At 42.6% G+C, this 115343-nt stretch carries 95 protein-coding genes, 2 tRNA genes, 3 rRNA genes and 4 pseudogenes (1 of these 104 running past the window's edge); 61 read left to right on the forward strand and 43 right to left on the reverse strand.

Annotation, left to right across the window (positions count from 1 at the left end):
* The 5 genes from dnaA to FSC11_RS00025 all read left to right on the forward strand — a co-directional run bounded on the left by dnaA (position 1) and on the right by FSC11_RS00025 (position 6813).
* Positions 1–1383, forward strand: coding sequence for a chromosomal replication initiator protein DnaA (dnaA, locus tag FSC11_RS00005; protein WP_004897458.1), 1383 nt, complete (start codon positions 1–3; stop codon positions 1381–1383).
* A 109-nt stretch (positions 1384–1492) separates the two neighbouring features.
* Positions 1493–2641 carry a DNA polymerase III subunit beta gene (gene dnaN, locus FSC11_RS00010; protein ID WP_108675707.1) on the forward strand — a complete coding sequence of 383 codons (1149 nt, stop codon included), beginning with the start codon at positions 1493–1495 and terminating at the stop codon, positions 2639–2641.
* A gap of 27 nt (positions 2642–2668) precedes the next feature.
* Positions 2669–3751, forward strand: a complete 1083-nt coding sequence (recF, locus tag FSC11_RS00015; protein ID WP_163164401.1) for a DNA replication/repair protein RecF — start codon at positions 2669–2671, stop codon at positions 3749–3751.
* Positions 3752–3806: 55 nt separating this feature from the next.
* Positions 3807–6275 (forward strand): DNA topoisomerase (ATP-hydrolyzing) subunit B, encoded by a 2469-nt coding sequence (gene gyrB / locus FSC11_RS00020; RefSeq protein ID WP_163164403.1) that lies wholly within the window; start codon positions 3807–3809, stop codon positions 6273–6275.
* Between the two features lie 190 nt (positions 6276–6465).
* Positions 6466–6813, forward strand: coding sequence for a hypothetical protein (locus FSC11_RS00025; protein ID WP_005220462.1), 348 nt, complete (start codon positions 6466–6468; stop codon positions 6811–6813).
* Positions 6814–7550: 737 nt separating this feature from the next.
* Here the strand turns inward: FSC11_RS00025 and FSC11_RS00030 are convergent.
* Both FSC11_RS00030 and FSC11_RS00035 read right to left on the reverse strand, forming a co-directional pair.
* Positions 7551–8714, reverse strand: a complete 1164-nt coding sequence (locus FSC11_RS00030; protein ID WP_004814020.1) for a zinc-dependent alcohol dehydrogenase — start codon at positions 8712–8714, stop codon at positions 7551–7553.
* A gap of 329 nt (positions 8715–9043) precedes the next feature.
* Complete coding sequence (locus tag FSC11_RS00035) at positions 9044–10987, reverse strand: ATP-binding cassette domain-containing protein (RefSeq protein ID WP_163164405.1); 1944 nt, start codon at positions 10985–10987, stop codon at positions 9044–9046.
* A 230-nt stretch (positions 10988–11217) separates the two neighbouring features.
* On the opposite strand from FSC11_RS00035, the gene FSC11_RS00040 reads away from it, so the two are divergent.
* The 4 genes from FSC11_RS00040 to erpA all read left to right on the forward strand — a co-directional run bounded on the left by FSC11_RS00040 (position 11218) and on the right by erpA (position 15140).
* Positions 11218–12222 carry a putative solute-binding protein gene (locus FSC11_RS00040; protein WP_004814023.1) on the forward strand — a complete coding sequence of 335 codons (1005 nt, stop codon included), beginning with the start codon at positions 11218–11220 and terminating at the stop codon, positions 12220–12222.
* 254 nt (positions 12223–12476) lie between these two features.
* Positions 12477–13487 carry a putative solute-binding protein gene (locus FSC11_RS00045; RefSeq protein WP_163164407.1) on the forward strand — a complete coding sequence of 337 codons (1011 nt, stop codon included), beginning with the start codon at positions 12477–12479 and terminating at the stop codon, positions 13485–13487.
* A gap of 226 nt (positions 13488–13713) precedes the next feature.
* Entirely contained in the window at positions 13714–14688 is a 975-nt protein-coding gene (locus FSC11_RS00050; protein ID WP_163167691.1) for a putative solute-binding protein, read from the forward strand.
* Positions 14689–14804: 116 nt separating this feature from the next.
* Positions 14805–15140, forward strand: coding sequence for an iron-sulfur cluster insertion protein ErpA (gene erpA / locus FSC11_RS00055; protein WP_004814030.1), 336 nt, complete (start codon positions 14805–14807; stop codon positions 15138–15140).
* Between the two features lie 75 nt (positions 15141–15215).
* On the opposite strand, the gene FSC11_RS00060 is transcribed toward erpA, so the two are convergent.
* From FSC11_RS00060 to FSC11_RS00085, 6 genes are all read right to left on the reverse strand, one after another.
* Positions 15216–15593: a hypothetical protein gene (locus FSC11_RS00060; protein WP_171058635.1), complete on the reverse strand. Its 378-nt coding sequence runs from the start codon at positions 15591–15593 to the stop codon at positions 15216–15218.
* A gap of 104 nt (positions 15594–15697) precedes the next feature.
* Entirely contained in the window at positions 15698–16612 is a 915-nt protein-coding gene (locus FSC11_RS00065) for a matrixin family metalloprotease (protein WP_163164409.1), read from the reverse strand.
* A 69-nt stretch (positions 16613–16681) separates the two neighbouring features.
* Positions 16682–17512, reverse strand: coding sequence for an OXA-134 family carbapenem-hydrolyzing class D beta-lactamase (gene blaOXA / locus FSC11_RS00070; RefSeq protein ID WP_163164411.1), 831 nt, complete (start codon positions 17510–17512; stop codon positions 16682–16684).
* A 149-nt stretch (positions 17513–17661) separates the two neighbouring features.
* Entirely contained in the window at positions 17662–19602 is a 1941-nt protein-coding gene (gene dnaK / locus FSC11_RS00075) for a molecular chaperone DnaK (protein ID WP_004814038.1), read from the reverse strand.
* A gap of 118 nt (positions 19603–19720) precedes the next feature.
* The gene (grpE, locus tag FSC11_RS00080) at positions 19721–20263 is read right to left on the reverse strand and encodes a nucleotide exchange factor GrpE (protein WP_004814040.1); all 543 of its coding nucleotides are present in this window, start codon (positions 20261–20263) and stop codon (positions 19721–19723) included.
* A gap of 1109 nt (positions 20264–21372) precedes the next feature.
* Positions 21373–21867 carry a hypothetical protein gene (locus tag FSC11_RS00085; protein WP_163164413.1) on the reverse strand — a complete coding sequence of 165 codons (495 nt, stop codon included), beginning with the start codon at positions 21865–21867 and terminating at the stop codon, positions 21373–21375.
* Positions 21868–22073: 206 nt separating this feature from the next.
* Between FSC11_RS00085 and FSC11_RS00090 the strand changes: the two genes are divergently transcribed.
* A complete protein-coding gene (locus tag FSC11_RS00090; RefSeq protein WP_163164415.1) occupies positions 22074–23144 on the forward strand; it encodes an alpha/beta hydrolase in 1071 nt (356 codons plus the stop codon).
* Positions 23145–23215: 71 nt separating this feature from the next.
* On the opposite strand, the gene FSC11_RS00095 is transcribed toward FSC11_RS00090, so the two are convergent.
* A complete protein-coding gene (locus FSC11_RS00095; protein ID WP_163164417.1) occupies positions 23216–23887 on the reverse strand; it encodes an acetoacetate decarboxylase family protein in 672 nt (223 codons plus the stop codon).
* 104 nt (positions 23888–23991) lie between these two features.
* Here FSC11_RS00095 and FSC11_RS00100 point away from each other — a divergent pair, with 104 nt between their 5' ends.
* The 12 genes and pseudogenes from FSC11_RS00100 (at position 23992) to FSC11_RS00155 (ending at position 34666) form a co-directional block, all read left to right on the forward strand.
* Positions 23992–24564 (forward strand): peptidylprolyl isomerase, encoded by a 573-nt coding sequence (locus FSC11_RS00100; RefSeq protein ID WP_163164419.1) that lies wholly within the window; start codon positions 23992–23994, stop codon positions 24562–24564.
* A gap of 428 nt (positions 24565–24992) precedes the next feature.
* Positions 24993–26530 (forward strand): 16S ribosomal RNA (locus FSC11_RS00105).
* A gap of 61 nt (positions 26531–26591) precedes the next feature.
* A tRNA-Ile gene (locus FSC11_RS00110) sits at positions 26592–26668 on the forward strand.
* Positions 26669–26712: 44 nt separating this feature from the next.
* Positions 26713–26788, forward strand: a tRNA-Ala gene (locus FSC11_RS00115).
* A gap of 372 nt (positions 26789–27160) precedes the next feature.
* Positions 27161–30054 (forward strand): 23S ribosomal RNA (locus tag FSC11_RS00120).
* 197 nt (positions 30055–30251) lie between these two features.
* Positions 30252–30366: ribosomal RNA gene (rrf, locus tag FSC11_RS00125) — 5S ribosomal RNA — on the forward strand.
* The 16S, 23S and 5S rRNA genes sit together here with 2 tRNA genes alongside, the layout of an rRNA operon.
* A gap of 187 nt (positions 30367–30553) precedes the next feature.
* Positions 30554–30826, forward strand: a pseudogene (locus FSC11_RS00130) (aromatic acid/H+ symport family MFS transporter); the annotation flags it as partial.
* Between the two features lie 353 nt (positions 30827–31179).
* Positions 31180–32529: an aromatic acid/H+ symport family MFS transporter gene (locus FSC11_RS00135; protein WP_004814054.1), complete on the forward strand. Its 1350-nt coding sequence runs from the start codon at positions 31180–31182 to the stop codon at positions 32527–32529.
* A gap of 83 nt (positions 32530–32612) precedes the next feature.
* The gene (locus tag FSC11_RS00140) at positions 32613–32834 is read left to right on the forward strand and encodes a hypothetical protein (RefSeq protein ID WP_163164421.1); all 222 of its coding nucleotides are present in this window, start codon (positions 32613–32615) and stop codon (positions 32832–32834) included.
* Positions 32835–32911: 77 nt separating this feature from the next.
* Positions 32912–33677: pseudogene (locus FSC11_RS00145) on the forward strand (IS5-like element ISAba31 family transposase).
* Between the two features lie 104 nt (positions 33678–33781).
* Positions 33782–34315 (forward strand): hypothetical protein, encoded by a 534-nt coding sequence (locus tag FSC11_RS00150; RefSeq protein WP_163164425.1) that lies wholly within the window; start codon positions 33782–33784, stop codon positions 34313–34315.
* 21 nt (positions 34316–34336) lie between these two features.
* On the forward strand, positions 34337–34666 hold the full coding sequence (locus tag FSC11_RS00155; protein ID WP_004814057.1) for an ankyrin repeat domain-containing protein: 330 nt from the start codon (positions 34337–34339) through the stop codon (positions 34664–34666).
* Positions 34667–34723: 57 nt separating this feature from the next.
* Here FSC11_RS00155 and FSC11_RS00160 read toward each other — a convergent pair whose 3' ends face one another.
* Both FSC11_RS00160 and FSC11_RS00165 read right to left on the reverse strand, forming a co-directional pair.
* Positions 34724–35284 carry a type 1 glutamine amidotransferase domain-containing protein gene (locus FSC11_RS00160; protein ID WP_004895920.1) on the reverse strand — a complete coding sequence of 187 codons (561 nt, stop codon included), beginning with the start codon at positions 35282–35284 and terminating at the stop codon, positions 34724–34726.
* Positions 35285–35658: 374 nt separating this feature from the next.
* Complete coding sequence (locus FSC11_RS00165) at positions 35659–36351, reverse strand: TIGR04219 family outer membrane beta-barrel protein (protein WP_163164427.1); 693 nt, start codon at positions 36349–36351, stop codon at positions 35659–35661.
* Positions 36352–36653: 302 nt separating this feature from the next.
* Between FSC11_RS00165 and FSC11_RS00170 the strand changes: the two genes are divergently transcribed.
* The 5 genes and pseudogenes from FSC11_RS00170 (at position 36654) to zupT (ending at position 42279) form a co-directional block, all read left to right on the forward strand.
* A complete protein-coding gene (locus tag FSC11_RS00170; protein WP_004814061.1) occupies positions 36654–38096 on the forward strand; it encodes an aldehyde dehydrogenase family protein in 1443 nt (480 codons plus the stop codon).
* Between the two features lie 240 nt (positions 38097–38336).
* Positions 38337–39395, forward strand: a pseudogene (locus FSC11_RS00175) (RNA-guided endonuclease InsQ/TnpB family protein).
* Positions 39396–39783: 388 nt separating this feature from the next.
* Entirely contained in the window at positions 39784–41259 is a 1476-nt protein-coding gene (locus FSC11_RS00180) for a sodium-dependent transporter (RefSeq protein WP_163164429.1), read from the forward strand.
* A gap of 10 nt (positions 41260–41269) precedes the next feature.
* Entirely contained in the window at positions 41270–41380 is a 111-nt protein-coding gene (locus tag FSC11_RS00185) for a methionine/alanine import family NSS transporter small subunit (protein WP_163164431.1), read from the forward strand.
* 83 nt (positions 41381–41463) lie between these two features.
* Positions 41464–42279, forward strand: coding sequence for a zinc transporter ZupT (gene zupT / locus FSC11_RS00190; RefSeq protein ID WP_005220439.1), 816 nt, complete (start codon positions 41464–41466; stop codon positions 42277–42279).
* Between the two features lie 51 nt (positions 42280–42330).
* Here zupT and rsmB read toward each other — a convergent pair whose 3' ends face one another.
* A complete protein-coding gene (gene rsmB / locus FSC11_RS00195; protein WP_005220438.1) occupies positions 42331–43635 on the reverse strand; it encodes a 16S rRNA (cytosine(967)-C(5))-methyltransferase RsmB in 1305 nt (434 codons plus the stop codon).
* The gene (gene fmt / locus FSC11_RS00200; protein ID WP_004814071.1) at positions 43632–44594 is read right to left on the reverse strand and encodes a methionyl-tRNA formyltransferase; all 963 of its coding nucleotides are present in this window, start codon (positions 44592–44594) and stop codon (positions 43632–43634) included. Before fmt ends, rsmB begins: the two co-directional genes overlap by 4 nt.
* Positions 44595–44997: 403 nt before the next feature.
* Between fmt and ilvD (FSC11_RS00205) the strand changes: the two genes are divergently transcribed.
* From ilvD (FSC11_RS00205) to FSC11_RS00230, 6 genes are all read left to right on the forward strand, one after another.
* Complete coding sequence (gene ilvD, locus FSC11_RS00205; protein ID WP_008306966.1) at positions 44998–46827, forward strand: dihydroxy-acid dehydratase; 1830 nt, start codon at positions 44998–45000, stop codon at positions 46825–46827.
* Positions 46828–47025: 198 nt separating this feature from the next.
* Entirely contained in the window at positions 47026–47229 is a 204-nt protein-coding gene (locus tag FSC11_RS00210) for a hypothetical protein (protein WP_004814075.1), read from the forward strand.
* A 492-nt stretch (positions 47230–47721) separates the two neighbouring features.
* The gene (ilvD, locus tag FSC11_RS00215) at positions 47722–49407 is read left to right on the forward strand and encodes a dihydroxy-acid dehydratase (protein WP_163164433.1); all 1686 of its coding nucleotides are present in this window, start codon (positions 47722–47724) and stop codon (positions 49405–49407) included.
* Between the two features lie 155 nt (positions 49408–49562).
* The gene (locus tag FSC11_RS00220) at positions 49563–50885 is read left to right on the forward strand and encodes a hypothetical protein (protein WP_163164435.1); all 1323 of its coding nucleotides are present in this window, start codon (positions 49563–49565) and stop codon (positions 50883–50885) included.
* Positions 50866–51153: a chorismate mutase gene (locus FSC11_RS00225; protein ID WP_004814081.1), complete on the forward strand. Its 288-nt coding sequence runs from the start codon at positions 50866–50868 to the stop codon at positions 51151–51153. Before FSC11_RS00220 ends, FSC11_RS00225 begins: the two co-directional genes overlap by 20 nt.
* 157 nt (positions 51154–51310) lie before the next feature.
* Entirely contained in the window at positions 51311–52048 is a 738-nt protein-coding gene (locus FSC11_RS00230) for a sulfite exporter TauE/SafE family protein (protein ID WP_163164437.1), read from the forward strand.
* Here the strand turns inward: FSC11_RS00230 and FSC11_RS00235 are convergent.
* The 4 genes from FSC11_RS00235 to FSC11_RS00250 form a co-directional block, all read right to left on the reverse strand.
* Entirely contained in the window at positions 52045–52950 is a 906-nt protein-coding gene (locus tag FSC11_RS00235) for a LysR family transcriptional regulator (protein WP_163164439.1), read from the reverse strand. The two genes, FSC11_RS00230 and FSC11_RS00235, sit on opposite strands and share 4 nt — an antisense overlap.
* A gap of 100 nt (positions 52951–53050) precedes the next feature.
* Positions 53051–54346 carry a solute carrier family 23 protein gene (locus tag FSC11_RS00240; RefSeq protein ID WP_005220425.1) on the reverse strand — a complete coding sequence of 432 codons (1296 nt, stop codon included), beginning with the start codon at positions 54344–54346 and terminating at the stop codon, positions 53051–53053.
* A 298-nt stretch (positions 54347–54644) separates the two neighbouring features.
* Positions 54645–57329, reverse strand: coding sequence for a phosphoenolpyruvate carboxylase (gene ppc, locus FSC11_RS00245; protein WP_048882615.1), 2685 nt, complete (start codon positions 57327–57329; stop codon positions 54645–54647).
* Positions 57330–57474: 145 nt separating this feature from the next.
* Complete coding sequence (locus FSC11_RS00250) at positions 57475–58095, reverse strand: TetR/AcrR family transcriptional regulator (RefSeq protein WP_205681846.1); 621 nt, start codon at positions 58093–58095, stop codon at positions 57475–57477.
* Between the two features lie 148 nt (positions 58096–58243).
* Here FSC11_RS00250 and FSC11_RS00255 point away from each other — a divergent pair, with 148 nt between their 5' ends.
* From FSC11_RS00255 to FSC11_RS16185, 8 genes and pseudogenes are all read left to right on the forward strand, one after another.
* Complete coding sequence (locus tag FSC11_RS00255; protein ID WP_163164443.1) at positions 58244–59347, forward strand: efflux RND transporter periplasmic adaptor subunit; 1104 nt, start codon at positions 58244–58246, stop codon at positions 59345–59347.
* 2 nt (positions 59348–59349) lie between these two features.
* Positions 59350–62487, forward strand: coding sequence for an efflux RND transporter permease subunit (locus tag FSC11_RS00260; RefSeq protein ID WP_163164445.1), 3138 nt, complete (start codon positions 59350–59352; stop codon positions 62485–62487).
* A gap of 132 nt (positions 62488–62619) precedes the next feature.
* Positions 62620–62997 carry a hypothetical protein gene (locus FSC11_RS00265; protein WP_004814094.1) on the forward strand — a complete coding sequence of 126 codons (378 nt, stop codon included), beginning with the start codon at positions 62620–62622 and terminating at the stop codon, positions 62995–62997.
* Between the two features lie 105 nt (positions 62998–63102).
* Complete coding sequence (gene dnaJ / locus FSC11_RS00270; RefSeq protein WP_004895889.1) at positions 63103–64215, forward strand: molecular chaperone DnaJ; 1113 nt, start codon at positions 63103–63105, stop codon at positions 64213–64215.
* 297 nt (positions 64216–64512) lie between these two features.
* Positions 64513–64986 carry a Dps family protein gene (locus FSC11_RS00275; protein WP_004814100.1) on the forward strand — a complete coding sequence of 158 codons (474 nt, stop codon included), beginning with the start codon at positions 64513–64515 and terminating at the stop codon, positions 64984–64986.
* Between the two features lie 313 nt (positions 64987–65299).
* Complete coding sequence (dapB, locus tag FSC11_RS00280) at positions 65300–66121, forward strand: 4-hydroxy-tetrahydrodipicolinate reductase (protein WP_163164447.1); 822 nt, start codon at positions 65300–65302, stop codon at positions 66119–66121.
* 62 nt (positions 66122–66183) lie between these two features.
* Positions 66184–66828, forward strand: a complete 645-nt coding sequence (locus FSC11_RS00285; RefSeq protein WP_163164449.1) for an SRPBCC family protein — start codon at positions 66184–66186, stop codon at positions 66826–66828.
* A 32-nt stretch (positions 66829–66860) separates the two neighbouring features.
* Positions 66861–67106: pseudogene (locus FSC11_RS16185) on the forward strand (LysR substrate-binding domain-containing protein); the annotation flags it as partial.
* 66 nt (positions 67107–67172) lie between these two features.
* On the opposite strand, the gene ahr reads toward FSC11_RS16185, so the two are convergent.
* The 12 genes from ahr to FSC11_RS00350 all read right to left on the reverse strand — a co-directional run bounded on the left by ahr (position 67173) and on the right by FSC11_RS00350 (position 77534).
* The gene (ahr, locus tag FSC11_RS00295) at positions 67173–68195 is read right to left on the reverse strand and encodes an NADPH-dependent aldehyde reductase Ahr (RefSeq protein ID WP_163164451.1); all 1023 of its coding nucleotides are present in this window, start codon (positions 68193–68195) and stop codon (positions 67173–67175) included.
* Positions 68196–68206: 11 nt separating this feature from the next.
* Positions 68207–68782 (reverse strand): DNA-3-methyladenine glycosylase I, encoded by a 576-nt coding sequence (locus FSC11_RS00300; protein ID WP_163164453.1) that lies wholly within the window; start codon positions 68780–68782, stop codon positions 68207–68209.
* A 16-nt stretch (positions 68783–68798) separates the two neighbouring features.
* Positions 68799–69044, reverse strand: a complete 246-nt coding sequence (locus FSC11_RS00305) for a hypothetical protein (RefSeq protein ID WP_163164455.1) — start codon at positions 69042–69044, stop codon at positions 68799–68801.
* Between the two features lie 15 nt (positions 69045–69059).
* Positions 69060–69563, reverse strand: a complete 504-nt coding sequence (locus FSC11_RS00310; protein WP_392390192.1) for a M23 family metallopeptidase — start codon at positions 69561–69563, stop codon at positions 69060–69062.
* 109 nt (positions 69564–69672) lie between these two features.
* A complete protein-coding gene (gene mutY / locus FSC11_RS00315; RefSeq protein ID WP_163164459.1) occupies positions 69673–70701 on the reverse strand; it encodes an A/G-specific adenine glycosylase in 1029 nt (342 codons plus the stop codon).
* Between the two features lie 158 nt (positions 70702–70859).
* The gene (locus FSC11_RS00320; RefSeq protein ID WP_163164461.1) at positions 70860–71219 is read right to left on the reverse strand and encodes an HIT family protein; all 360 of its coding nucleotides are present in this window, start codon (positions 71217–71219) and stop codon (positions 70860–70862) included.
* 81 nt (positions 71220–71300) lie between these two features.
* The gene (locus FSC11_RS00325) at positions 71301–72035 is read right to left on the reverse strand and encodes a dienelactone hydrolase family protein (RefSeq protein WP_163164463.1); all 735 of its coding nucleotides are present in this window, start codon (positions 72033–72035) and stop codon (positions 71301–71303) included.
* A gap of 139 nt (positions 72036–72174) precedes the next feature.
* Positions 72175–72864, reverse strand: coding sequence for a BamJ family beta-barrel-assembly machinery protein (locus FSC11_RS00330; RefSeq protein ID WP_163164465.1), 690 nt, complete (start codon positions 72862–72864; stop codon positions 72175–72177).
* 49 nt (positions 72865–72913) lie between these two features.
* The gene (locus FSC11_RS00335; RefSeq protein WP_163164467.1) at positions 72914–73618 is read right to left on the reverse strand and encodes a BamJ family beta-barrel-assembly machinery protein; all 705 of its coding nucleotides are present in this window, start codon (positions 73616–73618) and stop codon (positions 72914–72916) included.
* Positions 73619–73788: 170 nt separating this feature from the next.
* On the reverse strand, positions 73789–75981 hold the full coding sequence (locus FSC11_RS00340) for a polysaccharide biosynthesis tyrosine autokinase (protein WP_163164469.1): 2193 nt from the start codon (positions 75979–75981) through the stop codon (positions 73789–73791).
* A gap of 21 nt (positions 75982–76002) precedes the next feature.
* A complete protein-coding gene (locus tag FSC11_RS00345) occupies positions 76003–76431 on the reverse strand; it encodes a low molecular weight protein-tyrosine-phosphatase (RefSeq protein ID WP_163164471.1) in 429 nt (142 codons plus the stop codon).
* The gene (locus tag FSC11_RS00350) at positions 76431–77534 is read right to left on the reverse strand and encodes a polysaccharide biosynthesis/export family protein (RefSeq protein WP_163164473.1); all 1104 of its coding nucleotides are present in this window, start codon (positions 77532–77534) and stop codon (positions 76431–76433) included. Before FSC11_RS00350 ends, FSC11_RS00345 begins: the two co-directional genes overlap by 1 nt.
* A 296-nt stretch (positions 77535–77830) precedes the next feature.
* On the opposite strand from FSC11_RS00350, the gene tviB reads away from it, so the two are divergent.
* The 18 genes from tviB (at position 77831) to galE (ending at position 97229) form a co-directional block, all read left to right on the forward strand.
* Positions 77831–79108 (forward strand): Vi polysaccharide biosynthesis UDP-N-acetylglucosamine C-6 dehydrogenase TviB, encoded by a 1278-nt coding sequence (tviB, locus tag FSC11_RS00355; protein ID WP_163164475.1) that lies wholly within the window; start codon positions 77831–77833, stop codon positions 79106–79108.
* 17 nt (positions 79109–79125) lie between these two features.
* A complete protein-coding gene (locus FSC11_RS00360) occupies positions 79126–80142 on the forward strand; it encodes an NAD-dependent epimerase/dehydratase family protein (RefSeq protein WP_163164477.1) in 1017 nt (338 codons plus the stop codon).
* A gap of 9 nt (positions 80143–80151) precedes the next feature.
* Complete coding sequence (locus tag FSC11_RS00365; RefSeq protein ID WP_163164479.1) at positions 80152–80652, forward strand: polysaccharide biosynthesis protein; 501 nt, start codon at positions 80152–80154, stop codon at positions 80650–80652.
* A gap of 1348 nt (positions 80653–82000) precedes the next feature.
* On the forward strand, positions 82001–82177 hold the full coding sequence (locus FSC11_RS16190; RefSeq protein ID WP_227590989.1) for a hypothetical protein: 177 nt from the start codon (positions 82001–82003) through the stop codon (positions 82175–82177).
* 157 nt (positions 82178–82334) lie between these two features.
* A complete protein-coding gene (locus FSC11_RS16195; protein WP_264821067.1) occupies positions 82335–82478 on the forward strand; it encodes a polysaccharide pyruvyl transferase family protein in 144 nt (47 codons plus the stop codon).
* Positions 82479–82638: 160 nt separating this feature from the next.
* The gene (locus FSC11_RS00375) at positions 82639–83682 is read left to right on the forward strand and encodes a glycosyltransferase (RefSeq protein WP_163164481.1); all 1044 of its coding nucleotides are present in this window, start codon (positions 82639–82641) and stop codon (positions 83680–83682) included.
* Positions 83683–83704: 22 nt separating this feature from the next.
* On the forward strand, positions 83705–84769 hold the full coding sequence (locus tag FSC11_RS00380) for a glycosyltransferase (protein WP_163164483.1): 1065 nt from the start codon (positions 83705–83707) through the stop codon (positions 84767–84769).
* A 60-nt stretch (positions 84770–84829) separates the two neighbouring features.
* Entirely contained in the window at positions 84830–85837 is a 1008-nt protein-coding gene (locus FSC11_RS00385) for an EpsG family protein (RefSeq protein WP_227590990.1), read from the forward strand.
* Positions 85837–86727, forward strand: coding sequence for a glycosyltransferase family 2 protein (locus tag FSC11_RS00390; protein ID WP_163164487.1), 891 nt, complete (start codon positions 85837–85839; stop codon positions 86725–86727). The genes FSC11_RS00385 and FSC11_RS00390 overlap by 1 nt, the downstream gene beginning before the upstream one ends.
* On the forward strand, positions 86720–87841 hold the full coding sequence (locus FSC11_RS00395; RefSeq protein WP_163164489.1) for a glycosyltransferase family 4 protein: 1122 nt from the start codon (positions 86720–86722) through the stop codon (positions 87839–87841). Before FSC11_RS00390 ends, FSC11_RS00395 begins: the two co-directional genes overlap by 8 nt.
* Before the next feature lie 62 nt (positions 87842–87903).
* Complete coding sequence (locus FSC11_RS00400) at positions 87904–88515, forward strand: sugar transferase (RefSeq protein WP_163164491.1); 612 nt, start codon at positions 87904–87906, stop codon at positions 88513–88515.
* Positions 88508–89164, forward strand: coding sequence for an LbetaH domain-containing protein (locus tag FSC11_RS00405; protein ID WP_163164493.1), 657 nt, complete (start codon positions 88508–88510; stop codon positions 89162–89164). Before FSC11_RS00400 ends, FSC11_RS00405 begins: the two co-directional genes overlap by 8 nt.
* Before the next feature lie 38 nt (positions 89165–89202).
* Positions 89203–90378, forward strand: a complete 1176-nt coding sequence (locus tag FSC11_RS00410) for a DegT/DnrJ/EryC1/StrS family aminotransferase (protein ID WP_163164495.1) — start codon at positions 89203–89205, stop codon at positions 90376–90378.
* Positions 90379–90494: 116 nt separating this feature from the next.
* The gene (locus FSC11_RS00415; protein ID WP_163164497.1) at positions 90495–92369 is read left to right on the forward strand and encodes a polysaccharide biosynthesis protein; all 1875 of its coding nucleotides are present in this window, start codon (positions 90495–90497) and stop codon (positions 92367–92369) included.
* A 13-nt stretch (positions 92370–92382) separates the two neighbouring features.
* Positions 92383–93258: a UTP--glucose-1-phosphate uridylyltransferase GalU gene (gene galU, locus FSC11_RS00420; RefSeq protein ID WP_163164499.1), complete on the forward strand. Its 876-nt coding sequence runs from the start codon at positions 92383–92385 to the stop codon at positions 93256–93258.
* 29 nt (positions 93259–93287) lie between these two features.
* Positions 93288–94544 carry a nucleotide sugar dehydrogenase gene (locus tag FSC11_RS00425; protein WP_163164501.1) on the forward strand — a complete coding sequence of 419 codons (1257 nt, stop codon included), beginning with the start codon at positions 93288–93290 and terminating at the stop codon, positions 94542–94544.
* On the forward strand, positions 94544–96217 hold the full coding sequence (pgi, locus tag FSC11_RS00430) for a glucose-6-phosphate isomerase (RefSeq protein ID WP_163164503.1): 1674 nt from the start codon (positions 94544–94546) through the stop codon (positions 96215–96217). Before FSC11_RS00425 ends, pgi begins: the two co-directional genes overlap by 1 nt.
* On the forward strand, positions 96210–97229 hold the full coding sequence (gene galE / locus FSC11_RS00435; RefSeq protein WP_163164505.1) for a UDP-glucose 4-epimerase GalE: 1020 nt from the start codon (positions 96210–96212) through the stop codon (positions 97227–97229). Before pgi ends, galE begins: the two co-directional genes overlap by 8 nt.
* A 66-nt stretch (positions 97230–97295) precedes the next feature.
* On the opposite strand, the gene FSC11_RS00440 is transcribed toward galE, so the two are convergent.
* From FSC11_RS00440 to FSC11_RS00465, 6 genes are all read right to left on the reverse strand, one after another.
* On the reverse strand, positions 97296–98669 hold the full coding sequence (locus tag FSC11_RS00440; RefSeq protein WP_163164507.1) for a phosphohexomutase domain-containing protein: 1374 nt from the start codon (positions 98667–98669) through the stop codon (positions 97296–97298).
* A gap of 184 nt (positions 98670–98853) precedes the next feature.
* Positions 98854–100467: a Tn7-like element transposition protein TnsE gene (locus tag FSC11_RS00445; protein WP_163164509.1), complete on the reverse strand. Its 1614-nt coding sequence runs from the start codon at positions 100465–100467 to the stop codon at positions 98854–98856.
* On the reverse strand, positions 100467–101999 hold the full coding sequence (locus FSC11_RS00450; protein WP_163164511.1) for a TnsD family Tn7-like transposition protein: 1533 nt from the start codon (positions 101997–101999) through the stop codon (positions 100467–100469). The genes FSC11_RS00445 and FSC11_RS00450 overlap by 1 nt, the downstream gene beginning before the upstream one ends.
* Positions 102000–102024: 25 nt before the next feature.
* Entirely contained in the window at positions 102025–103707 is a 1683-nt protein-coding gene (locus tag FSC11_RS00455) for an AAA family ATPase (protein WP_163164513.1), read from the reverse strand.
* Positions 103704–105824, reverse strand: coding sequence for a Mu transposase C-terminal domain-containing protein (locus FSC11_RS00460; protein ID WP_163164515.1), 2121 nt, complete (start codon positions 105822–105824; stop codon positions 103704–103706). Before FSC11_RS00460 ends, FSC11_RS00455 begins: the two co-directional genes overlap by 4 nt.
* On the reverse strand, positions 105811–106614 hold the full coding sequence (locus FSC11_RS00465; protein ID WP_163164517.1) for a TnsA endonuclease C-terminal domain-containing protein: 804 nt from the start codon (positions 106612–106614) through the stop codon (positions 105811–105813). Before FSC11_RS00465 ends, FSC11_RS00460 begins: the two co-directional genes overlap by 14 nt.
* 428 nt (positions 106615–107042) lie before the next feature.
* Here FSC11_RS00465 and FSC11_RS00470 point away from each other — a divergent pair, with 428 nt between their 5' ends.
* Positions 107043–107309, forward strand: a complete 267-nt coding sequence (locus FSC11_RS00470) for a type II toxin-antitoxin system TacA family antitoxin (protein WP_039890759.1) — start codon at positions 107043–107045, stop codon at positions 107307–107309.
* Positions 107299–107787 (forward strand): GNAT family N-acetyltransferase, encoded by a 489-nt coding sequence (locus FSC11_RS00475; RefSeq protein WP_163164519.1) that lies wholly within the window; start codon positions 107299–107301, stop codon positions 107785–107787. The genes FSC11_RS00470 and FSC11_RS00475 overlap by 11 nt, the downstream gene beginning before the upstream one ends.
* Before the next feature lie 9 nt (positions 107788–107796).
* On the opposite strand, the gene FSC11_RS00480 is transcribed toward FSC11_RS00475, so the two are convergent.
* From FSC11_RS00480 to ribBA, 8 genes are all read right to left on the reverse strand, one after another.
* On the reverse strand, positions 107797–108747 hold the full coding sequence (locus FSC11_RS00480; RefSeq protein WP_163164521.1) for an IS481 family transposase: 951 nt from the start codon (positions 108745–108747) through the stop codon (positions 107797–107799).
* A 648-nt stretch (positions 108748–109395) separates the two neighbouring features.
* Entirely contained in the window at positions 109396–111234 is a 1839-nt protein-coding gene (glmS, locus tag FSC11_RS00485; protein WP_163164523.1) for a glutamine--fructose-6-phosphate transaminase (isomerizing), read from the reverse strand.
* An 11-nt stretch (positions 111235–111245) separates the two neighbouring features.
* Complete coding sequence (gene glmU, locus FSC11_RS00490) at positions 111246–112610, reverse strand: bifunctional UDP-N-acetylglucosamine diphosphorylase/glucosamine-1-phosphate N-acetyltransferase GlmU (protein WP_163164525.1); 1365 nt, start codon at positions 112608–112610, stop codon at positions 111246–111248.
* Positions 112611–112630: 20 nt separating this feature from the next.
* On the reverse strand, positions 112631–113152 hold the full coding sequence (locus tag FSC11_RS00495) for a phosphatidylglycerophosphatase A family protein (RefSeq protein WP_005220337.1): 522 nt from the start codon (positions 113150–113152) through the stop codon (positions 112631–112633).
* The gene (gene thiL / locus FSC11_RS00500) at positions 113130–114047 is read right to left on the reverse strand and encodes a thiamine-phosphate kinase (RefSeq protein WP_163164527.1); all 918 of its coding nucleotides are present in this window, start codon (positions 114045–114047) and stop codon (positions 113130–113132) included. The genes FSC11_RS00495 and thiL overlap by 23 nt, the downstream gene beginning before the upstream one ends.
* Positions 114048–114067: 20 nt before the next feature.
* Positions 114068–114517 carry a transcription antitermination factor NusB gene (gene nusB / locus FSC11_RS00505; protein ID WP_004814175.1) on the reverse strand — a complete coding sequence of 150 codons (450 nt, stop codon included), beginning with the start codon at positions 114515–114517 and terminating at the stop codon, positions 114068–114070.
* Positions 114518–114521: 4 nt separating this feature from the next.
* Positions 114522–114992 (reverse strand): 6,7-dimethyl-8-ribityllumazine synthase, encoded by a 471-nt coding sequence (ribH, locus tag FSC11_RS00510; RefSeq protein ID WP_004895821.1) that lies wholly within the window; start codon positions 114990–114992, stop codon positions 114522–114524.
* Between the two features lie 19 nt (positions 114993–115011).
* A protein-coding gene (ribBA, locus tag FSC11_RS00515; protein ID WP_163164529.1) for a bifunctional 3,4-dihydroxy-2-butanone-4-phosphate synthase/GTP cyclohydrolase II crosses the window boundary here: on the reverse strand, positions 115012–115343 show its 3' portion. The gene runs 784 nt beyond the window's last position; only the last 332 of its 1116 coding nucleotides appear in the window; the start codon falls outside the window, past its right edge; it ends in the stop codon at positions 115012–115014.

The following is a 115343-nucleotide window of genomic DNA, read 5'->3' on the forward strand; positions in this document are numbered from 1 at the left end:
ATGCTTTGGACAGACTGCTTAAATCGCTTGCGACAAGAGCTCTCTGGAAATGTCTTTACAATGTGGATACGCCCACTGGTTGCAGAGGAACTGGACGATACTCTTCGTCTTTATGCACCGAACCCTTACTGGACGCGCTACATTCAAGAACATCATCTGGAGCTGATCTCGATTCTGGCGGAACAGTTATCTGAAGGCCGTATCCGTAAAGTCGAAATTCTGGTGGATTCCCGTCCTGGTGCGATTTTATCTGCCAGTGAACAGCCAGCGACCACCACGGCTGCTTTAGAAACACAGCCAGTGAGTACGCCTGCGCCTCGCCCACGTAAAGAAAAAGAAGAATCGGTTAAAAATAGCCGCAAGCGTCAGCTGAATCCCTTATTCACTTTTTCTCTATTTGTGGAAGGCCGCTCGAATCAGATGGCCGCAGAAACCTGCCGTAAGGTTTTGACCCAGCTCGGTGCATCTCAACATAACCCGTTATTTTTGTATGGCCCGACCGGTCTGGGTAAAACCCACTTGATGCAGGCAGTAGGGAATGCATTATTGCAAGCCAAGCCGAATGCCCGCGTGATGTATATGACCGCAGAAAGCTTTGTGCAGGACTTTGTCAGCTCGCTGCAGCAGGGCAAGGTTGAAGAATTCAAGAAAAACTGTCGTTCTCTGGATTTATTACTGGTCGATGATATTCATTTATTGGCGGGTAAAGAGGCTAGTCTGGTTGAGTTTTTCTATACTTTTAACGCACTGTTGGATGAATCGAAACAGATCATCTTGACCTCGGATCGTTATCCGAAAGAATTGACGGAGCTGGATCCACGTCTGGTTTCACGTTTCTCATGGGGTTTGTCGGTAGGGGTTGAACCGCCCGATATTGAAACCCGTATTGAAATTTTACTTAAAAAAGCCGAAAGCAATGAAGTTGACCTGCCACGTAACTGCGCACTGTTTATTGCACAACAAGTGGTTGCCAATGTGCGTGAGCTTGAAGGTGCACTAAACAAAGTGGTGGCGATTTCCCGCTTTAAAGGCACACCGATTGATCTGGATGTGGTACGTGAATCCTTAAAAGATGTTTTGGCGATTCGCGCCCGCACCATCAGTACTGAAAATATTCAGCGTGTGGTCAGTGAATATTTCCGTATTCCACTGAAAGAACTGGTCGGTCCGAAACGTACCCGTATTTATGCACGTCCGCGTCAGCTTGCAATGGGTCTGGCACGTGAATTGACCGGAGACAGTTTCCCGGAAATTGGTATGGCATTTGGTGGTCGTGACCACAGTACCGTGATGCACGCCTGTGAAAAAGTATTGAGTCTGCGTGAGGAAGATCCGATCTTCAACGAGGACTATAAAAACCTGCAGCGCCTGCTGCAAAGCTAAGCCAAAACGCTCAAATTCTGCGCTTGCTATGCGGCTTTTTTTGCCGCATAGTACAGTGCTAAATAATTAACTTTTCCATATTAATCTTCAGTTTTCAGAGGAATGTACCGTGCGTTTAAAAATCGCGAAAGAGAGCTTACTGAATGTTCTATCACATGTCGTAGGAGCGGTTGAACGTCGCCATACCCTAAACATTCTGTCTAACCTGAAAATTCAAGTGACAGCTCAAGTATTAACGGTGACTGGTTCAGATCTTGAGGTAGAACTGGTAGCAAGTATGCCTCTGAATGAAGGTGCATGTTTGCAAGCCGGTGAAACCACGGTTCCTGCACGTAAGCTGATCGATATCTGTAAATCTTTGCCATCAGCTGCGTTGGTAGATCTGCAAATTACTGAAGATCAGCGCTGTATTTTAAAGTCTGGAAACAGCCGTTTTGTGCTCGGTACCTTGCCTGCTGAAGACTATCCATTGCTGTCGACTGAAAACAGTCAGGGCACACAGGTAACTGTGACCCAGCGTGAATTAAAACGCCTGTTTGAAAAAACTGCTTTTGCAATGGCGGTACAGGATGTCCGTTTCTACCTGACCGGTACATTACTGGAAATTGATGCTAACCAATTGCGCGCAGTGACTACGGATGGTCACCGTCTGGCGCTGTGTGAAACAGCTGCGCAATCGACTGCAGCTCAGCCAATCCAGGCGATTGTGCCACGTAAGGCAGTAGGTGAATTACAGCGTTTGCTTAGTGTTGAAGATGATCAGTTATCATTACTGATTGGTCGTGAATTGCTAAATGTAACTATCACTGTTGCAAACCGTGATAAGGAGCAGGGGGATACTACAGTACGTTTCACCACCAAATTGATTGATGGTAAATTCCCTGACTATCGCCGTGTGATTCCACGTGGTGGTGACAAGCACGTGATCATCGCACATGACGTATTCAAGCAATCTCTGCAACGTGTTGCGATTTTGAGTAATGAGAAACTTCGTGGTGTATTCCTGAACTTTAATGCGGATTCACTACAACTGCGTGCCAATAACCCGGAGCAGGATGAAGCGATTGAAGATCTGGCCATTCAGTATGCGGATGCACCCATGGAAATGTCTTTCAATGCGCAATATTTGCTAGAAGTCTTGGGTGTGCTGGATGGTGATGATGTCTCCATGAGCATGACCGAAGCAAACCAGTCGGTGTTGGTTCAGGATCCTGCACATACTGATCAAACTTATGTTGTCATGCCGATGCGCGTTTAAGCGGCAGCATCCAGGCACAAGCTAATCATGCATATTACGCGTTTGCATATAGAGCGTGTACGAAACTTAAAAACGGTTGCTCTCCAGGGATTGCAGCCGTTTAACGTTTTTTATGGCCAGAATGGTTCAGGCAAGACTTCTATTCTGGAAGCCATTCATCTGCTGGCCACAGGGCGTTCTTTTCGTACCCATATTCCTAAAAATTACATTCAGCACAGTGCTGCGGATGCGATCGTGTTTGCCCAGTCTGATACCGAAAAAGTTGGTATGCAGAAAATGGCCAGTGGTGAGCAGCTGATCAAGGTAAATGGTGATCTGGTGGCGACCCAGGGGCAGCTGGCCAAACTGCTACCTTTGCAGCTGATTGATCCACAAAGCACCGATATTATCGATCATGGTGCCAAGCCACGCCGACAGTTATTGGACTGGTTAATGTTCCACGTGGAACCAGAGTTCTACCATGCCTGGCAATATTATTCGCGTGCCTTGAAGCAGCGCAACAGCTTGCTAAAGTCTAGGCGCTACCTCAGTCTGTCAGAGCTGGAACCGTGGAACCAGATGCTCAGTCAATATGGTGAGATTCTGCATTCACAACGGGTCGGTATTGTCGAGCAATGGAAAGTTTTCTTTGAAGAAGACCTGAAACATTTGCTGCCAGATCTTACGATTAGCCTGGATTATAGTCCCGGTTTTCATACTGAAACTGGCCTGCTCAATGACCTCACCAATCATCATGAGCGGGACGTTGAAAGACGCTATACAGAATACGGCCCACATCGCGCAGATTTGCGTCTAAAGACCCCTCTGGGAGATGCAGATGTGATCCTGTCTCGTGGACAGAAAAAGCTGCTGCTGATGGCGTTAAAACTGTCTCAAATTGCAATGCTACATTCTTGTAATAAGGAAACTGTGGTATTATTAGATGATCTGACAGCAGAATTAGATTTAACCGCACAACAACGTTTAATTGAGCGATTGAGCCAACTTGGTAGTCAAGTTTTTATTACCACTTTAGACCACGAATCAGTACAAAAGCATTTACATGATTTGTCTATCTCATATCAGTTATTCAATGTTGAAAACGGTATCGTTCAGGTTGTTGCGCAATAGTATTTTAAAGTTTTACCCATCTTTGGATAGACCTATTTTTCACTAGGGAGAAACCATGAGTTCAGAAGATCAAGCTGCTTCTCAACCAGAACAAACCATTGAAAAGGCTTATGATTCCTCTAGCATCAAGGTATTACGTGGTTTAGACGCTGTGCGTAAGCGTCCGGGCATGTACATTGGTGATACAGACGACGGTACAGGCTTACACCACATGGTTTTCGAGGTGGTCGACAACTCGATTGACGAGGCGCTGGCAGGTCACTGTGATGAAATTTTAGTGACTATTCATGAAGATGAATCGGTGTCAGTATCAGATAACGGCCGTGGTATTCCAACTGATATTCACCCTGAAGAAGGTGTGTCTGCAGCAGAAGTAATTCTGACTATTCTGCATGCCGGCGGTAAGTTTGATGACAACAGCTATAAGGTCTCTGGTGGTCTGCACGGGGTAGGTGTTTCGGTTGTAAACGCCCTGTCAGAAAAACTGGAACTGACCATTCATCGTGCTGGTCATATTCACCAGCAGGAATACCGTCATGGCGATTCACAGTACCCGTTAAAAGTCATCGGTGATACAGACCGAACCGGTACCCGTGTACGTTTCTGGCCAAGTGCTGAAACCTTTAGTCAGACCATTTTCAATGTCGATATTCTGGCGCGCCGTTTACGTGAACTGTCGTTCCTGAATGCCGGTGTGCGTATCGTACTGCGTGATGAACGCATTAATGCTGAATATGTATTTGATTATGAAGGTGGTCTGTCCGAATTTGTGAAATATATCAATGAGGGCAAAACTCACCTGAATGATATCTTCCATTTTACTACGATGGCGGAGAACGGAATCGGGGTAGAAGTGGCATTGCAATGGAATGATTCTTATCAGGAAAATGTACGCTGCTTTACCAACAACATCCCGCAAAAGGATGGTGGTACGCATTTAGCCGGTTTCCGCGCTGCACTGACCCGTGGTTTAAATAATTACATGGATAGTGAAAATATTCTGAAAAAAGAAAAAGTTGCAGTATCTGGTGATGATGCACGTGAAGGTTTGACTGCGATTGTATCGGTGAAAGTACCTGATCCGAAATTCTCATCACAAACCAAAGAAAAACTGGTGTCGAGCGAAGTAAAAACTGCGGTCGAACAGGCCATGAATAAGTCATTCTCAGAGTATTTGTTAGAGAATCCGCAAGCAGCGAAATCAATCGCGGGTAAAATCATAGATGCCGCACGTGCCCGTGATGCAGCGCGTAAAGCACGTGAAATGACACGTCGTAAGAGTGCTTTAGACATTGCCGGTCTTCCAGGCAAACTGGCAGACTGTCAGGAAAAAGATCCAGCATTGTCTGAGCTGTACCTGGTCGAGGGTGACTCGGCGGGTGGTTCTGCGAAACAGGGTCGTAACCGTAAGATGCAGGCAATCTTGCCACTGAAAGGTAAAATCCTGAATGTAGAACGTGCGCGTTTCGACCGTATGATTTCATCGGCTGAAGTGGGAACGCTGATTACTGCACTGGGCTGTGGTATTGGCCGTGAAGAATACAACCCGGACAAGTTGCGTTATCACAAAATCATTATCATGACCGATGCTGACGTAGATGGTTCGCACATCCGTACCTTGCTGTTGACCTTCTTCTTCCGTCAAATGCCGGAACTGGTAGAACGTGGTCATATTTATATTGCACAGCCACCGCTATACAAGCTGAAAAAAGGCAAGCAGGAACAGTACATCAAGGATAATGATGCACTAGAAACTTACCTGATTTCGAATGCGATTGATGAACTTGAACTGCACATCAGTGCGGATGCACCTGCCATTCGTGGTGATGCACTGGCAAATGTGATTGCGGATTACCAGACCTCGCAAAAAAGCTTGAATCGTTTGACGTTACGTTATCCTGCAACGTTGCTGGATGGTCTGTTGGCGCTTGAAGCATTTAAACTGGATCAGGCAGCTGATCTGGATTATGTGGAAAACTGGGCAATGCAGTTGCGTCAACACATCGAAGACAAGCAACCAAGCCTGCGTCCTGAGCTGGGTATTGAAACCTTCGAGAAGGAAGATGCAGAAGGCAACAAGTCTGTGACTTATCTGCCACGTATCACGATTTATATCCATAACCTGCCACATGTTTATCTGCTTGATTCAGGTCTGTTGGGTTCAAGTGAATATGCACGTTTATTGAAGAACTCGAAGAGCTGGTTTACGTTACTTGAAGAGGGTGCTTACCTGCAAAAAGGTGAGCGCAAGATTCTGGTGAATAACTTCCATGAAGTATGGCAGCACATCCTGCAAGACTCACGTCGCGGCATGATGATCCAGCGTTATAAAGGTCTGGGTGAGATGAATGCGGATCAGCTGTGGGAAACCACCATGGATCCAGAAAACCGTAATATGCTACAGGTAACGGTACAGGATGCGATTGAAGCAGATCGTATGTTCTCTTGCTTGATGGGTGACGACGTAGAACCACGCCGTGCCTTCATTGAAGAGAATGCTCTGAACGCAGATATCGATGCATAACTGATACACAATACACTTAAAAAAGCACCTTTCGGGGTGCTTTTTTTGTGATCAATTTATGCTAATGTCATTTTAACTGGTTAGTATATTCAGCAGCTGATCAGTGATTCTGGCACCCTATCTGGTGATTTTTTTTATTCGCAGTATTTGTCTGATCTGGGCCAGCCTATAGCAATAAAGAGGTTTATCCATGGATAGCCAGCTTGAAGAAGTTCGTGAAATTTGGGCCAATGCATTCTATACCGGTCATTATGAGGTTCTGCGTCAGTATGAGCATGAAGACTTTAAGGTGGTGTTTGAGCAGAAAAACCGTGTAGAAACCAGTTATGTCCGTTATGACAGGATTGCGCATGCGGTCAAGAATGGGGTCTGGAAACCGCATAAGCCTGAAGTAGAATATGAAGATTACGAATATAATGCGGATCAGACGGAATGCTGTGTAGTGACTGGTTTAGCTAAAGATAAACATCGTATTCAGGAATTGTGGCGCTATGCAAATGAATGGAAAATCATTGAACTTCGATTTCTAAAATCCTAGATTTTTAACTGTTTAACAAAGTTATAAAAATAAAGTAATTAATAAATCAAAATATGTATGAATAGTACCGTTCCTAAATAAGCTCAAAGCTTGATCAATAGTGTGGATAACTTCAAAGTTATCCATATTTATTTATGTGAATAAGATAGTATTTATCCACAATAGATTCACTTTTAAATCAGCTCTTATTTTAAATTCAAATTTATTCTCTGGTGACTTGTGGGTATATATTTTTAAATTTAAAATAATGTTTTAAATTTAAATTAGCAGCTTATGCAGGATTTCTGCGTTTAAGCCAAAACTGTCCAAAATAGATTAGTTTGCCTGCTGTTTTTATAGAAAATTAAAATAAATATTATATAAAATAACCGCTTATGTGGTTAATGTAGTTTTATTTAATAGTTGGCGTGGAACATATTTTTACTTGGGAAATCTAGGTGTAGTTAAACTACATAATTATTTTAATAATCAAGTGAAATTTAATTTTATTTTTAAAATCATTGAATTAAATATAGTTATTATGGGTTTATTCTTTGGGGTGCTTTTCTAGATCAGCATTTGTATTCGGATTTGTCTGAGCTATTTTCTGCAAGTTAGAAAGAGGAGTAAAAATTAAATAACTTCCGTTAAACAGAGTTTTTGATGAAGAAACTTGAAAAATAGAAACAGGTGATTTGATCTATCTTGATTAAAGAATAAAAAGCGCCTGGAAGGCGCTTTTTATTCTTTTAGTACATTTACGGTGTCAGAATGACTTTACGACAGTCTTCTTCCTTCTTGTCAAAAATACGGTAACCTTCTGCAGCATCTTCCAGTTGCATGCGATGGGTAATAATCACATCTGGAGACAGATCTCCATTTTCAATATGTTCGAGCAACTGCGGCAAGTATTTATGCACATGGGTTTGTCCCATTTTAAAAGTCAAACCTTTATCAAAGGCATCACCAAACAGGAAGCCATGAATTGGACCGGCATAAACCCCCGGTACACTCACCACACCGCCGCGTCGGACTGCTGCAATACATTGTCTTAGTGCTGAACCACTCGAACCTTCTAATTTCAGGTTGGTCATTACGGTTTCCAGAACACTGCCTTTGGCTTCGAAACCAACGGCATCAATAACTGCATCAACACCACGATAACCTGCTGTATTTTGAATAATAAATTCAGCTGCATCGACTTCATCAAAGTTGACCGGAATGACCCCATAGGTTTGATGAGCAAATCGCAAGCGATAAGGGTGATGGTCTACCATGAAGATCTGTTCGGCACCGAGCATCCGTGCACAAGCTGCAGATAACAGACCGACTGGACCTGCGCCATAAATCGCCACTGTAGAACCACGGGTGACTTGAGCATTGGTTACTGCCTGCCAGGCTGTTGGCAGAATATCGGTCAGGAATAATACTTTTTCATCAGGCAAAGAGCCGGGAACCTTAAACGGTCCGACATTACCTTTGGGAATTCGCACATATTCAGCCTGACCACCCGGAACACCACCATACAGGTGGCTAAAGCCAAACAAGGCCGCTCCTGGTGGAATCTGTTTTTTATTCAGGATCGCACCACGACCCGTATTGGTATTTTCACAGGCAGCCATGAGTTCATGTTCACAGAAAAAACAGTGACCGCATGCAATGACAAAGGGAATGATCACCCGGTCACCTTTTTTGACTTCTGTCACTGCAGGGCCGACTTCTTCTACAACTCCCATAAATTCATGGCCGAAAATATCACCGTCTTCAGTGGCAGGGATTTTACCCCGGTATAGATGTAGATCTGAGCCACAGATGGCGGTGGCTGTCACCCTTAAAATAACGTCATCTGGTTCCTGAATCACTGGATCTGGAACAGATTCAACTCGTACATCCCGAGCACCATGATAGGTAAGAGCACGCATGCGGATTTCCTCTCTAGTTCAACATAAATAGTCTCAAATAAGGCTGCTGATTATTAAAAAGCCTTTTTATTAGAGCCTTATAACCTGACCTAGAGCTGTAAATTAATGTATGAAATAAGGAAGCCGAGTGTTTAAAAAATAAACTTATATAGTACTTGCGTAATTCACTACAAAATATGTCAAAAATCGAGTAAATGATTAACCAAGCTGAGAAGTGTAGGAAAATAGGTAAAAGAAAAGATTTACTAATAGCAGAGAAAATATAAATCCATAAAAAAGGATCAGTAACTGTAGTTACTGATCCTTGAAGCTTTAAATGAATATTAAAATTAACTTTCCTGGAAAGACTGTTCCAGTTCTTCTAATTCCATCATCAGTTCCAGCATCTGTTCTTCAGCAGTTTCCAGTTGTGCTTTCAGTTTAGTCTGCTCATTCATGAGCTTAAGCAATTCATCCTTACGCGCTGCATCATACAGACCAGTGTCTGCCAGCTTTTCTTCAATTGCAGCGAGTTTTGGCTGCAACTTTCCGATCTGGCTTTCACATTTTTCAATATTTTTGCGAATCGGCCGAGTCTGCTCACGTTGGCGAGCAGCCTCCTTGCGTTGGGCTTCTTTATCCATTTTACTTGGTACAGGTTTCGCTTCAGCTTGCTGTGTTTTCACCACTTCAGCAGTTTTAGGCGCATTTTTTAATAATTCTGCACGTGCCTGACGTAACCACTCGGCATAAGCGACCAGATCGCCATCAAATTCAGTACATTTGCCGTTATGAACTAACAGCAGCTCATCACAGACACTGGCAATCAGCTGACGTTCATGCGAAACCAGCACGACAGCACCCTCGAAATCTTGTAGTGCCATCGTTAAAGCATGACGCATATCCAGGTCCAGATGGTTGGTTGGTTCATCCAGAATCAGCACGTTTGGACGCTGCCATACAATTAATGCAAGTGCTAAACGGGCACGTTCACCACCCGAGAAACTTTCACTTGGTGTATCCATGCGTTCGCCGCTAAAGCCGAAGCTGCCGAGGAAAGAACGCAAGGTGGCCTCACTGATTTTAGGGTCAGCGATACGTGCCAGCTGCAACATCGGGCTGGCGCTACCATCCAGTGCATCCATCTGGTGCTGGGCAAAGTAGCCAATATTTAACAATTCCGAGTCTTTACGAAAACCTTTAATTAAAGCTAAATCACCGACGAGAGATTTAATCAGAGTCGATTTACCAGCACCATTCATCCCCAGCAGACCAATACGGCTATTTGGAGTAATTTGCAGGCTGACATTACGTACAATCAGCTTGTCGCCGTAACCGATATCGGCATTTTCCAATTGCAGTAATGGTGAACTCATTTTGGTGGGTTCACGGAAGCTGAAAGTAAACGGCGTATCTACATGCGCAACGGAGAGTTCCTGCATACGCTCCAGCTGCTTGATTCGGCTCTGGGCCTGTTTTGCCTTGGTGGCTTTGGCCTTAAAACGGTCAATAAATTTTTGCAGATGGACACGCACTTCAAGCTGCTTTTCATAGGCTTGTTGCTGCTGTGCCAGACGTTCGCTACGGGTACGCTCAAAAGTCGAGTAATTACCGGTATAAAGTGTCAGTTCCTGATTTTCGATATGTAAAATATGATCAGTAATGGCATCCAGGAAATCCCGGTCATGTGAAATCAGCACCAAGGTGCCTTCATAGGATTTGAGCCAGTCTTCTAGCCAAAGAATCGCATCTAAATCTAAATGGTTGGTCGGTTCATCCAGTAATAACAGATCAGAACGGCTCATCAAAGTACGCGCCAGATTCAGACGCATACGCCATCCCCCCGAAAAACTGGCAACATCCAGCTCGGATTGATAATCCATAAAGCCCAAACCTGCCATCAGCTGTGAAGCCTTAGAGGGTGCCACATAACCGGAAATTTCGTCAAAGCGGCCATAGAGGCGTGCCAGTTCAGCATCATCCAGCTGTTCAGGATGATTCAGCTTTTGTTGGATATCCCAGTATTCCTCATCGCCAGACAGGACAAAATCAATCGCCTTCATATTCAAGGCTTTGATTTCCTGGGCCATATGCGCCACAGTCCAGACTGCAGGACGGGTCAGGGAACCACTGTCAGATTCAATCCCACCCAAAAGTGCTGAAAATAGGGTCGACTTACCGGCTCCATTGACACCGGTCAGGCCAATTTTCCATCCAGGATGCAATTGCATGGAGGCTTTCTGGAAAAGGATGCGTCCACCGCGGCGTATGGTTAACTGATCTAACTGAATCATGGAACTGTACTGACATTCGACAAGAAGAATGGCGCTATTCTAAAGGAAAGCCCATCAAAATAAAAAAATCTTGCTGGAGAATTCACAGGATCCTGCACTTCATCCATAACATAGATTCATATTTTTGAATCTATGTTTAAATAGAACAGGTGTTTTTAATGACAATACAAGATGATATTGAAATATAAATTTCAGTAAAAAATAACCAAGAATAAATAGAGTAGAGCAAAATGAAGAAAGGATCTTTGATTTTAACTGCCTTGACTGTACTTGCCTCAAATATGAGTTTTGCCAAGGTAGACATTTGCGTCTTTGATTTATTGGGCAAGTCTGGTGAATCTTACAAGTTACTAGAAGAATGGCAGTTAGTGAGCAAGCAATGGGGGACTGAAGTACAACTGCTTGCTTATCAGGATGAAGCAAAAGTCGATCAGGACTTTAAAGCAGGCAAATGTGATGGACTGTTTATGACCTCCATGCGTGCCCGGGCCTATAACAAATTTGCCGGTTCAATTGATGCTATTGGCGGTGTGCCTAGCAATGATATCGCCATGAAAGCCATTAGCTATGTACTGGATCAGCGTAATGCCAAACGTCTGGTGTCTACCATTGGCAAAGACAAGTTTGAAGTTGCCGGAATTGTGCAAATTGGTACGGCATATATTTTTGTACGGGATCGTGCCATAAACAAGATTGAACAGGTGAAAGATAAGAAATTTGCAGTTTTGCATTATGACTATGCACAAAAAGTCATGGTAAATAGGATTGAAGCTGTGCCAGTTATGTCGGAAATTTCTAATTTTATTCGCCGTTTTAATCAGGGCGAAGTCGATATTGTGGCTGCACCTGCTTATGCTTTTAAGCCGCTAGAACTGTCTAAGGGCTTGGGGAATAAAGGTGCAATGATCAAGTTTCCTGTAGTAAATGTGACGGCAGATTTAATTATTCGGCCAAATAAATTTCCGGACAAGTTTGCAACACAATCACGTGCCTGGTTCATTAAACAGTTACCAAAAACCATTGCTACTGTTAAGCGTATGGAAGCAGAAATTCCAGCTAAATATACGCTAAATTTAAGTCGTGAGGACTATACCAGTTACCAGAAAATTCTCCGAGATGGCCGGATTGATCTGACTAATCAGGGCATCTATGACCCAAATATGATGCGGGTATTGAAACGTGCGCGTTGTACGGTAGAACGTACCAATTTTGAATGCTCATTAGGCGGAGAATAGTGCTCTAATGTATTTGTTTGTAAATTGAATTAAAAAAATGTAAGTTTTTAGGATTTTAAATAAATCGCTAAAAAATTGATATCTATAGACTTCCTTATATCTAAAATGTGAATACGGGACACATTTTGATAATAGGGGACAAACTCCCTAAATATAATGGAGTAAATACTCTATTTTTTTTAAAGAAACTTGCTAATATTTGTCACAAGTATGGAAACTCCATCGAAGAACAAGATTTTGCAAGGATTATTAGAATGAAAAAAACACTTCTAGCATTGGCGACGTTTTCTGCCGTTAGTTTCGCAGGTACAGCGCAAGCGAAAAAAGTCGATATCTGTGTTTTCGACTTACTTGGCAAATCTGGTGAGTCTTTCCAGATGGCTCAGGAATGGGCACTGGCAGCGAAATCATGGGGGGCAGAAATTAATCTGATTGCCCGTCAGGATGAAGCAGTTGCAGATAATGACTTTAAAGCGGGTAAATGTGACGGCGTATTTATGACGGCGATGCGTGCACGTCAATACAATAAATTTGCTGGCTCTATTGATGCGCTAGGCGGCGTGCCAAGTAATGCAATTGCACAGCGTGCCATTACCTTTGCTTTGGATAAACGTAATGCTGCCAAGATGGTCAGTAATTTAGGCGGCAAAAAATATGAAATTGCCGGTATTGCACCACTGGGCTCGGCTTTTATCTTTGTGCGTGACAAAAACATCAACTCGATTGAAAAAGCCGCCGGTAAAAAGTTTGCTGTACTGGGCTATGACGATGCACAAAAAATCATGGTGCAGCGTGTAGGTGCCCAGGCAGTCGTGTCTGATGTATCCAACTTTGTGGCCAAGTTTAATAATGGTCAGGTAGATATGGTAGGTGCACCTGCTTATGCTTATAAGCCGCTAGAAATCTATAAAGGCTTGGGCAATAGTGGCGCGATGTTTAACTTCCCGGTGCTGCATGTCACTTCAGACTTTGTGATCCGTCCTGAAAGCTTCCCGGCAGGTTTTGGACAGAAATCACGTGATTGGTTTGTTAAGAACTTGCCAAAGAGCATGGCGATGATTAACCGTTTAGAAGCCGGTATTCCAGCCAAATATAAAATGAACCTGAGTGCAGAAGACAAGACGAAATATCAAAAAATGCTTCGTGACGGCCGTATGGATATGACCAAGCGGGGAATTTATGATGCTTCTATGATGAGTGTACTGAAACGTGCCCGCTGTTCTGTCGACAAGGCAAACTTCGAATGTTCACTGCCGGGTGAATAAACTGATTTTAAAAGGAAAAAAGCCTGGAAAATTCCAGGCTTTCTTTATGTTAAGGCAGGTAACTTTGCCATTGCCTGCGACTTGAAAATGATTAGAATGAATATCAGTCATGCTGTCATCTTTCTCATAAAAACAATGATATGCAGCAGTCTTGAGAAAACAAAAACAATTTTTTAAGGAATAAAATATGAAAACTTGGTTGAAGGCGTTCGCACTCGGTACAGGCATGGTCGCAGCGTCCGGTACAGTACAGGCGAAGCAAATCGTCTGTGTATTTGATCTGGTCGGTAAGAATGGCGATGTGTACGCTGTAATGAAAGATTATCAGCTGGCTGCAAAAAACTGGGGTGCAAATATCGAGCTGCGGGTAAATACCAATGAAGCTGTGGTTGCAGAAGACTTTAAAGCCGGGAAATGTGATGGTATTAGCGTCACAGGGATGCGCGGACGCCAGTTCAATAATTTTACCGGTTCACTGGATGCTATTGGTGCGATCCCAGATTTGAATCTGGCGGTTAAAGTAATGCAAGGATTGGCAAGCAAGACTTTTGCCAAACATATGCTACAAGGCAAATATGAAGTTGCCGGAGTCATTCCAGTGGGTGATGCTTTCTTGCTGGTCAATGACCGCAGTATTAATACCGTAGCTAAAGCGGCAGGTAAAAAAATTGCTGTACTGGATTATGACGAAGCGCAAAAAATCATGGTGCAACAGATAGGTGCACAGGCGGTCAGCGCTGATGTCACCAACTTTGGTGCCAAGTTTAACAATGGTCAGGTTGATATCATTGGCGCACCTGCTGCCGTATTCAAACCCTTAGAGCTGCATAAAGGTCTAGGTAGCAAAGGTGCGATTGTGAATTATCCGATTTTACAGGTGACAGGCAATATCATCATCCGCCCAGATAAATTCCCGGCAGGTTTTGGGCAAAAATCACGTGAATGGGTGAAAGGGGAATTGCCACGCGCTTTCGGAATTTTAGGTAAAATGAAAGCTGATATTCCCTCTAAATACTGGATGGATATTCCAGCAGCAGACAAACCTGGTTATCAGAAAATGATGCGTGAAGCGCGGATTGATCTGACGAAGCGCGGTATTTATGACAAACGTATGATGAAGCTGTTATGGCAGTTCCGCTGTAAGCAGGACCCGAAAAACTTTGAGTGTGCACTACAGGATGAAAATTATAAACAATCCTGATAAATTTACTCTGATTAAGCTTTAATTTACAAAGACTGACCATATATTGAGTATGCTATACTTGAAATATGGTCTTTTCTTTTTAAAGATGCCCGAACCGAACAGAGGAATCCATCATGAATGCTCAAGCACTTGTGCTGACTGACAATGCTGCCAATAAAGTACGCCAATTGCGTGACAGTGAAGGTAACCAAGATCTTATGCTACGTGTCTATGTGACTGGTGGCGGCTGTTCAGGTTTCTCTTATGGCTTCAACTTTGCTGAAAGCCAGAATGAAGATGATGCAGAATTTATTAACGGCGATGTGAAGATGCTGGTCGACTCACTCAGCTATCAGTACCTGGTAGGTTCAGTCGTTGACTATATTGAAGGGTTGGAAGGCTCTCGCTTTGTGGTACAAAACCCAAATGCTACGACTACATGTGGCTGTGGTTCATCTTTCTCGATCTAAACATGATTTGAGATTTAGACCATAGAAATCAAAAAGTCCTCATCATGAGGACTTTTTTATACGCTATTTTTATAGTTAAGCCTCAAGTTTCACCGCTTCAAGCAGGTCAAAGATCACTGTCGTCACATCCTGACTCAGCTCACGATTATTAAAAATCTCATAAGCTGTGATAGTAATGTCGGTATCACTTGGTAACAGTTTTTGTTCTTCTTCAATCAGGTCGTTGATCGGCAATAGAGTCTGTTTTACTTGCAAATGCAGAATGTCTTGATAGGCAATATTTTCATCCTCAAGTTCAATCAGCTGCTCATTGAAATAAGGGAGCAGAATCGCATGCAAATAAGGCTGAAGTTCTACAATATCAAAGATTTCGATATCACGAGTTTCATCAATTGTACTGATATGATCATTGGCTTCAATCAGGATATGGTAATAACTCATGCCGATCTCCACAGAGGGCTTTGGTGAATGATAGATGCTCACAATAACATGAAATCATCGACTATGGTCGTTCAAAAAGATAATAAAGACATAAAACTTATAAGGAATTAAATCGCTTAAGATTTGCGTGTATATAGCAAAGTCTTGTCTGCCGGGCGCAGTTCGAAATTTTCCAGCTTTTGTTCACTCAGTACCGGATACATCAATGCTTCAGGATCGCCATGATGCAATAAACCCAAGGCATGACCCAGTTCATGTGCCAGTGTTAGACGCAAGTCATCTTGCGCATCAAACTGATAGATATGGATTTCATCGCCTTTAAAAATCCCTTTATGGAACTGGCGTGGCGGAAAGCGCTGCTGTGCCTGATTAATATTGTTGTGGTGAGACTGAACACTGCTTTGATAGGCAGAAACTTGAGTATTAAAAGATAATTGTTGTTGTTGCAGATATTCCGCTTCACGCTGGAAACGTTCTGACCTGAATTGAAGCTCGTTAAATTCCTGTTGCAACTGCTGACGTTGATGAGCAGAAAGTCCCGGCTGATTGCGCCGTAGCATGAGTTGCTCGAACTGGAGTTGTAGCAGATTGCGCTGCTCTAACAGCTGACGCTGTTGCTGATCCAGATGATTTCGGGAAGCAGTCAGGTTTTCTGCCTGACGTTGATATTGGGCTTCATCGCGAAGTAATTTCTGTGTGGTTTTTTTCAGTGCATCATATTCCTGCTGGCGGTGATCATAAATGAGCTTGATGCTGAGCTGCGCATTTTCATCATAGACCATCAGGTCATCACGGCCAGTACCACGATGCCAGATCTCAACGGCTTCTTGTGCCAGTTGAATCACTTCTTCACGGGTCAGTCCAAAGCCCGGATCGACCTGGTCCACTTTAAAGCGTAAGCGCGTATCAAAAGGATGGGTGAGTCGGTCAGTCAGAGAGTTGAATTTTAGCTGCGGATGAGACTGGGTCTGTAGATGCAGAAAACCTGCAACTAGTAATACCACTACGACTAGACAGAGCAAAAGACGCATATTTTTTATTTAAATATTTATTTTTAAAAATATAGCTTAAATTTGGTATTTTTCCCATGCCTATTTACGTTACCCTTCAGCTTTTGGATAAAGCCCTAATTCGGCCAAGGCCTGCTGCAAAATTTTAAGGCGGATCGCCGGATCCATATTACTTTGCATCTGCATATTCAGTGAAAATGCCACGATTTCGTCCTGAGGTGTTTCAACCCAGCCGGTGAGCCAGCCGACTTGCGGCTCTACATCCATACCCCAACCGGATTTGGCATATAGGCGATAAGCTTGTCGTTCCTGTAACAGTAACATGGCTTTGACTTGTTGCTGGACTTGAGGATCAAAGGCAAGTTGCTCTTGAGCAAGCGCAGAGGCAAATTTGACTTCCTGTTTTGGAGTAACTTTCAAAGGTCCGACCAACCAGAAGTTGTCGATATGCTGACCAATCTGCTGATTACCAAATTGGATGCGTTGCACTTCCTGTTGCATTAATTCCAGACCAATGCGACGTGCCAGTTCCTGATAGACCGGTACAGCAGAAGCTTGCATGGCTTGGCCGAGAGTCATGTCTTTTTCCCAGGCTGCAAAACTGCGTTTCTTGCCATCCCATTTAAAAATTTCATTGGTTGTGGCTTTGCCATGTTGCAGGCCAATCAGGGCATTGAGCATTTTAAAAGTAGAGGCGGGAACATATTCGGTATCTACACGGCTTAAATCATTGCCATAGACCTGTATCTGTTGATCACGCTGAATCACTAAAACACCTGCGCTTTGCGCCTGATCAAATAATTGGGCAATGGCTTGGGTAGATTGAGTTGAAGTGCTTTGAGATGGGGAAGATGAAACGGGCAGGCTACACGCCGTCAGGCCCAAGCAACTGAGTAAAGGCAGTAAAATCAGAATTTTCATAAGTTCAGGATATTTTAATATTTGATTTAACTTAAACAGCTTTGCCTGAAAATACGATCCAATTTTGGTTATTTTCCATTTATTCCTTCAAGTTTAGGCATAAAAAAACCGCGCTTTCGCGCGGTTTTTTTTAAGCTTAAGCTGACAAATTATTTTTTATCATCTTTCACTTCAGTGAACTCAGCATCTACAACGCCGTCATCCGCTTTTTGTTGTTGACCTTCACCGCCCTGGAAAGCATTTGGATCAAAACCTTGCGCACCGCCTTGGCCTTGAGCTGCTTCATAAGCACGTTGAGTAATCGGCATGATGATATTTTGCAGCGCTTCAGTTTTCGCTTTGATCGCTTCTACATCATTTTCTTTAGTTGATGCTTCTAACTCAGACACTGCAGTTTCGATTGCAGTTTTTTCGTCAGCAGTCACTTGTTCACCAAGATCTTTCACTGCTTTTTGAGCAGAAGAAACCAAGGCATCCGCTTCGTTACGTGCTTTAGCCAGCTCTTCAAACTTACGGTCTTCTTCAGCATTCGCTTCAGCATCTTTGATCATTGCTTCGATTTCAGCATCAGACAAACCTGAGTTTGCTTTGATCTGGATAGATTGCTCTTTACCAGTGCTCTTGTCTTTTGCAGATACTTTCAAGATACCATCGGCGTTGATGTCGAACGATACTTCAATTTGTGGCACACCACGTGGAGCTGGTGGGATGTCACCTAACTGGAAATTACCCAACAATTTGTTTTGCTGCGCCATTTTACGTTCACCTTGGTAAACCGAAATGTCTACAGCAGGCTGGTTGTCCGCAGCAGTTGAGAACACTTGCGATTTTTTCGCAGGAATCGTGGTGTTTTTCTCGATGATTGGAGTCAACACACCACCCATGGTTTCAATACCAAGTGTTAAAGGCGTTACATCAAGCAGAAGTACGTCAGTTTTGTCACCAGACAATACTGCACCTTGAATCGCAGCACCCATTGCTACCGCTTCGTCAGGGTTCACGTCTTTACGTGGCTCACGACCGAAGAATTCTTGAACTTTCTGTTGAACCATTGGCATACGAGACTGACCACCCACCAGGATCACGTCAGAGATGTCAGAAGTCGAAAGACCAGCATCTTTAAGTGCAATACGGCAAGGCTCAATCGTACGCGCAACCAGGTCAGCAACCAAACCTTCAAGTTTTGCACGAGTAACGTTGATCACTAAGTGTTTAGGACCAGTCGCATCTGCAGTGATGTATGGAAGGTTGATTTCAGTTGCGTTAGAAGAAGAAAGCTCGATTTTTGCTTTTTCAGCAGCTTCTTTCAGACGTTGTAACGCAAGTGGATCGTTTTTCAGATTCACGTTTTGTTCTTTCTTGAACTCTTCAACCAGATAGTCGATCAACGCGTTATCGAAGTCTTCACCACCCAGGAAAGTATCACCGTTAGTCGACAATACTTCAATTTGCTGGTCGCCATCAAGGTCAGCAATTTCAATGATTGATACGTCGAAAGTACCACCACCCAAGTCGTATACAGCAACTTTACGGTCACCTTCTTTCTTGTCCATACCGAACGCAAGTGCAGCAGCGGTTGGTTCGTTGATGATACGTTTAACTTCCAAGCCTGCAATTCGGCCCGCGTCTTTGGTAGCTTGACGTTGTGCATCATTGAAGTAAGCAGGAACAGTAATCACCGCTTCAGTCACTGTTTCACCCAGATAGTCTTCTGCAGTTTTCTTCATTTTTTTCAGAACTTCTGCAGAGATCTGTTGTGGTGCAAGTTTCTTATCGTTTACTTCAACCCAAGCATCGCCATTGTCAGCTTTCAGGATTTTATAAGGCACCAGACCGATATCTTTTTGTACTGCCTGGTCTTCATAACGACGACCGATCAGACGTTTAATCGCGAATAATGTGTTTTTAGGGTTCGTTACCGCTTGGCGTTTAGCTGATTGACCAACCAGAATTTCACCATCTTTGTACGCAATAATAGATGGAGTTGTACGTGCGCCTTCAGCGTTTTCGATAACTTTAACTTTGTCGCCTTCAAGTACTGCAACACATGAGTTTGTAGTACCTAAGTCAATACCAATGATTTTAGCCATTTGGATGTTTCCTCTAAAATTTTTTTGTGATTTACACTTGTTATCCGATATGAGAGCCGTTCGATTTTTTTCAAGTAAATTTTTTGAAAAATTTCACAAACTCCCGAATTTATTTGGCTTAAGCGCCAACCATGACCATGGCAGGACGTAATAAACGGCCGTTCAGGGCATAGCCTTTTTGCAAGACTGTACCGATCTCATTGGCTTTGGTATCTGGTGCAATACCAACTGCCTGATGTAACTCGGCATTAAAACCATTCTCGGTATCAACTACGACCACACCAAATTTTTCTAATGTTGTCAGTAAACCTTTTAAGGTTAGTTCTACGCCTTCCCGTAACGGGCCTTGTTCTTCACCCGCAGCGAGAATTGCACGTTCCAGGTTATCTACAGTTTCTAACAGCTCTTTAGAGAACTTTTCCAAAACAGTATCTTTATGCTTTTCTGATTCGCGCTGAATGCGTTCTACACTTTTTTGTGCCTCATATACGGCATTTGCAGTACGTGCTTTTTCCAGTTTTAAATCGCCTTCAAGCTGTGCGATTTGTTCCTGTAAAGACTCAACGGTAACTTCAGCTTGTTCAGGTTCAGCTTGAGCTGTTTGTTGTTCCGTTTGCTCTTGCTCAAGTTCTTGAGCTTGATCGTTTTGCTCAGTCGCCATTGATTTACTCCGTTTAAATGGGTTCTTAAACATGTACAGTCCTTCGGTATCAGTGCTAACTGCGTGAATGCTGAACTGCCATGATTTGGGAAGTTCTTAATTACATAAAGAAGTCGGGGCTGGGCTTCAAAATTCAAGCGAAATGAGTGATTAATTTTAAGATTTATTGCAAAAGGCTGTGTTTCTGTTATTCCAAACTGGATTGAAATGAGAAAAAGCAGACAATTTCTCTGTTTTGAAGATAAAAACCTCAGAATTTTTAGTTAGTTTTGATCTTAGTAATTAGATGAGAGATGAATGTATAAGTACTTAAATTAGTTTTTAGAAAATAAATCATTCATTAAAAGAATGTTTTTAATCAGAAAAATTTTTAATCGTATTTTTAGATATAAATAATAATATTTATCTGTTTTAAAAGTTAAATCAAAAGCACCATCATAGCTTTATCAACAGTGACCTGGTTCAGAAGGAGAGAGCCGAACTAGGTTACTGTTCCTGATTCGTTTTACTCTTTTATAGCTGAATACCCCAAGACTCAGCTATTTTTTTGCCTGAATGTTTATATTGACTGTTTTTTAGACATAAAAGCGATTAATAACTAAGCAATAAAGTATTTCACAAAAAATGATCAACTTCGTATTATTCGTTTCAGATTCTATCGCTGTAGTTTCTTCTTATTTTGAAATGTGTTTTTCAAGCTTATCCTCTCTAGATAAGCTTTTTTTTTGCGTAAAATTTATTAATTTTCTTCTCACATTCTAGTGATCAGTTACTTATAGAAAAGCTGTAAGTTAAAGCCTACAAGGATTCAGGACAATATCTACTTTGTTAGATGCTCGAATCAGCCTAATATTGATTTATCGAGAACAGGAAGTTCTTAAAAATTTGCTGAGAAGCATATAAACGAGAGGATGTTCGTTTAAACACAACCCTATAAAACCCCTAAAGAAATACGCTTCAGGGGTTTTATTCTATAATAGCTATCTAACATCTATTTCTGTTCATAAAGACATTAAAAAAACCCGAGATCGGGCTTTTTTATAGATGAAACTTATCTGGATCAGTGGCCGTTTAAGTCGCTTTCAACTTTTTAGATTAATCTTACTATTCTAGCGACGTGATTCCTGCCAGCGTTTGACACGTTTATTTCGGTTGTGTTCAGCTTTACGTCGTTGCTGCTGTTCAGCTGCTCGGCGACGTGTATCTGTCTGCTGTACACGCTTTTTACGCTCTGCCTCGGCTCGGTTTCTAGCCGCTTGGCTGCTACTGATTTTTTTGCGTTGCTGTTCAATACGCTGGCGTTCCTGCTGACGTCTGTGATCCAACTCAATCTGTTTTCTACGTTGATCATTTAACTGGCGTCGCTGTTGCTCTAGTCGCTGACGTTCCAGTTCAGTTCGGCGACGTTCCTGCTGTAAACGTCGTTGCTGTTCATATTCCCAACGCTGCCGATCATAACGGTTGTCATAACGGTAATCGCGGTCATAGCGATAGTCATAAGCTCTATTATAACGTCCGTCATAATAGTCATCTTCAGGGAATGCGACACAACCTACAGCCAATAAGCTCGTCGCAATTGATACGAATATCAGTTTTCCAGCCATAGGTGAGCACTCCTTGTTAAGGTCAATCCTACAATTTGCGCCTAAACAGCAGCTTAAATTGTCAATGACAGGGGGATAAAATGAGATTAGCTTATTGATCTGCCTAAATTTGTATGTCGATGTGGGCACTTATATAAGAATATGGTCAAAATACACCCTGATCATGTAGAAAATATGAAGAATTAAGCGAATAAGGATGGGAAGCTATGGTGATATCGAGTCAGCAATTACAGGCTATGATGGATAAGGGGCAAGGGGTGGCAGCGCGTCTGCTGGACCGATTACCTAAAATTGCTCAGGAAAGAATAGTCAGAAGCCTGGATTATCCTTACCACTATCCTGAACTGGATCCCTTTGTAAAATGTCTGATGGCCGTGCAGTTAAAACAGGGCAAAACTGGAATAGTCAGAGAAGATATCGCGCAGTCACGTATTTTCTTTGAACAAAGCATGCGATTGCTAAAATCCAAACCGACTGCTATTCGCCAGGTTGAAGATATTCAGTTACCCTTGCACAGTGGCATCGTACAAGCACGTCACTATCACCCAGCTCCAGCTAAAAAGTTGCCTTTAATTATATTTTATCATGGAGGAGGCTTCCTGATTGGCAGTCTGGATACACATGATGAATATTGTCGTTTGTTGGCCCAACACGCGCATGCCCAAGTATTAAGTGTCGCTTATCCTTTGGCGCCAGAACATCATCCTTCACAAATTGTTCAAGTTTGCGAAGATGCATTGGCATGGGCGCATCAACACAGCCAGCAGCTCAGAATTCTAAAAAAACGCATTGCAGTCGCAGGAGACAGTGCGGGTGGCAATTTAGCAGCAGTTGTAGCTCAGCGCAGTGCAGACAAGGTTTATGTACCTCAGGCCCAGTTACTGCTTTATCCAGCCATGGACTTTAAAAGCCGTCATCCTTCCTATTTTGCTTATAAAGATGGTCTGGTACTCACTGATGGTGATATCGAACTGGTGACTTATCATTATGTGGAACGACATGAAATTGCATTGGATGATCCACTCATTTCACCGACCTATGGCAACCTGAAAAATTTACCACCGACTTATCTGATTACTGCTGGTCATGATGTGTTGCATGATGAAGGGGCTATTTATGCACATAAGTTGCGTCAGCATGGAGCGAAAGTGCATTATCATGATTATACCGATCAGACGCATGGTTTTATTAATTTGACCAGTATTTCAAGACGCGCCAAAAAGAATGTAATTGAAATGAGTAAACACTTCCGTAAGTTCTGGGATAAGCATAGTTAAAAATAGCTCTCTATCTATATAGAGTAATAAATCAAATCTCAATTAAGGTGTTTCACGTGAAACACCTGTTTTTACTTTTTATGTACCTTGGCTTCGGGAAAGATCAGATTGAATTTAGGTACATAAAAGCTTTGTATATATTTAGCGCGGGAAAAATCCGGGAAAATCGATTGAGTATTTTGCCACTCTACCTGAGCGAGTTTGGATAGATAGCCTCTGAATTGCGGGCTAAACTGATAATGTGACGATTTCCAAGTTTGTCGAATCTTTAACATGGATGTTGGAAGATGATAGCTATTTAAATAGAAGGAACGTGATGATTTAGATTTCTTCAGAAGAACAGTCATGTTTTGCCCTTGATGAGTGATTCGACAAATGACTTCCTGTCCTTGTTCCTGCCATTCAAATTCTGCGTATTCCTTCGGTATCCCCCATAAGTGCTGACCGTGAACAATAGATTCATGCGTAGAAACATAAATCTTTGGAATAGTAGACAGATGTCTTCGACTTATTAAAGGATGGTCCATAATCAGTAGCTCGTCATAAGGACCTACAGGAGAATGGTGATAACGTACCAGCATAACTTGTACAACACGGCCCAGCGGAGAAGGAGCAATTCCAAAATTCCGAGATTCACGGATAAAGTGAGGTGTAATCCAATAATTCAAAATAAAACCCTCTCCCTGTAAATGCCAGGGAGGAAACTGATGAATATTTTTCTCCTGCAAACGATGCACGTTCATTATTATTCTCTTGTAATTGGTCGGTTAGGGTAATGCATTAATGGGTATCAAAGATTAATATAGCTTGATTCTCAACCCTTACTTCTGAGTAGATGAGTTAAAAAATGTTAAAAAAACCATTATATGCAATAGCTTTAACAGCTTTAGCTTTACCAGCACTGGCGGCCAATTCCATAGTTGAAATGAAAACTTCTATGGGGAATATCGAAATTGAGCTTTATAATGATAAAGCACCGATCTCTGCCAAAAACTTTGAAGACTATATAAAAGACAACTTCTATAAAGGCACCATTTTTCACCGGGTGATTCCAGGTTTTATGGTACAGGGTGGCGGCTTTGATGCGAATATGGTGGAAAAGCCAAATAATAAGTCAACTATTAAGAATGAATCTTATAATGGTTTAAGCAATACACGTGGCACTTTAGCCATGGCCCGTATGAACCAGCCAGATTCAGCCCGTTCCCAGTTCTTTGTGAACCTGGTCGATAATAACTTTTTGAACCGTTCTCCTATGAATGCGGGTTATGCAGTATTTGGTAAAGTAACTAAAGGCATGGATGTGATTGATAAAATTGCTGGTGTTCCAACTGCCAACTATGGAATGCATCAAAATGTGCCGCTAAAACCAATTATTATTAATAGTGTGAGCATTAAAACAGCAAGCCCGCAAAAATAAGTAAAAAATGATGTAGAAATCTTTTACGGTTATTTTTATTTTATAATCATGTGGTTATGTGAATAATAGAATAAAAATGATCCATATTGGTGCATAAAAATAGTACACTCATGATTTGTGTCAGTGAAAAGCACTTGCACGTGTAGGAAATTGCCCTATAATGCACCCATACCGACGAGATACACGGTGATGAACGAAGCGAGACGCTGAGTTATCCGGTGTTTTGAGTCCAGCTTCTGGCACTGACGAGGTGTTAGAAAGATCATTAAGAGATTATGAAGAACAACTTGTGTGGATTTTTACTGGTTGATTGATCGAAATTATTTTCATTGATTGATGGTAGAAATTACTCGAAGTTTATTTGAGAAATTGATGTCAGAAAATTGATGAGCCAGATTTGGTGTTTTGAATAAAGCACTATTGATTTTAAACTGAAGAGTTTGATCATGGCTCAGATTGAACGCTGGCGGCAGGCTTAACACATGCAAGTCGAGCGGGGGAGGTTACTTCGGTAACTGACCTAGCGGCGGACGGGTGAGTAATGCTTAGGAATCTGCCTATTAGTGGGGGACAACGTTCCGAAAGGAACGCTAATACCGCATACGCCCTACGGGGGAAAGCAGGGGATCTTCGGACCTTGCGCTAATAGATGAGCCTAAGTCGGATTAGCTAGTTGGTGGGGTAAAGGCCTACCAAGGCGACGATCTGTAGCGGGTCTGAGAGGATGATCCGCCACACTGGGACTGAGACACGGCCCAGACTCCTACGGGAGGCAGCAGTGGGGAATATTGGACAATGGGCGGAAGCCTGATCCAGCCATGCCGCGTGTGTGAAGAAGGCCTTTTGGTTGTAAAGCACTTTAAGCGAGGAGGAGGCTCCTTTAGTTAATACCTAAAGTGAGTGGACGTTACTCGCAGAATAAGCACCGGCTAACTCTGTGCCAGCAGCCGCGGTAATACAGAGGGTGCGAGCGTTAATCGGATTTACTGGGCGTAAAGCGTGCGTAGGCGGCTTTTTAAGTCGGATGTGAAATCCCTGAGCTTAACTTAGGAATTGCATTCGATACTGGAAAGCTAGAGTATGGGAGAGGATGGTAGAATTCCAGGTGTAGCGGTGAAATGCGTAGAGATCTGGAGGAATACCGATGGCGAAGGCAGCCATCTGGCCTAATACTGACGCTGAGGTACGAAAGCATGGGGAGCAAACAGGATTAGATACCCTGGTAGTCCATGCCGTAAACGATGTCTACTAGCCGTTGGGGCCTTTGAGGCTTTAGTGGCGCAGCTAACGCGATAAGTAGACCGCCTGGGGAGTACGGTCGCAAGACTAAAACTCAAATGAATTGACGGGGGCCCGCACAAGCGGTGGAGCATGTGGTTTAATTCGATGCAACGCGAAGAACCTTACCTGGCCTTGACATACTAAGAACTTTCCAGAGATGGATTGGTGCCTTCGGGAACTTAGATACAGGTGCTGCATGGCTGTCGTCAGCTCGTGTCGTGAGATGTTGGGTTAAGTCCCGCAACGAGCGCAACCCTTTTCCTTATTTGCCAGCGGGTAATGCCGGGAACTTTAAGGATACTGCCAGTGACAAACTGGAGGAAGGCGGGGACGACGTCAAGTCATCATGGCCCTTACGGCCAGGGCTACACACGTGCTACAATGGTCGGTACAAAGGGTTGCTACCTCGCGAGAGGATGCTAATCTCAAAAAGCCGATCGTAGTCCGGATCGCAGTCTGCAACTCGACTGCGTGAAGTCGGAATCGCTAGTAATCGCGGATCAGAATGCCGCGGTGAATACGTTCCCGGGCCTTGTACACACCGCCCGTCACACCATGGGAGTTTGTTGCACCAGAAGTAGGTAGTCTAACCGCAAGGAGGACGCTTACCACGGTGTGGCCGATGACTGGGGTGAAGTCGTAACAAGGTAGCCGTAGGGGAACCTGCGGCTGGATCACCTCCTTAACGAAAGATTGACGATTGGTAAGAATCCACAACAAGTTGTTCTTCATGACGATGTATCTGAGGGTCTGTAGCTCAGTTGGTTAGAGCACACGCTTGATAAGCGTGGGGTCACAAGTTCAAGTCTTGTCAGACCCACCATCTGCAAACAGAAAATCAGAACATTGAATCCTATATGATAAGCTGGGGACTTAGCTTAGTTGGTAGAGCGCCTGCTTTGCACGCAGGAGGTCAGGAGTTCGACTCTCCTAGTCTCCACCACTCATTGCGATGCAATGAGTTAAACATTAAGCAAACGAACTGATAGCTTATAGAGCTTAGTGATTAAGTTGCGTATAATACGCGGCATTGTTATTAAGCTCTGTGATTTATCACAGTTGACTGTAATCCGACGAGGATACAGTGAATCATTAACAGAATATATTTGAGTTGAAATAATTTGTTCAAACTCGTTTTAAACAACCTAACAAGCAATTGTGAAAGTTGGATGAAATGAGTTCTAGCGATTAAACTGAATCAAGCGTTTTGGTATATGAATCTAATTGAAGCTGTACAGTGATTAAGTTCACGAAGCTCTAAACTGTAATGTTGATAGTACTACTTGTAGGTACTAGCGACTGTTTGGGGTTGTATAGTCAAGTAATTAAGTGCATGTGGTGGATGCCTTGGCAGTCAGAGGCGAAGAAAGACGTGATAGCCTGCGAAAAGCTCCGGGGAGGCGGCAAATATCCTGTGATCCGGAGATGTCTGAATGGGGAAACCCACCTGGTATAAGCCAGGTATCGTATGATGAATACATAGTCATACGAGGCGAACGGAGGGAAGTGAAACATCTCAGTACCTCTAGGAAAAGAAATCAATTGAGATTCCCTCAGTAGCGGCGAGCGAACGGGGAACAGCCCATTAAGTCATATCAGTTTTAGTGGAATGCTCTGGGAAGTGCAACCATAGTGGGTGATAGTCCTGTACACGAAAGGGCTGATATGATGATGTCGAGTAGGGCGAGGCACGTGAAACCTTGTCTGAATATGGGGGGACCATCCTCCAAGGCTAAATACTCCTGACTGACCGATAGTGAACCAGTACCGTGAGGGAAAGGCGAAAAGAACCCCTGTGAGGGGAGTGAAATAGATCCTGAAACCGCATGCATACAAGCAGTGGGAGCCAACTTGTTTGGTGACTGCGTACCTTTTGTATAATGGGTCAGCGACTTATATTCAGTAGCAAGGTTAACCGTATAGGGGAGCCGTAGGGAAACCGAGTCTTAATAGGGCGTTTAGTTGCTGGGTATAGACCCGAAACCGGGTGATCTATCCATGAGCAGGTTGAAGGTTAGGTAACACTGACTGGAGGACCGAACCCACTGTCGTTGAAAAGCCAGGGGATGACTTGTGGATAGGGGTGAAAGGCTAATCAAACTCGGTGATAGCTGGTTCTCCCCGAAAGCTATTTAGGTAGCGCCTCGGACGAATACCATTGGGGGTAGAGCACTGTTTCGGCTAGGGGGTCATCCCGACTTACCAAACCGATGCAAACTCCGAATACCAATGAGTACTATCCGGGAGACAGACTGCGGGTGCTAACGTCCGTAGTCAAGAGGAAAACAATCCAGACCGCCAGCTAAGGCCCCTAAATTATAGTTAAGTGGGAAACGATGTGGGAAGGCATAGACAGCTAGGAGGTTGGCTTAGAAGCAGCCACCCTTTAAAGAAAGCGTAATAGCTCACTAGTCGAGTCGGCCTGCGCGGAAGATGTAACGGGGCTAAAACTATATGCCGAAGCTGCGGATTTACACATTAGTGTAAGTGGTAGGGGAGCGTTCTGTAAGCCGATGAAGGTGGATTGAGAAGTCTGCTGGAGGTATCAGAAGTGCGAATGCTGACGTGAGTAACGACAAAGCGGGTGAAAAACCCGCTCGCTGAAAGACCAAGGGTTCCAGTCCAACGTTAATCGGGGCTGGGTGAGTCGACCCCTAAGGCGAGGCCGAGAGGCGTAGTCGATGGGAAATTGGTTAATATTCCAATACTTCTGTTTAATGCGATGAGAGGACGGAGAAGGTTAAGTCAGCCTGGCGTTGGTTGTCCAGGTGGAAGGTTGTAGGCATGTATCTTAGGCAAATCCGGGGTACTCTATGCTGAGAACTGATAGCAAGCTGTACTTGTACAGTGAAGTGGCTGATACCATACTTCCAGGAAAAGTCTCTAAGCTTCAGTTAAACAGGAATCGTACCCGAAACCGACACAGGTGGTCAGGTCGAGTAGACCAAAGCGCTTGAGAGAACTCTGCTGAAGGAACTAGGCAAAATGGTACCGTAACTTCGGGAGAAGGTACGCTGCCGGCGGTGATAGGACTTGCTCCTTGAGCTGTTGGCAGCCTCAGAAACCAGGCCCCTGCAACTGTTTATTAAAAACATAGCACTCTGCAAACACGAAAGTGGACGTATAGGGTGTGATGCCTGCCCGGTGCTGGAAGGTTAATTGATGTGGTTAGCGCAAGCGAAGCTATTGATCGAAGCCCCAGTAAACGGCGGCCGTAACTATAACGGTCCTAAGGTAGCGAAATTCCTTGTCGGGTAAGTTCCGACCTGCACGAATGGCATAATGATGGGGGCGCTGTCTCCAGCAGAGGCTCAGTGAAATCGAAATCGCCGTGAAGATGCGGTGTACCCGCGGCTAGACGGAAAGACCCCGTGAACCTTTACTGCAGCTTGACATTGAACTTTGATCTTACTTGTGTAGGATAGGTGGGAGGCTTTGAAGTCGCGACGCTAGTTGCGATGGAGCCGTCCTTGAAATACCACCCTGGTAATATTGAGGTTCTAACTCTGTCCCGTTATCCGGGACGAGGACCATGTCTGGTGGGTAGTTTGACTGGGGCGGTCTCCTCCTAAAGAGTAACGGAGGAGTACGAAGGTGCGCTCAGCGTGGTCGGAAATCACGCGTAGAGTATAAAGGCAAAAGCGCGCTTAACTGCGAGACCCACAAGTCGAGCAGGTACGAAAGTAGGTCTTAGTGATCCGGTGGTTCTGTATGGAAGGGCCATCGCTCAACGGATAAAAGGTACTCTGGGGATAACAGGCTGATACCGCCCAAGAGTTCATATCGACGGCGGTGTTTGGCACCTCGATGTCGGCTCATCTCATCCTGGGGCTGAAGCAGGTCCCAAGGGTATGGCTGTTCGCCATTTAAAGAGGTACGCGAGCTGGGTTTAGAACGTCGTGAGACAGTTCGGTCCCTATCTACCGTGGGCGCTGGAAATTTGAGAGGATCTGCTCCTAGTACGAGAGGACCAGAGTGGACGAACCTCTGGTGTACCGGTTGTGACGCCAGTCGCATCGCCGGGTAGCTATGTTCGGAAGGGATAACCGCTGAAAGCATCTAAGCGGGAAGCCTACCTCAAGATAAGATTTCCCTGTGACTTTATGTCACCTAAAGAGCCGTTGAAGACTACGACGTTGATAGGTTGGATGTGGAAGCATAGTGATATGTGAAGCTGACCAATACTAATTGCTCGTGAGGCTTGACTATACAACACCCAAACAGTTGTTGTATAACGCTCAATTGATTTCATATTGATCTAACGATCAAACGAAAACTTGATTCAGAATACGCTAGAACATATACTGCGACTCAAATATAAGCTGTTAATAACTCATTTGGCACGAAGTAAGGCATACACTGCAAAAGCAGTTAAATAAGACCCGAACAAGTCCATAAACAGTTGTGCTGGCGACCATAGCAAGAGTGAACCACCTGATCCCTTCCCGAACTCAGAAGTGAAACCTCTTAGCGCTGATGGTAGTGTGGGATTACCCATGTGAGAGTAAGTCATCGCCAGCTCATTATTCCAAAACACCCCCTGTCAAATGACAGGGGGTGTTTTTTTATGCCTGAGATTTAAGAAAGTCTCCAAATATTAAATTTTATCTAAACCCATAGCAGAAAATCTGCAGGGCAGGCGTATACTGGAACAGGTTTCTGGAGCTTATATGTCCACAAATTCATCTTCCAGCCATATTAAATATGGATTTTTTATAGCTATGTGGCGCAATACTATCCATTAACTGTTCGTTCAACCGGTATTGGTTGGGCTTCAGCGGTAGGGCGTAGTGGGGCAATTGTCGGTCCAATCCTGATCGGGATGCTGCTGGGTATGGAATTACCACATCAGTTGAACTTTATGGCTGTTGGCCTACCAGTGGTGATTGTAGCCATTGCCGTATCACTGATTGTGCGTAAAGACCGCGTTGTAAATGCAGATCCAGTGGCAGAGCCGAAGCTTAAAACTGTCAAGGCTTAATGACCCACTGGTTCTTATATTCATTTTTAATCTTTAAAAACGTTGAAACCCCTTCAAATAAGGGGTTTCAACCTTTAAATTCATAATTTTTACTAGAAATCAAAATATATTTCTTGCTTAGAAAAATTACTAAAAGACCCACTTAAAAATATATTTTAAATATATAAAACAAGCATTTAAATATTAATAATAACGTAAATAATCACATAAATGTATATCTCTAAAGCTTTAATTTACCTTAACTATGGTCTTATTGTAACGCGAAATCCGCTTCAGTATATTCCCTCGAACTGACTGTTTTGTCGTAATAGTCAGCAGGATTTATGGACAAGTACTCATGGGAGATGAGAACGATGACAACGGAAAAAATAGATGTTAATTCTGTAGTCGATAATGCGAAATTTACGCCTTTTCACTTCAATGTAGTTGCTTGGTGTTTACTCATTATCTTATTTGATGGCTACGATTTAGCAATTAATGGTGTGACGCTGCCACTCTTAATGCAAGATTGGGGCTTAAGCGCAGTACAGGCAGGTATGCTAGCCAGTACAGCACTTGCAGGCATGATGTTTGGTGCCATGATTTTTGGTTCGCTGGCAGACAAGATTGGCCGTAAAAAAGTGATCATGATCTGTATCGTGCTGTTTAGTGGTTTAACTTTCGCGGGCGGCTTTGCGTCTAACCCGACTGAATTTGGTATTTTACGTTTCCTTGCTGGTTTAGGCATTGGTGGTGTAATGCCAAACCTGGTAGCACTGACTTCTGAATATGCGCCACAAAAGATGCGTAGTACCTTAGTAACCACAATGTTCAGTGGCTATGCCGTAGGTGGTGTCATGGCTGCTTTACTTGGCTCATGGTTTACTCCAGATTTTGGTTGGCAGATCATGTTCTTTATCGCGGGAATTCCACTGTTCTTATTACCTGTGATCTGGAAGTTTTTACCTGAATCTATTTCATTTATGGTGAAACAAAATCGCCAAGCGGAAGCACGAGAGATTGTGCGTCGTATGGCACCAGATTTAAAAGTAACTGAAAATACAGTATTCACTTTACCCCAGGAAAATGTACCTGAAGCTGCGAACGTGGTTAGCCTGTTCCGCCGCGGTCGTGCAGTCAATACATTATTGTTCTGGGTAGCATTCTTCACTTGCTTGCTGACGATGTATGCACTTAGCAGCTGGTTGCCAAAACTAATGATGGCTGCGGGCTACTCAATGGATAACAGCCTGATGTTCATGATGGTCATGAATGTGGGTGCAGTAGTTGGTATCGTCGGCGGTGGTATTCTGGCTGACCGTTTCCACCTGAAACCAGTACTGATGTTCCTGGGTATTATGGGTGCGATTGTGATGAGCTCAATGGGCTTTGCGTCTAACCAGTTCTTACTTTATATCTTGGTGTTCCTGGCTGGTGCAGCATCAATCGGTTCACAAATGTTGCTATACAGTTATGTAGCGCAGTACTACCCACTGGCAGTACGTTCTACAGGTATTGGCTGGTCTTCTGCGATTGGTCGTATGGGTGCGATTGTAGGTCCAATCCTGATTGGTGGCTTACTGGGTATGAACCTGCCTGCACACTTCAACTTTATGGCAGTCGGTTTACCGGTTCTGATTACAGCAATTGCGGTTGCATTGATCATGCATGAAAATGAGGCTAACAAGATTGGTTCAGTCGAGCCAGCAGTGTCGAAAGCTTAAAAAATTGAGTTTTAAAATGAAGCCTCCGAAAGGAGGCTTTTTTATGTTATAAAAATCTAATTTTTAAAAATAAATTCTAAAAGATGAATGAAGAACAATTAATAGCTGAAGCAATTTTGCAACTTAAACAAGAATCAAATGTTATTAAAGATTATATTTTCCCTATAGCTATGGCACTTGTTTCTTCATTAATTGGTGCAATAGTAGGGTATAGGGTCTATTTAAGACAAGAAAAGCTAACTGCAGAAAGAAGAAAGCTAGATATACTTAATAAATGGATTTTGATCGCAGATGAAATACATTAGGGTGTGTTGACACTTTTAGCTTAAAAAAATAGCGAAGTAGTAAAATCAAATCGCCAAACCCAATTTTACTATTCGCTATGCCTCGTACCATGCTGACAGATCAACACTGGCAAAAGTTGAAAGTTATTCTGCGTAATTTATCCATTCACCACAACTCAAATTTACGCAATTTTATTGAAGCTATTCTCTATAGAATTAGAACAGGTTGTCCGTGGCGAGATATTCCTTCTTGTTTTGGTCATTCAAACTCTATTTTCAAACGTTTTAATCGTTGGTCAAGCAGCGGTAAGTTACTTAGATTATTCAAATTACTAGCCTCATGCCCCGATATGGAGTGGATTTTTATTGATGGCTCTCATGTACGTGCTCATCAACATTCTGCCGGCATAGCGAATCAATCTATTTCTAAAAGTGTAGGAGGAAACTCCTCAAAAATACATTTGATTGTTGATGCACATGGCAATCCTATTGATTTCATGATTAGCGATGGAACCACACATGATGTTAAAGTTGCACCTGATTTAATATCAACATTAGATTTAAAAGAGACAAAAGTGGTATGTGCAGATAAAGGCTATGATTCAGAACCACTGCGTGAACAGATCAGGAAAACAGGGACTAAAGCGAATATACCAAAGAAAACGAATAGCCAATCGAACAATGACCATATGGACTGGTATTTATATAAAATCAGGCATTTAGTTGAAAATATGTTTTGTAGATTAAAGCAATTTAGAGGAATAGCTACTCGATATGACAAGCTCAAAAGAAATTATCAAAGTTCTGTTGTCTTAGCCTGTATATTTTTATGGCTACCGTTATAGGGTTAATTATGAACAGTAAGTGTCAACAGACCCTAATCATTACTTGCTACCAAATATAATTATTACGGTAATTTAACTTCACATCCCTATCAGAGATTTCTTGCTGTTCCATCAATTATTGGTATGGGTCAAAATTATCAATTCGAATATTATGAATTAGTTTTTATTACAGACCAAAAAGAAACTAAATGGTTTAACGTAGCCTATCTAAGAACTCTCTTCGCTAATTACAATACTTTGCTTTCAATGTGGAATATTAGAAATGAAATTAACGATAAAGTTCGTATACAGTTCTTTAAAGCTAATAATTTAAATATAGCATATGCTGATTTAAGTGATGAAGAAATAGAGTCAAAAATTAATCAAAGTGATTTATCTTGTTTAATTGATCTAACAGAACGTAGTTTGCGGCTTACCGATGACTTAATTATTGAGTTTTATAAATTTTTAAACGAATTTCCTGCAGCTGTAAGTAAGAAAATAGATTTAAATTTATTGAAAAATTATGGGTTTATATTACATCTTGATTTGAAAACGAATAAAGCAATTCATCTCTTACTAGAGGAATGTCCTTTACCTGATTATAAAAAAATATCAAAAATTACAGGAAGGACTGAAGAAGAACTTATGGCAAGATATAGTCCATTATTTAAGTAAAAATAGTAATGGGTAAAGTATATGGAATTCAATTCGATCTCCCCAATCCCTGAAGATGATGATGAACTGCATCTTCCTGAACTGGTGTATTGGGCCTCAGTCGGTGACGTTGAACAGGTCGAGCAGGGCTTACAAGAAGGTCTAAACGTTAACTCAGCTGATGAAGAAGGCTATAGCGCATTACAGGCTGCTGCTGAAAATGATCATCTTGAAGTGGTGAAGTTACTGGTGAGTAAAGGCGCAGATGTCGATCATCGCAGTACCTATACTGCTTTAGAGCTGGCTGAAATGGCAGGCAATAAAGATGTCGTGGAATATTTAAAAAGCCTGAAAGGCAGTATTCCTAAATAAGAAAGAATAAAAAAGAAACCCCACAAGCTGGGGTTTCTTTTTGAGAACAGTTTAGGATTACGGAATAATATCCATGTCCGCTTCCAGTTCTTCCACAATTGCAGTATTAAAAGCCGGTAAATCATCCGGATTACGTGAAGTAATCAGTACCCAGCCATTGGTATTGCAACGGTGTACTTCTTCATCGACCCATTTTGCACCGGCATTCTCTAGATCCAGCTTGATACTCTTATAAGAAGTCAGGTTTTTATCTTTGACGCGACCCGCATCAATCAGTGCCCATGGACCATGACAGACTGCCGCAATCGGTTTCTGGTTATCAGCAAAGTACTGGATGATGCGTTGGGCATCTTCATTAATGCGTAATTTATCCGCATTCACTGTTCCACCAGGAATCACCAGCAGATCATAATCTTCTACACTGACTTCATGCATGGTTGTATCAGGTGTGTATTGTGCACTTGGCTTGCTGTCAGCTTCCATGGTGTGGACATCTTCATTTTTTTCTGCAGCATGAATCACCACAAAACCATGTGACTGCAAGAAATCCAGGGGCTGGACTAATTCATCGTGTTCAATGCCTTCGTTCGAGGTGATAATCAGAACTTTCTTGACCATGATTGTAAATCTCAATATCTGCAGGGGTCTTTAGCTTAGCAATAAGGCATTTTTAGAAATGTTGCTTTTTTAGCCGAGGACTGTAAGCGTTTATAGAAGAAAGACCTGAGAGAACAACAGAAAAAAACAATAGATGGAAAAAGCCCCGATATCCTATCGGGGCTTTTTCCGTATTTCGTGATTTAGGTATAACTCCTGTCGTACCTCACGTCCTGGTGCATCTGCTTATTTTTGTTTTTATGTTTCGGAGCATCCTGCTCTCTATGGGTTTAAGATACTGCAGCTTAATATAGCTTAAAAGACGCAGATAACAGCTTATGTTGTACGCCTGGGCTTACAAGATCTAAGTAGTATTCTGTAAGTCATTCTTTTCATTAAAAGTGCATGTCCAGACCGATATAAGGACCTTTAAATTCTAGTTGAAGATCTGGCACATTATTTTGCTCGGCATCAATTTTCATGATGCGATAACCCAGTTTGGCACCGAGGTCTACAGCCAGATTATCAATAAAGTCGTATTGAAGTTCAGCTTGTACATCGGTCTTTTTAGTGTCGCTGCCATGGCTGTAAACAGCTTCAGCTTTGGCGCTCATCCCGGTGAATGGCAGTTTGACACCTGCTGTTGCGTAGAGCAGAGGACTGTATTCGTCTAGATCGTACTGGGTTAGAGCACCGGCATTCAGGTTTTTCACCGTACCATCCAGATTGCTTAAGCCGATACCAACATCCGCATGCACAACTGTATCCAGCAATTCGTAATACAGAATATAGTCAATATTGTTCAGCTCGATATCTGAAGCATTAAGTACAGTGCTTTGCTCGCTGTTACTGTTGAGATTTACATATTTGATTTTCGCATTTGGCAACCACGGTACCGGATGTTCCAAAGCTACAGACAGCTGTGCCGTACCTTGACGGTCCAGATCATGTTTACTGGCATTGTCAGACTGGCTATATCCGTCAAAATTCCAGTAGCTGGCATCTGCTTTCAGACCAATGATATCGGCATGGCTGACGCTACTCAGTGCCAGTCCATATAATAAGGTATTGATGATTCTTGCATGCATAGGTTGAATTTCCTTGTGCTTGACTCAAATTGAGCAGTTTTATGACCTAAATCTATATTTTTAGTATTTCTGGCTAGCTGCATCATATAGGTAATTTTCAAAATGTATATGGCAGCAAGTAGGGAACCATCTAGCCAGATTAAGCTTAATTTTTCAGTTTTATTTTGCTAGATCTAGAATAATTGCAGAGCAGGCTTTTCAGCCATTTCAATCAAGGTCTACATTTTAAAAACGCATGTCACTGGATCTTGAGCATATAATCAAATATATCGAAATATTGCGTGAACCTGAAAGGACATAACATGACTAAACCCCGAGCAGTAATCGACTATCCGCTTTATGTTGCAGGTAAGCCAGTGGAAACCTCAGAGTGGCTGGAGGTTCAGGATAAATATACGCATAAGGTTTGCGCACGTGTGTCATTGGCAGATGCCAAAATTCTGGAAAAAGCCATTAAAGCAGCAGTCAAAGCCGAAGCGGAAATGGCGGCTCTGGAGCCTTATCAAAAACAGAAAATCCTGTTGCACTGTGTGAAGCGCTTTAATGAGATTCGCGGTCAGTTGACCGAGATTCTGATTGCTGAGGGGGGTAAGCCACGTAAAGCTGCAGCAGCTGAAGTGGAACGTCTGATCAATACTTTCCAGATTGCCGCCGATGCCGTGACTCAGGTTGATTCAGGCCGTATGATGCCATTGGCAGTTACAGCGGCTGCATCGGGCTATCAGGGTTTTGTGAAACAGGTTCCGATTGGCGCCGTCTCCCTGATCAGTCCTTTTAATTTTCCGCTGAATCTGACCGCTCACAAGATTGCGCCTGCAATTGCAGCGGGTTGTCCCTTTGTCTTAAAACCTGCCAGTCTGACACCGGTGTCAGCCTTAAAGATTGCTGAGATTCTGGCAGAGACTGATTTACCACCAAATGCGTTCTCGATACTGCCCTGTCCACGTGAACTGGCGGATGTACTGGTGACGGATGACCGTTTCAAAATGCTCAGCTTTACCGGTTCTGATGTGGTCGGTTGGGATATGAAAGCGCGGGCAGGGCGCAAGAAAGTCACGTTGGAACTGGGTGGTAATGCCGCGGTAATGATCGAGCCTGATACTGAAATCACGGATAGCTTTATTGATCGCCTGATCGGTGGTGCTTTTGGTCATGCCGGACAGGTCTGCATTAGCGTGCAGCGTATTTTGGTGCATCAAGATATCTACGCTGAGGTGAAGAAAAAACTGGTAACCAAACTGAAAAAGCTTAAACCAGCGGATCCAGATTTGGACACCACCCTGGTCGGCCCAATGATTAAGGAGGCTGAAGCCCAGCGTTTGAAAAAATGGCTGGATAAAGCCGTGAAGAAAGGCGCTAAAGTGCTCAGTGGCGGCAAGCTGGATGGCGTGATGTTTGAGCCAACCCTACTGGAAGATGTTGATCATGAACTAGAAGTGTATAAGGATGAAGTGTTTGGTCCGATGGCAATCTTGGAAAAATACAGCAATTTTGAGGCCGGGATTGAATGCATCAACAGCAGTCGTTTTGGTTTGCAGGCGGGTGTCTATACCCAGAACCTGAACAAGATGCTGTATGCCTGGAATCAGTTGCATGTCGGTGGCGTGATCATCAACGACATTCCATCCTTCCGTGTTGATAATATGCCGTATGGCGGTGTAAAGGATTCGGGATTAGGGCGTGAAGGCATCCAGTCTGCTATTCGTGACATGCAGGAAGAACGTATGCTGGTGATTAAAGCCTGAATAATGATTTAAATTTTAAGTGTTCAGATCATGCGCACATTTGCTCATGATCTGAGTTTTTAAAGTTCAGCTATTCAATAAGAAGAGAACAGGAATAATTTTTATCCACTGGAGCGTAAAATCTCGTGGTTCAGCACGAGGATATAAGCGACTGGAGTAAACCACATGAAAGACACGAAATGTCGTTTTAAATACTTGTACTATAGTCACTATTAAGAAAAATACTGTTAAAATAATTGGATGAAGACACTCAAATTACGCATAAAAGACAAACATTGCAAGGTGCTAAATCAGTTAGCATCCGAAGTAAATTTGGTTTGGAATTATGTCAATGATTTGTGTTTTAAACATCTTCAAAAAAAATAACAATTCTTTTCAGCATACGATATTGCAAAATACACGAAAGGCACATCGAAAGAATGCAACTTGCACAGTCAAACTATTCAGGCAGTGACAGAAGAATTGGTCACAAGACGCAAGCAGTTCAAAAAAGCAAAACTAAAATGGCGTGTCAGTAATAAAAAATCAGCTAGACGCTCACTGGGTTGGATACCGTTTAAAAAGGTTGCAATCAAATATGCTGATGGCTGTGTTCAATATGGTAAACACCAATTCAAGTTATGGGATAATTACGGTTTAAGTCAATACAGGGTTAAAACAGGCTCATTCGTTGAAGATAGCCGAGGCCGTTGGTATGTATGTCTTGTAGTTGACAATGCTAAAACAGAGAAAACCGCCGCTATAACCTCAATTGGCATAGATTTAGGTTTAAAAGATTTAGCCACTTGTTCAGATGGCGTAAAACTTAAAGCCCCTCAAATCTATCGGAAATATGAACAAAAACTTGGTATTGCTCAACGTGCAAAAAATAAAAAACGAGTGAAAGCAATTCACGCCAAGATTAAAAATGTAAGACAAAACATGCTGCATCAATTCAGCCATAAACTGGTAAAAGAACATGCAGCAATCTTCGTTGGCAATGTGAATGCCAAAGCATTAGCGCAAACTAAACTAGCCAAGTCTGTGTTAGATGCCAGTTGGACAACACTAAGAACCATGCTCAAGTATAAATGCGAGAACGCAGGGGTATGGTATGAAGAAGTCAATGAAGCCTATACCACCCAAACTTGTTCGTGCTGTGGCTCACGCTCCAGTAGTCCGAAAGGTAGAGCAGGTTTAGGAATAAGAGAGTGGCAGTGTGGTGAGTGTGGTAGCTCATGGGATCGGGATGTAAATTCCGCACTGAATATTCTTGCGCTCGGGCATGAGCGTCTAGCAGTAGGAATCCCCTTGCTTTAGCTGGGGGAGGATGTCAAAACTCATCAAGATATACTTAAAAAACAATATATTCCTAAAAGTTAATTCACTTATAACTTAATAAATCAAGCTAACCCTGGAGAAATATTGAACGGTTGAACAAGATATATTATAAAAAATTAATATTAGGAGCAGAATTTACACAAATCATACTTAAAACTCAGTATTGTTAAATCCATATACACGGACAGTGTGGGCAAGATGCTTTATCCAGGATTTGACATGCTAGACCGTTGGCTGATTTAGAAGCTGAAGCTCACAAAGCAATGCTCCAATTGAAGCACCCAGAATTATTTTTATTGGTACTTTTTTTGCTCGCGCGATAACCACAATAAGCAGCATCTAAAGAGACCTAAGGTTTAGGTGTTCTATGACAGATACTCGAGAGAATTGGTCGGCACGATCAGGATTTATTATTGCAGCGATTGGCTCTGCAGTAGGGTTAGGGAATATTTGGCGCTTTCCATACGTTGCCTATGAAAATGGCGGAGGCGCATTCCTGATTCCTTATCTGATTGCGATTTTCGCAGCAGGTTTGCCATTATTGTTTTTAGATTATGCAGTTGGACACAAGTTCCGCAAAGCACCACCGATGGCCTATAAAAAACTCATGAATGCAGAATCTCTGGGTTGGTGGCAGGTGATGGTGACCCTGATCATCGGGATTTATTATGTCAGCGTATTGTCCTGGGCTGGCAGTTATATGTTCTATTCCTTCGGACAACAGTGGGGAACCGATACTCAAGGCTTTTTCTTCAATACCTATCTGCAAAATGGTGAAGGCCTGACCTTCGGTTTTGTTCCGGTACTGTTTTTTGGTCTGGTAGTCGTTTGGGCAGCGGTGATGCTGATCCTTTATGGTGGAGTACGCCGTGGGGTGGAACTGGCGAATAAAATCTTTATGCCATTACTGGTGATTTTATTCACGATCCTGGTGATTCAGGCGGTACGTTTACCTGGTGCAGTCGATGGCTTAAATGCCTTCTTTACTCCAAACTGGGAAGCCATGACTAATTATAAAGTCTGGCTGGCAGCTTTTGGTCACATCTTCTTCTCACTTTCGGTGGGTTTCGGGATCATGTTGACTTATGCATCTTACTTGAAACGTAAAACCAACCTGACCGGTTCAGGTATCGTGGTGGCATTGGCGAACTCGTCTTTTGAAATTCTAGCGGGTATTGGTGTCTTTGCAGCACTTGGTTTCATGGCATTCAGCTCAGGTGCGAAAGTTGAAGATGTAGTATCTGGTGGTATCGGTCTGGCCTTTATTGCCTTCCCGAAAATCATTTCCAGTTTAGGTGCAGGTGGAGATCTGTTCGGCTTCCTATTCTTTGCGTCATTAACAGTGGCGGGTATTACCTCCATGGTCAGTATCCTGCAGGTGCCAATTGCGGCATTCCAGGACAAGCTGGGCTGGTCAAAGAACAAGTCCGTGACGATTATTGCCGGTGGTTCAGCAGTGGTATCGACTTTGATCTTCTCGACCCATAGTGCCATTACATTTGTCGACATTATTGACTACTTTGCCAATAACATCGGTATTGTCGGTGGTGGCCTGTTATCGATTATTTTATTGTCCTGGTTCCGCCGCCCAGTGATGAAACAGCTGGAAATGCATGTCAATGAATTTGCCAGTGTGAAACTTGGTGCCAGCTGGAAGTTCATGCTGACAGTGATCACGCCTTTGTCATTATTGCTGGCATTGGGTTTAACCCTGAAATCAATCATGGCTGAAGGCTATGGTGGTTATCCTGCAAGTACGTTATGGACGATTGGTGGGGGCACCCTTGCATTCTTTATTCTGGGCGCCATTCTGCTCAGTCTAGTTAAAGACCGTCATAGTTAGGAGAACCAATATGAATACATCTGCATTAATCATGATGATTTTCTCCATCGTTTTATTATGGGGGGGGCTAATATTCTCTGTGATTCATCTGGCAAAAAATCCGGAAGAACCAGAAGACTAACAATCTTCACATAAACTGATTGTTGCTGTAAATGAAAGTCATTATCATCTTTGTTGATAATGACTTTTTTTAATGGCTGACTTATGGGTATTGCTTCCGTTACTGATGCACAAGTCTATACAGCCTTTGCCGTAACTCTATTTGCCGGCTTGGCCACCGTGGTGGGTGGGGGACTGGTGTTATTTTTAAAAAAACCCAACCTGCGTGTCATGTCCTTCGGTCTGGCCTTTGCTGCTGGAGCGATGATTTATGTATCTCTTACTGAGATTCTGACCAAATCTATTGATTCTTTTAGCGTGGCGTATGGCGCGAAAATAGGGTATGCCTGGGGAACCTTGACTTTATTACTGGGTGCAGTCTTGGTGCTGTTACTGGATCATTTGGTCCCCAATCCGCATGAGACCCTAGAAAAAAATAATACCCAGGACCTAGGGCAGGAACAGTTACTACGTACCGGCTTGCTCACTTTATTTGCCATCACTGCACATAATTTGCCGGAAGGCATGGCGACCTTTTTTGCAACCCTGGAAAGCCCGATGCTGGGTGCGCCGTTGGCGGTAGCGATTGCGATTCACAATATCCCGGAAGGTGTAGCGATTGCTTTACCGGTATATATGGCGACACATCGGCAATCCTATGCATTGCTCGCCAGTTTGGTTTCTGGTCTGGCGGAACCTTTGGGAGCCGCATTGGGCTACTTCATTCTGGCACCGTATCTGAATACCACCATCTATGGCATCATTTTCGGTCTGATCGGTGGCGTGATGGTCTATCTGGCCCTGGATGAAATGTTGCCAACCGCCAAGCGTTATTCCAAAGGTCACGAAACGGTTTATGGCCTGATTAGTGGGATGGCGGCCCTTGCCAGCAGTCTGGTAATTTTCAAATTTCTCCAATAAATTTAGAATAAAAAAAGGCAGCCGAAGCTACCTTTTTCTTCAAACAACTATTTAAGTTGTTTTTTCGATTCGGCAATAGAAGAAACCATCGCCTTGACCCGCTTTCGGTAACAGCTGACGACCATGAATCTGCTCAATACCCCAATTCGCTTCGATCTTGATTTCTTTGGCATCCGCATGGGTAGTAAAGAACTCGACCATCTGCTGTTCATTTTCTGCTTTTAGAATCGAACAGGTGATATAAAGCAAAGTACCGCCAACTTTCAGCTGCTGCCACATATTTTCCAGAATCAGTTTTTGCAGTTCCACCGTCTGGGCAATATCAGTGGATTGACGCAGCAGGCGAATATCTGGATGACGACGCATCACACCAATCGCTGAGCAGGGTGCATCCAGTACGATACAGTCCGGCTGCTCAGCTGCCTGCCAGCTGATCGCATCAGCAGTAACGATTTCTACATGCTCACCTTCAAGTAGCAGACGTTCCAGGTTTTCCTGGACGCGCAATAGACGTTTGGCATCCTGATCCAGTGCAATCAGCTTTTTAGGACTGTATTTTTCTAGTATATGTGCAGTCTTGCCGCCCGGTGCTGCGCAGGCATCGACGACATATTTATTATTCAGGTTGGGCAGTAAAGTGGCACAGAGTTGGGCATGCTCATCCTGTACCGAGAAACCACCGACATCGAAGCCGGGCAGGTGCGGTATATGGACACTCTCATCCAGCACGATACCCACTTCAGAAATACTGCAGGCATGCGCAGTAATATCATGCTCTTCCAGAATTTCTAAGTACTCATCACGGCTTACCTGACGTTCATTGACGCGTAAGGTCAGTGGGGCCACCTGCTTCAGTTCAGTGCTAAGTTCCAGTAGCTGTTCAGGCCAGTCTTTCTTTAAGCGTTTATATAACCAGCTTGGCGAACCATGCGCCTGTTTTAATACTGCCTGGAATTCAGGTGTTTCACGTGAAACACGACGCAAGATGGCATTCACTACACCACTTAAAGCCTGATAACCGAGCTGTTTAACCGCCGTTACGGTCTCAGAAATTGCGGCATGCGGCGCAATCCGGGTTTCCAGTAGCTGGTACAGACCAACATAGAGACAGGTTTCGACCGTATTATTGTTAATCGGTTTCACCAGTAATGGTAGGGTCACGCTTTTCAGCGCATACCACTGACGCAGTGTCCCAAGAACCAGTTCATGGAATAGAGCACGGTCACGCTCTGCCACTTTGCCAAGATGTTGTGGCAAAACACTGGCAAGCGATTGCCCTTGCTGTACCGCGAGCAGGGTGCGAATCACCTGGGCACGTAAGTTCAGGTGCGATGTGCCAGCTTCGTAATGACTCATGCCAGTATTTGTCCTACATGTAATTTTTGGGTTTGATTAATTTGAACCGGATTCAGCGCTTTACCGCCCGGCCACTGCAGTGAGGTCAGGCAAATAGCTTTTTGATCACCACAAGCCACATGTACGCCATTTTTATCTAGCGCGAGGATAGTTCCAGGTGCCTTGCCTTCCGCATTTTCATGAGATAACAAAGAACCCCAAACGCGCAGGTTATTTGTTTCATCAATAGGCGTAAATGCCACAGGCCATGGATTAAATGCACGGATATTGCGGTCAATCGTGACCGCATCCTGAGTCCAATCAATTTTAGCTTCTGCCTTGGACAATTTATGTGCATAAACCGTAAGCGCTTCATCCTGCACTTCGCGGTGATCAAGATAGTGCTGTAGAGATTCTTCTGATTCCAGCACTTTGACTGTTGCTTCAGCACCTTGCTGAGCCAGCTTGTCATGCAAAGAAGCAGAGGTGTCTTGTGGCTCAATCGGGCAGATGGTTTTATACATCATGTCGCCAGTATCCAGACCAGCCGCCATTTTCATAATGGTCACACCAGTCTCGGCATCACCCGTAGCGATGGCACGCTGGATCGGTGCGGCACCACGCCATCGCGGCAGTAATGAACCGTGAATATTCAGACAGCCATATTTCGGTGTATCTAATACCACTTGCGGCAGGATCAGACCATAAGCTGCCACTACCATGACATCCGCATTTAAGGCTTTTAACTCAGCTTGAGCTGCCAGACCTTCATCTGTTGAAGATTTAAAGTGTAGCGGTTGATAGACCGGAATATTGTGTTCCAGTGCCAGCTGTTTAACCGCAGATGCAGTGAGTTTTTGGCCACGACCCGCTTTACGGTCCGGCTGGGTATACACCGCCACAATCTCATGGTCGGTTTTTAGCAGCGCAGCCAATGCAGTGGCTGCAAATTCTGGTGTGCCTGCAAAAATGATTTTCACGGATGAAATTCCAAATAAACTTAAAGGCATTATAAGGCATAAGGCAATTCGCAGCCTAATTCAGTAAAAGCTTAAAGCTCAGCACTGCCCATTACCGTGATAAATCACTCAAATTTCATATAAAAAAAACTCATGCAAATTGTAAAAAATATTCATGAAAGTTTTGTATTTAAACTGGAACGATAGCGGTATAGTAGTTTTTAATAAAAGATTTTAATCGTGTACGTACTGAAACTGCTCTGAGCATATCCCATCCTGTCACATCGATAAGCGCCTGATCCGCCGTGTAACTTGGTGTATGATATGTTCAATTTTCGACTGATTTCATGCTCTCGATCAGACAGATTTCGCCAGAGTGAATGAACTCATTCATCTCAAGCACAACCTTTGTTGGAATAACACAATGCCTGACTATCGTTCAAAAACATCGACACACGGAAGAAACATGGCGGGTGCGCGTGGCTTATGGCGCGCCACTGGTATGAAGGATGAAGACTTCGGCAAGCCAATTATTGCAGTGGTCAACTCATTTACCCAGTTCGTTCCGGGCCACGTACATCTTAAAGACCTCGGTCAATTGGTGGCGCGTCAGATTGAACAAGCAGGCGGCGTAGCAAAAGAATTTAATACCATTGCTGTGGATGATGGTATCGCGATGGGTCATGATGGCATGTTGTATTCACTGCCTTCACGTGACCTGATCGCGGACTCGGTTGAGTACATGGTGAATGCACACTGTGCTGACGCGATGGTCTGTATCTCGAACTGTGACAAAATCACACCGGGGATGCTGATGGCGGCAATGCGCCTGAACATTCCAGTCGTATTCGTGTCAGGCGGCCCAATGGAAGCCGGTAAAGTGAAAATCCGTGGTAATGAACACGCGATTGACCTTGTTGATGCCATGGTGGTTGCAGCAGATGATAGCTTCACTGATGAAGAAGTTGCAGCATATGAACGTTCTGCATGTCCAACTTGTGGTTCATGTTCTGGTATGTTCACAGCGAACTCAATGAACTGCTTAACTGAAGCATTGGGTCTGTCTTTACCAGGTAATGGTTCAACACTTGCTACACATGCAAACCGTAAAAAGTTATTCGAAAAAGCAGGTCAACTCATCGTAGAGATCACCAAACGTCACTACGAGCAAAATGATTACAGCTTGCTGCCACGCAATATCGCAACCAAAGCATCGTATGAAAATGCTATGACTTTAGATATCGCGATGGGCGGTTCAACCAATACGGTACTTCACTTATTGGCAGCTGCTCATGAAGCTGGTGTTGATTTCACCATGAATGACATTGACCGTCTGTCTCGTAAAGTGCCAGTCCTGTGTAAAGTTGCACCTGCAAAGCAGGACGTACATATGGAAGATGTACACCGCGCTGGTGGCATCATGTCGATCTTGGGTGAACTGGATCGCGCAGGCTTGTTGGATACCTCTGTACCCACCGTCCATGAAGCAACTTTAAAAGATGCCTTGGATAAATGGGACATTATCCGTACTGAAGATGAAGAAGTGTATACCTTCTTTAAATCAGCACCGGGCGGTGTACCAACACAAACCGCATTCTCACAAGACCGCTACTACTCACGTTTAGATGGTGACCGTGAAAATGGTGTGATCCGCAATGCCGAACATGCCTTCTCTAAAGACGGCGGTCTGGCAGTACTTTATGGCAACATCGCACTAGATGGCTGTATTGTAAAAACGGCTGGTGTAGATGAGTCGATCTTGAAGTTCAACGGTACAGCACGTGTATTTGAAAGCCAGGATTCAGCAGTTGAAGCGATCTTGGGCGGTAAAATCACGGCCGGCGATGTGGTTGTAATTCGTTACGAAGGCCCACGTGGTGGCCCAGGTATGCAAGAAATGTTGTATCCAACCAGCTACCTGAAATCAAAAGGTTTAGGGAAAGACTGTGCACTTGTAACAGATGGTCGTTTCTCGGGTGGTTCATCAGGTCTTTCAATTGGTCACGTGTCACCAGAAGCTGCGGAAGGTGGTGCGATTGGTCTGGTTGAAGATGGCGACCGTATCGAAATCGATATTCCGAATCGTACGATTCACCTGGCTGTTGAGGACGCTGTAATGGCAGAACGTCGTGCAGCGCAAGAAGCCAAAGGTTGGAAGCCTGCGGAAGAGCGTCCACGCAAGATTTCTAAAGCCTTGAAAGCCTATGCAATGCACACCACGAGTGCTGCGAAAGGTGCAGTACGTGATATCTAAGCTGTAAATTTTTATAGCACAAAAAAGCACTCCAGATGGGGTGCTTTTTTTATTTCTTAGATATTTAAGGTTGGGTAAATCACGTGAACTTTCATAAAAGCAATCATGGCAGTACTTTAGATATTTAAAACCAATAAAGGCTTAATAAAAGTAGGTGTATAGTAAAAATACAGTATCAATGCAAAAGTGATTACACGCATGTCAATGAAATTTATTAGCCGCTTTGTCGTAATTTTAGTGCTCATTATGATTTTAGCCGCACTTAGTATTCAATTTTTCTTTGATCCACATTACACCGTCGTATTCTGGATTTTAGCTGTTCCTGTAATTTTGGGAGCTCCGATTCTTGGATCTGTGATCTTGGCATCCAATGAAGAACTTGATCTTCATCAGTTGAATTAAGCACATATATTAAAAATGCGCCAGGCAGTGATTTGAATGACTATGTGAATGAATCTATCTCAGTTCTCTAACATTTGAACCATCGTCCAAGAAAAAGACTCGGCTTTAAAAGTCCGAGTCGGGTCGTATGGCAACCCCCTGATATTGCACTGCAAATGCTAGTCTGATTGTTTGATAATTCTCTGCCTCAAATCACTTTTAGGGTTTTTAATAATTTTTGCATAGGCAGACTTTTACTTTTGATAGCGCAAAAGTAAAAAAATGCTTTTGTCGCGCTGACTCTATTTCCTGAACAAGTTTAAAGCATTGCTTTAAGATGAGTGCAAAGCAGCGATATTGATATCGCTCTTACTCATGCGTCTAGAGTACGAAAAAAACAGACTTAGGTGATACACAGAGTCTTACTTTTATGTCGACACGGCTTTCTATACAATCGGATAAAACCTAGACAGCTTTCAGGCTTCACAAGAATTACATCCAGGACAAAACAAGATGAGTAAAGACAATATCCGAGAACATTCCGCGCCCGTTTATGAAGGGATTGAAAATGCACCCGCCCGTTCCATGATGCGTGCCACGGGTTTTCAGGATGAAGACTTTACTCGTCCTTTTATTGGCATTGCTTCGACCTGGGCCAATGTCACGCCTTGCAATATGCATATTGATGGCTTGGCACGTACAGTCGAGCAGGGTGTGAGTGCTGCGGGAGGTAAGGGCATTATCTTCAATACCATTACCATTTCCGACGGGATTTCTAATGGTACCGAAGGTATGAAATATTCCTTGCTGTCCCGTGAAATCATTGCGGATTCGATTGAAGCAGTGGTCGGCTGTCAGGCCTATGATGGCGTAATTGCCATTGGTGGCTGTGATAAAAATATGCCGGGCTGCATCATGGGATTGGCACGTCTAAACCGTCCAGGTCTGTTTATTTATGGCGGTACCATCAAACCGGGCGAAGGTCATACCGACATGATTTCCGTATTTGAAGCAGTCGGACAGCATGCCAAAGGTGAAATCAATGCGATTCAGGTCAAGCATATTGAAGAAGTGGCTTTGCCGGGTCCGGGTTCTTGTGGCGGAATGTATACCGCGAATTCTATGGCTTCTGCGATTGAAGCACTCGGTATGAGCCTGCCGGGTTCTTCTGCACAGGAAGCTGTGTCTGAAGACAAGCAGATCGACTGTGCCCGTGCCGGTGAAGCCGTGATGAATCTGTTACGTTTGGATATTAAGCCACGTGACATCATGACCAAGGCGGCATTCGAAAATTCAATTAAAGTGCTGATTGCTTTGGGTGGTTCGACCAATGGTGTACTCCATCTGCTGGCTATGGCGCATACCGCAGGTGTAGATCTCAGTCTGGATGACTTTGTTCGGATTGGTAAAGACATTCCTGTAGTCGCTGATGTACGTCCATCGGGTAAATATCTGATGTCGGAGCTGATTGCTATAGGTGGAATCCAGCCACTGATGAAGCGCATGCTGGATGCCGGCATGCTGGATGGGTCCTGTTTAACGGTCACAGGTAAGACGCTGGCAGAAAACCTGGCCGATGTAAAAGATTATCCGGAAGGTCAGCAGATCATTTTATCTTTTGACAAGCCGGTGAAAAAAGATTCACATCTGATCATTATGAAAGGTAACCTGTCACCAAAAGGCGCCGTGGCGAAAATTACCGGTAAGGAAGGTCTTTACTTCAAAGGACCAGCACGGGTCTTTGAGGGTGAGCAGGGTGCCATGCGCGGGATTCTGGATGGTGAAGTTCAGCCGGGTGAAGTGGTGGTGATTCGCGGTGTTGGTCCTAAAGGTGGACCAGGCATGCCAGAAATGCTGAAACCGACCTCAGCGATTATCGGTAAAGGCTTAGGGGATTCCGTAGCACTGATTACCGATGGTCGATTCTCCGGTGGTAGTCATGGGTTTGTGATTGGTCATGTCACCCCTGAAGCCTATGAAGGTGGACCGATCGGTCTGGTACAAAATGGTGATGAGATTTCGATCAATGCCGAAACCCGTGAAATGACCTGGCATGTCTCGGATGAGGAAATCGCTGCACGTCAGGCCGCCTGGATTAAACCAAAACCGAATTACACGCATGGAGCATTAGCCAAGTTTGCCAAACTGACCTCTGGTGCAGAAACCGGGGCAGTGACTGACCTAAATCTCGAGATCTAAACGCTCTGTAAACATTGATCATTTTGTCTTGAATTGATATAAGTTTTTTCACATACAGCAGATCCAGGTGATCTGCTATTCTGGTGAAAAAGATAGTATCCTGTAGCAGTTAGACGCTGTCATCTGCTGCGTTGTTCTCTACTGAGGCTGATCTCATGTCCCTGTTACGCCGTTGGTTCGATCCAATCCGATCGAGTTGGTTTTATCAAAAGCCAACCCGCCAGGCGGTGCTATCTGCTGAAGATGGCTTAACGATTTATCTGCGTCTGGATGATGTGTATAGCTATCTGGCAGTGCAGCTGTTACCACAACTGGAAGAGATCCTGAGTCCGGAATTAAAACCGTTGAAGGTGGTAATTTCGAGTCAACGTGGTGAAATACCGAATCAGATGTCTTTTGAAGAATGGCAAAATTACTGTATTAATGATGCCAAAATCCTCTCCAGACAGCATCGTTTCAGCTTTCATGAAACACCAGAATTACCCACTGCAGAAGCCTTAAAACAGGCCGAAACCATTCTGCGCCGAACACCATTGCGTGGCCAGGATTTTCTTTATCTGCTGGAAGATATCTTTCATATGCTGTGGCAAAAGCAGTATGGCAAACTGCGTACCTTGCATACCATGGCCAGTCGCCATCATCAGCCACAGGATTTTTCTGAACGGGTCTTTGACACAACCCCGGTTTTGGCCAGCTATTTTGATTTCGGTGGCCGTCAGTATCATGCGGTAGATGATCTGCTGCGTTTAACCCGCCGTCTGAAACAGCAAAAATTACTGACGGGTAATCCAATCTTCCTGATCAATCATATTGAATGGCGTGAGCACCTGATCAGTGATGCTGAAGAACTGAATGAAATTCAGGGCTTAGATCCGGAACTGGATCTGTATATTGCCCTGGAAGATCCAATTTCCTGGCTGTTGCTGGCCTATATTAAGGAAGAACTGGCTGATTTTTATAATATCCATCTGAATGTCTATCCGCTGTCTTATCGTGGCCGTGATGGCTTTGACTGGGGACTGGCAACGCGCCTGTCAAAAAGGACTGAAGTCGAATTTACCCCATTTTGCCGACCGACGGTACAAAGCATTTTGCCGATGGCACAGCTGTATTACAGCTGCCCGGAAGAAGGGCGGGTGGATGCGATGTACCGGATTTTGCAGGCGGTTTGGACGCGTGGACGTGACTTGAGTTATACCTCACATTTCAATATCTTACAGCAGGAACTGGGAATTGGGCAGCTGACCGAAGAAGATATTCAGGCCAAGCTTAAAGACAATGATATGCTCTGTGAAATGAAGTCTCAGCCCAACTTGCCGGTGCTGGAACTTCGGATTGATAATCAAAGTTTTGTATTTAATAGTTTATATCGTGTCTGGATGATTGAAAGTATTTTCAGTAATGTGTTAGAAGAAAAGTATAAGAGTGATAATCAAACTGAAAGTGAACTGAATAAACATGAACAAAGTAAAAGCTGAATCATTACAACATGCACGTGAGCAGATTGACGCGATTGATACAGCTTTGGTTGAGCTGATTGCTGCGCGCCAGTTTTATGTAGACCAAACCACCCGTTTCAAAAAAACTGAAACTGACCTGCAATCTCCGGAACGGATGGAGCAAGTTGTCGAAAATGTCAAAGCCCAAGCTCAAAAACAGGGCATTGATCCAGTGTTTATCGAGCACCTGTATCGGGAAATGTTTCAGCATTTTATTCAGCGCGAACTGAAAGAATTTCGTCCTTAAGCGCCCTTTATTTAAAATCTGTGCTGGTCAATCTGATGCTTTCCAGCAAAGTACATCTTGAGCCTCAAGGTTTGCTTGAGGCTGTATCCTTAAAAACCTGATTTTTCTTTGGTAGTAATTTTTATAGCATGGTCCTAAATAAATTTGGGATCATCAGATGATTGCTTTCGTTATTGCCATTTTTACCTTGGCAGGTCTGATTAAAGGTACGATTGGTTTAGGTTTACCCGCGGTTTCTATGGGTTTACTGACTATTTTTATGAGTCCCTTTCAAGCGGCAACTTTACTGATCATTCCCTCCATGCTGACCAATTTCTGGCAACTCTTTGCTGAAGGTCATGTGTTACAGCTGATACGCCGTTTTTGGCTGCTGTTGCTAGGCATCATCGTCGGTTCAGTGTGGAGTGTTTTCCCGACCCTGGGACATTCTGAATTTCACAGCGAAGCTCTGTTGGGCGGGATGTTGGCTTTATACGGGCTGTATGGCTTATTTGCGAAAAAGATGCCGGATTTAAGCCGGCATGAGAGCTGGCTGTCTCCACTCATGGGTTATCTCGGTGGTGCTTTAACCGTTGCCACAGGGGTCGTGGTGATTCCGGTTGTCCCTTATCTACAGACTTTACATTTAAAACGTGATGATCTGGTACAGGCTTTAGGCTTAGCCTTTACCACCTCGACTTTGTGTCTGGCGATCTTCCTGCATCAAAATCCTGTGGAAGACATTCCGATCGATTATGTCATGTCGGTAATTGCTTTAGTTCCTGCGCTCATCGGCATGTGGTTGGGTAAGAAAATTCGCTATCGCATTCCTGAGCAGAAATTTCGTACTGTATTTTTTATCGGTCTGATTGCTTTGGGCAGTTATATGATACTGCACCAGTTCGGCTGGATTTAATCCAAGACTTTCTGAATCTCGGCAGAAAGTAAAAACTGGCTAAAATGTTGATAGGCAATACTTAGTTCATCAAAATTTTTCGCAGCTAACAGTAACTTGCGGTTAGCCCAATCTCCAGTCAACTGGATTTGCTTAAATGCATAGAGCTTGGCCAAACGTTGCGCAGCACGTTGCGGCATGATGGCAATGCCAACACCATTCGCAACCACCTGAGCAATGGCGGCAAAATTCGGTAAGCGTAAGCGGTATTGGATTTCGCAGTGGAGTAATCTGGCCTGGGTTTCAATGGACTGTTGTAAGGAGTGATATTGCATTAAACCCACAAAGGGATAATTCAGACAGTCCCCTAATTTCAATGCCTTGCCGGTACTTAGATCATGCTGTTCCGGACAGATTAGCACCAAAGGATCATCTGAAAATTCCAGGGTTTGCAACTGTGGAGCAGCAAAGAAGCTGGAAATTAAACCGAGTTTGGCAGTGCCATTGGTCAATGCTGCAATGATGTCATTGCTCTCTGCTTCTTTTAGATCAATCTGGATATTGGGGTTATTGACCAGATACTTGGGTAGCAACAGGGGAAGATATTCACTTTGTGCCGATGAGTTACACCACAAGCTAATATTAGAATGCTGTCCTTCACTAAAAACTGCCATAGCTCGTGACAGCTGTTGTCCCTGTTGCAGGATGGCTTGAGCATGTTCAGCGAAGACCTGTCCGGCAAAAGTGAGTTTTACTCCGCCAGAATGACGGATGAACAGGTTGACCTGATAGTGCTGTTCCAGTTTTTTAATCCTTTCACTGGCAGCTTGCAAGGAAATTGACGAGTATTCGGCACCCCTGGTCAGGCTGCCAGTTTCAACAATATTTAAAAACAGCTGTAAATCAAATAAATCCAGACGCATCTACAGGATGCTCATTGCAAAGAATCCACCTATCTTAAACAATTCTTCTGACATAAAAAAAGCAGCCTTAGCGGCTGCTATTAAATTAATTATTTGGAATCTATTTTTTATCGACCAGGCTGAAGAACCAGTTCAGGAATAAGGCTGCGAATGTTGCAGTACCAATTCCGCCCAAGTTGAAATCACCAAAGGTCAGGGCAAAGTCACCCGTACCTAAAATAATGGTCACAGCCGCAACCATCAGATTTTTGTTTTGTGAGAAGTCGACTTTATTTTCAATCCAGATTTTTGCACCGGCAATGGTGATCAAACCAAAGACTACAATCGAAGCACCAGTTAGAATCGCAGTTGGAATGGTATGAATAATTGCACCAAACTTCGGTGATAGGCCAAGGAAGACTGCAAACACACCGGCTACGGCAAAGATAATGGTGGAGTAGACACGGGTCACAGCCATAACACCGATGTTTTCACCATACGTGGTCATCCCCGGAGCACCAACACCACCTGCTAACGTAGTCGCAACACCATCCGCAACAAAGGCTTTACCGATATGCGGATCCAGGTTTTCTCCAGTCATTGCGCCCACTGCTTTAATATGCCCAAGGTTTTCAGCGACCAGAATCAAGGCAATCGGTGCAATAATCAGCATGGCATTCAATTCAAAAGTCGGCGCATGGAAGGTCGGTAAACCAAACCAGGCAGCTTGCTGAATTGGCAGGAAATTAATCGCAGTGCCATAACCCATGACATTGCTGAGCACGAAATAGATCAGATACGCTAACAATAGACCGACTAATAATAATAGACGTTGCAGTAAGCCACGAGTGAATACGGCAATTGAACCCATACACAATACTGTGACCAAAGACATCCACATATTAAAGGTATTGCCCATCACGCTTTTTACAGTCACAGGAGCCAGGTTCAAGCCAATGATCATGACCACCGCACCAGTGACGACTGGTGGCATCAGTTTCTCAATCCAGCGGGTCCCTGTCGCCATGACCAGAAAACCCATCAAGGCATAGAAGATACCACAGGCAATAATCCCGCCTGCTGCAACGCCAATATTCGGATTGAGGCCACCACCACCGGCATAACCGGTTGCCGCAATCACCACACCAATGAAGGCAAAGCTTGAACCTAAATAACTTGGAACTCGGCCACCTGTCATTATAAAGAACAGAATGGTACAGATCCCTGACATTAAGATTGCCAGGTTTGGATCAAAGCCCATTAAAAACGGTGCCAGTACAGTGGCACCAAACATTGCAAAAGCGTGTTGTACACCCAGAATTACAGTTTGTGCGGGTGGTAAATACTCTGCGGTACCTACTGGTCGTGCATCGATACTGCCCTCATAAGGGCGCCATTTGGGAAACCAACTGGACATAAAATGAGCACTCAAAAGATAAATTGAGCACATCATACTCTTGTTCTTTCGAAGATTTAATTACCAAAACAAAATTTTTGTTCAAATTAATTCTATGACTTTATTTGAGATTTTACCGTGTGGTAAAAGTAAAGTGGTTTAAAAATAAAGTGAAATCAGTAGATTAATTCATCAGCTACTTCTTGGGATGATCTATAAATAAATCTAATGTGATATATAAAAGAAAGCTTTTTTGGCTATTGACTGATCAATAAAAAAGCACATCATGGAGATGTGCTTCTTCATGATTAAAAATTACTTAGCCCGTATTACGTAAACCAGCGGCAATTCCGGCAATACTTACCATTAAGGCATGATCTACCGGGGTGTGTTCAGCATTTTGCTCTGCCAGATACAGACGACGGCGTTTCATCAGTTCGGCCTGTAACAAGTGCAGCGGTAGTAAATAGGGCTTACGCACACGCATTGATTGATCCAGCACATCGTTACTGGTCAGCAGTTTTGATTCACCTTTTAAAGTCAGTAGCGTTTGTACTGCATCTTTCAGACGTTGACGCAGTTCCTCACCCAATACTTTCAGGTCGGGATCATGAGTCAAGTGTGACTCATAATACAATGCCACATCACCATCTGCTTTGGACAGGACCATTTCCAGCATATCAATCAGGGTCTGGAAATATGGCCACTGCGCTAGCATTTCATCGAGTGTGGCACGTTGACCCTGATCCAGTACCTCATTTAATGCAGCACCCGTACCGAGCCAGGCAGGTAGCATCAAACGGATCTGGGTCCAGGCAAACACCCATGGAATTGCACGTAAAGATTCAATCCCGCCACTTACTTTACGTTTCGCTGGACGTGAACCTAAGGGCAGCATTTGCAGTTCCAGCTCAGGAGTAACGGTACGCAGGTATTTCACAAAGTGGGGATTTTCACGGACTGTCTGGCGATAGACCTGTACCGATAAATCGGTCATCTGATGCATCAGGTCACGCCATTCTGTTTTCGGCACAGGTGGCGGCAATAGCGTTGCTTCCAGTGTTGCCGCGGTATAGATCTCCAGGTTTTGTAGCGCGATGCCTTCCAGACCGAACTTGAAGCGGATCATCTCACCCTGTTCAGTGACACGAATCGCACCCGAGATCGAGCCGGGCGGTTGTGAGAACAGGGCCTGTTGCGTTGGAGCTCCCCCTCGGCTGATCGAACCACCACGGCCGTGGAACAGCGTCAGCTGGATACCATGCTGTTTGGCAACAGCCGTCAGTTCCTCTTGGGCACGGTATTGCGCCCAGTTGGCAGACATAAAACCGGCATCCTTGGCTGAATCTGAATAGCCAATCATGACTTCATGCTTGCCCTGAATATGCTGTTTATACCAGTGCATATTGAACAGGGTCGACATGGTACTGGCTGCGCCGTCGAGATCTTTCAAAGTTTCAAAGAGAGGCACTACACGTAAAGCCTGCTTGATACCTGCTTCTTTTTGCAGCAATAAAACCGCCAGTACATCACTTGGATATTCCGCCATCGAAATGATATAGGCACCGAGTGATTCACTTGGCTGTTCTGCCAGCGTACGCATGGTCGCGAAGACTTCCTGCACATCCGGATGCTCAATCAGGCTGCCTGCCGGTTCATTGAGGTATTTTGGTAATAACGGACGCTTGCTTTGCAGTTCCTGTAATAAGAAATTTTGACGTGCCTGTTCAGTCCAGGTTTCAAAATTACCTAAGCCAAGATACTCCGTAATCGCAGAGATCGCCTGACGGTGACGGCCAGATTCCTGACGGATATCCAGTTTCAGCAATTCAATACCGAAACTGTTCACACGGTAAATAAAGTCCAGCAGTTTGCCATTGGCAATTTCTGGCAGATTGCACGCTAGCAGCGAGCGATAGCACAGCAATAAAGGCTGTAATAACTCATCTTTGGTTTTAATTACCTGGCTGTCATCGGCATCATTGCCATGCAGTTTTTCTGCCAGCCAGTGACGTGTTGCTTTCAGGCGTTCACGGGTGTCACGGAGATATTCACGATAAGGTTCCGGATGTGAGCTGCCCAGCGCCTGTTGCAGTTCTTCACTGCATTGCTGGATCGACAGTTCCCAGCGCAGATCTTCAATATCACGTAAATACAGATCAGCAGCTTTCCAGCGTGACAGCCATAGTACTTCCTGAGTGATGTGATGGGTCACATTCGGATTACCGTCACGGTCACCCCCCATCCAGGAAGCAAAACGCACTGGCGCAACACTGAGCGGTAATGACTGACCGCACTGTTCCTGTACCATGCCATCCAGTTCTCGGATGAATTTTGGTACTGCATTCCATAAGGTCTGTTCAATGGTAGTAAAGCCCCATTTGGCTTCATCGACTGGTGTCGGACGATGCTGACGGATTTCATCAGTCTGCCAGGCAGACGTGATCAGCTGTTTCAGTTCGGCCAAAACAGCTTGGCGTTCACGCGGGGTGAGTTTCTGCTGGTCGCATTTGGACAGACAGTCATTGATACCATCATATTTTTGAATCAGGGTGCGGCGGCTGACTTCAGTCGGATGCGCAGTCAGTACCAGTTCAATTTTCAGTTCACAGATCTGCTGATATAGGCTTTCAGCGGAAATTTCTTGCTGTTTAAATTTTTCAAATAGGGGAACCAGGGGATTTGGCGATTCCGCAGTTTCATCAAATTCGCTTTGACGGCGACGACGGACCACGTGATATTGCTCGGCAATATTGGCAAAGTTCAGGAAGTGGGTAAAGGCACGGGTAAGCGGAAGGATTTCATCATCTTCCAGACTGAGAAATAGCTGTTCGAGTTGTTTTTCTGCTTCTAGCTGGCCGTCGCGAGCACCTTTGGAAAGCGCCCGAATCTGTTCCACCTGATTAAACAAATCCTGCCCCGCATGTAGCTTTAAGGTTTCGCCGAGCAGATTGCCCAGTAAACGTACGTCTTCGCGTAGTGGTGCATCAATTTGTTGAGCCATTTTTATATTCCCTCTGTTGCATTTCCTGACTATACCGCGCTTGGAAAGCATTCCAAGCCCGTTACAGACAAAAGTCGGACACGACCTGCCTATAAAATAGCAAGGTAAATGCCAATTTGTATGAATCTAATTACAAATTGGCAGTTTAGGCGGCATAGCGCAATAAGAAAATATGAATAGCGTCTTGAATAATTATTTGCTGTTGTTCTAAGGCAGGTACGGGAAACACACCCAGCAGAACTTTCTGATGTCGGTTACCAAACAGCAGCGAGAGTATCAGTTCAGTTTGACGCAATGGATCATCTTGCTGAATAAAATGATAGCTCTGGGCCAGATGAAAGAACTCTTGCCAGAGCTGGCTTAATCGCAGATGTGAGGCATTAAAAAATTGTTGGGTTAAAGGGCTTTGCTCGGAAGCCAGTTCCATCAGCAGTAAATCCAGTTTAATCGCTTCCGGCAGATTGACCATATTCATCGACAATATACAGGCCTCATGCAACGCATCACGAAAATTGCTCTCGGCATGCAGCAGTGTCGTTGGACTGACTGGAATCAGATGCTCACAGGTATCTTCAATCGCGCAGGTAAACAGTGTGGCTTTGTCCTGAAAATGGTTATATACCGTCAGCTTGGTCACGCCCGCAGCCTGCGCAATCTGGTTCATGCTGGAACCATGATAGCCATGCTGCAAAAACAGGTGTTTGGCCGCATCCAGAATCCGCCGGCGCTTTTCGAGATCTTTAGGACGTCCTACGGGAATTTGCACATTTTTTTCCAAAAAAATAAAAATGGTCATTGTTTTATGGGGGTAATTCTAATTAGTGTACCGCATGGTATATTAATTAAAAAATAACCAGTTCACTATAGCGCAGTCTATCGACCAGAAAAATCATTATTTGATAAGAGCAGACAACATGAGCACGATTCAGTACGTCCTGACCGGCATGATTATAGCTTGCAGTGTGACCTTAGGGGGATGCAGCAAAAACAATGCGGCAACAGAACAGGAAGTTCCCTTTGTCATGGTGACTCAGCCGAATACCTCCTATTTAGAACAGAAAAGCTATGCCGGGGATGTACAGGCACGTCAGCAAACGCCACTGGCGTTTCGGGTCGCTGGTCAGATCACCCAGCGTTATGTCGATGTCGGGGATCAGGTTCGGGTAGGGCAAGTACTGGCAAGCTTAGATGTCAAGGATGCGGAACTGCAGTTAAACGCAGCACGTGCCCAACTGGAAAGTGCCCAGTCTGCAGCCAAAATTGCGGAAGATGAACTGAACCGTTTTAAACAGTTACTACCGGCCAATGCGGTCAGCCGCTCGCAATATGATGCAGTCGAGAATCAATATAAGGCAGCTATATCGAATCTGAAGCAGGCCCAGTCCAATTATGATGTCAGCCGTAATCAGACGGGGTATAACCGCTTAATTGCCAATAAAAATGGCGTGATTACTGCACGTCATATTGAAGTCGGTCAGGTTGTGGCAGCAGGGCAGGCAGCCTTTGAAATTGCGCTCTCCGGAGATCGTGAAGTGGTGATTGGGGTACCAGAACAGGCGGTGAGCGAAATTAAAGTGGGTCAGCCCGCCTGGGTTACCCTCTGGTCGCAAAAAGATGAAAAATTCAGTGCTTATGTGCGTGAGATTTCTCCGGCTGCAGATCAGTCCCGGACTTTTACGGTTCGGGTAGCATTACGTGAAGGCCAGAAGTCAATTCAGCTCGGACAAAGTGCCCGTGTATTCTTTATCAAAACTCAGGACAATGCTCTGAGCGTACCCTTATCCAGTGTCTCTGCGACGGATGGTCAGGCCTATGTGATGGTCGTTAAGCCGGACTCTACCGTGCGTAAGATCCCGGTACAGATTGGTGCTTATGGCCGTGATTCTGTGCCTGTGCTGAGTGGCCTCAAAGCAGATGATTATGTAGTGATTGGAGGCATTCACCTGCTCCGGGATCAGCAAAAAATCCGTCCGATTGACCGTCAGAACCGTAGTGTAACTATACGGGCTGGAGGTTAAACATGAATTTTAACCTTTCCGAATGGGCCCTGAAAAATAAGGGTCTGGTGCTGTATTTCATGATTCTGATGGGTCTGGTGGGCATCATGTCCTATTCCAAACTGTCACAGAGTGAAGATCCGCCTTTTACCTTTAAGGTGATGGTGGTACAGACCTACTGGCCGGGGGCCAGTGCACAGGAAGTTTCCTTGCAGGTCACGGACCAGATTGAAAAGGAATTGATGACCACGGGACAATATGACCGCATCATGGCTTATTCCCGTCCAGGTGAATCGCTGGTGACCTTTGTGGCCAAGGATTCGCTACGGTCCAAAGAAGTTCCTGATGTCTGGTATAACGTTCGTAAGAAAATTAATGATATCCGGCATGAACTGCCACAAGGCGTGCAAGGTCCGTTCTTTAACGATGAATTCGGCGATACCTTCGGCAATATCTATGTGCTGAAAGGCAAAGATTTCGACTACGCGACACTAAAAGAATATGCCGACCGTCTGCAACTACAATTGCAGCGTGTTAAAGATGTTGCCAAAGTTGAGCTGATTGGCCTGCAAGATCAGAAAATCTGGATTGAGATTTCTAATACCAAAGCTGCACAGCTGGGTATTCCAGTCACTGCCATTCAGCAATCGCTACAACAGCAAAATGCCATGAGCAATGCCGGTTTCTTTGAAACCGACACAGACCGGATTCAGGTTCGGGTCAGCGGTGCATTGCAGACTGTAGAAGAGCTACAGCAGATGCCACTCTATGTGAATGGTAAAACCATCCAGCTCGGCGATGTCGCAGAGGTCTATCGCGGCTTTACCGATCCCGCCCAGCCACGCATGCGTTTTATGGGGGAAAACGGGATTGGTATTGCGGTATCGATGCGTAAGGGGGGAGACATCATTGCCTTGGGTAAACATCTGGAACAGGAATTTGCCCGTCTGCAGAAATCCCTGCCCCTAGGGATGGACCTGCAAAAAGTATCGGATCAGCCGGTGGCAGTAAAGCGCAGTATCAACGAGTTTATGAAGGTGCTGGCGGAAGCGGTAATTATCGTGCTTCTGGTCAGCTTCTTCTCCCTCGGCTTCCGCCCGGGACTGGTGGTGGCTTTTTCGATTCCTTTGGTACTGGCGATGACCTTTGCCGGGATGCAACTATTTGATGTCGGTCTACACAAGATTTCCCTGGGTGCACTGATTCTGGCACTTGGCCTGCTGGTTGATGATGCCATTATTGCCATTGAGATGATGGCGATCAAAATGGAACAGGGTTATAGCCGGCTGGAAGCTGCCGGGCATGCCTGGCGTACCACGGCATTTCCAATGTTGACCGGAACCCTGATTACGGCAGCTGGCTTCCTGCCAATTGCGACTGCTGCATCCAGTACCGGGGAATATACCCGTTCTATCTTTCAGGTGGTGACCCTTGCCTTGCTGGTGTCCTGGATCGCTGCAGTGCTGTTTGTCCCTTATCTGGGTGACAAACTCCTGCCGGATTTTAATAAAGATCTGATCCAGAAAGCCCCCTGGTATCAGCGTCTCTGGGCACGTCTGCGCAAGCAGCCTGAACCAGAGCCGATTGTGCATCATGCGGGGGAGCATCATGATCCTTATCAAACCCGGTTCTATCAGGGTTTTAGACGTTGGGTAAATACCTGTGTCACTTATCGCAAGACCGTGATTGCGTTGACTGTAGGAATTTTTGCCCTGTCGATCAGCATGTTTAAATTCGTACCGCAACAGTTCTTTCCACCCTCGAATCGGGCGGAGATCCTGGTTGATCTGAAACTGGAAGAGGGGGCTTCACTGAAAGCCACCGAAGCTGCCGTGAAAAAAGTTGAAGATTTCCTGTCTAAACAGGAGGGGATTGATAATTATGTGGTGTATGTTGGCACCGGCTCACCGCGTTTTTACTTACCACTTGATCAACAATTGCCTCAAACCAGCTTCGCCCAGTTTGTGGTATTGGCCTCTTCCCTGGAAGATCGTAATGAAATCCGTGAATCTTTAAGCAAGCAGATTCGTCTGCTGTTACCTGAAGTACGTACCCGTGTATCTTTGCTGGAAAATGGTCCACCCGTGGGTTATCCACTCCAGTTCCGGGTGTCGGGTGAAGACTTGGCACTGGTACGCAGCTGGGCACAAAAAGTCGCTGCCAAGGTAGCTGAAAACCAGAACACCACCAATGTGCATCTGGACTGGGGCGAGCCAAGTAAAGTGATCAAATTAGACATTGATCAGGACCGTGCCCGTCAGATGGGGGTGAGCAGTAGTGATCTGGCCAATTTCCTGAACAGCTCCATTGCAGGTGCGGGACTGGATCAGTTCCGGGAAAAACGTGAGCTGATTGAAATCCGTCTACGTGGTGAGCAGGCTGAACGGGTGGATGTGGCATCTTTAAGCAGTCTGGCGGTACCCACTGCACGTGGTAACTCTGTGTCCTTGGCGCAGATTGCCAATATTGAATACAGCTTTGAAGAAGGACTAATCTGGCATCGTAACCGTTTGCCGACGATTACCGTACGTGCGGATATCCGTAGCAATTTACAACCAGCCACCGTGGTCAATCAGCTTGCTCCTGTCTTGGAGAGCATTAAAGATCAATTACCAAGTGGCTACTTGATTGAGGTAGGTGGAACCGTAGAGGAATCAGCACGAGGTCAGACATCTGTGAATGCCGGTATGCCATTGTTCTTGGCAGTGGTTCTGACCCTGCTGATGATCCAGCTGAAGAGTATTTCACGGACCTTTATTGTGTTCCTGACCGCCCCACTGGGCATCATTGGCGTGGTACTCTTTCTGTTATTGTTCAATAAACCGTTTGGTTTCGTCGCCATGCTGGGTACGATTGCACTCTCAGGCATGATCATGCGTAATTCCCTGATTCTGATTGATCAGATTGAACAGGATATTCAGGCAGGGGAATCACAATGGGATGCTATCATCAATGCCACGGTACGCCGTTGCCGTCCAATTGTATTGACTGCCCTGGCTGCTGTACTGGCCATGATTCCGCTTTCACGTAGCATTTTCTTCGGTCCAATGGCAGTTGCCATTATGGGCGGACTGATTGTGGCGACACTGTTAACCCTGTTTTTCTTGCCAGCCTTGTATGCGCAATGGTTTAAGGTAAAGAAAACTTCGCAATCGGTCTAAAACTGTCTTAAAATCAGGTGCGAAATATTAAATTTTTTAATATAGTAGTGCCTGATAATTTTACAATTTTAAAAAATGCGAAGTTGCCGTTTTTCCCGTGTTGCAGAAACGGACAACGAGGTTGAAAGAGACATGAATCAAAAAAGTTTAACTCAAATGCGGCGCTCTGTAGCCATTGCATATGTGTTCATGTTTTTAGCCTCTTTTACCGTGATTTTTGGAATTTTTTCTTATTGGTTAGCACGCAAAGTCGCTCAGGTCGACTATGCAGAAGTCTGGCTACAGGCACAAGCGCTGTGGATCATGCGTAATGTGGTGATCTACACCATGCTGGCTGTTTTTGCAGCCCTCTGGTTTATTCCGCTCTTTTTCCATGCCTGGGACAGCATGTTATGGGTGAAAGCTTGCACGGTCGCTGGCGTCGTATTCAGCTTTATTGCGTTTATTTTCATGATTAATGCCTGGTTCAAGGGCGTGTCCAAATTCTATCAAAGCAAAGCTGTTTTCTAAGCTTTCGATTTTTTTTCATATTCCCCCTTGTAAAAACTGGTTTGACCCCCAATTTCAGACCACAGTTAAGTATTAAATAAAATTCCGTGAGGAGCATCGCCAGACATGGCTAAACGTGATTATTATGAGGTTTTGGGTGTTGCTAAAACCGCTAGTGATGATGAGATTAAAAAAGCCTACCGTAAGTTGGCGATGAAATATCATCCAGACCGCAACCCTGACAATCCAGAAGCTGAAGAAAAGTTCAAGGAAGCTTCAGAAGCTTATGAAGTACTGTCTGACAGCGAAAAGCGCAGCATGTACGACCGCATGGGCCATCAGGCCTTTGAAGGTGGTATGGGCGGCGGCGGTGGCTTCGGCGGTGGTTTTAGCGCAGAAGATATTTTCAGCCAGTTCGGTGACATCTTTGGTGGGGCATTTGGTGGTGGTCGTCAGCAACAACGTGCGCGCCGTGGTTCTGACTTACGTTATGTCATGGAACTGAGTCTGGAAGAAGCAGTCAAAGGCGTCAAGAAAACTATTACCTTCACTGCGCCTGCACCATGTGATGCCTGTGATGGTAAAGGTTCTAAAAATCCGAATGATGTGGAAACTTGTCCGACCTGTCATGGTGCGGGCCAGGTACGTATGCAGCAGGGCTTCTTCTCTGTACAGCAAACCTGTAGCACCTGTCGTGGTCAAGGCAAGATCATCAAGAATCCATGTAATAAATGTCATGGTTCGGGCGTATCTGATCGACAGCAAACCCTGGAAGTTACCATTCCCGCTGGTGTGGACAATGGCGACCGCGTACGTTTAACTGGTAAGGGTGAAGCGATCCGTGATGGTCAATCAGGCGATCTATACGTAGAAGTGGTAGTGCGTGAGCACGAGATCTTCCAGCGTGATGGTGCTGACCTGTATATGGATGTGCCTGTTTCAATTGCTGATGCTGCATTGGGTAAAGAGATTGAAATCCCAACCCTAGATGGCCGTGTCAGCCTGAAAATCCCGGAAGGTACGCAAACTGGTAAATTATTCCGTTTACGTGGTAAGGGTGTAAAACCTGTTCGTACCAGCATGACTGGTGACCTGTTATGCCGTATTGTGGTTGAAACACCGGTAAACCTGACTGCACGTCAGCGTGAATTGCTGAAAGAGCTGCAAGCATCAATGGATGGGGAAGGTAGCCAATCTTCACCGAAGAAAAAATCATTCTTTGATCGTCTGTTTGACTAATTGAATGAAAATAAAAAAGGACGCTCAGGCGTCCTTTTTTTAGATCTCAGCTTTACAGTTCACCGATTTTTAAAGAGAAAAAATCGGTATCTTCCTCAGGTTTGTGTATAAGTTTACTGCTCAGTAAAGCTCTTGTCATACTTTACATTCCTGTGATTTGAACTTACTCTGTTATTTCAACAAAGCTAACATAAATGATACTGATCTCATCTTTTGCAATTTGCTGAAGTAGCTAAACTGATTATAAGAATAAACAAGTTGATCACGCATATTTTTTTAAAATTTAAGGTAACCGAGATGATAAAAGTAAATATTGGTATTTCAGCCGAAGACAGAGCGGAAATTGTAGAAGGTCTATCCAGACTACTTGCCGATAGCTACACCTTATATTTAATGACCCATAACTTTCACTGGAATGTCACCGGTCCGCAATTTAATACTCTACATAACATGTTCATGCAGCAATATACCGAACAGTGGAATGCTTTAGACATTATTGCAGAACGGATCCGTTCTTTGGGCTTTCCTACACCAGGAACCTATCAGCAGTTTGCAAAGCTGACTTCTATTGAGGAAATTGAAGGTGTGCCTAAAGCGGAGGAAATGATTCGCTTACTGGTCAATGCCCATGAGACGGTTGCCCGTACCGCAAGAAGCATGTTTGACATTGTAGACAAGGCAAATGACCAGCCAACTGCAGATATCCTCACTCAACGACTGAATGTGCACGAGAAAACAGCCTGGATGTTAAGAAGCCTGTTAGAAGAGTAAATCTTTCAGATATACAAAGCTGAATTTTTATTTTCCTATTTTCAAGGTATTGCTCTCATACAACTGGCCCATGGTGATCCTATGGGCTTTTTGTATGTTTAATCCTGAGCTCGTATTGTATACAGGAAAAACAGCTTGCCCAATATTTTATAGAAAGCCGACTCTTTAGAATTTAATTAAACATTTCCTGCATATCAAAAACGCTCATGATCTTCTTTAATTCTTTTCATTGATTTTTATGCGATCAATCTTAGTGTTAGGAGCGAGTTTTGCTATAGTAAGAACAATTTCGAATCAATATCAGGACTATGTTATGTCAGCGATACCACGCATTGGAATTTTAGGGGCAGGTGGCCGTATGGGACGCATCCTTATTCAGGCAGTGAAAGAAGCCGGCTATCAATTGGGCGCAGCAGTTGAACGCCCAGAAAGTACTTTAATTGGTACAGATGCAGGTGAAATGGCAGGCATTGGTGCAGTTGGTGTAAAAGTCGTGGGTAGCCTTGAAGAAGTGGTGAAAGACTGTGATGTGGTCATTGACTTCACTGCACCTGCAGCCACTGTACATCACCTTAAAGTGTGCCGTGAAAATGGCGTGGCCATCGTGATTGGTACCACGGGTCTCAACGACGAACAAAAAGCTTACCTCGATGAGTCTGCAACTGAAACCCCTGTGGTTTATGCTGCCAACTATTCAGTGGGTGTAAACGTCTCAATTAAACTACTAGAGCTAGCATCTAAAGTGTTTGGTGATACCGTTGATATTGAAGTGATTGAAGCGCACCATCGTCATAAGGTGGATGCACCATCAGGTACAGCACTGATGTGGGGTGAAGCAATTGCAGGTGCACTCGGCCGTGATCTGAAAAAAGATGCAATCTATCACCGTGAAGGCCATACAGGTCCACGTGAGCGTCAAAGTATCGGCTTCCAAACGATTCGTGGTGGTGATATTGTGGGTGAACATACAGCGATGTTTATTGCCGATGGTGAACGCGTTGAAATTACCCATAAAGCCACTAACCGCATGAACTTCGCTTCAGGTGCAGTACGTGCCGCAGCTTGGGTAGTTGGTCGCGAAGCGCGCAAATATGACATGAAAGATGTACTTGGTTTTAACGATATTCAAGTTTAAATTTTCGTCAAAATCATTTATAAGTATAAGAATAACTAAAACTAAAATAAGACGAAAATGGAATGAAAAAAGTCATACTCATGATCTGTGCTGTGGTATTTGCTGCCGCAGCACAGCCTAAATCTGTACCAAATGCCAAACTCAGTATTAATAAAAATAATATCAAGGTCTGGACCTATCAAAACAAGAACAATCCGGTTTTTCTGTATAAAGCTGAAACGACCTATGATGTACCGATAGAACAGGCAGTGCACCTGATTATTGATGTCGATAATGCAGTAAAATGGGTGCCTTATATGGGCAATGTGAAGGTACTCTCCCGGGATGACAAAAAGGGCGATTTCACCTTGTATATGGTGCTGGATTTCCCATTTCCGCTGAAAGACCGGGACTTAGTGGTACAAGGGAAAATGATCCGTGAAGCCAATGGCCAGATCACGATTAAGAACAAAGCCATTCAAAAGGGCTATCCACTGAATCCGGATTATGTACGCTTGACCCATTATGAAGGTGACTGGACTTTTAACCGCTTAGGCGAGAAAAAGGTCAAAGTTTCTACCTATGGTTATGCCAATCCTGAAGGCTCTATCCCGCTGACCTTTGTAAACATGTTTGTACAGCAGCAGCCTTATCAGATGTTGCAAAAAATGAAGCTGGAACTGAATAAATCCTCGACAGTTCCGGTATTGCCCGAAGCATTGCGTTAGCTGGATGGCGAATCTTTAATTGGGTGGCGCACAAGATTAAAGCTCTTAACGGAGAGACCATCCGTCAATTGGCTTTACAGGGGATCGGCATTACCTGTCTATCAAGTTTTCTGGTTGAAGACGATTGTACAGCCAGGTGGTTTATAGGTTCTGTTTGAAGACCAGATTGAGCTGCATTATCAAAAAATTGTGCGATCTATTACCGGCAGGAACATTTGCCTAAACGCATACATCTGTTTATTGAATTTCTGTTCGAGAAACTGGCCAAATATTTATAAATATAGCTATAAAAAATCTACCCTATTCCTAGGAGAGGGTAGATTTATATTGAATCAGGAATAAAATTAAAAATCTGCTTTCAGTACAATCCGGTAGCGGGCCTTGCCAGAATGCAGGCGTTCAATCGCTGTATTGATATCTGACATTGGAAATAATTCAATTTGTGGCGCAATATTTTTACGCGCAGCAAATTTCAGTAACTGACGTAAAGCTGCTGGAGAACCTGTCGGTGAACCAGTCACGGATTTGGCACCGCCAATTAATGAGCCAGCCGAAATCTGCATCGGCTCTAAAGGTAAGCCCAGCATATGCACGGTACCATTCGGTGCCAGTGTCGCCAGATAAGCCTGCCAGTCCAACGTGACATTCACGGTACTGAGCAGTAAATCGAATTTACCACGCAGTTTTTTAATCGCTGCCGGATCACGGCTGTTCACCACATGATCCGCGCCCATGGCTTTGAGCTCATCGGTTTTATCCAGGTTGGAGGTAAAAGCAGTAATCTCGCAGCCCCAGGCTTTGAGCAATTTAATAGCGATATGCCCTAAACCACCAATGCCAATAACCCCGACATGATGAAGGGCCTGAATCTGATGTTTCAGAATCGGATCAAATACGGTAATACCACCACAGAGCAGAGGACCGGCACTGGTCGGATCCAGATCTTCCGGTAGAGGAATTGCCCATTGCCAGCCAGCACGGACTTTATCGGCGAAACCACCGGCATGACCCACAATCGTCGCCACCTGCCCCCCAGTACACATGACCTGTTGACCTGAAATACATGGGTCACAATGCTGACAACTTTCTGCTGTCCAGCCAATGCCGACACGCTGACCGACTTTTAAACCTTTGGCTTCCGACCCCAGTTGTGTGATTGTGCCAATAATTTCATGGCCGGCTACAACAGGATAGACTGAAGATCCCCAGTCATTATTGAGCACTGAAATATCGGAATGGCACAGACCACAATATTCAACTTTGACTTCGACCTGATGTGGCTGAAGTTCACCTGCATCAAATTGATAAGGCTCTAGTGCTGCACCTGCAGACATTGCGGCATAGGCTTGAATGGTATTATTAGACATGGGCTCAGCTCTTATTTGAATGAGAGGATCTTGTTTTTAAAGTGACAGTGATTTTCATGGTCATCGACCATGCCCACTGCCTGCATAAAGGCATAACAAATCGTTGGACCAACAAATCTGAAACCGGCTTTCTTCAAGGCTTTGGACATGTGCTGACTTTCAGCAGTCTGTGCCGGAGCCTGCCGATAATTTGCCACATCATTATTTAAACGTGGCTGCCGGGCAAAAGACCACAACCATTCCACCACATCATGATCTTGAGATTTCAGCTGTTGCCAGGCCCGGGCATTATCCCGAATGGCTGTCAGTTTACCGATATGCCGGATCAGACTAGCATCTTGCAGTTTTGCTGTGAGTTGCTCATCTGTAAAGGCAGCAATGGTTGCAATAGAATATTGAAAGAAATGTTCACGGTATGCTTCACGCTTTTGCAGGACCGTGATCCAGGCCAATCCTGCTTGCTGTCCTTCCAGACACAGCATTTCAAATAGACGCGGTTCATCCAGAACAACCTGACCCCATTCCTGGTCGTGATATTGAATATAAAGAGAATTATCGGAGCACCAGCCACAGCGTTGAATGGTCATGTGATGCTCCTTATTTTTAGAGTTTGAACGTGGTCCATTGATCTTGCTGGTTATCCCAGTAAGACAGCTCTGCCTGCTCCAGATCACTAAACGGGATCCAGGCATCTTTGCCGCTCTTATCGGCATAACCGGTACTGATCAGAAGTGCATCTTCGGTGATTTCCATAATCCAGCCCTGATAAGTCTGGTCATTGAGCACGATTTTTTGTTGATTGCCTGACTCAGCAAATTCTACCAGACGGTTGATCAACGCTTCTGACATGTACATTTCCTAAAATTAACGTAAATATGGATAGGGATTTACCGCACCACGGCCTTTACCCTGCAGATAAAGCCCATAATGCAGGTGAGGCGCAGTATGCCGTGCATTACCGCTATTGCCAACATAGCCAATCACCTGACCTTTTTTGACATAGTCCCCGACACTCAAGCCGCGCTTATGCCCGTCAAGATGCGCATAATAATGCCAGGTTCCACCCGGGCCGAGTATCCAGATCACTTTACCACCCAAATTGTTATTGCGTAAGTCCGCAATCAGGCCCTCCGTCGCACTCAGGACTCTGGTTCCACGTGGAGCCATAATATCAATACCTTCATGCAGGCGGCCACTGCTGCGGGAAGCGCCCCAGGTATCTTTGAGCTGGCGTGTCTTGATGTTATCTACCGGGATCGGCAGCCGGGAGGGCATTGTTGTATTCCTCAGTTGCTGCACCAGAATTGGGTTTAGTACTGCAGAACCCGACTGTTTTGGAGTAGAGCTACATGCTGCCAATAGCAGCATTAAAACAGAAATAATGGTAAAACGAATATTATGCTGCAAAGCGTCCTTCCTTGTTCGCCTGTATCAAATTCAAAATTATTAAGTTAAAAATCTCGTATTTCTAAATATGTCACAGTTGAGTTGCAGAGATCAATTTTTTCATTGCTGTGGGGATGCCGGCCTGAACTGCCGCGGTTGGCTCCAGCCAGATTCCGTTGAGTTCAATAGTTAAATGCTCTTGCAGATCAGCATCAATAGCAAATACCAGACCTTGCAGTTGCCAGGTAAAATGGGTAAAACTATGCGAAATTTCGACTTTTTGTATGAACTGTTTTAAGCCTAGACTCTGTTTTAACAGATCCAGTTCATGTACTTCTTCAATAATCGGCAAGCACCACAGACCACCCCAAAGTCCAGTATTGGGACGTTGCTGCCACAGCCATTGATCACCACATTGTAAGATCAGTACCTGGGCAGATTTCACCGGTACTGGTTTTTTAGCTTTCTTAAAAGGCAGCTCGTTTTCTAAGCCTTGCTGATGTGCCTGGCAATGCTGTTGCATCGGGCAATACAGACACAGCGGTTTCTTGGGCGTACAAACTGTGGCTCCCAGATCCATAATTGCCTGGGTATAGTCATGATTACGCTCGTGAGGACATAGCTCTTCAGCCAGTTGCCACATGGCACGTTCATGAATGGGCTTAGACAGATCATCTTCAATGGCAAAGAAACGCGATAAAACCCGTTTGACATTACCATCCATAATCACGCCGTATTTACGTAACCCTAAAGACATCAATGCACCGGCGGTCGAGCGACCAATACCTGGCAGGGCAATCCATTCTTCCAGGGTGTCAGGAAAATGACCTTGCTTAGCTACAATTCCAGCTGCTTTGTGCAGATTACGTGCCCGGGCATAATAGCCGAGTCCAGCCCAGTAGGGGGCAACCTCATCCCAGGTCGCGCTTCCCAAGTCCTGAACCGTAGGAAAGCGTGCAATAAAACGGTCAAAGTACTGTAATACCGTTTTGACCTGAGTCTGCTGCAGCATAATTTCAGAGACCCAGACTTTGTAAGGGTCATCTGCCACCTGCCACGGCAAGTCATGCCGGCCATGAACATCAAACCATTCTAAAAGCGCATCTGAAAATACAAACATGAATACTGGACAGGGCAGGGAAACAGAAAAGCATTATAGCGGATTCAGCTAAAGGAATCGGTGAAAAGTGTATCAAGGTAAATAGGCAGATCAGGCAATAAAAAAGTGAATGATCCGAAGTTCATTCACTCTGATAAAACTTGAGCTAAAAACTGAATTTAGTCTTCAATTCCCCAACGGGCATCCAGTTTCAGCACTTTGCCTTCATAACGTGGAATAAGGTGAATATGCAGGTGTTCAGACTTTGCCTTGAATACCTCACCATCATTAAAACCTACATGGAAGCCAGATGGCTGATAACGTAAATTCAGTTCATTACGTGCCTGTTCCAGCAAAGACATCAAGCTTTTACGTTCCTTATCGGTAATTTCAAAAAAGGAAGCCACATGACGCAGTGGCACGATCACACTATGCCCTTGGGACAATGAATTCGGTTCAGGCAACACCACACCAAAGTCATTTTTGGCAATGACATCATATTCGTCATAGTTGCAGTATAGACAGTTGTTCTCAGCCATTTCATTCTCCTTATTTCTTTTTGAATAATCATTTTTTGCACTAATCCGCTCCCCCTCAGAGTGGAATAGCACAAATATTCTTTACGCTAGGCGACGTGTCAGCAGGGCATACATTGCCTCAAGGCTCTGTTTTTCTGCTTCAGCATTGTAACCAAGGTCTACACCATTGGCTTTGGCCCGTTCATCGGCAAGAGGGTTGCTAAAGCCATGTTTGGCCTCTTTGAAAATGATCACGTCGTGTTTCACATTGGCGGTCTGCATTTCCTTACAGAAACTTTCAACATCATCTAGTGAAACCATGCTGTCCTGTTCACCGTGCAGGACGAGAATCTCAGCCTGAACCTGACCTTCTTGAGCAGGTGCTTTGGGTGACAGATTGGCATGGAAAGTTGCCACTGCCTGCAATGGAGCATTAGAACGCGCCAGATCGAGTGCGACTTTACCGCCATAACAGAAACCGATTGCTGCCAGTTTATTTGCATCAACTTCCTCTTGTGCAGCGAGAGTATTCAGGGCAGCCGTAGCACGGTTCACAATCGTATCGGGATCTTCAAAAGTCTGCATCATCCATTCATAGGCTTGATTCGATGCCGTGGTGACTTTTTTATCGCCATACATATCAATCGCCAGGGCAGCATAGCCGTGTTCAGCCAGCTCACGGGCACGCTGTTCAGTATAGTCATTACGCCCCCACCATTCAGGTGCCACAATCACGCCTGGAACAGGCGTATCAGATTCGGGCGCTGCAAAATAACCGATTAACTGGCTGCCATCCTGCGCCGTATATTGAATCTCACGTGTCTTTATTGCTGCCATGGAAGTTCCTCTATTGTTGTTCAGTATTTGGATGAAAGTATAAACATAGCAAAAGCCAAACAGATGTCACAGGATTACAGCAGATTAATTTGTTCTTGTTAGTCAAAAAAGGAGATATGCCCGGATATCTCCTTTTTGATTATTTCATGACTTCAATCAGTTCAATATCGAAGATTAAGGTGCTATTCGGTTCAATCACATCACCTGAACCAATTTGCCCATAAGCAAGTTCTGCGGGTATAAAGAAACGGTATTTGGCTCCAGGTTTCATCAGTTGCAGACCTTCGGTCCAGCCCATAATCACCTGACTAGTCTTGAATACGACCGGCTGATTACGTGCAATTGAACTGTCAAACACAGTACCATCAATCAAACGACCTTCATAATGTACTTTGACATTGCTGTTCGCATTTGGCGATTTTCCTTTGCCATCTTGCAGGATCTGGTATTGCAGTCCTGATTTAGTCGTTTTAATCTCTGGTTTTTTAGCATTTTCAGTCAGGAATTCACGGCCAATTTTGGCATTTTCTTCAGCTGTTTTCTTGAGCTCAATTAATTCGCGAGCATCCGCCTGACGCTTGTATTGCATCAGTACCTTTGCCATTTCTTCTTCAGTCAAGCTGGCTTTTTGTCCTGCCGCTGCGGCCTTCAACCCAGCACTAAATGCATCCAGATTGATGCCTTTCAATGAATCGGCATTATTGCGACCCATAAGATAGCCAAAGCTGTAACCCACCTGTTCTGCTTCTGTACTTTTGGTGGTGATATCCTTGGCATATAAGCTACCGGAACATAACAGCAGGGCAGCAAGACTAATTTGTATTTTCATTCTAGTTTCTCAAAAACAAGGGAGAGCATATTGCTCTCCCTAAACCGTATTATTTTACTTCGATGAGTTCAACATCAAAAATCAAGGTGCTGTTCGGCGGGATGGTACCTGGAACGCCTTGCTGACCATAACCGAGCTGAGATGGGATATATAAGGTGGCTTTGCCGCCTTCTTTCATCAGCTGTAGACCTTCAGTCCAGCCTGGAATAACCTGATTCAGTGGGAATTCGATCGGTTCACCACGTTCTACTGAACTGTCAAATACCGTACCGTCAACCAGCTTGCCAGTATAGTGAACTTTGACCATAGAATCTGCAGCAGGTGGTTTTCCTGTACCTTCTTTGGTTACCAGGTATTGCAGGCCTGAAGCGGTGGTTTTGACGCTAGGTTTTTTCCCATTTTCAGTCAGGAAAGAATCACTTGAAGCTTGGGCCTTTTTAGCATCATCAAGCTGCTTTTGCTGCATATCCTTCTGGAACTGCTCATAAGCTGCCTGTAGTTCTTCTTCATTATAGGCTGCTTCATTACGAGCATGACCATCACGAACACCGGTAATGAAGCTATTGATATCCAGCTCTGGTGGAGTTTGATGTGCGACTTCATAACCGAGAGCATAGCTGATCTTAGAAACTGCAGATGCATCTTTAGATGCCTTAGAAGTTTGATTTACCGGATGTTGAGTTGCATAGTAAACAGGAACGAGCGCAGCACCGCCTAGAAGAACAGCGACAGCAATCGGTAAGGCCTTACTCATGTATTATTCCAATATGATGTTATCGTTAATGTTCGTTCCATCTTAGCAGAAATTTTTAAGAAATCTTGAACCACCTGTGCAAATTTCAACGGGTTTTTGCTGTGCTTTGGTAGAGCCCAGAATTTGATAAAACTAACCATAAAAAAGCCGGCAATTGCCGGCTTTGAATATTAGTCCTGATCTTTTCTGGCTTTATAGTGGTAATTATAGTTATATCCGTAACCATAGCCATAACCACCGCTGCCACGTTGAACATCATTCAGAATCACGCCATTCACTTTGACTTTCGCCTGCTCAAAACGGTTGATGGTCAATTCAAGTTCTTTCATCTGAGTTTTGGCATGACGTACTACCAGCAGGTTCACACCAGCAGACTGTGCAATGATCACACCATCTGTAACTGCCAGGGCAGGTGGCGTATCAATCAGAATATGATCAAACTGGGCAGATAACTCGCTCAAAAGTGCCTGGAACTTTTGTGAACCTAACAACTCTGCAGGATTCGACGGGTTTTTACCCCGTGAAATAAAGTACAGGCCTTCATAGCTGTCTGCCTTGATGACCTGTTCCAAAGTATGGGTACCCAGCAGTAGCTCAGACAGTCCCGGGGCTGTATCCTGATTAAAGTATTTGTGTAAATAGCCGCGACGCATATCACCATCCATCACCAGGACTTTTTTACCGCCTTGCGCCAGAATGGCACCCAGATTTGCTGCAATAAAAGATTTACCTACTTCTGGGGCCGGGCCAGAGATGGCAATAATATTATTTTTCGCTTCAGTCAGCGAGAAATGAATAGTCGTCCGGATACTGCGGATGCTTTCCACCGCAATATCGTCACTATCTTTAACTGCAAGAATAGGAATCGATTTTTTCTTTTTCAGTAATTTTACACGGCTTTCTTGAACTGCTGAGCGCGGTACTGTGGCATACACAGGAATATCCAGTTCATTCTCAATCTGTGCTGCATCTTTAATACCACTGCGCATCATATTGCGTAACAGTGCGATTAAGGTGCCGAGGAAGCCACCGAGGAAAATTGACAGAATCAGAATCTGCAGTTTTTTTGGCGCAATGGGCTCAAGTGGTTCAACAGCGGTATCGACAATACGCACATTACCGATTTCACCCGCTTTGGCAATTCTTAACTGCTGATAAGAATTGAGCAGGGCCGTATACAGCTGCTGTTTGACTTCGACTTCGCGATACAGCTGTAAGTAACGACGTTGTAAATCTGGTAGCTGTTTTAAGGTTCCATTCAGCTCGGCAATTCTGCTATTGATTGCAGCCAGTTGGGCTTCCATCTGCTGCATGACCGGATGTTCGCTGGTGTACTTCGCTGAAGCCTCAGCAACCGACTGTTCCAGCTGGGCTTTTTGGGTTTCTAGCGCAATACTTTGAGTTAAATACAACTCGGATTCTTTGGTTACATCGACAGTATTGGACTGCTGACGGAACTGGTTAAATTCACGTTCTGCCACATCCAGCTGCTGACGCAGTTCAGGAAGCTGATCTTCTAAAAACTTGAGCGTTTGAGCTGTTTCGGCTGAACGACGTTCCACGTTCTGCTGACTGTATGCTTGCAGAATGGCATTCAGTACCTGGGTAATATGTGCTTTATCTTGGCCTTCATAATTTAAGCCCAGAATCCCGGTCATTTTACCTTTTTCTGCGACCGAGTAATTGGCCAGTAAACGATTTGCTGCAGCCGGTAGAGACTGTTTGCTGATGAGATAACGATCCTGGAACTGGTCCTGGCTAAAAATTGCTACTTTCCAGGTTCCCTCAGGGCGAGTCGCCTGATTATTGCGGTTTAACAGGCCAGAAAAAACCACTTGGCCTGTTCTTGGATCGGTCAGACTAAACTGTTGTTCTTTAAATTGTAGTTCTAAAGTCTTGTCATAATAGGCCTGTGGAATATCAAACTGACGGATATCAAATGCTTGATCACCATCTCTGAATAAAACCGATCGGGTTGAATATTCAGTCCGGTAATCATGCGGATTCAGCAGACGATCAAACAGGGAGTCTTCTGTTCCTGCAACTTGAATGTCTAGATTTAAGCGATCAATTACCTCACCCAAGACCAGACGTGATTTCAGAATTTCGATTTCCGCCTGTGCTGGCTGTTTTTGCTCGATCATATTCGACAGATCGCCAAGCAAAGCTGCAGACGTACCTTTACTTTCTTCGACCTGAACCAGTGCATCCACACGATAGGTATCTGGTGTAACGCGTAAATACAGTAAAGCCGCCACAATACTTAAAATGACGCAAAGGGCAATGAGTTTCCATTGAGCAATCAATGAGAAAAAGAGTTCTTTTAAGTCAATGGTATCTTCAGTGTTGGTGGTTTGGCTCATAGTTTATTGTCATTCAATTATTTAAAGATGGGATATCCAGTCATTTACACACTGTTGAATCTGCTCAAAGGTGTGATCAAAAAAGAGTTGATCCTGCTGGTAGGGGTCAGCAATATTTTTTGATTGCCAGTGCCCCAGGCGAAAAGTTTTTCCTTTGGCAAAAGGCCAGCGCTGCTCTAAATGCTGTTGCTGGTTTTTACTCATGACCAGCACCAGATCGGCCTGTTTAATCATGTCCCCGGTCAGTTTTTTGGCACGATGCGCCTGCATGTCCAGTCCGATACTTTGCATACAGCGTTGGGCCTTCTCATTTGCCGGATAGCCGATCATCGCTGCAATACCGGCCGAATGGATCTGCCGTTCAGGTAGAGCCTGCTTGAGTAAATATTCAGCCATAGGACTGCGGCAAATATTACCGACACAGACCACCAGAATATGTTTAAACTGCATTATTGTCCCAGTCGATCCAGATTATACAAGGCATTCGAGAATGGAATCACCTGATTCATCACACGTTGCCAGCGCGCCAGACCTGAGGCATCGACATAGACAATATCATTGCTGCGCATTTTGAACTGATTGGCCAGGCCAAAGTCAGCAATGCTGGTGAGGTCCATTTGATAAACTTCAGTGTGCACAGCATTTGGCTGACTGCGCACGATATAAATCTTGCTGCGGCTGGCAGAGAGTGGATTTAGGCCCAAACTTTCACCTAATACATCACTTAAACTCATCCCCTGATCGCGCAGTGGCAAGGACTGGTTTTTGCCCGACTCACCCATGACATAGATTTTTTGATTTTCGCGATTGTTCACATATAAAGTGTCATTGGGCTGGATCAATAAATTATGCAGAGAAAGTCCAGCTTTTTCTAATTCTACGGTATTTAGCTGGTATGTACGTCCCTGACGGACTAAAGTCACAGAAGTATTATCCCCCTGTTGTGCATTGACACCACCCGCCATACCCAAGGCGGTATATACACTGACAGGCTGATCACTTAAATAAAATTGTCCGCCTTTCATGACATTGCCCTGAACCGAATAGCGCTGGCCCTGATAGGACAGAACCCGGACAATGACATCCGGGGTTTTTAAATAGCGTGACAATTGGCTGCGTAATTCACGGTTGACCTGAGTCAGGGATTTACCTGCAGCCTTGTAACGGCCAATCATCGGAAACTGGATATAGCCCTGCGAGTCAATTTGATAACCGTTTGCCTGAGCAGACTGGTCACTGCTAATGCTACTGCTCGGTGGAGTAATTTCCGGGTAAGCCCATAAATAGATGGACAGGATATCACCTGGGCTCAGATTGTAGCTACGATGCGGGGTGCTAAACAAATGGGCATAATCTTGTTGAATGTTCTGTACAGCAGGCTGAACAGCCAGTATAGAGTCCTGGGTGAGTTTAATCACATTGACTGAAGTGCCAAGTTCGGTTTGATAAACACCTTCGGCTGGTAGGTCATAAGTTTGCAGACCAGAGGTAACTGCGCAACCGGTCAAACTCAGACCGCAAGTCAGTAAAAAAGCCAATTGAATTTGTCGCACATGAAATCCCGTTTTTAATATTTAATTCGATAAATTTGCGATATTCTACCTGAGAAGTCTGTACTTTCTATAACAAAATGTATCTGATTATAATTGAATAGTGAGTGAAAAGGAGACGGGCTTAGCTTAGCTTTATGACATTTTTAGGAAAAATATTTTGAAATAAAATGAGTAAAATATTTAACAGATATTGGCTTTTTGGTACTAAATCATAACCTAAATTTCATGTTTTTCTGCTAGTATTCCTGCCGAAAGATTTAAGCTTCTTAAGCACATTATACGAATAAGGCGTTGAAATGCTATCTATTACAGATTTAAAAATTGCAGTGATTGGTCTAGGTTATGTGGGCTTGCCACTTGCAGTTGAATTTGGGAAAAAAGTACCTGTCGTTGGTTTTGATATCTACCAAAAAAGAATTGATGAACTTAGAAATGGTCAAGACCATACCCTTGAAGTTTCCCCAGAAGAACTCGAACAAGCAAATCAGCTCAGTTATTCAGCAAATTTAGAAGATTTAAAAAGCTGTAACTTTTTTATTGTGACTGTGCCTACCCCTATTGATGAATTTAAACAGCCAGATTTAACGCCGCTTGTTAAAGCTTCGACCAGCATTGGACAGGTACTGAAAAAAGGCGATGTGGTGGTGTATGAATCTACGGTATATCCGGGGGCAACTGAAGAGACCTGTATTCCGGTTCTGGAACAGGTATCAGGCCTGAAGTTCAATCAGGACTTTTTTGCCGGCTATAGTCCGGAGCGGATTAACCCGGGCGATAAACTGCACCGCGTAACCAATATTTTGAAAATTACTTCAGGTTCTACCCCTGAAGTCGCTGAATTTGTTGATCAGGTGTATAATTTGGTGATCGAGGCGGGTACCCATAAAGCGACTAGTATTAAAGTGGCTGAAGCAGCAAAAGTCATTGAAAATACTCAGCGTGATGTTAATATTGCCCTGATTAATGAACTGGCCGTGATCTTTAATAAAATGGGAATTGATACTGAAGCAGTATTGCAGGCTGCCGGTACCAAATGGAATTTTCTGCCATTCCGTCCAGGCTTGGTGGGGGGGCATTGTATTGGTGTTGATCCCTACTATTTAACCCATAAAGCACAGTCTATCGGTTATCACCCTGAAATTATTCTGGCAGGTCGTCGTTTAAATGACGGTATGGGGGCGTATGTAGTGACCCAGCTGGTCAAGGCCATGATCAAGAAAAAAATTCAGGTCGAAGGCGCTAAGGTTCTGGTTTTAGGCTTAAGTTTTAAAGAAAACTGCCCGGATATTCGGAATACTAAAATCATTGATATTGTCAATGAACTGACAGAATACAATATTGTTGCCGATGTGTATGACCCATGGGTGGATGCAAGCGAAGCTCAACATGAATACGGGATTAATCCGGTCAAAAACGTGGAACAAGGTCAGTATGACGCAGTAATTTTAGCCGTTGCACATGATCAGTTTAAAGCCATGGGTGCTGAAGCATTACGTGCCCTGGGCAAGCCAGCACATATTTTATATGACCTGAAATATGTACTGGATCAATCTGAATCTGACCTTCGTCTGTAATTATAGGGATCTTAAACATGAGCCAATATCAAACTGTATGCGAGCAATTACAACAAGCACCTAAAACCTGGTTAATTACCGGTGTGGCAGGCTTTATTGGCTCAAACCTACTGGAAACCTTATTAAAGCTGAACCAAAATGTAGTAGGGCTAGATAACTTTGCCACAGGTCATCAGTATAATCTGGATGAAGTACAAAATCTGGTCAAGCCTGAACAATGGGCAAACTTCAAGTTTTATGAAGGTGATATCCGTAATTTTGAAGATTGCCAGAAAGCATGTACAGGAGTGGACTATGTCTTGCATGAAGCAGCTTTAGGTTCTGTACCCCGTTCGATTGCTGACCCGATTACTACTAATGCAGCCAATATTACCGGCTTTTTAAATATGCTGACCGCTGCACGTGATGCGAAAGTGATAAGTTTTACTTATGCCGCCAGCAGTTCGACTTATGGTGACCATCCGGCACTGCCTAAAGTCGAAGAAAATATCGGCAAGCCACTTTCGCCTTATGCGGTCACCAAATATGTAAATGAGCTGTATGCCGAAGTCTTTGCCCGAACTTATGGCTTTAAAACCATTGGTTTGCGTTACTTTAATGTCTTCGGCAAGCGTCAGGACCCGAATGGAGCCTATGCTGCAGTCATTCCAAAATGGACAGCAGCCATGATTGCCGGTGATGATGTCTTTATTAATGGTGATGGTGAAACTAGTCGTGATTTCTGTTTTATTGAGAACACAGTGCAAGCTAATATTTTGGCAGCGACTACACAAAATGATGAAGCTAAAAATCAAGTTTATAATGTGGCAGTGGGAGATCGTACCACGCTAAATGATTTATTTAATGCCATTAAAGCAGCATTAAATGAAGCTGGTGTGACGTATACGAAAGAGCCTGTATATCGGGACTTCCGTGCAGGAGATGTTAGGCATTCACAAGCCAGTATAGAAAAAATTAAGAAATCACTTTTTTTTAGGCCAGTAAAGAAGATTTCTGAAGGAATTACTGAAGCGGTAGCCTGGTATAAAAGTTAATAAAATTGTATGTCAAATAAAAAAATATTTTTTAATACTATATTCTTATATTTTAGGACGGTACTATTATTACTAATTTCTTTATATACTACTAGAATTATTTATAATATTTTGGGGGTAAAAGATTTTGGTATATTTAGTTTAATAGCCGGTTTTATAATTTTATTTAGTTTTTTAAATTCTGCAATGAGAAGTGGAACTCAAAGATATCTAAACTATGCACTTTCTAATGATAAAAATTATAATGTTGGTGAGATTTTTAAAATTTCATTAAAAATACATGTAGTTATTTCATTATTTATATTTTTTATTTTAGAAACTGTAGGTTATTGGATTTTAAATAATAAATTAAATATTCCTTCAGATCGAATGCCTGTTGCGAATATTGTTTTTCAGAGCTCAATATTTATTTCTCTAATAAGCGTATGGGTTGTACCATATCAATCCTTAATATTGGCTAAAGAAGAAATGAAAGTTTATGCTTATATTGGAATATGTGAAGCCTTTTGAAATTAATTCTTGTTATTATTATTTCATATATTAATTTTTTGATAAACTTGCAACCTATAGTTTTATTTTAATAGTTAATTCGTTAATCATGTTTTTATTATATTACTGCTATGTAAAGAAAAATTATAAAACAGAGTTGCATTTCAAAACTAAAGAAAATAAAAAGTTAAGAAAGAAATGATTATATTTTCAGGTTGGAATATATTTGGTCAGCTTGCATCAGTTTTAAATACTCAAGGGTCTCTATTATATTTAATTATTTTTAGGAGTTTTTATTAATGCTTCAATAGCTATTTCTAGCCAAATTAATTTTATAATCTTTACATTTGTTTCTAATTTACATTCAGCTTTTAATCCTCAAATTGTAAAATCTTTTGCAGAAAATAATTTTAATAGGCACGTGGATTTGGTAATTAATGCTTCTAAATATTCAGTTTATTTAATAACATTAATATCAGTACCATTTTTATAACAACTGATTTTCTATTAAAAATATGGTTAGGTAACATCCTGCCTGAATATGTTTCCTTTTATGTAAGGTTGTTGTTATATGTGGAATTTTTAGTGCTGCTTCTGGTCCATTATGGATGTCTACTTATGCAGGGAATATAAAAAATATCAAATTATTATCTCTATAATACTACTCCTAAACCTGCCACTAGCTTATATACTTCTTATTAATAATCATTATTTAGAGTTGGTTTTTCTTCTACCATTTTATTAGTATTCTAGCTTTTAGTTATAGATTTTATTTTTTTATAATAGTATAATTTTGTATAGGAATATAAATTTAAATTTAATGAAATATTTTTCTGATATATTTTATTGTATTTTAATTTTATTAGGTGGGGCGCTTATTTATGAAAAATTAAAATAAATGATTCTTTTTGGTAAATGTTTTGTATATATTAGTCTTGGAAATTTTTCTATATTTTTCTTTTATTTTAGGCTTAATGAGATTGAAAAGAAGTTTATCTTAACTATTCTATTTGATAGAATGAAAAAATTACTATGAGGTGTTGTTATGTCTGAAAAGAAATTTGGTATTTTAGTTTATGAAGAGCTAAAAGGAAGATTTAATATTGGTGATTATATTCAAAGTTTAGCTGCTCAAAGTTTTTGAAAACTATATAGCTAAAATAAATAGAGAAAAATCTGCATATTATAATGGAGATGATATTCATTTAATTATGAATGGTTGGTTCACCCATACACAAACTAATGAGTGGATCCCTTCAGAAAAATAAAGCCACTGTTAATTTCATTTCATTTAAATCACTCTTCTGTACCATATATGCTAAGTAAAGAAGGAATTGAATTTTTAAAAACCAACCTATAGGGTGTCGAGATGAGTTTACTGTTAATGAGTTTAAAAAGAGATATAGATGCATATTTTAGTGGTTGTTTAACTCTTACTTTGGATAGATATAAGAAAAATAATATTAAAAGAGAAGGTATATATATTGTAGATCCTTTATATGATTATCCTCAAAAATGTATATTATGGAAAACTATAAAACTTTAATGAAATCTATAATTAATGGAAACGTTTTAAAACTAAAAAATTGAGAAGCATATGAAAAAATATTCTCTAAAGAGTTGCTTGAGCAAACTGAATATATAACACAAGTTTTACCAGGGATAAATATACATATGAAGAAAAATTTAAAATAGCAGATTCTTTGTTAGAAAAATATTCTACCGCTAAACTTGTAATCACTTCTAGAATTCATTGTGCTTTACCGTGTTTAGCCATGGGAACACCTGTTATTTATATTAATGGTTTTGATAACTTTTTGATACATGTAGATTTGAAGGTATTTTAGAACTATTTAATAGAGTTGATGTTAATAAAGAAACAGGTTCTTTTATAGCTAATTTTGAATATGAAGGTGAGAAAATAACATCTAATATTAGAATTCATAATAAGGATGATTATTTGATATTAGCTAATAAGATGAAGAAAATTTGTGAAGATTTTGTGAAATGAAGATAGCTTTCTTAATTCATAATCTTTCTAATTCAGGGGGGACACAACGTATGTTGTGTACACTCTGTAATTTATTGATAGATCAATTTTCTATTGTTATCTTAGTTAATGAAGGTGGTGAATCCTTTTATAACTTAGATCCTCGTATAAAGATTTTTGATTTATCAGAAATTAAAGGGGGTATTTTTTCTAAAAATATTAAAATATATAAAGTTTTTAAGGAAAGAGAAATAGATTTCTATATTAACTTGGATTCAAATTCTATCTTGTTTAATGGGTTTATTTTACCTCGAAAAACCAAATTAATTCTCTGGGAACATTTCTCTTTAGAAAATAATTTTAATAAGTTAATTTTTAAAGTATCAAGGTTTTATGCTGTATTAAAATGTTTTAAAATTATTGTCTTATCCCAGTCTGAACTATTCGCTTGGAAAAGATATAGTAAATTATGTGCAGATAAACTGTCTTTAATATACAATCCTTTGACAGTTAGCCCTCTACTCGTCCCCCCAAGTCTTTCGGAGAAAAAATTTCTTGCAATCGGAAATAATATAACAGTTAAAGGCTTTGATATTCTTTTAGACGCATGGGCACTACAGAAAAATAAAGAGTGGTCTTTACAAATTGTAGGTTTAAGTGAGAGTGATATAGATATACTTAATCAGATCATATTTGAAAAGAAGTTATCTAATATTCAGTTGTTTGGGCGAATAAGTAATATTGAGAAATTTTACCAGAATGCGACAGTATTTCTTTTACCCTCTAGAAAAGAAGCGACCCCACTGGTGCTGATAGAAAGTCAAGCCTATGGTCTTCCAGCTATTGTTTTTGATCATTTGCCTGGTGTTCTGGAACTGCTTAATGGGTCGGGAATTATCGTTGACTTTGATCAAAAAGAGAGAGGATTTGCAGCAGCTATGGAGAAGATTACAAATGATTTTGATTATTTAGAGTCACTTTCTAAAGCTGCTATAATCAACTCAAATCGATTTAATATTGAAAACTTTAAAAATGCATGGGTAAAAATCTTTAATGATTAGAGTATTACATATAGTCGGAAAAATGGATCGTGCTGGTGCAGAAACTATGCTTATGAATCTGTATCGAAATATTGATCGTACGCAAGTTCAATTTGACTTTATTACTTTCACTGCAGATCAAGGTGATTATGATGAGGAAATTTTAGCATTAGGTGGAAGAATTTTTCCAATTATTGCCAATAATTCTATCGAGCGTATGCTCAAGTTAAGAAGTTTTTTAAAGAAGCATTCTGAATACCGAATTGTGCATGCCCATAAATTACTTAATAATGCCTTTCATTTATTAGCAGCTAAGTATGCTGGTGTTCCTCATCGGATAGCCCACTCACATAATACTAGTAATGGAGAAATGGGAGTTATTAAAAAAGCCTATGAAAAATGGGCATTAAATATTATTAATAAAACAGCAACCTCTAAAATTGCATGTGGAGTGTTGGCTGCCAAATATCTTTTTGGATCGACAGCTGATGTAATGATCCTACCTAATTCTGTAAACTGTCAGCAGATGCTTGAAAAAGCCGAAAATAACAGAAATTTCATTAGTGAAAATTTTAATGATGAAAGTTTGAAAATTATACAAGTTGGACGTTTGAGTACCGTAAAAAATCATCAATTTACTTTGAAGATAGCTGAGGAATTAACCAAGCGTGGCGTTAAGTATACCTTATATATCATTGGCCAAGGCCCATTAGATTTAGAGATTAAAAAACAAATTCAAAAGAAATCACTTGCTAACAATATCAAAATGTTAGGTGTCCGTAGCGATATTACAGAATTAATGGCGAGTGCAGACTTTATGATTATGCCTTCATTACATGAGGGTTTTCCAGTAGTCCTTGTAGAAAGCCAAACAGTAGGATTACATGCTGTAGTTTCAGATAGGATTTCAATGGAAGTTGATTTAGGTTTGGGTTTGGTTAAATTTTTACCGATTAGTTCTGCGAAAGAATGGGTAGATTATCTTGAAAAGCCTAACCTTAAAAATATTTCTAATAGTGTTATTTACCATACAATGAAATCATCTGGTTTCGATGTGCTTGAAAATTCTGTTAATTTATCAAATTTATATAAGTCTTGTTATGAATAAGATTTTAAAATTATTGAAGATATAAGCATGCTACCGTATTTACTGATCTTGTTTTTTGTCATGTTTTGGATCTGGATAGAAAAAGAATCTCTCAATCGAAAAGCATTCTGGGTGCCTTTATTTATTTTGGTGCTATTTGCTAGTTTTCGTAATTACCGAGTTGGAACTGATACAGGAACATATGTAAGAAATTTCATTAATCAACTTGATTATAATTACTTCGATTTTCGTGATGATGTGGAACTTGGATATCAGTTAATAGAATACTCCTTGTTAAGAATTACACATAACTACTTTTGGCTTTTTTTTATTACATCTTTTGTAGTGGTATTTTGTTATTTATATGTTTTTAGAAAAAATAGTAAGGATTACGCTACTTCAGTATTTGTATTTATCACTTTAGGTACTTATACATTTTTCTTTAATGGTCTTCGTCAAGGTCTAGCGATGGCTATTTTTGCACTTGCTGTTCCATATTTAATAAAAAGAGATTTCTATAAGTATTTTTTAATATGTATTATTGCATCTTTTTTTCATACAACAGCTTTATTAATGATACCCTTTTATCTGTTGGTAAACTTAAATGTTAAGTTAGCGTATAAATTGGTGGCAACGTTTTTAGGCTCACTTATTCTTAGTAGATTTTTAATTACTTACATTGCGTCCACTAATGAGCGGTATGAAGGCTATGCTCAAACTTCAGAAAATTCAGGTGGGTTCCTAACATTGGCGTTTTACTTTTTTATCCTTATAATGATATATATAGGTTCATATATTTATAAAATTAAGGATAAAGATTTTCTTCAATTATTTTCTTTCTATGCTATTGGGATAGCTTTCATGATACCGATTGCTCTATTAGAATCTAATCCATCAGGTCCTCAAAGAATACTTCCTTATTTTACGTGGACACTTGCACTAATTTTACCATTTCTATATAAAAAAATTAATAATAATTATATTTATATTGCCTCTTTTGTTTTAGGTTTGATTTATTTTTATCTAACTACGTCCCGTTTTAGTAATTTAACACCTTATACTATTAATCCAATTTTTGAGATATTTTAATGTCTAAAGATATTTTTGTTACTATTGCTATCCCTTTCTATAATGCGGAAGAAACAATTTTAGATGCTGTTCGTTCTGTATTTGCTCAAACACATGAAAATTGGGAGCTTTTGTTAATTGATGATGGTTCTAACGATAAATCGTTGGAATTAGTTCAGGGAATTAAGGATCCTCGCGTCTCAATTTATTCTGACGGTAAAAACTTAAAACTAGCTGCAAGATTGAATCAAATTGTTGATCTAGCCAAATATGATTATATCGCACGTATGGATGCCGATGATCTTATGTCACCTGATCGTATCGAAAAGTTAATTAGTATACTTATAAATGAAAATTATGATTTAGTTTCTTGCGGAACATATTCTATCAAAATGAATAATTCTTACAATGGATATAGGGGGAATTATGAGGAAAAATATAGTTTTGAAGGTATTTTAAATAAATCACAAAAATTTCTTCATGCAGGGCTAATTGCTAGAAAAAGCTGGTATCAAAGAAATAGGTACAATGAACAGATACCTGTAGGACAGGATACACATCTTTGGTTAAGTGCATCAAAAGCTTTAGATTTTAATGCAAAATCTATTAGCGATCCCCTTTATATGTATAGAGAGGAAGGTAATGTAACTGTTAAAAAGCTAATGAAAGCATATGAAGTTGAAAGAGATTTCTATGCTCCCATGATTGATAATAAACTATTTAAATATAAATATATGACTAAATCATGGTTAAAAACTTTCATTGTAAAAACAATGTCTATCTTTGGAAGCTTGGATTATTTATTAAACCGCCGTAATAAAAGTAAAATTGATGAAAACTTAATAGAATACTTTAATATTTCTTTAAAGAAAATTAATTCAGTAAAAATCCCTGGTGTAGATAATGGATAAGAAAAAAATATTATTTGTTGCTTCAGTACCTGTCCATTTTCATGCATTTCATAGACCTTACATGAAATGGTTTTTTGATAATGGATATGAAGTACATGCTGCATGTAATGGATCTTTCGAAGATCCAAGTATTCATAAATTATGGCATGTAGACTTTGAGCGATCCCCATTCTCATTTCTACATCTTAAATCTTTTAATCAGCTCAAAAAAATTATTGACGAAAATAATTTCACTTTAATTACTTGCCATACTCCTATGGCAAGCGTCATAACTCGATTAGCCGGAACTCAAGCTCGAAAGAATGGAACAAAGATACTTTATACTGCGCATGGATTTCATTTTTTCAAAGGGTCGAGCATATGGTCATGGTTAACTTATTTTCCTGCCGAATTAATGCTAACTAAATTAACAGATGCTGTTATTTGTATTAATGAGGAAGATTATAAATTAATCTCTGAAAAAGGTTCTAATTTAGCATCTTATTATAAAATACCTGGTATAGGCGTTAGTTCTAAGCGATTTAAACCTATATCAAAAATTGAAAAAATTAGTTTAAGGAATTCATTGGGTTTTTCGGAAGATGATTTTATTATGATCTATGCTGCTGAATTTATTGATCGTAAAAATCATAAACTTATTATAGAAGCTCTTCATAAATTGAGTAATAAAATTGAAAATTTTAAAGTTTTATTTGCGGGTCGTGGTGTACTTTTAGAGCAGATAAAAGATTATACGTTGGAGAAAGGGGTTAATGATAAGGTTGTATTTTTAGGGTTTGTTACAGATATTGAAAAATATTATCAAATATCAGATATAGCTCTATCTGCTAGTAAACAAGAAGGCCTAGGGATTAATCTTGTTGAAGCAATGATGTGTGGATTACCTGTAGTAGCTACAATAGATCGAGGACACTGCACAGTTGTAGATCATATGGTCAATGGAATATTATATCCTCAGCAGAACTCTGATAAACTTAGTGGGGCTATAATGGAGGTATATTCTAATAAGAATTTTTATATCAGCCTCTCTAATGAAGCAATAAAAAAGGCTTCGTATTTCGATATCAAAAACTCTCTAGAGGAGATGTCAAAAATTTATAAAAATTATTTATAGTTTTCGTAAATGAAAAGGAGCTAATTTAATGTTAGTTACTACTATTTAATCCGGATAATTATATGCTAAAACGCCTCCTCGATATTATTATTGCTTCTATTGCCCTAATTTTACTGTCACCGTTGTATTTTTATGTGGCACATAAGGTGAGAAAAAATCTAGGTTCTCCTGTGTTGTTTCGTCAGATACGCCCAGGCTTACATGGCAAGCCCTTTGAAATGATCAAATTTCGCAGTATGAAAGATGCGGTAGATGCACAAGGCAATTTATTACCAGATAGTGAGCGTTTGACACCATTTGGTAAAATGTTGCGCTCTAGTAGTTTGGATGAAATGCCGGAGTTATGGAATGTGATTAAAGGTGATATGAGTATTGTCGGACCACGCCCATTACTCATGGAATATTTACCGCTATATAACCAAGAACAAGCCAAACGCCATTTAGTCCGCCCAGGTATGACAGGGCATGCACAGGTCAATGGACGTAATGCCATTAGTTGGGAAGAAAAATTTAAACTCGATACGTGGTATGTAGAAAATCAATCGGTTTGGTTAGATTTTAAAATTATGCTGAAAACGGTTAAAAAAGTGCTCGCCAAAGATGATATTAACGAAGCAGGCGAAGCGACTATGACTAAATTTACAGGTACACAGTCGGATCAACAGCATGACTGAACTGTATGCAGTCTATGGTGCCTCAGGCTGTGGACGTAGCTTGATGCCAGTGGCAAGAGCCCAATTAAAGCGTTTGGGAAATCCTGCTGAAATAGTATTTATAGATGATAGCTTAGTTGCAGAAACTATAATCAATTCGCATCGTGCCATGAATTATGCGGCATTTAAAGCACACCCTGCGACTCAAAAACAGGTGTTGATTGCCATTGCCAATAGTCAAATACGTGAAAAAATTTCAATACAGCTTGAACAAGATGCAATTGAGCTCTGGAGTGTTCAGGCAGATAATGTCGTACTGATGGATGAGGTTGAAATTGCCGCAGGTGCAGCACTCAGCCCTTTTGTGAGCATTACCTCAAATATAAAAATTGGTAAATGCTTTCATGCCAACTTATATAGCTATGTAGAACATGATTGTGTGATTGGTGACTTTGTGACTTTTGCCCCAGGTGTTCAGTGTAATGGCAATATTCATATTCATGACCATGCTTACATTGGTGCGGGTGCGATGATAAAACAAGGTACGCCAGACCAACCTTTAATTATTGGTCGGGGTGCGGTGGTTGGTATGGGCGCAGTCGTGACTAAAAGTGTACCTGCAGGTGTGACCGTTGTCGGTAACCCTGCGCGATTGTTGAAAAAGAACTAATTTTCAAGACGAATACGATTAATATTCTAGGATAAAGCATGCTAAATACTGCATTTGAACCATGGCCAAGCTTTACTCAACAAGAGGCAGATGCCGTATCTCAAGTTTTACTGTCCAATAAAGTCAACTACTGGACCGGACAAGAGTGCCGTGAGTTCGAAAAAGAATTTGCCCAGTTCGCAGAAACCCAATATGCAGTGGCTTTGGCCAATGGCACAGTGGCACTGGATGTCGCGCTTAAAGCATTAGGCATTGGTGCAGGCGATGACGTAATTGTGACTTCACGTACTTTTTTAGCTTCTGCCAGTTCCATTGTCACCGCTGGTGCCAATCCAGTCTTTGCCGATGTTGAACTGGATTCCCAAAATATTTCCCGTCGTACCATTGAAGCGGTGATCACACCCAATACCAAGGCCATCATCTGTGTGCATCTGGCAGGCTGGATGTGCGACATGGATCCGATCATGCAACTGGCTTCCGATAAAGGCCTGTATGTGATCGAAGACTGTGCACAGGCGCATGGCGCGAAATATAAAGGAAAATCTGCCGGTTCAATCGGCCATGTTGCGGCCTGGTCCTTCTGCCAAGACAAAATTATGACCACGGGCGGTGAAGGCGGAATGGTCACCACCAACGATGAAAATCTTTGGAAAAAAATGTGGTCATACAAAGACCATGGTAAAAACTTTGATAGCGTCTATAACAAACAACATCCACCGGGTTTCCGTTGGTTGCATGACTCTTTTGGTACCAATTGGCGCATGATGGAAATGCAAGCGGTGATTGGTCGGTTGCAACTGCAACAAATGCCAGAGTGGACAGCGAAGCGCAATACCAATATGGCACGTATTCAAGCGCTCTTTGAGAATAGTCCGTATTTTACTGTGGCTAAACCATCTGCCGATTATGTGCATGCTGCCTATAAATGTTATGTGCAGGTCAATATTGAGGCTTTGCCTGAAGGCTGGTCACGTGACCGGATCATGCAGGAAATCAGTGCACAGAATGTGCCTTGTTTCAGTGGTTCTTGTTCAGAAGTCTATTTGGAACATGCTTTTGATGATACGCCATGGCGTCCAGCACAGCGTTTGAAAAATGCGCAGCAATTGGGTGAAACCAGTCTGATGTTTTTGGTGCATCCTACTTTAAGTGATGAAAGTATGAACAAAACTGTGACGGCAATTCAGCAGGTCATTCGTAGAATAATTGCTTAAACTTTTACAAGATAAGTGCACTGTATTGGGTGCATTTCTCTTATACAATATCGCTCTAAGTTATCAATAAAATCGTGATTCATTAAAAATCTATTAAAATTGAGACAACGTACCCAGTGAAATCGATCATTACGCCCTTTGTAGAATCACCACGAGTCGCCAAACTCGCATTTTTGATTATTCTGGATTTTTGTACTTTTCCTGTCTTGATCTGGCTCTGTTATGCCATTCGTAGCTTTGATCTAGGTGCAGAGGTAGTACCAAATCTGCCGTTTGGTACGCTTTGGGTCAGTGGGATTGCAGTTGCATCGCTGCTTATCTGTGGGGTCTACCGCTTCATTGTCCGCACTTATAATGAAGTGTTTATGATCAAAATGGGACTGGCGACGGCGTTGACTGTCGCTGGTCTTTATGCACTGGCTTATTTTACTCCGGCATTTATTCCGACCTCTATTCCGCTGATGTTTGGCTTTATGATGTTTGCCTGGATCTGGTTTAGCCGGGGGATCATCCGTTTTATTATCCGTTCCTATTTACAGGCTGACGTACAGAAAAAACGCATTGCGATTTATGGGGCCGGGAATGCGGGTCAACAGGTTGCTGCTGCACTGTATCGCTCCAATGCACATTTACCGGTCATGTTTATTGATGACAAACGCTCGTTGACCGGACAGCAGCTGGGGCGACTCAAAGTTTATGATGCCCAGACTGCCCTAAAACTCATGCGCAAGCAAAAAATTGATGAAATTCTGATTGCTTTGCCCTCAGTGGGGCGAGTCCGTAAAAGTGAAATCATTAAATTTTTAGAGCCGGCACATCTTAAAATTACTGAAATTCCGGGACTGACTAAGCTGGTAGATGGTGAAATCCGGATTTCGGATATTCAGGAAGTCGATATTATTGACTTGCTGGGACGTGACCCGGTACCGCCGGTTCCAGCACTTCTGAGTAAAAATATTCAGGATAAAGTGGTCATGGTCACCGGTGCAGGGGGGTCGATTGGTTCAGAATTGTGTCGCCAGATCGTAAAAAACCAGCCGGCAAAAATCATCATTTTCGAGTTAACTGAATTCGCGCTGTATAGTATTGAAAAAGAATTAAGTTTAACTGCAACTTGTGAAATTATACCTATCCTGGGGTCGGTTCTAGATGAGAGTAAACTGGAACGTGTAATTGAACAGTATGGCGTGCAAACGGTTTATCATGCTGCGGCTTACAAGCATGTCCCACTGGTAGAATGTAATCCACTAGCGGGCCTGAAAAATAATGCGGTGGGAACGGCGTTTAGCGTGAATGCTGCGGTGAAAAAAGGTGTAGAAACCTTTGTGCTGATCTCAACCGATAAAGCGGTACGTCCGACCAATGTCATGGGTGCCAGTAAACGTATGGCAGAACTTTACTGTCAAGCGATGGCAGAGGCACAACAGCAGACCCAGATCAGTATCGTCCGTTTCGGCAATGTGCTCGGTTCTTCGGGTTCGGTGGTGCCGCTATTTAAACAGCAGATTCTCAAGGGTGGGCCGATTACCGTGACTCATCCGGATGTGACCCGCTACTTTATGACCATTCCGGAAGCCTCACAGCTGGTGATTCAGGCTGGTGCCTTAGGCTTGGGCGGCGATGTGTTCCTGCTGGATATGGGTGAGCCGGTGCGTATTCAGGATCTGGCCCGTCAAATGATTGCTTTAAGTGGACTGAAAGTCCGTGATGAGCAGTATCCGGAGGGGGATATTGCAATTCAATATGCTGGTTTGCGTCCAGGGGAAAAGCTGTATGAAGAACTGCTCATTGATCAGGAAAATACCGAAATTACGTCACATAGTCGTATCCTAAGATCATTTGAAAAACACGTTCCGTTACAGGAAATTACACAGGTGTTTGATAAAATCCAGGCACTTTCTGCCACGCAGACAGATATCGACTGGGCCTTATCACAGCTTGAATATTATGTTGATGGCTATCAACGTGGTAAAGAAATTAAAGTTAATTAAGTGAAGTTTATTTATGATTAAAAAAGCCATTTTGCCGGTCGCAGGTCTGGGTACACGTTTTCTTCCAGCCAGTAAATCTATTCCAAAGGAAATGGTAACTGTCGTTGACCGCCCCGCTATTGAATACGTGGTAAAAGAGGCAGTTGCTGCTGGAATTGAGCAGATTATTTTAGTGACACATTCATCAAAGGCTTCGATTGAAAACTATTTTGACCGCAGTTTTGAGCTGGAAACCACCTTGGAGCAAAAAAAGAAATTTGACCTGCTTAAGGAAATTACTGAAATCCTGCCGCCGCATGTCAGTGTGATCAGTGTACGTCAGCCGCAGCCTTTGGGCCTTGGTCATGCCGTGCTGTGTGCCAAAAGTGTGGTCGGTGATGATGATTTTGCTGTACTGCTCCCAGATGTTTTAGTTAAAGATTCAGACACAGAAAATGATTTAAGCCTGATGATTCAGCGTTTTAATGAATCAGAAGCTTCGCAGATTATGGTTGAAGCTGTACCAGATCATCTGGTGGATCAGTATGGCATTGTTGATGTCGCAGCGACACCAGAAGAAGGACAAAGCACCGTGATGCAAGGGATTGTAGAAAAGCCAGCGGTGGGAGCGGCGCCTTCAAATTTATCGGTAGTGGGTCGTTATATCCTGCCGGCAAAAATCATGCAGTTACTGGAACAGACGCCACGTGGTGCAGGCAATGAAATCCAGCTGACTGATGCAATTGCCATGCTCCAGCAGACCGACTCGGTAGAAGCTTACCGTATGAAAGGCCAGACCTTTGACTGTGGCAGCAAACTGGGTTATCTCAAAGCGGTATTGCACTATGGTGTGGATCATCCAAAACTGGGTGAATCTTTTAAAGCTTTAATTCAAGAACTGAAACTATAAAACAGACTTTAAGAATCAGAAGGAAGCTTATGAACATTGCAGTATTTGGTCAGACTCTGTATGCCGGTGTCATGGCAGCCTTACTGGCAGAATGTGGTCATCAGGTCTACTGGTGTGATTTGCTGAAAAAACCGTCTTCCGAACAGGTTTATGCACAGGATGAAGCCGTACAGCAATTACTGAACAAACAGCACGCCAAGGGCTTTTTACAATACTGCAAGTTTGAGGCCATTCCTTTAGATGTCGATGTTTATCTGTTCAGTCTCAGTCCGACTGAAGAAATTCAGGGTCTGGAAATCTTGCGTGAGCTTAAGCTGCGTCCAATTATTCATCCAAAACTGATGATTAACGCCTCTACCTTGGGCCTGCATGGCACTGAAAAATTCCAGCAGATTCTGTCGGAAGATCACTGGATCTATTTACCGGATGTGATTCAGGAAGGTAATGCCTTACGTAGTCTGACCGAAGCCAGCCAGCTTATTGTCGGCTATAGCAATGAAACCGCGAAAACGCTTTTGAAGGAACTGCTCAGGCCGTTATTCCCGCGTGAACAGCAATACCTGTTTATGCCGGTTCTGGATGCCGAATTTACCAAACTGAGTGTGTCCGGCATGCTGGCGACGCGGATCAGCTATATTAATGATCTGGCTCTGGTGGCTGAAAAACTTGGTATTGATATTGAGCATGTACGTCAGGGGCTGGCAGCAGATAGCCGGATTGGTTCGTCTTATCTGTATCCGGGGGCCGGGTTTGGTGGCGAAAACTTCTCGCATGATATTCAGATTCTGGCCAGTACTGTGTCAGGCACCGGCGCGAAAAGCCAGTTAATGGCTCAGGTCTGGGAAATTAATGAGCAGCAAAAAGAACTGCTATTTCGCAAGCTTTGGAATTATTACCATGGTGATCTGGCCGGGAAAACTGTAGCGATCTGGGGAGCATCCTTTAAGGAAAATACCTCGCGTATCCAGCAATCCCCGATTCATGCCATGTTGACTGCACTCTGGGCGCAAGGGGTGACCGTCAAGCTGCATGATCCGCAAGCCCTGGCGGAAATTGAAAAAGTCTACGGGCAACGCGATGATCTGGTGTATTGCACAGATCAGTACGAGGCCGTAAATGGAGCACATGCCCTATGCGTGCTCACAGCCTGGAAACAATACTGGAATCCCAATTACCGCAGCCTGTTGAATCATATGCAGCATCCACTGATTCTGGATGGACGTAATATCTATAATCCGGACTATATGAAAGCACAGGGCTTTGCCTATAAAGGAGTGGGACGTTAATGAGTACGATTCAGCAACCTTATCCCCTCGAACAGAAAGATACTGTTTTAAGCCGGTTAAATAATTTAAAACAGCAGTTTGAACACAAGCATCTGCAAGAGCTATTTCAGCAAGATCCTCAGCGTTTTCAGCATTTTTCGGTGAACTTGCAGCCAGTAACCTTTGATTTTAGCAAGCACCGCATTGATCAGGATGTGTTGCAGACACTGGTGCAACTGGCGCAGGCACAAGATCTGAAGCAGTGGATCAAACGCCTGTTTTCCCAAGAACAGGTGAACTATACCGAGCAGCGTGCTGCAATGCATTGGGCCTTACGTTTGCCAGAGCAGAATGAGCAGCATCCTGAATTGGCTGCTGAGGTGCATACCCAGCTGCAACGCATGTTTACTCTGGTGGAAAAAATCCATGCCGGACAGTATCGCGGTGCCACCGGTGAAGTGATTCAGGATGTGGTCAATATCGGGGTAGGTGGCTCAGATTTGGGACCGCTGATGGTCAGTCAAGCCCTGTCTGACTTTAAACAGCCCACTCAGCGCCCCCTAAATGTACATTTTGTGTCGACCATGGATGGCAGCCAGCTGTCTGATCTGCTGCATAAGCTGCGCCCTGAAACCACGCTGTTTATTATCTCCTCCAAATCTTTCGGTACCATTGACACCCTCTCCAATGCACAAACGGTACGTCTGTGGCTGGAAAAAGCCTTGGGCCAAGACCTGTGCACGATCCAGCATCATTTTATTGGCGTCTCGACCAAGCCGGAAAAAATGACTGCTTGGGGGATTGCACCAGAAAACCAGTTCCTGCTCTGGGACTGGGTCGGAGGCCGTTATTCGCTGTGGTCCTGTATTGGCTTACCTATTGCATTGACTATCGGAGTACAGGGGTTTCAGCACTTTTTAGCAGGTGCTTATGCGGTGGATGAGCATTTCCAGACTGCTCCATTTGAACAGAATATTCCAGTGCTGATGGGACTATTAGGTGTCTGGAATAACAACTTCCTGGATATCCAGACCCATGCCGTACTGCCATATGACGGTCGTTTGAAATATTTTGCCTCTTATTTGCAGCAGCTGGAAATGGAATCTAATGGTAAATCCATTCAGCGCAATAGTGAAAAAGTAGACTGGGATACCTGTCCGATTATCTGGGGAGAAGTCGGGCCGAATGCCCAGCATGCTTTCTATCAATTATTGCATCAGGGCACCCAGTCGGTCAGCAGTGATTTTATTGCACCGGTACAGCGTTATAATGCCAACCAGTTTACCTATGCCGATAATGCCGATGCGCTGATTGAGCAGCATCATTTGGCCCTGTCCAACTGTCTGGCGCAGTCACGGCTGCTGGCCTTTGGTAATCAGGCGCTGGATGCCAATGAACTGGCTGATCTACCGGCGTATAAGCAGTATGCAGGTAACCAGCCCAGCTCGACCATTTTAATGCAAGAGCTCAATCCTTATAGTCTGGGGATGCTGATCGCCATGTATGAACATAAGGTGTTTGTGCAGTCAGTGCTGTGGAATATCAATCCTTTTGACCAGTGGGGCGTCGAAAAAGGCAAGGAAATTGCCAATCAGCTCTTGCCGATTTTAAATGGTGAACAGACGGATGTGTCCGCACTGGATGCCTCGACACAAGGTTTAATTGCAATATTAATGGGGAAACAACGTGGCTAAAGTCTTGGTAACTGGTGGGGCCGGTTATATCGGTTCACATACCTGTCTGGAATTATTAAATGCCGGACATGAAGTCGTGGTATTAGATAATCTTTCTAATAGTTCTGAAGAATCTCTGAATCGTGTGCAGGCTTTAGCTTCAAAATCTTTGGACTTTATTCAGGGTGATATTCTAGATCAGGATATTCTGAATCGGATTTTTAGTACTTATCAAATTGATGCCGTGATCCATTTTGCCGGTTTAAAAGCGGTAGGGGAAAGCCAGCAAGTTCCACTAAAATACTTTGAAAATAATATTTCAGGTTCCATCAGCCTGGTACAGGCCATGCAGCGCGCTGGTGTATTCCGTCTGGTCTTCAGTTCCTCGGCTACAGTCTATGATGAAGCCAATATCTCGCCTTTAAATGAAGACATGCCAACCGGGATGCCGAGCAATAACTACGGTTATACCAAGCTGATTGTAGAGCAGCTATTACAAAAGCTATCGGTATCTGATGAACGCTGGTCGATTGCCTTGCTGCGTTATTTTAATCCGGTTGGTGCGCATAAAAGCGGACAAATAGGGGAAGACCCGCAAGGGATTCCAAATAACCTGATGCCGTATGTGACTCAGGTGGCGGTTGGTCGTCGTGAAAAATTATCAATCTTTGGGGATGATTACGATACGGTCGATGGGACTGGGGTACGGGATTATATCCATGTGGTGGATCTGGCCAATGCGCATTTATGTGCACTCAATAACCGTCTTGATGCACATGGCTGTCGTGCCTGGAACATCGGTACGGGACAGGGCTGTTCAGTTTTGCAAATCAAGAATACCTTTGAACAGGTCAATGCGGTGCAGATTCCATTTGAAATCGCGCCCCGTCGTGAAGGCGATGTGGCGACGTCTTTTGCCGACAATACCCGTGCAGTCCAGGAGCTGGGCTGGCAGCCACAATATGGTCTGGAAGATATGCTGGCAGATAGCTGGAACTGGCAGAAACAGAATCCACAAGGCTATCGCGATTAATTTTTTCAGATAAGTATTAAGCATAAAAAAAGAGCCATTTTGATCTGGCTCTTTTTTTTTCTGACTTCAGCTGCCTTGAATCAGCTGGGTCAGCTCATTCACATAGTCTTGCATTGGTCGTGGATTCTGGTCACGACGGCTTTCAATATTCAAACGCAATAATGGTTCGGTATTAGATGCGCGCACATTAAAACGCCAGCTACCAAAATTCAGGCTGACGCCATCAGTCTGATCAATTTCAGGTTTCTGATCGGCATAATGATCGAAAAGTTTTTGGATGGTTGCCTGGGTATCGGCCACTTTAAAATTAATTTCACCTGAACATGGGAACTTGGCAATCATTTCTTCCACGAGAGAAGATAAGGATTTTCCTGTTTCAGATAGTACAGCCATAGCCAGTAACCATGGAATCATGCCGCTATCACAGTAAGCAAAATCACGGAAATAGTGATGGGCACTCATTTCACCGCCATAAGCCGCATTATGTTCACGCATGACATCTTTAATGAAGGCATGACCAGATTTAGACTGAATGGCTTCACCTTTAAACTGCTCAACAATATCAAAAGTGTTCCAGACCAGACGCGGGTCATGCACAATTTTTTCACCCGCCTGTTTCAGCAGGAAAGCCTGTGCCAGCAGACCGACAATATAATAGCCCTCAATGAACTGGCCTTTTTCATCGAACAAGAAACAGCGGTCAAAGTCGCCATCCCAGGCAATCCCCATATCCGCACCATGCTGAATGACTGCCTCACGGGTGCTGTCACGGTTTTCAACCAGAATTGGATTCGGAATACCATTTGGGAAGTTACCATCCGCTTCATGGTGAATCTTAATGAACTCTACCGGAATCTGCAAAGCTTTAAATTTTTCTTCGATGGCATCAATCACATGTCCGGCAGCACCGTTTCCGGCATTGACCACCAGTTTCATCGGGCAAATTTTTGCAGGGTCAATATAGGTCATTAGATGATCGACAAATTCAGGCAGGATATTATATTTTTTGGTTGTGCCTTTTTCTGCAACCTCATTAAAAGTACCTGTTTCAGCCAGCGCTTGAATTTCTTTTAAACCTGTATCGGCACTGATCGGACGGGCATTTTCACGCACCAGTTTCATGCCGTTATAGTCCATTGGGTTATGACTGGCAGTGACTTCAATACCACCTTGCACATCTAAGTGGAAGGCACCAAAATAAACTTCTTCAGTCCCAGTCATACCTAAATCTAGAACATCCACGCCCGCATCATTTAAACCGCGGATAGTGGCCTGTTTTAAATCTTCACTGCTAAGGCGAACATCACAACCGACCACAACGGTTTTGGGCTGGTAAATTTGTCCATAGGCGCGACCAATTTTATAGGCAATCTCTTCATTGAGTTCGCTGCCCAATCTGCCGCGAATGTCATAGGCTTTAAAGCACGTCAGTCTTGTCATGTAAGTTCTCAAGATCCCTGAAAATAAGAAAATTTATAAGATACAATCATAGTATAAAGCCCAAAATATGTGATCTGACCACTTTTATTCATTAATTTTGACTCAGTATTTTTAGAATATTCTAGCCAGAAATTGTAAGATCTTATGATCAATACCTTTATTCGACAATAACTTTTGTAAAGAGTTATAACGAGTTATCGATAGATTTCCATTTTTCTAGAATCCTCTCTGCCCAGTCTGCATGATATGTGTTAGATACAGCCTGATCTTTTTTTGAAATATGATTAATCATTATATAAGAATGGACATCACAGACTTTGTTAATGAAATCTTTAGGCCAACTTAAGGACTGTGACAAAATTGCAATTTTGAAAGATTCTAAATTTTCGCTCAGGAAGATTTTGTTTGTCTTAACGTTGTATGGTAGTAGTAATGTGGAAATATTCTTTTTTCCATCAGAGGTATCAATTTCGCATAAATAAAAAAGCTCCTTATCATCATGGTCAAGTATGAGATTTACATAAAATCGGCGATTTTGACCATTGGTCAATTTATGTCCTCTGAATCGGCCATATTTTGTAAAAATCTTATTATGAATGCATTTAATTTTATATCCCTTTTTTTCTATTTCTTCCAACATTTTGCTAAGATATTGATAAGTAGAGTTTTTAGAATCAGCTTCTGATTCTATAGTAAATCCTGGGCGGGTTCCTTCATCTTCTCCTTCTCCACCAGCAAATGGTTGTTCTTCATGATGAACTTCCCCATTTGTCTTTCGTCTTACTATATTAATTTCTGAGCATGAAGTATTTAATGAGATTTTTAGGTCATCTATGGTATAAATTTTCCCCACAGTATTTCTTAATTGTGTAATTTGCTGATCAATATCAGCGCTAGCTTCATCATCAAGTTTAGATTTATCCTGACTTGCCTTTTTTTTAGGAGGCTGTTTTTTATCCAGTATCTCTTTAGCCTGCCTAAAACTTTTTTGGGATAAAAAATGAAATTGAACAGGTTTATGTATTCCAGTTTCTAAATTTCCGAATGAATTGATACGTTCGATCCGAAATAATTTTTCCTCTGTGTAACTACGACCCTCAACATCAAGCTGAATATTTTTTAGGATAGGGGCATCCATATCAAAACTATAACTTTTAAATTTATTTTGATTGTTTACAGTTTTTTCATAAATACTTAAAAAAGCCTTACTCAATTCAGGATGTAATAAGATCAACGCGAGTTTTTGTAGGAAAATAGGGTCCTTTAGATCTTTGGCTGTTATTTTTCTATTGGGTGCAATATAAATATGAAAGGCTTCAGCATCCTCGTGATCAATCAAGACATCAGTTGTATAGCGTTCAGAGAATAAAGCAGCACGTAATAGATAGGGATGAGAGAAAAAAAGATCACGTGCTAGTACAAGTTTAGGTAATTGAATGAACCAGTCATCATTAAACTGATTGCCATCACTGTATAGAAAACTAAAGCATGGGCGATTTCTATAAGTATGAAGAGCTTTCAGTGCCGGATTTTCAGTATTGGTATTATTCAATATTCCTAAATCAATTAGAGTAAGGGTTCGGTGATCTAAACTTACAGGGTCAACGCTGCTTAATGGCGTTGCATAGTGATATAAAAGAATACTTTCTATTGGTCTTTTTGAATGAAAAAAACGCTTTTCTTCTGGGTGGTACATTGCAGTTTTAATATCGAAACGGGTTTTCCCACGGTGGGTGATATCCGTTGCACCATAATAAATTGTTTTTTTAGGCAAGCAAAGAAAAGGAATGGTAGGCATTATTTACTCTCCATAATTTTATCAAAAAACCGACATGCTTCAGGTGTTAATCGTTGTGGACTGAGACCAGATTCTCTTAGGAAAATACTGGGAGAACTGAATTGCTGTCTCATTTTTTGCTGTATAAAAGTTTTTGTAAGCCTTCGTATTTGGTAACAACTGACTGATTCGGAATAACGATCTAAAAAGGCTTTGGTTAAGGGAAGAGTGTCCCAGTTTTTCTCAATAGTGCTCACATGTCCTAATTTTTTTATAAAAAACTTCTTCGTTTGTTGGGGCGAGTTTAGGTCTTCTGATAACTCATTACGTATTTCGATAAGTCGTTTAACAAATTGTCGATCTCGTTCTTCCCAATTCACTCGTGGTCTAGGGACAGAAGGAGAGGGCGTTAAAGCTGATTTGTTGATAAATAATAACCAATCTTTATAATTGCGATATAAGCGAGCATACAGAGAACTATTTTGTTTGCGAGCCTGTTTGACTGGCATTTCCAAGATCAATTTTGTCCATTGTTCTTGATCCTCAGATAAGGTTCGAGCTACTGTCTTATTCATGCATACTGATGGGATTTCTTTATCTACCTCAGTTGAAGCAAGGTCAATGTACTGTTTATATAATTCAATTGGATTTTGTTCTGGTACGAGAGCTTTCAATACAAGAAGATGCTCGAGATAAGAGAATGCTTTACGATGTTTTCTGAATATACTTTTTAGCCAGCAGTTTTCACTGATCAAATCTTCTAAATGATAATAAGCTAGAAAATTTTCACCCCAATAATCCAGTATCACCTGACGGATTTTTTTGTAGTTAATATTCTTGCGACTTAAGAGTAAATTTTTGTCTTTCAAGATGATAAAATAAGCATCCGATAAAATAGAAAAATCTTGGATAGGGCTGCAGGTTGCATGAGTGAGTAAGTCTTCGATTATTCCTGCAAGCTCGATATGATGAGGTAAGTCCTGAGAATTTAATATAAGCTGTGAAGAATCTTCAAGAGCATTTAAATGAGCATTATAAAATCTTCGGTCTAGCCCATTGCAAGGAACAGAGCTGACAAAAAGGGCAGATTCATGCTTTATACAATATTCATATCCTGTAATCTGCCAGCTACGTTTCCAATACACTTCACCATATTGTTCCATCTGTTCTTGCCAACAATGCGGACAGAACCGAAAAAAATTCACAGATTTGATTCGCGACGCATTTTTTCCCAACTTGGTATGTAATGATTGATACTGTTCACCCTGTAATACATGTACAGCATAACGCATCACTGTATCAGGTTGAAACGGTTGATAAATTGGCAATAAGGTGTGGTGGTTGATTAAATGGAGTGCATCATAGCAATCTGGTAGATAACTGGCCAATTTGTCTATGTAAGACGGTAAATCGTAAGTTGGCGTCAAATTTCTATTATTGAATAATTCTTCAGTAAGGTATTTGGGACTTAAAATTCCATTGTGAATAGCATAACGTGCAATCACACTGTAAATTAACTCATCTGGATATGGTATTGGAAAATTTGAAATCATAATACACTTACTCTCTATTTTTTGTTTAATGCAACACAGGAGAGGTGGGATCAAACAAATAGTGAGATGATTTTAATAGCTCATAAACATCTACTTCCTTTTCTTGTGCTTGACTGAAAAAATTCCGTAAGTCATTGGCTTCAGTGCTCTTCCATTCTTCTGCTTTCATGACTTTGCGTGATGTTCTTGGTTTTCTTACCGAAGTTGTGGTCTGAGGCTGGTCCAATTTATCTTTTGCTACAGAGCCGTCTAATACTTCCAGAATATGCTGGAGTAGTACCTGTAAGTTCTCGTTTGGATATTTTTTTAATGCAGAAGTGACATGCAGATCTATTGTAGCAGCGGGGTGACCTAAGGCCGTTAGCATACCTATAAGTGTGGAATAATGTGGTCCTAGATCTTTACGCTGTATTTCCGTTTTTAATGCAGCTTTTAAACGGTGTTGTTCAACATATTCCTCAATTTGAACTTGAGGGATAGTTAAGTCAGAATACCGTGCAATACGTGTGGGGTTGCCTGAGCGGAGTGCATCCAAAATATCGTGGACTGGCTGTAATTGTTCTTCGTAGACTTTTTTAAAAAGTTCAGATGTAATTTTTTCCAGACCAATGGTGATTGCATGAATCTGCACCAAGCAGAACAGTTTAACCACTAAATCTGGAATGCCCTGCGTATAATAATACCAAGTGTTTCTTAATTCATCGGTCAGTTCAGCTGGTTGTTGAACCCATTGATATTGCCACAGCTTGTTGGTGAAAGCATACCATTCAGAAATGATCATTTGATCAGGGGTGCTAGGATCGGGAGTGGGTGCTTCATTGCGCATAGGTTCCCAGATTAAAGAGCCTAATCCTGCACTGCGTCTAGCTGATCTTAAGTCTTCTTGCAGAATTTCATTGGCTTTGGGTGTCCCAATCATCACAATTGGAATGGATGCCACATTCACAAGGGTGACAAAGAAATTAAGAATGATTTCAGCCCCGCCAGATTTTTTTGTATTCAAATGCTGGATTTCATCAATGATTAAAAGTCCAATTGAATAATTATTTGCGATAATTTTCATCTGCTGCAGCATGGCATTCACATTTAAGCGACTTCTGGTGAAACGATGCTCGAAGTTTGTATCTCCTAATGCTAAATCTACTGCTCTAAAAAAGTTTGAGCATAAGTTTTTTAAAGAGCTGTCATGCGGACAATCAATTTTAAGGTAAACAATTTGTTTTAATCCCAGCTCTCTATGTTCAATCACTTGCGGGTAATAACGCAAAATTTTGTTCATTGTCGTTGTTTTACCGCTTCCCGAACATCCTATAATTGACATGCTAGTTGCAGTCGACTCTGGAGGTGCATAGCGGTAACAGCTTTCATTTGATGGTTCTAGTTGCTGAAAAGCAGCGTGTAAATGTCGATGTCTATCACCATTAGTGATGTTTCTACTCACATAACCTTGCCGAATCATAATAGAAATTTTTTGCTCAAGGGATAGATGTTTGGTCAGTGGTTGAAAAAAATCATGAGGCAATTGAGCGATTAAATGGATTCTTTCTTGTTGCGCAAAAAAGCGCTGTTCTGGAAGAAATCTCATTTTCCCCCGTAGATGTTTAATGACCGACTTCGTATCAAGGATAGGGGGTAATTGAGTAATAAGAGGATTATCCCCATAGATGTCTTCTATTGATGTATTAATCGCGACTTCATTATTATTCATTCTTCATCGTCCTCTTCGAATAATTGTCTCATTAAATCTGGTTGACTTGTTAAATCCAGATTGTTGCTTTGAGATGGGAAGGGGTGAGCATTAGCGATGTTGGGGTGGATAGTCCGGATAGGGTTAACTGACCTCTTCTGAAGGTGCTCTGCACGTTCTACTTGAATTGCTTCTTGTTTGTTTTGACGGATATCCCGAGTACGTTGTGCTTTAGAAAGTTGGTGAACTCCTGCTTGAGCCTGCCGACTCTGTGCTGCGTGAATGATTTTGTCAGTAAAATCCTGCAATTCACTGATGGCCACAGACTTTAGTTGTGAATGCTGTTTTTCAACAGTTTTGATCGCTTTTTGAATCTGTTCAGCTTCCCACCAGGTCAGATGCTGATATTGACGTGAGGCATCACTTAAATGGGCTTCCCAGTATTCCAATTTATTTTCATCAAAGAAAACATAAATAGTATTAACTGAGTATGGGTCAAAACCAATGCGCAACTTTTTCGGGCGGGATTTGGTCGTGTTACGAATAAACCAGCCTTGTTGATGCATTTCTAAACATTGATAGACTAATCCTTTAACTTTAAGTCCTTTATCACTTAATGAGGCATCGATCCTAGGTAGCAAGCCAACATATAGTGATTTGTTATCCACTTGTCTCAACATCCCAGTACGGTGCTGTAGGCCCCACTGCCAGAGCTTAAGAGGGATAGAAGGCAGGTTAGTCGGCATATCGGCACTACGATCATATTTTGTCAAAACGTCAAAATTATTGCGTAACAAGACGCAGCTTAATATGATTTTTCTGAACTCTTCCAAAGTAAGACAAGCTTCTAGCCGATAATCATGTCCACCTTTCTTTTTTTCCTTGAATCCAGAAACAACACCAATATTCTCGTAGGATTTAAAGCGTGACTGAATGATGCCAAAAGCCCTCTCCACAATACCTTTGGCATCGCTTCGATATGGTGGTGCATTTTCAATTCGAACAGAAAAGTTTTTTTCAAGAAGTTCAATTTGATATCCAATTAGTTCACCACGGTCTGCAAGTATGGCATCAGGTAAACCATAAATAGGCCAGTCTTCCGGTTGTATTTGTAAGCCGTAACTCTGACAGAATGTCACTTTATCTTGGATTGCGACACTGAGGCATTGTATAGCTGTGTTAAATGAACTATTTTCCATACCGACATAAAGCCCAGTAATCATCCGGCTGAATACATCGATAACAATATATACGGTAGGTCTGCCAATAATCTGTGATGGATCCCGTGATGATACAAGGTAGATGTCAGCGATTGTTGAATCTATCTCATAACGTGCACCAGGACCATTTGCTTGCTTGGTCGCTGTTGAAGTCAGAGGTTTGTGATCTTTCAGGGTTTTCTGATTACCCAGAATTTCTTTCGAGTTGTTCGTATTTCTATATCGCGTATTATAAAAATAATAGAATTGTGCATATGTTGGAATATCTGAGGCTTGTACTTGATGAAAGTGTTTGGAAAATAAATTTTTAAACCGAATATACGTTTCATTAATAGATTGTTTTTTAACAGGAACTAAATACTCTTCGATGGCTTTTTTAAAATATAATTCAACCTGTTCAGTAACATTTTTACCTTCATTTAGCTCATAAATTCGTGGTCTGCCGATCTTTTTATTTCCTATAGCTCTTTTTTGGCCTTTTCCACCTGAGTTTTCATAGTCCGGTACCAAAGCATTTATAGTTTGACCACGCTGCCAGTAGCGTCTCAATAGTCGTAGAATTTTATTAATTGATACCTCTTTTTCTAAATGTATCATTTTAATTTTTGCTGTTCTTATTTTTGCATTAGTAAGGATTTGTTCATCATCAATTAAGTCCTGAATAATTGAAAAGTTTTCATCTCTTTTTTTTAGTTGAATAGACTCTTCATTCAAGTTTAATCGTTTTAAGTATTCATAAGGATCTTGTGCGGGTATCAGGCTTTGATCATCTAAAAGAGTTTGAAGTTCCTTGGACAAAATAAGTTCAGGGAATGCATTTTTATTATCGATCGCAATCCATACCGTATATTGAGGTAGGAATTTGAGTATTCGGTATTGTGTTGAATTCAAGATGTAAACTGAATTAATTAGCTGCATGGACTGTATTCTCATTCTGGAGCAAATCACTTGCATGAATATCAGAGAGTTTAAGCTCCAAGTACAAAATTTCTAGATTAAATTGAAGTATTCGCAGTGCAAATAATTTTCTAAACAATGCGAGCGTCGCTCCGATACCCATTTTTTGAGTTTGGTCAGAATGCTTGCAAAATTGGATTAATGAGCTTTGAGGGTACTGGCTAATTTCTTCCATAAAATAAACTGCTTGATCAATCATGTGATTTGTTATTTCAAGGTCATTTTTTTCTACATATAGCCATTTAATGTTCTCTAGTACCGTAGCAGGAATGTCTTTTTCCGTAATCAGTTTGAACGGCGTATTGTGCTCTTCTTCCCAGTAACGACGTTTAATTTCTAATGACTCAATAACATGAGCTTTATTCAGATCCTTGCTGTAAAGAGTGTCAAGGGCTATAGAAAACTTACCAAAATCAACTAAAAAATCTGAAGATAGGGTAAAAGGCATATAGTCAACCGATACTTTTTTCATTCGGAAACGAGAACAGATGGAGTTAAGATCATAGATATCCAAAGGATAATGTTCGCGAATATCTGTAACGTTATGATTCCAATCAAGCAGTAAAAAGGTAGATAGCTCTAGATCAGAAAATAAGTGATGAAGACGTTTACTGACACGGCCTTGTACTCTGTGAGAGCGACCAATTGAACTGAAGTTTTGAACAGTTTTACAAGGTTTATAATCGCGTCCATGGCCCTGGCCATACCCTTCTTTTATTAGTTCTTCATAGTTTTTTATAATTTTTGCCATACAGAAGACCTGTGGATTTTGGTGGATAATTAATCATATCTGAAGGGGGTTAATTTTGTATTTGGCAAAAACATACAAACTTAAATATATTTATATACAAACAAAATTTTATAATTTTTATTTAATTATTTATTTAATTCATTAACTTAATAATTAATCTGGTATTTTAATACTCAATTGATGAGTTTAAAAAACGTTGATGATAGGCAAAAGTATTCAAATTACATCTTAGTAAACATCGTTGCATATTCTTATGTAAACCAACTGCATATTCAGACTCAAACCCGACTATTCATTCTGGTTCATAGTAAAATTCTTATTTTCTATTCCAAATATTTTAGAACAAAATATGTAAATTTGGATCTTAAAGTAATACCTTAATCTGCTATAATTTGTACATCATTATGATGTACAAATTGGTGGAAAATATGGCTAACTTAGCAACAGAACGAATCAATGTTCGTTCAACCGTAGATGCAAAGAATGTAATTGAGCAAGCTGCGAATTTATTGGGTCTTAGTGTGAGCTCCTTTATGATCCAATCCTCATTTGAACGAGCAAAAGAATTACTTAAATCTAATCACGAGTTAAAAGTAAATAATGCTGATCGTGATATGTTAATGAATTTGCTTGAAAATCCACGCCCTGCAAATGATGAGATGAAAAATTTAATGAGTTTATTGGATGAAAATTGAGGTTTTACAAGCCCATCATCAGAAAAAATCATTTAATTGTGGGCAAGATGATTTAAATAAGTTCATAAAACAATACGCATCCCAACATCAGAAATCAGGAACAAGTAAAACCTATGTTGCTATTGATGATGATGCACATGTGAGGGGGTTTTATTGTCTATCAAGTACCTCTATAGGATTTGATGGGGTTGATGCTGTTCTCACTAAACGATTACCTCGTTATCCCTTACCTTGTGTGGTTGTGGGGCGCTTTGCCGTTGATCAAGCAGCACAGGGGCAAGGAGTTGGAAAAGTACTTTTAGCACATGCTCTTAAACAAGTTTCAAAAGTTGCTCAAATTATTGGCGTAAATTTTGTTGTAATACATGCTAAGGATCAAAAAGCTATGGAGTTTTATCAGCGGTTTGGCTTTATCTCATTAACATCAAATCCATTAACATTAATATATCCAGTGAATGAAATACCTCATTTTAAATAAGGTGGGCTGCTAGGTGTCTAGTCCCGGCATTTGATGGATCGGATCAATCTTAAAAAGTTCAGGTTCATCTGTCCACTGTTTGCAGATGAATTCGTAGGGAGTCAAGCCCCTGAGTGTTTTGAGTCTGCGGCCGAAGTTGTATGCAGCAATAAAATCAGCAAGGTGAATACATAGCTGAGTGTGATCGTCGTAATGGAACCGTTTGACAGTAGCTTCTTTAATCGTTCGGTTCATCCGCTCGACCTGTCCATTGGTCCATGGATGCTTAACCTTGGTAAGACGATGTTCAATGCCACATTCAGTACAAACACGATCAAAGATGTGCTCAGAGGCGTAGCGATCACAGGTGCGGTTCGTGAACTGGATGCCGTTATCTGTTAGCACCGTATGGATTCTATAGGGCACAGCCTTAACCAGATTCCGCAGGAACTCCGCGGCTGCCATCTTACTGGCTTTAGTATGCAATTCAGTGAACGCGAACTTGGAAGTGCGATCAATGGCAACGAAGAGATAAAGCTTACCCTGTGCTGTTTGCATCTCAGCGATGTCGATATGAAAGTAACCAATGGGGTAGCTCTTGAAGCGCTTCCTGACAGGGCGATCACCTTGTACCTCAGGCAGTCGTGAAATACCATGCCGCTGCAAGCAGCGGTGTAACGACGAGCGTGTCAGATAAGGAATACTCGGCTGCAGTGCATAAAGGCAATCGTCTAGTGGCAATAAAGTGCGTTTTCGAAAAGCAACAATTGCCGCCTCATCTTCAGGCGATAACACGCTTGAGCGAGGATTCTTTGGCCCGGTTGTAAGATCATCTACTGAAGTACGTTTCTTCCATTTTGCGACGGTCTTTTGATTGATGCCGTAACGCTTGGCTAGCGTTCTTAAGCTCTCTTGACTATTTTGTATTGCTCGACGCACTGTGTGTGTCGTTGTGGCGCTGCTGTGTAGAACTTGTCCCATAGTGCTTCCTTCCATTTATCTGAGAATATTGCACCATTAAAATCTGGGACTAAACACCTAGTAACAGGAATAGCTAATAGACTTATTCAGAGTTTGCACATAGTTCCTTATCCCTTATTTTGCTTTATGACCAAATACTGCGTCTAATTATGGTAATTTAATTAAGTTTGTTTTATTTTTTATCATAAATTGTTGATATTTATTATTAATGGTTTTTAAATTTTAAAATTAAGTTTGTATTTAAATTTAGTATATTTAATTTTAGATGAAATTAAATTTGTATAAGATTCTCCCGCTTTAAAATGCGAATTCTTGCGCAGAAAGGCGAAGCATACTTTAAATAAAAATGAAATGTTTTCAAGGTGAGGTCAAAAAGGGATGCTTTTCGAATCTAGGGTGAGATTTTTATATATCTATATCGTTGAATATATTAGTAATAATTTTATATTTCTGGTGTGACTCTAATTTGAATTTAATTATATTAAAAACCCTGTAGACTTGGTGGAGAATCACTGGGTCTACAGGGTAGGGTTTTGTCTGTTCATTTCATTAATGTACAAACTAAAATAATTAAATCTAAACTTAATTATTTGATACAAACTTAATTATACAAACACAGCCAGTTTCCCAGCCTTGATTCAATTCTAATTATTCTACAGTGACCGATTTTGCCAGGTTACGCGGCTGATCGACATCCGTACCACGAAGTACAGCCACATGATAGGACAATAACTGCACCGGAATGCTATACACAATCGGGGCCAGTACTGCATTGACTGCAGGAATATGGACCACATGTTGACGGTCTTTGGCTTTAATACCACTGTTTTCATCAGCAAAGACGAACAGCTCACCACCACGTGCCTGCACTTCTTCCATATTGGACTTGAGTTTATCCAGCATGTCATCCTGTGGCGCCAGAATCACCACGGGCATGTCGTTGTCGACCAAGGCCAATGGACCATGCTTCAGTTCGCCTGCGGCATAACCTTCAGCATGAATATAGGAAATTTCCTTCAGCTTCAAGGCGCCTTCTAGCGCAATCGGGAAATGTGTACCGCGACCCAGGAACAGACAGTGCTGCTTTTCTACAAACAGTTCAGAAAGGCGTAAAATTTCATTGTCATGATGCAAGGTATCCAGAATTACCTTTGGCATATGCCATAAGTCGGTGCTAATGGCTGCGACCTGTTCTGCTGAAATTGTATTTTTGACTGTACCCAGTTTCAGTACCAACAGCATCAGTGCAGCTAGCTGTGTGGTAAAGGCTTTAGTCGATGCAACACCAATCTCAGGGCCTGCCAAAGTCAGCAGGTTGTGATTGGTTTCACGTACCATCGAGGAGGTTGCCACGTTACAGATCGTCATGGTGGTGATGTCTAGTCCTTTGGCAGCCGCACGTTTCTGTGTATCACGTAATGCAGCCAAGGTATCGGCAGTTTCACCAGATTGGGAAATACAAACATACAGCGTGTGATTTACAATCACTGGCATACGATAACGGAATTCGCTGGCAATCTCGATCTGGCAAGGCAGATCAATCAGCTGTTCAAACCAGTATTTGGCGATCATACCGGCATGATAACTGGTACCACAGGCAATAATCTGGATTTGCTGGATTTTTGAAAAGTCTTGTTCTGCACTGGCAAGAAAATCTTCACGTAGGTCATTGCCATTTAAAGCTTGGGAAATGGTCTGTTTGATCGCTTCCGGCTGCTCATAAATTTCCTTGAGCATATAGTGCTTGTATTCACCTTTAGAGGCATTGCTGACCGCAGCATCAAGTTCCTTGACCGGACGATCGACCAGTTGACCATCCACAAAGACTTCAATGGTGGTACGGGTCAAACGGGCAATATCACCTTCTTCAAGGTAGATAAAACGGTTGGTAATCGGTAGCAGAGCCAGCTGGTCAGAACTGATAAAGTTCTCGCCAATACCGACACCAATGACGAGTGGTGAACCTTCACGCACGGTAATCAGTTCATCTGGATGATCAGTATGTACGATACCCAGTGCATAAGCACCTTTCAGTTGCGGAACCACCTGACGTACAGCTTCTAACAGGCTTGGGGTAGATTTCAGCGCATCATTGATCAGATGGGCAACGACTTCAGTATCCGTCTGTGAGGTAAACACATAGCCCAAAGCTTCAAGATCATCTTTAAGTTCTTGATAGTTCTCAATAATACCATTATGAACCACTGCCACATTTTCAGAAATATGCGGATGGGCATTTTCTTCAGTCGGTTTACCATGGGTTGCCCAGCGTGTATGTGCAATACCGAGTGAACCACTAATCTGTGATTCATTCACCGCCTGTTCAAGGTTGGAAACTTTGCCGACACGGCGCTCACGCAGGACCTGATGATTGTTGATCAGGGCTAAACCTGCTGAATCATAGCCACGGTATTCCAGGCGTTTTAAGCCTTCAATCAAAATATTGGTAATGCTGCGTTCCGCAATGCCACCGACGATACCACACATATTTGTTCCCCTTATTTCTTGATTTTTTGCGGACGTGGATAGTTTTCTTTGGCAAATTGCTTAGAGCGCTCTACTGCCAAACTGTTGTCTTCCACATCACGGGTAATCGTCGAGCCTGCACCGACTGTGGCACCGTTACCAATTCTCACAGGTGCCACTAATGAACTGTTCGAGCCAATAAAGGCTTGATCACCAATAATTGTTTTAAATTTGTTGGCACCATCATAATTACAGGTAATGGTCCCTGCACCGATGTTTGAGCCTGCACCAACTTCAGCATCACCCAGGTAGGTAAAGTGGTTGGCTTTAGAGCCTAGACCAATCGTGGTATTTTTAACTTCAACAAAGTTACCAATGTGAACTTCATTGGCAAGTTTTGCCCCTGGACGTAAACGTGCAAATGGGCCAATTTGGGTGTCTTCGCCCACGATAGCACTGTCGAAAATACTATATGGCTGAACCTTGGTACCCGCTGCGATTTTAGTGTTTTTAATCACACAGCCTGCGCCAATTTCAACATTGTTACCTAACTCGCAATCACCTTCGATAATCACATTGATATCAATACGAACGTCAGTACCTACAGTTAAATTGCCACGCAAGTCAAAACGGCTCGGATCAATCAGATGTACGCCTTGCTGCATGAGCTGTTTGGCCTGAAATGCCTGGAACTGACGTTCTAAAGCAGCCAGCTGCACACGGTCATTTACCCCTTCAACTTCAAAAGCCATTTCTGGTTCTACCGATGCAACTTGCATACCATCTGCGAGGGCCATAGCCACAATATCGGTCAGGTAATATTCACCTTGCGCATTGTCATTGCTTAAACGTGGTAGCCATTGATGCAGTTTGGCATTGCTGACGGCATAAATACCGGTATTGATTTCCTTGATTTGACGTTGTTCGTCAGAGGCATCCTTGTGCTCAACAATGGCCTGAATCTGACCCTGTTCACGTACGATACGGCCATAACCGTTGGCATCTGGCAGGGTTAATGTCACCAGACCAATGCCGGTTTCTGCGGTGGCATCGAGTAATTTTTGCAAGGTCACAGGATTAATGCACGGCACATCACCAGAAAGAATCAGGGATACGCCGTCTTGAGGCAGGACAGGCAAGGTCATCTGTACCGCATGACCGGTACCCAGCTGTTCGGCCTGTTCTACCCATTTAATAGCGTGTTGTGCAAAAGCAGCCTGAACCCGGTCACCACCGTGACCATAAATCGTAATAATATTATCTGCGTTTAATTTTTTTGCTGTTTCAATGACATGACCCAGTAAAGGACGTCCTGCAAGGGGTTGTAATACTTTCGGTAAGCTGGAACGCATACGGGTTCCTTTACCTGCAGCAAGAATAATAACAGTCGTTGACATGTTCTAATCCTAAATATGGCTTATGCCACAGTGAAGTAAAAATAAAGCAAAATACAAAGGGCCGCCCACAGGCCAGCAATAATGTCATCCAGCATGATGCCGAAACCGCCGTCAATTTGACGGTCAATGACACGAATCGGCCAGGGCTTCCAGACATCGAATAAACGGAACAGAGCAAAACCGACCAATGCCCACATCCAGCTCATTTCATTCAGATAGAGCAAAGGCAAAAAGGTAATGGATTGACCTGCAAATTCATCCCAGACAATACGGCCATCATCATGTACACCCATGACTTTAGCCGTATGCCCGCAAATATAGATGCCAATGAGCGACATCAGAATGATGGCTAGTATGGTGCTCGATAGACCAATTGCAAGCCATAGCGGAATAAACAATAAGGCAAAAGCTGAACCAAACGTACCCGGCGCTTTCGGTAATAGGCCAGAACCAAAACCAACACCACAGAACACAATAAAACGGTCGGTCCATGACATGGCTTTAAAATTGATTGAAGGTTTATGCAAAATGTTGATACCCATTAAATTGAAGCAAATGATCTACGCCATCTTTTTCAAAAGTTAAGCCGCGCTGTTGCTGAATTGTGCCGATTATACTAATCGAATCATCAAGTTGTTTTTGCAATAATTTTTCATAATTTTGCGGGCTTATTGTAAAACATAATTCATAATCGTCGCCACCCGCCAATGCATACTGCCATTTTTGTTCATCATTTAAGGCGTGCAGGGCAGTACTTAGTGGTAAGTTTTCAAGTTGCAGCTTTGCGCCGACATCCGAGGCTTTTAAAATATGTCCCAAGTCTTGTGCCAAACCATCCGAGACGTCAATCATGCTATGCGCCAGACCTTTCAAGGCAGCCCCGAGTTGACAACGTGGTGTTGGATAATCCAGACGTTTTTGTAGATCATGACCTAAATGCTTTAAGCCAAATGCCGCATCGCCAACCGTACCTGAAACACAAATCAGATCACCGACTTGGGCACCTGAACGTGCTACAGCAAGGCCTGTATCGACCCAGCCCAGTGCTGTGACAGATAGAGTCAGATGTGGACTTTGCGTGGTATCACCACCAATTAAACGTACACCAAATTGATCGCAGCAGTCGTATAGCCCTTGGCTAAAGCCTTTGAGCCAAGCATGATCAATTTGGGGTAAGCTCAATGCCAATAAAATACTGTGTGGTGTGGCGCCCATGGCAGCAATATCAGATAAATTGACGGCAACAGATTTCCAACCAATGGCATGTGGGTTTGTATCTAAAGGAAAATGTCGACCCGCAACTAAGGTGTCGGCACAAATCACCAATTGCTGGTGAGGTGGGGGAGTGAGCAAGGCTGAGTCGTCACCGACCCCTAAATCGACAGAATCTTGATTCTTACGATTGAAATAGGTGTCGATAATCGAAAACTCAGCCATACAACAAATCTACTTAAAACTTAGTTTGCTTGTTGTTTTTCTGCTGCACGTAAAGTTGTCGCTAAACGATCTAATACACCATTGATGTATTTATGGCTGTCTGCACCGCCAAAATGTTTAGCTAACTCAATTGCTTCGTCTAAAACAACACGATATGGAATCTCAAGATGTTCTTTGAGCTCATACGCACCTAAACGAAGTGTTGCAAGTTCTACACCGTCAAGTGCAGAAAGTTCGCGATCCAGCACAGGGATAAGCAAAGCATCCAATGCTTCATGATTGGCAACCACTTGAGTCAACAATTCATGATAATAGCCAAGATCCACTTTGTGCATGGCATTGTCCACACGTGTACGTGCTTCAATCTCATGCACAGGGTTGTGGCTCATTTGCCATTCATAAATTCCTTGTACAGCAAAACGACGTGCTTTACGTTTTGCAGCATAAGTTGCTTGAAGTGTTTGCGACATAGCCTTAAATAGCCTTTAACAAGTTAACCATTTCAATCGCAGTCAAGGCAGCTTCACTACCTTTATTGCCTGCTTTTGTTCCAGAGCGTTCAATCGCTTGTTCAATACTATCCGTAGTGAGTACGCCATTAATGACAGGAAGACCAGCGTCCAGACCAACTACGCCTAAACCTTTGGCACATTCACCTGCCACGAAATCGAAGTGCGGTGTGCTACCACGAATCACAGCGCCCAAAGCAATGATGGCATCGAAATTACCAGTCGCTGCTAATTTTTTTGCAACGATTGGAAGTTCCCAAGCACCAGGTGCATGAACGACCGTGATATTATCCTCTGATACACCATGGCGTTTCAATGTATCAACGGCACCTTCTAACAGATGTTCAACAACAAAGCTATTAAAACGACCAACTAAAATCGCATAACGGTCTTCGTTCGCGAGATGTAACATACCTTCAATACGGCGAACAGCCATAATAACCTCGATTCTTATCTTAAGATGTGTGTTGTGCAGTGATGTATTCCACCACTTCTAAATTAAAACCTGACAATGCATTAAAGCGTAATGGTGAACTCAGCAGCTTCATTTTTTCTACGCCTAGATCACGCAAAATTTGTGCACCGACACCAATCGTTTGATACTGCTGCGACAGTGCAGCATTGGATTTCACATTTTTGGGTGCTTTTAAAGTATCAAGCGCAGGACCTAGATCTTGTAAATGACGTTGACCAATCCAGACCAGGACACCACGATCACTGCTTGCAATTTCTTTAAGTGCCTTGTCTAAATTCCAAGCCGGTTCGCCGTCCTGTTTATTCAGTTTTA

Source organism: Acinetobacter schindleri, assembly GCF_010918895.1.
Classification (GTDB): Bacteria; Pseudomonadota; Gammaproteobacteria; order Pseudomonadales; family Moraxellaceae; genus Acinetobacter; species Acinetobacter schindleri.

Coding starts and splice junctions, on each gene's coding strand:
- ilvD (WP_008306966.1), top strand. CDS start 44,998: ATGCCTGACTATCGTTCAAAAACATCGACACACGGAAGAAACATGGCG.
- FSC11_RS00135 (WP_004814054.1), top strand. CDS start 31,180: ATGACAACGGAAAAAATAGATGTTAATTCTGTAGTCGATAATGCGAAA.
- FSC11_RS00465 (WP_163164517.1), bottom strand. CDS start 106,614: ATGGCAAAAATTATAAAAAACTATGAAGAACTAATAAAAGAAGGGTAT.
- FSC11_RS00345 (WP_163164471.1), bottom strand. CDS start 76,431: ATGCAGTTTAAACATATTCTGGTGGTCTGTGTCGGTAATATTTGCCGC.
- FSC11_RS00475 (WP_163164519.1), top strand. CDS start 107,299: ATGAAAATTGAGGTTTTACAAGCCCATCATCAGAAAAAATCATTTAAT.
- erpA (WP_004814030.1), top strand. CDS start 14,805: ATGAATGCTCAAGCACTTGTGCTGACTGACAATGCTGCCAATAAAGTA.
- FSC11_RS00180 (WP_163164429.1), top strand. CDS start 39,784: ATGACAGATACTCGAGAGAATTGGTCGGCACGATCAGGATTTATTATT.
- ribH (WP_004895821.1), bottom strand. CDS start 114,992: ATGGCTGTTCGCCGTATTGAAGGTATGTTACATCTCGCGAACGAAGAC.
- nusB (WP_004814175.1), bottom strand. CDS start 114,517: ATGTCGCAAACACTTCAAGCAACTTATGCTGCAAAACGTAAAGCACGT.
- FSC11_RS00440 (WP_163164507.1), bottom strand. CDS start 98,669: ATGACAAGACTGACGTGCTTTAAAGCCTATGACATTCGCGGCAGATTG.
- FSC11_RS00090 (WP_163164415.1), top strand. CDS start 22,074: ATGGTGATATCGAGTCAGCAATTACAGGCTATGATGGATAAGGGGCAA.
- FSC11_RS00225 (WP_004814081.1), top strand. CDS start 50,866: ATGAACAAAGTAAAAGCTGAATCATTACAACATGCACGTGAGCAGATT.
- thiL (WP_163164527.1), bottom strand. CDS start 114,047: ATGGCTGAGTTTTCGATTATCGACACCTATTTCAATCGTAAGAATCAA.
- FSC11_RS00140 (WP_163164421.1), top strand. CDS start 32,613: ATGAATGAAGAACAATTAATAGCTGAAGCAATTTTGCAACTTAAACAA.
- FSC11_RS00240 (WP_005220425.1), bottom strand. CDS start 54,346: ATGTCCAGTTGGTTTCCCAAATGGCGCCCTTATGAGGGCAGTATCGAT.
- FSC11_RS00100 (WP_163164419.1), top strand. CDS start 23,992: ATGTTAAAAAAACCATTATATGCAATAGCTTTAACAGCTTTAGCTTTA.
- FSC11_RS00035 (WP_163164405.1), bottom strand. CDS start 10,987: ATGATTCAGTTAGATCAGTTAACCATACGCCGCGGTGGACGCATCCTT.
- FSC11_RS00085 (WP_163164413.1), bottom strand. CDS start 21,867: ATGGCTGGAAAACTGATATTCGTATCAATTGCGACGAGCTTATTGGCT.
- FSC11_RS00470 (WP_039890759.1), top strand. CDS start 107,043: ATGGCTAACTTAGCAACAGAACGAATCAATGTTCGTTCAACCGTAGAT.
- FSC11_RS00340 (WP_163164469.1), bottom strand. CDS start 75,981: ATGAGCCAAACCACCAACACTGAAGATACCATTGACTTAAAAGAACTC.
- FSC11_RS00230 (WP_163164437.1), top strand. CDS start 51,311: ATGATTGCTTTCGTTATTGCCATTTTTACCTTGGCAGGTCTGATTAAA.
- FSC11_RS00300 (WP_163164453.1), bottom strand. CDS start 68,782: ATGACCATTCAACGCTGTGGCTGGTGCTCCGATAATTCTCTTTATATT.
- FSC11_RS00450 (WP_163164511.1), bottom strand. CDS start 101,999: ATGATTTCAAATTTTCCAATACCATATCCAGATGAGTTAATTTACAGT.
- FSC11_RS00150 (WP_163164425.1), top strand. CDS start 33,782: ATGGGTCAAAATTATCAATTCGAATATTATGAATTAGTTTTTATTACA.
- FSC11_RS00260 (WP_163164445.1), top strand. CDS start 59,350: ATGAATTTTAACCTTTCCGAATGGGCCCTGAAAAATAAGGGTCTGGTG.
- FSC11_RS00165 (WP_163164427.1), bottom strand. CDS start 36,351: ATGCATGCAAGAATCATCAATACCTTATTATATGGACTGGCACTGAGT.
- FSC11_RS00050 (WP_163167691.1), top strand. CDS start 13,714: ATGGTCGCAGCGTCCGGTACAGTACAGGCGAAGCAAATCGTCTGTGTA.
- FSC11_RS00365 (WP_163164479.1), top strand. CDS start 80,152: ATGTCAAATAAAAAAATATTTTTTAATACTATATTCTTATATTTTAGG.
- FSC11_RS00185 (WP_163164431.1), top strand. CDS start 41,270: ATGAATACATCTGCATTAATCATGATGATTTTCTCCATCGTTTTATTA.
- dapB (WP_163164447.1), top strand. CDS start 65,300: ATGTCAGCGATACCACGCATTGGAATTTTAGGGGCAGGTGGCCGTATG.
- FSC11_RS16190 (WP_227590989.1), top strand. CDS start 82,001: ATGAGTTTACTGTTAATGAGTTTAAAAAGAGATATAGATGCATATTTT.
- FSC11_RS00095 (WP_163164417.1), bottom strand. CDS start 23,887: ATGAACGTGCATCGTTTGCAGGAGAAAAATATTCATCAGTTTCCTCCC.
- FSC11_RS00335 (WP_163164467.1), bottom strand. CDS start 73,618: ATGAGTAAGGCCTTACCGATTGCTGTCGCTGTTCTTCTAGGCGGTGCT.
- blaOXA (WP_163164411.1), bottom strand. CDS start 17,512: ATGAAAATTCTGATTTTACTGCCTTTACTCAGTTGCTTGGGCCTGACG.
- FSC11_RS00405 (WP_163164493.1), top strand. CDS start 88,508: ATGACTGAACTGTATGCAGTCTATGGTGCCTCAGGCTGTGGACGTAGC.
- FSC11_RS00400 (WP_163164491.1), top strand. CDS start 87,904: ATGCTAAAACGCCTCCTCGATATTATTATTGCTTCTATTGCCCTAATT.
- gyrB (WP_163164403.1), top strand. CDS start 3,807: ATGAGTTCAGAAGATCAAGCTGCTTCTCAACCAGAACAAACCATTGAA.
- FSC11_RS00025 (WP_005220462.1), top strand. CDS start 6,466: ATGGATAGCCAGCTTGAAGAAGTTCGTGAAATTTGGGCCAATGCATTC.
- mutY (WP_163164459.1), bottom strand. CDS start 70,701: ATGTTTGTATTTTCAGATGCGCTTTTAGAATGGTTTGATGTTCATGGC.
- FSC11_RS00395 (WP_163164489.1), top strand. CDS start 86,720: ATGGATAAGAAAAAAATATTATTTGTTGCTTCAGTACCTGTCCATTTT.
- FSC11_RS00210 (WP_004814075.1), top strand. CDS start 47,026: ATGTCAATGAAATTTATTAGCCGCTTTGTCGTAATTTTAGTGCTCATT.
- pgi (WP_163164503.1), top strand. CDS start 94,544: ATGAGTACGATTCAGCAACCTTATCCCCTCGAACAGAAAGATACTGTT.
- ilvD (WP_163164433.1), top strand. CDS start 47,722: ATGAGTAAAGACAATATCCGAGAACATTCCGCGCCCGTTTATGAAGGG.
- FSC11_RS00425 (WP_163164501.1), top strand. CDS start 93,288: ATGAACATTGCAGTATTTGGTCAGACTCTGTATGCCGGTGTCATGGCA.
- rsmB (WP_005220438.1), bottom strand. CDS start 43,635: ATGAGTCATTACGAAGCTGGCACATCGCACCTGAACTTACGTGCCCAG.
- FSC11_RS00305 (WP_163164455.1), bottom strand. CDS start 69,044: ATGTCAGAAGCGTTGATCAACCGTCTGGTAGAATTTGCTGAGTCAGGC.
- FSC11_RS00065 (WP_163164409.1), bottom strand. CDS start 16,612: ATGCGTCTTTTGCTCTGTCTAGTCGTAGTGGTATTACTAGTTGCAGGT.
- FSC11_RS00325 (WP_163164463.1), bottom strand. CDS start 72,035: ATGGCAGCAATAAAGACACGTGAGATTCAATATACGGCGCAGGATGGC.
- FSC11_RS00455 (WP_163164513.1), bottom strand. CDS start 103,707: ATGAATAATAATGAAGTCGCGATTAATACATCAATAGAAGACATCTAT.
- FSC11_RS00460 (WP_163164515.1), bottom strand. CDS start 105,824: ATGCAGCTAATTAATTCAGTTTACATCTTGAATTCAACACAATACCGA.
- FSC11_RS00495 (WP_005220337.1), bottom strand. CDS start 113,152: ATGGGTATCAACATTTTGCATAAACCTTCAATCAATTTTAAAGCCATG.
- FSC11_RS00040 (WP_004814023.1), top strand. CDS start 11,218: ATGAAGAAAGGATCTTTGATTTTAACTGCCTTGACTGTACTTGCCTCA.
- ahr (WP_163164451.1), bottom strand. CDS start 68,195: ATGTCTAATAATACCATTCAAGCCTATGCCGCAATGTCTGCAGGTGCA.
- galU (WP_163164499.1), top strand. CDS start 92,383: ATGATTAAAAAAGCCATTTTGCCGGTCGCAGGTCTGGGTACACGTTTT.
- FSC11_RS00155 (WP_004814057.1), top strand. CDS start 34,337: ATGGAATTCAATTCGATCTCCCCAATCCCTGAAGATGATGATGAACTG.
- FSC11_RS00160 (WP_004895920.1), bottom strand. CDS start 35,284: ATGGTCAAGAAAGTTCTGATTATCACCTCGAACGAAGGCATTGAACAC.
- dnaK (WP_004814038.1), bottom strand. CDS start 19,602: ATGGCTAAAATCATTGGTATTGACTTAGGTACTACAAACTCATGTGTT.
- dnaA (WP_004897458.1), top strand. CDS start 1: ATGCTTTGGACAGACTGCTTAAATCGCTTGCGACAAGAGCTCTCTGGA.
- FSC11_RS00360 (WP_163164477.1), top strand. CDS start 79,126: ATGAGCCAATATCAAACTGTATGCGAGCAATTACAACAAGCACCTAAA.
- FSC11_RS00320 (WP_163164461.1), bottom strand. CDS start 71,219: ATGGCTGAGAACAACTGTCTATACTGCAACTATGACGAATATGATGTC.
- FSC11_RS00330 (WP_163164465.1), bottom strand. CDS start 72,864: ATGAAAATACAAATTAGTCTTGCTGCCCTGCTGTTATGTTCCGGTAGC.
- tviB (WP_163164475.1), top strand. CDS start 77,831: ATGCTATCTATTACAGATTTAAAAATTGCAGTGATTGGTCTAGGTTAT.
- FSC11_RS00235 (WP_163164439.1), bottom strand. CDS start 52,950: ATGCGTCTGGATTTATTTGATTTACAGCTGTTTTTAAATATTGTTGAA.
- FSC11_RS00480 (WP_163164521.1), bottom strand. CDS start 108,747: ATGGGACAAGTTCTACACAGCAGCGCCACAACGACACACACAGTGCGT.
- FSC11_RS00375 (WP_163164481.1), top strand. CDS start 82,639: ATGAAGATAGCTTTCTTAATTCATAATCTTTCTAATTCAGGGGGGACA.
- FSC11_RS00445 (WP_163164509.1), bottom strand. CDS start 100,467: ATGCCTACCATTCCTTTTCTTTGCTTGCCTAAAAAAACAATTTATTAT.
- grpE (WP_004814040.1), bottom strand. CDS start 20,263: ATGGCGACTGAGCAAAACGATCAAGCTCAAGAACTTGAGCAAGAGCAA.
- FSC11_RS00255 (WP_163164443.1), top strand. CDS start 58,244: ATGAGCACGATTCAGTACGTCCTGACCGGCATGATTATAGCTTGCAGT.
- dnaJ (WP_004895889.1), top strand. CDS start 63,103: ATGGCTAAACGTGATTATTATGAGGTTTTGGGTGTTGCTAAAACCGCT.
- zupT (WP_005220439.1), top strand. CDS start 41,464: ATGGGTATTGCTTCCGTTACTGATGCACAAGTCTATACAGCCTTTGCC.
- ppc (WP_048882615.1), bottom strand. CDS start 57,329: ATGGCTCAACAAATTGATGCACCACTACGCGAAGACGTACGTTTACTG.
- FSC11_RS00390 (WP_163164487.1), top strand. CDS start 85,837: ATGTCTAAAGATATTTTTGTTACTATTGCTATCCCTTTCTATAATGCG.
- recF (WP_163164401.1), top strand. CDS start 2,669: ATGCATATTACGCGTTTGCATATAGAGCGTGTACGAAACTTAAAAACG.
- glmS (WP_163164523.1), bottom strand. CDS start 111,234: ATGTGTGGTATCGTCGGTGGCATTGCGGAACGCAGCATTACCAATATT.
- FSC11_RS00310 (WP_392390192.1), bottom strand. CDS start 69,563: ATGCTGCTATTGGCAGCATGTAGCTCTACTCCAAAACAGTCGGGTTCT.
- FSC11_RS00410 (WP_163164495.1), top strand. CDS start 89,203: ATGCTAAATACTGCATTTGAACCATGGCCAAGCTTTACTCAACAAGAG.
- FSC11_RS00265 (WP_004814094.1), top strand. CDS start 62,620: ATGAATCAAAAAAGTTTAACTCAAATGCGGCGCTCTGTAGCCATTGCA.
- FSC11_RS00275 (WP_004814100.1), top strand. CDS start 64,513: ATGATAAAAGTAAATATTGGTATTTCAGCCGAAGACAGAGCGGAAATT.
- FSC11_RS00285 (WP_163164449.1), top strand. CDS start 66,184: ATGAAAAAAGTCATACTCATGATCTGTGCTGTGGTATTTGCTGCCGCA.
- FSC11_RS00380 (WP_163164483.1), top strand. CDS start 83,705: ATGGATCGTGCTGGTGCAGAAACTATGCTTATGAATCTGTATCGAAAT.
- FSC11_RS00045 (WP_163164407.1), top strand. CDS start 12,477: ATGAAAAAAACACTTCTAGCATTGGCGACGTTTTCTGCCGTTAGTTTC.
- FSC11_RS00385 (WP_227590990.1), top strand. CDS start 84,830: ATGTTTTGGATCTGGATAGAAAAAGAATCTCTCAATCGAAAAGCATTC.
- FSC11_RS00030 (WP_004814020.1), bottom strand. CDS start 8,714: ATGCGTGCTCTTACCTATCATGGTGCTCGGGATGTACGAGTTGAATCT.
- glmU (WP_163164525.1), bottom strand. CDS start 112,610: ATGTCAACGACTGTTATTATTCTTGCTGCAGGTAAAGGAACCCGTATG.
- FSC11_RS00170 (WP_004814061.1), top strand. CDS start 36,654: ATGACTAAACCCCGAGCAGTAATCGACTATCCGCTTTATGTTGCAGGT.
- FSC11_RS00220 (WP_163164435.1), top strand. CDS start 49,563: ATGTCCCTGTTACGCCGTTGGTTCGATCCAATCCGATCGAGTTGGTTT.